General features: G+C 58.9%; 128 protein-coding genes (1 of these 128 only partly in view). 48 read left to right on the top strand and 80 right to left on the bottom strand.

Annotation, left to right across the window (positions count from 1 at the left end; translation table 11 throughout):
- Positions 1-868: the 3' portion of a hypothetical protein gene (locus tag OHL13_RS06115; protein ID WP_263409247.1), read on the top strand. The gene continues 26 nt to the left of window position 1, outside the view; 868 of the gene's 894 nt are visible here — the last part of the coding sequence; its start codon lies beyond the left edge, outside the window; it ends in the stop codon at positions 866-868.
- A gap of 72 nt (positions 869-940) precedes the next feature.
- Here OHL13_RS06115 and OHL13_RS06110 read toward each other — a convergent pair whose 3' ends face one another.
- The 7 genes from OHL13_RS06110 to glgA form a co-directional block, all read right to left on the bottom strand.
- Complete coding sequence (locus OHL13_RS06110) at positions 941-1,876, bottom strand: hypothetical protein (RefSeq protein WP_263409246.1); 936 nt, start codon at positions 1,874-1,876, stop codon at positions 941-943.
- Positions 1,877-1,983: 107 nt separating this feature from the next.
- A complete protein-coding gene (gene ftcD / locus OHL13_RS06105) occupies positions 1,984-2,901 on the bottom strand; it encodes a glutamate formimidoyltransferase (protein ID WP_263409245.1) in 918 nt (305 codons plus the stop codon).
- Complete coding sequence (locus tag OHL13_RS06100; protein ID WP_263409244.1) at positions 2,892-3,602, bottom strand: acyloxyacyl hydrolase; 711 nt, start codon at positions 3,600-3,602, stop codon at positions 2,892-2,894. Before OHL13_RS06100 ends, ftcD begins: the two co-directional genes overlap by 10 nt.
- A 76-nt stretch (positions 3,603-3,678) precedes the next feature.
- Positions 3,679-4,419, bottom strand: a complete 741-nt coding sequence (locus tag OHL13_RS06095) for a YebC/PmpR family DNA-binding transcriptional regulator (protein WP_263409243.1) — start codon at positions 4,417-4,419, stop codon at positions 3,679-3,681.
- 76 nt (positions 4,420-4,495) lie between these two features.
- Positions 4,496-4,945 carry a VOC family protein gene (locus OHL13_RS06090; RefSeq protein ID WP_263409242.1) on the bottom strand — a complete coding sequence of 150 codons (450 nt, stop codon included), beginning with the start codon at positions 4,943-4,945 and terminating at the stop codon, positions 4,496-4,498.
- 64 nt (positions 4,946-5,009) lie between these two features.
- Positions 5,010-5,990 carry a hypothetical protein gene (locus OHL13_RS06085; protein WP_263409241.1) on the bottom strand — a complete coding sequence of 327 codons (981 nt, stop codon included), beginning with the start codon at positions 5,988-5,990 and terminating at the stop codon, positions 5,010-5,012.
- Between the two features lie 16 nt (positions 5,991-6,006).
- Positions 6,007-7,455 carry a glycogen synthase GlgA gene (glgA, locus tag OHL13_RS06080; RefSeq protein ID WP_263409240.1) on the bottom strand — a complete coding sequence of 483 codons (1,449 nt, stop codon included), beginning with the start codon at positions 7,453-7,455 and terminating at the stop codon, positions 6,007-6,009.
- Positions 7,456-7,556: 101 nt separating this feature from the next.
- On the opposite strand from glgA, the gene rsmA reads away from it, so the two are divergent.
- Positions 7,557-8,345 (top strand): 16S rRNA (adenine(1518)-N(6)/adenine(1519)-N(6))-dimethyltransferase RsmA, encoded by a 789-nt coding sequence (rsmA, locus tag OHL13_RS06075; protein ID WP_263409239.1) that lies wholly within the window; start codon positions 7,557-7,559, stop codon positions 8,343-8,345.
- Here rsmA and OHL13_RS06070 read toward each other — a convergent pair whose 3' ends face one another.
- A complete protein-coding gene (locus OHL13_RS06070; RefSeq protein ID WP_263409238.1) occupies positions 8,346-10,088 on the bottom strand; it encodes a FecR domain-containing protein in 1,743 nt (580 codons plus the stop codon).
- A 455-nt stretch (positions 10,089-10,543) separates the two neighbouring features.
- Here OHL13_RS06070 and OHL13_RS06065 point away from each other — a divergent pair, with 455 nt between their 5' ends.
- Entirely contained in the window at positions 10,544-11,638 is a 1,095-nt protein-coding gene (locus tag OHL13_RS06065; protein ID WP_263409237.1) for a GGDEF domain-containing protein, read from the top strand.
- An 18-nt stretch (positions 11,639-11,656) separates the two neighbouring features.
- On the opposite strand, the gene OHL13_RS06060 is transcribed toward OHL13_RS06065, so the two are convergent.
- The 3 genes from OHL13_RS06060 to OHL13_RS06050 all read right to left on the bottom strand — a co-directional run bounded on the left by OHL13_RS06060 (position 11,657) and on the right by OHL13_RS06050 (position 13,691).
- On the bottom strand, positions 11,657-12,295 hold the full coding sequence (locus tag OHL13_RS06060) for a hypothetical protein (protein ID WP_263409236.1): 639 nt from the start codon (positions 12,293-12,295) through the stop codon (positions 11,657-11,659).
- Entirely contained in the window at positions 12,292-12,807 is a 516-nt protein-coding gene (gene ruvC, locus OHL13_RS06055) for a crossover junction endodeoxyribonuclease RuvC (RefSeq protein ID WP_263409235.1), read from the bottom strand. The genes OHL13_RS06060 and ruvC overlap by 4 nt, the downstream gene beginning before the upstream one ends.
- Before the next feature lie 113 nt (positions 12,808-12,920).
- Entirely contained in the window at positions 12,921-13,691 is a 771-nt protein-coding gene (locus OHL13_RS06050; protein WP_263409234.1) for a thiazole synthase, read from the bottom strand.
- Positions 13,692-14,100: 409 nt separating this feature from the next.
- On the opposite strand from OHL13_RS06050, the gene OHL13_RS06045 reads away from it, so the two are divergent.
- Positions 14,101-14,325 carry a DUF3185 domain-containing protein gene (locus OHL13_RS06045; RefSeq protein WP_263409233.1) on the top strand — a complete coding sequence of 75 codons (225 nt, stop codon included), beginning with the start codon at positions 14,101-14,103 and terminating at the stop codon, positions 14,323-14,325.
- On the opposite strand, the gene OHL13_RS06040 is transcribed toward OHL13_RS06045, so the two are convergent.
- Positions 14,326-14,604: a metal/formaldehyde-sensitive transcriptional repressor gene (locus OHL13_RS06040; protein WP_263409232.1), complete on the bottom strand. Its 279-nt coding sequence runs from the start codon at positions 14,602-14,604 to the stop codon at positions 14,326-14,328.
- Between the two features lie 83 nt (positions 14,605-14,687).
- On the opposite strand from OHL13_RS06040, the gene OHL13_RS06035 reads away from it, so the two are divergent.
- Positions 14,688-14,918 carry a hypothetical protein gene (locus OHL13_RS06035; protein WP_263409231.1) on the top strand — a complete coding sequence of 77 codons (231 nt, stop codon included), beginning with the start codon at positions 14,688-14,690 and terminating at the stop codon, positions 14,916-14,918.
- Positions 14,919-14,956: 38 nt separating this feature from the next.
- Positions 14,957-16,327 (top strand): carbohydrate porin, encoded by a 1,371-nt coding sequence (locus tag OHL13_RS06030; RefSeq protein WP_263409230.1) that lies wholly within the window; start codon positions 14,957-14,959, stop codon positions 16,325-16,327.
- A gap of 130 nt (positions 16,328-16,457) precedes the next feature.
- Here OHL13_RS06030 and OHL13_RS06025 read toward each other — a convergent pair whose 3' ends face one another.
- Entirely contained in the window at positions 16,458-16,853 is a 396-nt protein-coding gene (locus tag OHL13_RS06025; protein WP_263409229.1) for a DUF3592 domain-containing protein, read from the bottom strand.
- A gap of 77 nt (positions 16,854-16,930) precedes the next feature.
- Between OHL13_RS06025 and OHL13_RS06020 the strand changes: the two genes are divergently transcribed.
- The 15 genes from OHL13_RS06020 to OHL13_RS05950 all read left to right on the top strand — a co-directional run bounded on the left by OHL13_RS06020 (position 16,931) and on the right by OHL13_RS05950 (position 32,289).
- Positions 16,931-17,866: a prepilin peptidase gene (locus OHL13_RS06020; protein WP_263409228.1), complete on the top strand. Its 936-nt coding sequence runs from the start codon at positions 16,931-16,933 to the stop codon at positions 17,864-17,866.
- A 222-nt stretch (positions 17,867-18,088) separates the two neighbouring features.
- Complete coding sequence (locus OHL13_RS06015) at positions 18,089-18,493, top strand: NADH-quinone oxidoreductase subunit A (RefSeq protein WP_263409227.1); 405 nt, start codon at positions 18,089-18,091, stop codon at positions 18,491-18,493.
- On the top strand, positions 18,493-18,975 hold the full coding sequence (locus OHL13_RS06010; protein WP_399255317.1) for an NADH-quinone oxidoreductase subunit C: 483 nt from the start codon (positions 18,493-18,495) through the stop codon (positions 18,973-18,975). Before OHL13_RS06015 ends, OHL13_RS06010 begins: the two co-directional genes overlap by 1 nt.
- Positions 18,975-20,228 (top strand): NADH dehydrogenase (quinone) subunit D, encoded by a 1,254-nt coding sequence (nuoD, locus tag OHL13_RS06005; protein ID WP_263409226.1) that lies wholly within the window; start codon positions 18,975-18,977, stop codon positions 20,226-20,228. The genes OHL13_RS06010 and nuoD overlap by 1 nt, the downstream gene beginning before the upstream one ends.
- Positions 20,225-20,704, top strand: coding sequence for a hypothetical protein (locus OHL13_RS06000; RefSeq protein WP_263409225.1), 480 nt, complete (start codon positions 20,225-20,227; stop codon positions 20,702-20,704). The genes nuoD and OHL13_RS06000 overlap by 4 nt, the downstream gene beginning before the upstream one ends.
- 37 nt (positions 20,705-20,741) lie before the next feature.
- Positions 20,742-20,996 (top strand): transcriptional regulator, encoded by a 255-nt coding sequence (locus OHL13_RS05995; RefSeq protein WP_263409224.1) that lies wholly within the window; start codon positions 20,742-20,744, stop codon positions 20,994-20,996.
- Between the two features lie 146 nt (positions 20,997-21,142).
- Positions 21,143-21,652: an NADH-quinone oxidoreductase subunit NuoE family protein gene (locus tag OHL13_RS05990; RefSeq protein WP_263409223.1), complete on the top strand. Its 510-nt coding sequence runs from the start codon at positions 21,143-21,145 to the stop codon at positions 21,650-21,652.
- Positions 21,652-22,974, top strand: a complete 1,323-nt coding sequence (nuoF, locus tag OHL13_RS05985; protein ID WP_263409222.1) for an NADH-quinone oxidoreductase subunit NuoF — start codon at positions 21,652-21,654, stop codon at positions 22,972-22,974. The genes OHL13_RS05990 and nuoF overlap by 1 nt, the downstream gene beginning before the upstream one ends.
- A 12-nt stretch (positions 22,975-22,986) precedes the next feature.
- Positions 22,987-25,383, top strand: a complete 2,397-nt coding sequence (locus OHL13_RS05980; protein ID WP_263409221.1) for a molybdopterin-dependent oxidoreductase — start codon at positions 22,987-22,989, stop codon at positions 25,381-25,383.
- A gap of 21 nt (positions 25,384-25,404) precedes the next feature.
- Positions 25,405-26,454 (top strand): NADH-quinone oxidoreductase subunit NuoH, encoded by a 1,050-nt coding sequence (gene nuoH, locus OHL13_RS05975; protein WP_263409220.1) that lies wholly within the window; start codon positions 25,405-25,407, stop codon positions 26,452-26,454.
- 12 nt (positions 26,455-26,466) lie between these two features.
- Positions 26,467-26,973: an NADH-quinone oxidoreductase subunit J family protein gene (locus OHL13_RS05970; RefSeq protein ID WP_263409219.1), complete on the top strand. Its 507-nt coding sequence runs from the start codon at positions 26,467-26,469 to the stop codon at positions 26,971-26,973.
- Between the two features lie 3 nt (positions 26,974-26,976).
- Complete coding sequence (nuoK, locus tag OHL13_RS05965) at positions 26,977-27,279, top strand: NADH-quinone oxidoreductase subunit NuoK (protein WP_263409218.1); 303 nt, start codon at positions 26,977-26,979, stop codon at positions 27,277-27,279.
- 11 nt (positions 27,280-27,290) lie between these two features.
- The gene (gene nuoL, locus OHL13_RS05960) at positions 27,291-29,246 is read left to right on the top strand and encodes an NADH-quinone oxidoreductase subunit L (RefSeq protein ID WP_263409217.1); all 1,956 of its coding nucleotides are present in this window, start codon (positions 27,291-27,293) and stop codon (positions 29,244-29,246) included.
- A complete protein-coding gene (locus tag OHL13_RS05955; protein ID WP_263409216.1) occupies positions 29,246-30,826 on the top strand; it encodes a complex I subunit 4 family protein in 1,581 nt (526 codons plus the stop codon). The genes nuoL and OHL13_RS05955 overlap by 1 nt, the downstream gene beginning before the upstream one ends.
- The gene (locus tag OHL13_RS05950; protein ID WP_263409215.1) at positions 30,826-32,289 is read left to right on the top strand and encodes an NADH-quinone oxidoreductase subunit N; all 1,464 of its coding nucleotides are present in this window, start codon (positions 30,826-30,828) and stop codon (positions 32,287-32,289) included. Before OHL13_RS05955 ends, OHL13_RS05950 begins: the two co-directional genes overlap by 1 nt.
- A gap of 79 nt (positions 32,290-32,368) precedes the next feature.
- Here OHL13_RS05950 and OHL13_RS05945 read toward each other — a convergent pair whose 3' ends face one another.
- From OHL13_RS05945 to OHL13_RS05925, 5 genes are all read right to left on the bottom strand, one after another.
- On the bottom strand, positions 32,369-32,746 hold the full coding sequence (locus OHL13_RS05945; RefSeq protein ID WP_263409214.1) for a VOC family protein: 378 nt from the start codon (positions 32,744-32,746) through the stop codon (positions 32,369-32,371).
- 77 nt (positions 32,747-32,823) lie between these two features.
- On the bottom strand, positions 32,824-33,126 hold the full coding sequence (locus OHL13_RS05940; protein ID WP_263409213.1) for an ATP synthase F0 subunit C: 303 nt from the start codon (positions 33,124-33,126) through the stop codon (positions 32,824-32,826).
- Positions 33,127-33,270: 144 nt separating this feature from the next.
- Positions 33,271-34,002, bottom strand: a complete 732-nt coding sequence (gene atpB / locus OHL13_RS05935; RefSeq protein ID WP_263409212.1) for a F0F1 ATP synthase subunit A — start codon at positions 34,000-34,002, stop codon at positions 33,271-33,273.
- Positions 34,003-34,035: 33 nt separating this feature from the next.
- A complete protein-coding gene (locus tag OHL13_RS05930; RefSeq protein WP_263409211.1) occupies positions 34,036-34,461 on the bottom strand; it encodes an ATP synthase subunit I in 426 nt (141 codons plus the stop codon).
- A 19-nt stretch (positions 34,462-34,480) separates the two neighbouring features.
- A complete protein-coding gene (locus tag OHL13_RS05925; protein WP_263409210.1) occupies positions 34,481-34,729 on the bottom strand; it encodes an AtpZ/AtpI family protein in 249 nt (82 codons plus the stop codon).
- 251 nt (positions 34,730-34,980) lie between these two features.
- Here OHL13_RS05925 and lysS point away from each other — a divergent pair, with 251 nt between their 5' ends.
- Positions 34,981-36,717 carry a lysine--tRNA ligase gene (lysS, locus tag OHL13_RS05920; protein WP_263409209.1) on the top strand — a complete coding sequence of 579 codons (1,737 nt, stop codon included), beginning with the start codon at positions 34,981-34,983 and terminating at the stop codon, positions 36,715-36,717.
- A 282-nt stretch (positions 36,718-36,999) separates the two neighbouring features.
- On the opposite strand, the gene OHL13_RS05915 is transcribed toward lysS, so the two are convergent.
- Positions 37,000-38,328, bottom strand: coding sequence for a sugar porter family MFS transporter (locus tag OHL13_RS05915; protein WP_263409208.1), 1,329 nt, complete (start codon positions 38,326-38,328; stop codon positions 37,000-37,002).
- Positions 38,329-38,407: 79 nt separating this feature from the next.
- Here OHL13_RS05915 and OHL13_RS05910 point away from each other — a divergent pair, with 79 nt between their 5' ends.
- From OHL13_RS05910 to OHL13_RS05880, 7 genes are all read left to right on the top strand, one after another.
- Positions 38,408-39,205: a TIGR00282 family metallophosphoesterase gene (locus OHL13_RS05910; RefSeq protein ID WP_263409207.1), complete on the top strand. Its 798-nt coding sequence runs from the start codon at positions 38,408-38,410 to the stop codon at positions 39,203-39,205.
- Between the two features lie 100 nt (positions 39,206-39,305).
- Positions 39,306-40,649 carry a TolC family protein gene (locus OHL13_RS05905; protein ID WP_263409206.1) on the top strand — a complete coding sequence of 448 codons (1,344 nt, stop codon included), beginning with the start codon at positions 39,306-39,308 and terminating at the stop codon, positions 40,647-40,649.
- A 19-nt stretch (positions 40,650-40,668) separates the two neighbouring features.
- The gene (locus OHL13_RS05900; protein WP_263409205.1) at positions 40,669-40,986 is read left to right on the top strand and encodes a hypothetical protein; all 318 of its coding nucleotides are present in this window, start codon (positions 40,669-40,671) and stop codon (positions 40,984-40,986) included.
- Positions 40,987-41,092: 106 nt separating this feature from the next.
- Positions 41,093-42,571, top strand: coding sequence for a hopanoid biosynthesis associated radical SAM protein HpnJ (gene hpnJ, locus OHL13_RS05895; RefSeq protein ID WP_263409204.1), 1,479 nt, complete (start codon positions 41,093-41,095; stop codon positions 42,569-42,571).
- A gap of 73 nt (positions 42,572-42,644) precedes the next feature.
- Positions 42,645-43,061 carry an EamA family transporter gene (locus OHL13_RS05890; protein ID WP_263409203.1) on the top strand — a complete coding sequence of 139 codons (417 nt, stop codon included), beginning with the start codon at positions 42,645-42,647 and terminating at the stop codon, positions 43,059-43,061.
- A 226-nt stretch (positions 43,062-43,287) separates the two neighbouring features.
- Positions 43,288-43,803: an EamA family transporter gene (locus tag OHL13_RS05885; RefSeq protein WP_317889907.1), complete on the top strand. Its 516-nt coding sequence runs from the start codon at positions 43,288-43,290 to the stop codon at positions 43,801-43,803.
- A gap of 124 nt (positions 43,804-43,927) precedes the next feature.
- On the top strand, positions 43,928-44,908 hold the full coding sequence (locus tag OHL13_RS05880) for a glycosyltransferase (protein ID WP_263409202.1): 981 nt from the start codon (positions 43,928-43,930) through the stop codon (positions 44,906-44,908).
- Between the two features lie 15 nt (positions 44,909-44,923).
- Here OHL13_RS05880 and OHL13_RS05875 read toward each other — a convergent pair whose 3' ends face one another.
- On the bottom strand, positions 44,924-46,360 hold the full coding sequence (locus OHL13_RS05875; protein ID WP_263409201.1) for an MFS transporter: 1,437 nt from the start codon (positions 46,358-46,360) through the stop codon (positions 44,924-44,926).
- A gap of 41 nt (positions 46,361-46,401) precedes the next feature.
- On the opposite strand from OHL13_RS05875, the gene yiaK reads away from it, so the two are divergent.
- Both yiaK and uvrB read left to right on the top strand, forming a co-directional pair.
- The gene (gene yiaK, locus OHL13_RS05870) at positions 46,402-47,400 is read left to right on the top strand and encodes a 3-dehydro-L-gulonate 2-dehydrogenase (protein ID WP_263409200.1); all 999 of its coding nucleotides are present in this window, start codon (positions 46,402-46,404) and stop codon (positions 47,398-47,400) included.
- A gap of 96 nt (positions 47,401-47,496) precedes the next feature.
- Entirely contained in the window at positions 47,497-49,485 is a 1,989-nt protein-coding gene (uvrB, locus tag OHL13_RS05865; RefSeq protein WP_263409199.1) for an excinuclease ABC subunit UvrB, read from the top strand.
- 12 nt (positions 49,486-49,497) lie between these two features.
- On the opposite strand, the gene OHL13_RS05860 is transcribed toward uvrB, so the two are convergent.
- The 3 genes from OHL13_RS05860 to OHL13_RS05850 are packed head-to-tail and all read right to left on the bottom strand — an operon-like array spanning position 49,498 to position 51,729.
- Positions 49,498-50,025: a L,D-transpeptidase family protein gene (locus OHL13_RS05860; protein ID WP_263409198.1), complete on the bottom strand. Its 528-nt coding sequence runs from the start codon at positions 50,023-50,025 to the stop codon at positions 49,498-49,500.
- 12 nt (positions 50,026-50,037) lie between these two features.
- Positions 50,038-51,261, bottom strand: coding sequence for an aminotransferase class V-fold PLP-dependent enzyme (locus OHL13_RS05855; protein ID WP_263409197.1), 1,224 nt, complete (start codon positions 51,259-51,261; stop codon positions 50,038-50,040).
- A gap of 3 nt (positions 51,262-51,264) precedes the next feature.
- Positions 51,265-51,729 carry a RidA family protein gene (locus tag OHL13_RS05850; RefSeq protein WP_263409196.1) on the bottom strand — a complete coding sequence of 155 codons (465 nt, stop codon included), beginning with the start codon at positions 51,727-51,729 and terminating at the stop codon, positions 51,265-51,267.
- Between the two features lie 102 nt (positions 51,730-51,831).
- On the opposite strand from OHL13_RS05850, the gene pabB reads away from it, so the two are divergent.
- Together pabB and OHL13_RS05840 are read left to right on the top strand one after the other, a co-directional pair.
- Positions 51,832-53,568 carry an aminodeoxychorismate synthase component I gene (pabB, locus tag OHL13_RS05845; protein WP_263409195.1) on the top strand — a complete coding sequence of 579 codons (1,737 nt, stop codon included), beginning with the start codon at positions 51,832-51,834 and terminating at the stop codon, positions 53,566-53,568.
- Positions 53,569-53,638: 70 nt separating this feature from the next.
- Positions 53,639-54,388: a glycosyltransferase gene (locus OHL13_RS05840; protein ID WP_263409194.1), complete on the top strand. Its 750-nt coding sequence runs from the start codon at positions 53,639-53,641 to the stop codon at positions 54,386-54,388.
- A gap of 67 nt (positions 54,389-54,455) precedes the next feature.
- Here OHL13_RS05840 and OHL13_RS05835 read toward each other — a convergent pair whose 3' ends face one another.
- The 5 genes from OHL13_RS05835 to OHL13_RS05815 form a co-directional block, all read right to left on the bottom strand.
- A complete protein-coding gene (locus OHL13_RS05835; RefSeq protein WP_263409193.1) occupies positions 54,456-57,875 on the bottom strand; it encodes a TonB-dependent receptor in 3,420 nt (1,139 codons plus the stop codon).
- Positions 57,876-57,953: 78 nt separating this feature from the next.
- Positions 57,954-59,339: a hydroxysqualene dehydroxylase HpnE gene (hpnE, locus tag OHL13_RS05830; RefSeq protein WP_263409192.1), complete on the bottom strand. Its 1,386-nt coding sequence runs from the start codon at positions 59,337-59,339 to the stop codon at positions 57,954-57,956.
- Entirely contained in the window at positions 59,315-60,235 is a 921-nt protein-coding gene (locus OHL13_RS05825; RefSeq protein ID WP_263409191.1) for a phytoene/squalene synthase family protein, read from the bottom strand. Before OHL13_RS05825 ends, hpnE begins: the two co-directional genes overlap by 25 nt.
- Positions 60,232-61,104, bottom strand: a complete 873-nt coding sequence (hpnC, locus tag OHL13_RS05820) for a squalene synthase HpnC (protein ID WP_263409190.1) — start codon at positions 61,102-61,104, stop codon at positions 60,232-60,234. Before hpnC ends, OHL13_RS05825 begins: the two co-directional genes overlap by 4 nt.
- Before the next feature lie 29 nt (positions 61,105-61,133).
- Positions 61,134-62,183 (bottom strand): alcohol dehydrogenase catalytic domain-containing protein, encoded by a 1,050-nt coding sequence (locus OHL13_RS05815; protein ID WP_263411618.1) that lies wholly within the window; start codon positions 62,181-62,183, stop codon positions 61,134-61,136.
- A 96-nt stretch (positions 62,184-62,279) separates the two neighbouring features.
- On the opposite strand from OHL13_RS05815, the gene OHL13_RS05810 reads away from it, so the two are divergent.
- Genes OHL13_RS05810 through OHL13_RS05800 form a run of 3 tightly spaced genes read left to right on the top strand, consistent with a single transcriptional unit; the run spans position 62,280 to position 64,849 of the window.
- Positions 62,280-63,065 (top strand): MlaE family ABC transporter permease, encoded by a 786-nt coding sequence (locus OHL13_RS05810; protein ID WP_399255305.1) that lies wholly within the window; start codon positions 62,280-62,282, stop codon positions 63,063-63,065.
- Complete coding sequence (locus OHL13_RS05805; RefSeq protein ID WP_263409189.1) at positions 63,066-63,899, top strand: ABC transporter ATP-binding protein; 834 nt, start codon at positions 63,066-63,068, stop codon at positions 63,897-63,899.
- On the top strand, positions 63,875-64,849 hold the full coding sequence (locus tag OHL13_RS05800) for a TIGR01777 family oxidoreductase (RefSeq protein ID WP_263409188.1): 975 nt from the start codon (positions 63,875-63,877) through the stop codon (positions 64,847-64,849). Before OHL13_RS05805 ends, OHL13_RS05800 begins: the two co-directional genes overlap by 25 nt.
- On the opposite strand, the gene OHL13_RS05795 is transcribed toward OHL13_RS05800, so the two are convergent.
- The gene (locus tag OHL13_RS05795; RefSeq protein ID WP_263409187.1) at positions 64,846-65,592 is read right to left on the bottom strand and encodes a dienelactone hydrolase family protein; all 747 of its coding nucleotides are present in this window, start codon (positions 65,590-65,592) and stop codon (positions 64,846-64,848) included. The genes OHL13_RS05800 and OHL13_RS05795 overlap by 4 nt on opposite strands.
- 78 nt (positions 65,593-65,670) lie before the next feature.
- On the opposite strand from OHL13_RS05795, the gene OHL13_RS05790 reads away from it, so the two are divergent.
- Together OHL13_RS05790 and OHL13_RS05785 are read left to right on the top strand one after the other, a co-directional pair.
- Positions 65,671-66,081 carry a hypothetical protein gene (locus tag OHL13_RS05790; protein WP_263409186.1) on the top strand — a complete coding sequence of 137 codons (411 nt, stop codon included), beginning with the start codon at positions 65,671-65,673 and terminating at the stop codon, positions 66,079-66,081.
- Positions 66,081-66,878 (top strand): hypothetical protein, encoded by a 798-nt coding sequence (locus tag OHL13_RS05785; protein ID WP_263409185.1) that lies wholly within the window; start codon positions 66,081-66,083, stop codon positions 66,876-66,878. The genes OHL13_RS05790 and OHL13_RS05785 overlap by 1 nt, the downstream gene beginning before the upstream one ends.
- 52 nt (positions 66,879-66,930) lie before the next feature.
- On the opposite strand, the gene pnp is transcribed toward OHL13_RS05785, so the two are convergent.
- From pnp to OHL13_RS05715, 14 genes are all read right to left on the bottom strand, one after another.
- Positions 66,931-69,357, bottom strand: coding sequence for a polyribonucleotide nucleotidyltransferase (gene pnp, locus OHL13_RS05780; RefSeq protein WP_263409184.1), 2,427 nt, complete (start codon positions 69,355-69,357; stop codon positions 66,931-66,933).
- 327 nt (positions 69,358-69,684) lie between these two features.
- Positions 69,685-69,951, bottom strand: a complete 267-nt coding sequence (gene rpsO / locus OHL13_RS05775; protein WP_263409183.1) for a 30S ribosomal protein S15 — start codon at positions 69,949-69,951, stop codon at positions 69,685-69,687.
- Positions 69,952-70,056: 105 nt separating this feature from the next.
- A complete protein-coding gene (locus OHL13_RS05770) occupies positions 70,057-71,205 on the bottom strand; it encodes an endo-1,4-beta-xylanase (protein ID WP_263409182.1) in 1,149 nt (382 codons plus the stop codon).
- Positions 71,202-71,432 carry a hypothetical protein gene (locus OHL13_RS05765; RefSeq protein ID WP_263409181.1) on the bottom strand — a complete coding sequence of 77 codons (231 nt, stop codon included), beginning with the start codon at positions 71,430-71,432 and terminating at the stop codon, positions 71,202-71,204. The genes OHL13_RS05770 and OHL13_RS05765 overlap by 4 nt, the downstream gene beginning before the upstream one ends.
- Before the next feature lie 18 nt (positions 71,433-71,450).
- Positions 71,451-71,978, bottom strand: coding sequence for a hypothetical protein (locus tag OHL13_RS05760; RefSeq protein WP_263409180.1), 528 nt, complete (start codon positions 71,976-71,978; stop codon positions 71,451-71,453).
- The gene (locus tag OHL13_RS05755; RefSeq protein WP_263409179.1) at positions 71,975-72,502 is read right to left on the bottom strand and encodes a FliH/SctL family protein; all 528 of its coding nucleotides are present in this window, start codon (positions 72,500-72,502) and stop codon (positions 71,975-71,977) included. Before OHL13_RS05755 ends, OHL13_RS05760 begins: the two co-directional genes overlap by 4 nt.
- 115 nt (positions 72,503-72,617) lie before the next feature.
- Positions 72,618-73,649, bottom strand: a complete 1,032-nt coding sequence (gene fliG / locus OHL13_RS05750; RefSeq protein ID WP_263409178.1) for a flagellar motor switch protein FliG — start codon at positions 73,647-73,649, stop codon at positions 72,618-72,620.
- 2 nt (positions 73,650-73,651) lie between these two features.
- Complete coding sequence (fliF, locus tag OHL13_RS05745) at positions 73,652-75,379, bottom strand: flagellar basal-body MS-ring/collar protein FliF (protein ID WP_263409177.1); 1,728 nt, start codon at positions 75,377-75,379, stop codon at positions 73,652-73,654.
- A 60-nt stretch (positions 75,380-75,439) separates the two neighbouring features.
- Entirely contained in the window at positions 75,440-75,736 is a 297-nt protein-coding gene (gene fliE, locus OHL13_RS05740; protein ID WP_263409176.1) for a flagellar hook-basal body complex protein FliE, read from the bottom strand.
- A gap of 10 nt (positions 75,737-75,746) precedes the next feature.
- Positions 75,747-76,187, bottom strand: coding sequence for a flagellar basal body rod protein FlgC (gene flgC, locus OHL13_RS05735; protein ID WP_263411616.1), 441 nt, complete (start codon positions 76,185-76,187; stop codon positions 75,747-75,749).
- Positions 76,187-76,525, bottom strand: coding sequence for a flagellar basal body rod protein FlgB (locus tag OHL13_RS05730; protein WP_263409175.1), 339 nt, complete (start codon positions 76,523-76,525; stop codon positions 76,187-76,189). The genes flgC and OHL13_RS05730 overlap by 1 nt, the downstream gene beginning before the upstream one ends.
- A gap of 140 nt (positions 76,526-76,665) precedes the next feature.
- Positions 76,666-77,874: a sigma-54-dependent transcriptional regulator gene (locus OHL13_RS05725; protein WP_263409174.1), complete on the bottom strand. Its 1,209-nt coding sequence runs from the start codon at positions 77,872-77,874 to the stop codon at positions 76,666-76,668.
- 4 nt (positions 77,875-77,878) lie between these two features.
- The gene (locus OHL13_RS05720) at positions 77,879-78,112 is read right to left on the bottom strand and encodes a hypothetical protein (RefSeq protein ID WP_263409173.1); all 234 of its coding nucleotides are present in this window, start codon (positions 78,110-78,112) and stop codon (positions 77,879-77,881) included.
- A 5-nt stretch (positions 78,113-78,117) separates the two neighbouring features.
- Positions 78,118-78,879, bottom strand: coding sequence for a response regulator transcription factor (locus OHL13_RS05715; RefSeq protein WP_263409172.1), 762 nt, complete (start codon positions 78,877-78,879; stop codon positions 78,118-78,120).
- Between the two features lie 218 nt (positions 78,880-79,097).
- Between OHL13_RS05715 and lexA the strand changes: the two genes are divergently transcribed.
- The 5 genes from lexA (at position 79,098) to rfbC (ending at position 83,386) form a co-directional block, all read left to right on the top strand.
- Positions 79,098-79,697 carry a transcriptional repressor LexA gene (gene lexA / locus OHL13_RS05710; protein WP_263409171.1) on the top strand — a complete coding sequence of 200 codons (600 nt, stop codon included), beginning with the start codon at positions 79,098-79,100 and terminating at the stop codon, positions 79,695-79,697.
- A gap of 98 nt (positions 79,698-79,795) precedes the next feature.
- Positions 79,796-81,004, top strand: coding sequence for an efflux RND transporter periplasmic adaptor subunit (locus tag OHL13_RS05705; protein WP_263409170.1), 1,209 nt, complete (start codon positions 79,796-79,798; stop codon positions 81,002-81,004).
- 36 nt (positions 81,005-81,040) lie between these two features.
- Positions 81,041-81,946 (top strand): DUF4097 family beta strand repeat-containing protein, encoded by a 906-nt coding sequence (locus tag OHL13_RS05700; RefSeq protein ID WP_263409169.1) that lies wholly within the window; start codon positions 81,041-81,043, stop codon positions 81,944-81,946.
- 111 nt (positions 81,947-82,057) lie between these two features.
- Positions 82,058-82,741, top strand: coding sequence for an HAD family hydrolase (locus OHL13_RS05695; RefSeq protein WP_263409168.1), 684 nt, complete (start codon positions 82,058-82,060; stop codon positions 82,739-82,741).
- A gap of 72 nt (positions 82,742-82,813) precedes the next feature.
- Complete coding sequence (gene rfbC / locus OHL13_RS05690; RefSeq protein WP_263409167.1) at positions 82,814-83,386, top strand: dTDP-4-dehydrorhamnose 3,5-epimerase; 573 nt, start codon at positions 82,814-82,816, stop codon at positions 83,384-83,386.
- On the opposite strand, the gene rfbD is transcribed toward rfbC, so the two are convergent.
- From rfbD to rfbB, 3 genes are read right to left on the bottom strand one after another with little or no spacing between them, the layout of a single operon-like run.
- Positions 83,383-84,276: a dTDP-4-dehydrorhamnose reductase gene (gene rfbD / locus OHL13_RS05685; protein ID WP_263409166.1), complete on the bottom strand. Its 894-nt coding sequence runs from the start codon at positions 84,274-84,276 to the stop codon at positions 83,383-83,385. The genes rfbC and rfbD overlap by 4 nt on opposite strands.
- Positions 84,276-85,151 (bottom strand): glucose-1-phosphate thymidylyltransferase RfbA, encoded by an 876-nt coding sequence (gene rfbA, locus OHL13_RS05680; protein WP_263409165.1) that lies wholly within the window; start codon positions 85,149-85,151, stop codon positions 84,276-84,278. The genes rfbD and rfbA overlap by 1 nt, the downstream gene beginning before the upstream one ends.
- Complete coding sequence (gene rfbB, locus OHL13_RS05675) at positions 85,152-86,243, bottom strand: dTDP-glucose 4,6-dehydratase (RefSeq protein ID WP_263409164.1); 1,092 nt, start codon at positions 86,241-86,243, stop codon at positions 85,152-85,154.
- Between the two features lie 191 nt (positions 86,244-86,434).
- On the opposite strand from rfbB, the gene murQ reads away from it, so the two are divergent.
- From murQ to OHL13_RS05655, 4 genes are all read left to right on the top strand, one after another.
- Positions 86,435-87,394, top strand: coding sequence for an N-acetylmuramic acid 6-phosphate etherase (gene murQ / locus OHL13_RS05670; RefSeq protein WP_263409163.1), 960 nt, complete (start codon positions 86,435-86,437; stop codon positions 87,392-87,394).
- Positions 87,394-87,645, top strand: coding sequence for a hypothetical protein (locus OHL13_RS05665; protein ID WP_263409162.1), 252 nt, complete (start codon positions 87,394-87,396; stop codon positions 87,643-87,645). The genes murQ and OHL13_RS05665 overlap by 1 nt, the downstream gene beginning before the upstream one ends.
- 95 nt (positions 87,646-87,740) lie before the next feature.
- Positions 87,741-89,021 (top strand): UDP-N-acetylglucosamine 1-carboxyvinyltransferase, encoded by a 1,281-nt coding sequence (gene murA / locus OHL13_RS05660; protein WP_263409161.1) that lies wholly within the window; start codon positions 87,741-87,743, stop codon positions 89,019-89,021.
- Between the two features lie 101 nt (positions 89,022-89,122).
- Positions 89,123-89,674: a sugar O-acetyltransferase gene (locus OHL13_RS05655; protein ID WP_263409160.1), complete on the top strand. Its 552-nt coding sequence runs from the start codon at positions 89,123-89,125 to the stop codon at positions 89,672-89,674.
- Here OHL13_RS05655 and OHL13_RS05650 read toward each other — a convergent pair.
- Complete coding sequence (locus tag OHL13_RS05650) at positions 89,671-89,964, bottom strand: MoaD/ThiS family protein (RefSeq protein WP_263409159.1); 294 nt, start codon at positions 89,962-89,964, stop codon at positions 89,671-89,673. The genes OHL13_RS05655 and OHL13_RS05650 overlap by 4 nt on opposite strands.
- An 8-nt stretch (positions 89,965-89,972) precedes the next feature.
- Complete coding sequence (locus tag OHL13_RS05645) at positions 89,973-91,088, bottom strand: WD40/YVTN/BNR-like repeat-containing protein (RefSeq protein ID WP_263409158.1); 1,116 nt, start codon at positions 91,086-91,088, stop codon at positions 89,973-89,975.
- A gap of 188 nt (positions 91,089-91,276) precedes the next feature.
- Here OHL13_RS05645 and OHL13_RS05640 point away from each other — a divergent pair, with 188 nt between their 5' ends.
- Positions 91,277-91,624, top strand: a complete 348-nt coding sequence (locus OHL13_RS05640) for a GGDEF domain-containing protein (RefSeq protein ID WP_263409157.1) — start codon at positions 91,277-91,279, stop codon at positions 91,622-91,624.
- A gap of 66 nt (positions 91,625-91,690) precedes the next feature.
- Here the strand turns inward: OHL13_RS05640 and rplQ are convergent, their stop codons facing one another.
- The 32 genes from rplQ to OHL13_RS05480 form a co-directional block, all read right to left on the bottom strand.
- Positions 91,691-92,164, bottom strand: coding sequence for a 50S ribosomal protein L17 (rplQ, locus tag OHL13_RS05635; RefSeq protein WP_317889906.1), 474 nt, complete (start codon positions 92,162-92,164; stop codon positions 91,691-91,693).
- A gap of 133 nt (positions 92,165-92,297) precedes the next feature.
- Complete coding sequence (locus OHL13_RS05630; RefSeq protein ID WP_263409156.1) at positions 92,298-93,383, bottom strand: DNA-directed RNA polymerase subunit alpha; 1,086 nt, start codon at positions 93,381-93,383, stop codon at positions 92,298-92,300.
- 132 nt (positions 93,384-93,515) lie between these two features.
- On the bottom strand, positions 93,516-94,145 hold the full coding sequence (gene rpsD / locus OHL13_RS05625) for a 30S ribosomal protein S4 (RefSeq protein WP_263409155.1): 630 nt from the start codon (positions 94,143-94,145) through the stop codon (positions 93,516-93,518).
- Between the two features lie 142 nt (positions 94,146-94,287).
- Positions 94,288-94,704 carry a 30S ribosomal protein S11 gene (gene rpsK, locus OHL13_RS05620; protein ID WP_147648565.1) on the bottom strand — a complete coding sequence of 139 codons (417 nt, stop codon included), beginning with the start codon at positions 94,702-94,704 and terminating at the stop codon, positions 94,288-94,290.
- A gap of 3 nt (positions 94,705-94,707) precedes the next feature.
- Entirely contained in the window at positions 94,708-95,088 is a 381-nt protein-coding gene (rpsM, locus tag OHL13_RS05615; RefSeq protein ID WP_263409154.1) for a 30S ribosomal protein S13, read from the bottom strand.
- A gap of 157 nt (positions 95,089-95,245) precedes the next feature.
- Positions 95,246-95,359, bottom strand: a complete 114-nt coding sequence (rpmJ, locus tag OHL13_RS05610; RefSeq protein ID WP_013569699.1) for a 50S ribosomal protein L36 — start codon at positions 95,357-95,359, stop codon at positions 95,246-95,248.
- A gap of 87 nt (positions 95,360-95,446) precedes the next feature.
- A complete protein-coding gene (gene infA / locus OHL13_RS05605; protein WP_263409153.1) occupies positions 95,447-95,665 on the bottom strand; it encodes a translation initiation factor IF-1 in 219 nt (72 codons plus the stop codon).
- A gap of 70 nt (positions 95,666-95,735) precedes the next feature.
- The gene (map, locus tag OHL13_RS05600) at positions 95,736-96,485 is read right to left on the bottom strand and encodes a type I methionyl aminopeptidase (protein ID WP_263409152.1); all 750 of its coding nucleotides are present in this window, start codon (positions 96,483-96,485) and stop codon (positions 95,736-95,738) included.
- Positions 96,486-96,492: 7 nt separating this feature from the next.
- The gene (locus OHL13_RS05595) at positions 96,493-97,203 is read right to left on the bottom strand and encodes an adenylate kinase (protein WP_263409151.1); all 711 of its coding nucleotides are present in this window, start codon (positions 97,201-97,203) and stop codon (positions 96,493-96,495) included.
- A 4-nt stretch (positions 97,204-97,207) separates the two neighbouring features.
- Complete coding sequence (gene secY, locus OHL13_RS05590; RefSeq protein WP_263409150.1) at positions 97,208-98,605, bottom strand: preprotein translocase subunit SecY; 1,398 nt, start codon at positions 98,603-98,605, stop codon at positions 97,208-97,210.
- 69 nt (positions 98,606-98,674) lie between these two features.
- Complete coding sequence (gene rplO / locus OHL13_RS05585; protein WP_263411615.1) at positions 98,675-99,118, bottom strand: 50S ribosomal protein L15; 444 nt, start codon at positions 99,116-99,118, stop codon at positions 98,675-98,677.
- A 134-nt stretch (positions 99,119-99,252) separates the two neighbouring features.
- Positions 99,253-99,438, bottom strand: a complete 186-nt coding sequence (gene rpmD / locus OHL13_RS05580; protein ID WP_263409149.1) for a 50S ribosomal protein L30 — start codon at positions 99,436-99,438, stop codon at positions 99,253-99,255.
- 3 nt (positions 99,439-99,441) lie between these two features.
- Positions 99,442-99,951, bottom strand: coding sequence for a 30S ribosomal protein S5 (gene rpsE / locus OHL13_RS05575; protein ID WP_263409148.1), 510 nt, complete (start codon positions 99,949-99,951; stop codon positions 99,442-99,444).
- Positions 99,952-100,001: 50 nt separating this feature from the next.
- Positions 100,002-100,367, bottom strand: coding sequence for a 50S ribosomal protein L18 (rplR, locus tag OHL13_RS05570; protein WP_263409147.1), 366 nt, complete (start codon positions 100,365-100,367; stop codon positions 100,002-100,004).
- Between the two features lie 45 nt (positions 100,368-100,412).
- Complete coding sequence (rplF, locus tag OHL13_RS05565; RefSeq protein WP_263409146.1) at positions 100,413-100,952, bottom strand: 50S ribosomal protein L6; 540 nt, start codon at positions 100,950-100,952, stop codon at positions 100,413-100,415.
- Between the two features lie 174 nt (positions 100,953-101,126).
- Positions 101,127-101,525 (bottom strand): 30S ribosomal protein S8, encoded by a 399-nt coding sequence (gene rpsH, locus OHL13_RS05560; RefSeq protein WP_263409145.1) that lies wholly within the window; start codon positions 101,523-101,525, stop codon positions 101,127-101,129.
- A 134-nt stretch (positions 101,526-101,659) separates the two neighbouring features.
- The gene (locus OHL13_RS05555; RefSeq protein WP_263409144.1) at positions 101,660-101,845 is read right to left on the bottom strand and encodes a type Z 30S ribosomal protein S14; all 186 of its coding nucleotides are present in this window, start codon (positions 101,843-101,845) and stop codon (positions 101,660-101,662) included.
- Between the two features lie 24 nt (positions 101,846-101,869).
- Entirely contained in the window at positions 101,870-102,415 is a 546-nt protein-coding gene (gene rplE, locus OHL13_RS05550; RefSeq protein ID WP_263409143.1) for a 50S ribosomal protein L5, read from the bottom strand.
- Positions 102,416-102,553: 138 nt separating this feature from the next.
- Entirely contained in the window at positions 102,554-102,877 is a 324-nt protein-coding gene (gene rplX, locus OHL13_RS05545; protein WP_263409142.1) for a 50S ribosomal protein L24, read from the bottom strand.
- Between the two features lie 291 nt (positions 102,878-103,168).
- On the bottom strand, positions 103,169-103,540 hold the full coding sequence (gene rplN, locus OHL13_RS05540) for a 50S ribosomal protein L14 (protein WP_263409141.1): 372 nt from the start codon (positions 103,538-103,540) through the stop codon (positions 103,169-103,171).
- Between the two features lie 63 nt (positions 103,541-103,603).
- On the bottom strand, positions 103,604-103,924 hold the full coding sequence (rpsQ, locus tag OHL13_RS05535; protein WP_263409140.1) for a 30S ribosomal protein S17: 321 nt from the start codon (positions 103,922-103,924) through the stop codon (positions 103,604-103,606).
- Positions 103,925-103,927: 3 nt separating this feature from the next.
- A complete protein-coding gene (gene rpmC / locus OHL13_RS05530; protein WP_263409139.1) occupies positions 103,928-104,206 on the bottom strand; it encodes a 50S ribosomal protein L29 in 279 nt (92 codons plus the stop codon).
- Positions 104,207-104,234: 28 nt separating this feature from the next.
- Positions 104,235-104,666, bottom strand: coding sequence for a 50S ribosomal protein L16 (rplP, locus tag OHL13_RS05525; RefSeq protein ID WP_263409138.1), 432 nt, complete (start codon positions 104,664-104,666; stop codon positions 104,235-104,237).
- Between the two features lie 112 nt (positions 104,667-104,778).
- The gene (gene rpsC, locus OHL13_RS05520; RefSeq protein ID WP_263409137.1) at positions 104,779-105,447 is read right to left on the bottom strand and encodes a 30S ribosomal protein S3; all 669 of its coding nucleotides are present in this window, start codon (positions 105,445-105,447) and stop codon (positions 104,779-104,781) included.
- 76 nt (positions 105,448-105,523) lie between these two features.
- On the bottom strand, positions 105,524-106,024 hold the full coding sequence (rplV, locus tag OHL13_RS05515) for a 50S ribosomal protein L22 (RefSeq protein WP_263409136.1): 501 nt from the start codon (positions 106,022-106,024) through the stop codon (positions 105,524-105,526).
- Positions 106,025-106,077: 53 nt separating this feature from the next.
- A complete protein-coding gene (rpsS, locus tag OHL13_RS05510) occupies positions 106,078-106,359 on the bottom strand; it encodes a 30S ribosomal protein S19 (protein ID WP_263409135.1) in 282 nt (93 codons plus the stop codon).
- Positions 106,360-106,376: 17 nt separating this feature from the next.
- A complete protein-coding gene (gene rplB / locus OHL13_RS05505; protein ID WP_263409134.1) occupies positions 106,377-107,201 on the bottom strand; it encodes a 50S ribosomal protein L2 in 825 nt (274 codons plus the stop codon).
- Between the two features lie 98 nt (positions 107,202-107,299).
- Positions 107,300-107,593: a 50S ribosomal protein L23 gene (locus OHL13_RS05500; RefSeq protein WP_263409133.1), complete on the bottom strand. Its 294-nt coding sequence runs from the start codon at positions 107,591-107,593 to the stop codon at positions 107,300-107,302.
- A complete protein-coding gene (gene rplD, locus OHL13_RS05495) occupies positions 107,594-108,265 on the bottom strand; it encodes a 50S ribosomal protein L4 (RefSeq protein WP_263409132.1) in 672 nt (223 codons plus the stop codon).
- Between the two features lie 169 nt (positions 108,266-108,434).
- Positions 108,435-109,181 (bottom strand): 50S ribosomal protein L3, encoded by a 747-nt coding sequence (rplC, locus tag OHL13_RS05490; RefSeq protein WP_263409131.1) that lies wholly within the window; start codon positions 109,179-109,181, stop codon positions 108,435-108,437.
- A gap of 95 nt (positions 109,182-109,276) precedes the next feature.
- A complete protein-coding gene (gene rpsJ / locus OHL13_RS05485) occupies positions 109,277-109,597 on the bottom strand; it encodes a 30S ribosomal protein S10 (RefSeq protein WP_147648591.1) in 321 nt (106 codons plus the stop codon).
- Between the two features lie 78 nt (positions 109,598-109,675).
- The coding region (locus OHL13_RS05480; protein ID WP_449649498.1) for an EF-Tu C-terminal domain-related protein at positions 109,676-109,800 on the bottom strand (125 nt) is incomplete at its 5' end.

The raw sequence follows: 109,800 nt of genomic DNA, 5'->3' as shown, positions 1-109,800 counted from the left end.
TGACCCTTCCTTGACGCGCCAGCGCGGCCTCTTCAGCCATCCTGGAACGCTCTTCGTCGCCGCCATGGCGATCCTGTTTTCGGCCTACATCTTCAATGTCGGCGGACTTCAGACCAGGGCCAACGCTTCCTTTGACAACTTCAATCAAAGCGCGCAGTCGCACAACGACTCCGCCGTGCGACTGACCATGCAGTTGGCTCCGCCGGCAGCCGGACTCGTCGTCCTTCTGCTCGTCTACTGGGCACTGAAGACCATTGCCCGGGGTATCCGCCGGCTGGGCAAGGAAGCCCGCCTCTCCTCGCGCGACTCGCAGACCCAGGATGAGTTTTGCGATCTCGCCGCCGAGTCCGGAGTAAGCCGCAAAGTCGCCACGCATACCTATCGCGCTCTGCAGCAGTATTACCACGGCGATGTCCGTTCCCTGCTCCATGACCGCCTGCGCGAAGACCTCCACATGACGGAAATCCATGTCTACAACACACTCTCCAACCTGCTGCATCGCAGCGATCGGAAGAAGGACCTGGATGGGGAAACCGGCACCGTCCTTACCGTGATTGACCTGATGCAGTTTGTGGAGAAGGCTCCCCTTCAGTTCCTGACACACTCAGCGGCAAAACGTGTTCGAGGAGACCAAGGCAAACCGGAGGTGGTGCGTACGGCTGCCATGGGTGAAACCCGTATGGTCAAGCCGCTGCACAAGCGCTCCGGCCTTATGGCTGCAGTCAAGAATATCTCCGGCATGCGCAAAGCCGCTGCCGTACAGAAGCCTGTGGAGCCACGAGACCCCGTGGCTCGCCCCGTCAATCCGCCGGTTGCCGTTGCCGGGGGACGCGAAGTGAAACGTGACATCACGGTGCCGCGGGACTAATCTGTCTACAGATCAACAGAAGGGGCAGCCCGTGGGCTGCCCCTTCTTATTCCCTGAACGCCGTGTTTGGGACTAGCGAACGACCTGCTGGAACAGGGGTGACGACAGCAAGCTGGAAAACTGGCTGTCCGAGGATCCATAGGCTACCGTGATGGTGCCGCTGCTGGACCCGATGTTGGTGTGGTCCAGGGCCGCCTTTTCGTCTGTCGAGCCCGAGGTCTGCTTGTACAGCGATACCGCCTTCATCAGCGAAGCGATGGTTGCGGCGGTGATGGTGTCCGAGGTCACAACGGCCATATCGAACTTCACGCCGTTCGAGAAATCCATCGTGTAGCGCGAGCTCTTCATGCGGTTCTTCACCGTATCGTAGTCGGCAAGCTGCGAGGCATCGCCCATGACGCTCTTCATCATGGTCTGCGTCCCCTTCTGATCCAGCAGGCTCCACACGGCCTTATCGTCCACATTGGCCATCTCGGCAGCCATTTCGCTGCCCAGGAAGTTGGCAATATTGCCATCGCGTGCTTCGAGAGCTGTGCGGACCGCAGCCTTGTCTCCAAAGACCATCGTCGTCTGGTTCAGCCACACCACGCTCATTCCCTGTGCGCCCATCGGGTAAATGGCGTTGTTGCGCAGCATCGTCGGCTTGACCTTGTTCTTGGTGAAATTTGCCAGAATGTCACGCGTACGGAACTGTCCCTGCGCGATTCCGATAATGCTGGTGGATGTGCCCTCACCCGTCCGGTAGGCGACAAAGGCCAGGTTATCCGCGTCCTGGTCAACTTTCAGACCAGAGCTCTTCAGTGCGGACTCCAGGCGCTTCAACTCGGGCGGCAGCACCTTGTCCTTCAGCGCCATGGCGGCTGAAGAGTTCTGCATCGCGCGGTAGTCCACCGTAATAATCTGCTGTACGTCCCGAGGAATCGCCGATTTGGCGTCGGACGACAGCTCTGCTGCCGAAGCCGTAGCCGCAGCGGCGGCCAGGATAATTGCCATCAGGGTTTGCTTCATTGCTTTGGTGTTCCTTCTTGATCTGGGGAGTATGTGCTGCCGGGAAATCCCCGTTGCACTCGATTCTCTCTCATCTTCTGACGTATGCAAGTCCCGCACGTTATCTTCTACGGCCAACTGAGCGGATGCTGCAAACGGCGTTCCAGCACCTTGACCTCTGGGTCAAAGCCGGGAATCTGCTGGACCCAGGCCGCAGCAGGATCATACGCCTGTTCGGGAATCAGGCCTATTAACTCTCCGTCGGCAATGCTGGCACCGTGCCGGGCCGCCAACTGACGCACTTTTTCATGCACCGCCGCTACCGGGGTCTGGTGAAAGTCCGTGATATTCATGCTGACCTGGGCCCGGCCCTGCGCCAGAACGCCCATCGCCTTGATGCCGAACATGCCACCACCGGAGGCGCGGATCTCCTTGGCAATAGCGCGGGCCACAGCCACGTCCGGATCGTGCAGGTAGATGTTGTACGCAATCAAAAACTTACGGGCGCCTACGGCAGAGGCTCCGGCGGTGGCATGCAGATCCGGACCACCGATATCGGGCCGCCGGGCGGCGTCCTTGCGAACAGCGTCGCGCAGACCCTCAAACTGGCCGCGGCGCACGTCTTCCAGGTTCACACGGTCCGGACGGGCTGCGGCCGCTTCGTAGAAGTACACCGGAACGCCATACCGCAGCCAGATCTGCTGCCCCGCATGCCGCGCAAGCATGGCGCACTGCGGCAAGGAATAGTTGGCCACCGGCACAAACGGAATCACGTCCGCCGCGCCAATGCGTGGGTGGACGCCTTCCTGGCGCGTCAGGTCGATCAACTCCGCGGCCTTGCCCGCCGCACGAATCGCCGCCTCGGCAACAGCCTCGGGAGCACCGGCAATCGTCACCACCGAACGGTTGTGATCGTTGTCCAGCGAGTAGTCCAGCAGGCGTACCCCGTCTACCTGCATGGCAGAGACAATGGCACGCACCTTCTCCGGGGTTACACCCTCAGAGAAGTTCGGGACACACTCAACGATTGATCCGTTTACTTCCACCACGTGTATCCCATGTTGAATTGCAGCGTGACATTCACGCCTGGATTACGGTCGCCCATCGATGCATTCGAGATATGCACCGCGTTTGCTCCAAAGTCGATTGACCGGCGAGGCTTCACAAAGTAGTGCATACCCACGCCGAACTGCGGCGTAAAGTTCCATACCGAGGTCTCAGAGTTCGGTCCGGTATTGGCCAGGTTGATCACGGTCGCAGAACCATACGGCGGATACTTGTGGTTCGTCCAGATCAACCCGCCCGCGCCCTGCACCCAGGGCATCACCCGCGTGTGGCCCGTCAGGTTCCAGCGCAGGATCACCGGTGTCAGTGACATGCCGTGATATGTTCCACCCACCGTATACGGAGACGAGCACACGCTCAGCGATGCATTGCACTTCACACGCTGAATCTTCGGCGTATTCGACTGCCAGTACGGAAATAGCTCGCTGGCAAACTCGAACTGCCCTTTGAACAGGCCTGAACCCATCTCCGGCGTCAGCACCTTGCCAACATGCACACCCGCCATGATGAACTTGTAGCCGCTGCGGTTGTCCGTTACACCAAGGCCGCCCTGCACAATGGGGCCGTATTCCCAGCCTGCATGGGTAGCTACTTCACGAACCGGCGTCTGCACAGAGGTCTGTGCCACCGCGGGCATGGCCAGCAAGGCACACATCAACGAACTCACAATCCATCTCTTCACTTGCGCTTTTCCTTCCGTACAAACGAAAGCCGCCGATTGTGGCGGCGGCTCTCCATTTCCTGCGTTGAAATGCAGATTAGCCGGCCACCTCGGCCATATCCATATCGAAGTTGGAGTACACATTCTGCGTGTCATCCAGGTCTTCCAGCGTCTCCAGCAGACGGCCCATCGCCGCTGCCTGGGCGCCTTCAAGTTTCTGGTAGGTCGACGGAATCATGGTGACCTCGGCGACCTCGGGCGTAATCCCAGCGGCCTTCACCGCCGTCAGCACGGCTTCAAAGTCCTTGGGCGAAGTCAGAACCTCCCAGCTCTCATCCTCACCGGAAAGGTCATCCGCTCCTGCTTCCAGAACGATCTCGGTCAGCTTGTCCTCGTCAATCGCGTCCTTTTCAACGACGATCAGGCCCTTCTTCGAGAACATGTAAGCCACCGAACCGGATTCACCGAGGTTGCCATTGTTCTTTGAGAAGGCGTGACGTACTTCGCTGACCGCACGGTTGCGGTTGTCGGTCAGCACCTCGACGATGACAGCCACGCCACCCGGGCCGTAGCCCTCAAAGGTGATCTCTTCGTAGCTTGCGCCTTCCAGTTCACCGGTGCCGCGCTGAATGGCGCGCTTGATGTTGTCCGCCGGCATGTTCTCGGCTTTGGCCGCCGCAATCGCGGTGCGCAGCCGGGGGTTGCCGTCAGGATCACCGCCGCCCTGCTTCGCCGCGATGTTGATTTCCTTGATCAGCCGCGTGAACACCTTGCCGCGCTTGGCGTCTGCTGCACCCTTTTTATGCTTGATCGTTGCCCATTTAGAGTGGCCGGACATTGCGTTTCCCTACCGATTCCGTTTGAAGTCTTTGCCTTGCGGCACTCAACCATTTTACCACCCAGTATCCGGGTCTTTAAACTTCCGGCTCCGCCAGCAGGCTCTCAAGGTTCAACGACCGTGTGTACATGGTCAGCTCACCCTCCGGAGTTCGCGGCCATAGCTCCTGCGGACGATCCCAGTACAGTTCTACGCCGTTCTGGTCTGGATCCCGCAGATACAGAGCTTCGCTCACCCCGTGATCCGCGACGCCATCCAGCGGAATCTTCGCCGCAATCAGCCGCCGCAGTGCATCGGCCAGGTGGGCGCGTGTGGGGTACAGGATCGCTGTATGAAACAGCCCTGTCGAGCCAAATGCAGGTGGCTTCCCTCCCCGGCTTTCCCAGGTATTCAGGCCTATGTGGTGATGGTATCCACCAGCCGACAGAAACGCCGCCTGGTCGCCCATACGGACCGTCAGTTCAAAACCCAGGACACCCTGGTAAAACGCCAGTGCCCTGTCCAGATCGGCAACTTTCAAATGCACATGGCCAATCCGCGTGCCTGCAGCAATCGGTTGAGTCTCTTGCATATGGGTTCGATGGTACGCGCTACGGTTCGGATTCACCCTTGAAGGGCTTCCGGAGAAAGCGCCCTACTGCGTTCTTCGACTTCTTCAGGCTGTGTCCCACCGCATCCGCGCTTTTCTGCAGCGCGCCCTCGGTTTTACCGTCCGCCAGCGTCAGGGCGCTGCCGGTGTGCGTCATGCCGATTTCCGCGCCGTCGACCGCCGCATTCGCGCCATAGATCCCGCCCTTCACGCCGCTGTAGGAGGCATTCATCTGTACGGGTCTCTCCCGCTTCAGCTGCATCAGGCGGGACATCCACTCATCGGAGAAATCCGTCGCGAACTTGTCGCGCAGGGGCCACTGATTGGAGGTTGCCCACACTGCGCCGTTCATCGCGGCATCCAACTCTCCCAGGTTGACGATACGCATCACCTTCAAAGGGTGCATCGAGCGGCAACGATCACCGCCACATCCCCAGCGGCAGGTCTTCTCATCCAGGTAGGCCGCATGTTTTCCTGCAGAGACCCACACCGTCGCTCCCTTCTCCTCGGCGCCGACAACAGAGGCGCGTATGGCTGTGCTCGCATCGCAGACCGTGTCCTCGTGAGCCGCCGCATACCAGTAACTGGCCTTCCAGCCAGAGGCTGGCATCATCAGTCCGCTGGCCGAGACCAGCACCGATACATGCTCGGCGTCCAGAGGGTGCCCCATACGGCCACAGTCCACCGCCCACAGATCGTAGTAGTGCAATTCCACCACGACACCGCCCATTGGATCGGAGCTGCGAATAAACGCCTGACCGTAGATGGTGCCATCGGAGGCAATGACCTGCGGTGTTTTATTGTCAGGAACGAACGATGCTGGACGAACGCCACAGTCTCCACTGCTGACCATGAACCGGGGCTCAAATCGCTCCAGAAGCGACTGCTCCATCACGTCGCTTAGGCCGTCGTGGTCCGTATCCTGCGCCAGCGATGGCATACAGGCAAAAACCAGCAGCGTGATGGCCATCCATCGCAGCATCGTTCTCCTACGGGTTCTAGCTACGGTTCATGATGGCCCGCTCGTACACCTTCACGTACTCCTTGGCCGGTCCATCCCAACTGAAGTCCTGCACCATGCCGCGCTGCATCATTGCTGTCCACTTCTCCTTGTCCTGGAAGAGCGCCAGCGCCCGCTTGATGGCATCCAGCATGGCCCATGCCGAATAACCCCAGAACTTGAAGCCGTTGCCGCCACCATCGGCCTGCTCATCGATGGTGTCCTGCAGTCCGCCGGTGGCGCGAACCACTGGGATGGTGCCGTACTTCAGCGAGTAGATCTGGTTCAGGCCACAGGGCTCGTAGCGCGACGGCATCAGGAAGAGGTCTGCGCCTGCTTCAATCTTGTGCGCCAGCATGTTGTTGTAGGCCACGCGTACGCGCATCTTCTCCGGGTAGCGCTCGGCCAGCCCGGTCAGCAGGTGCTCGTAATATGCCTCACCGGTACCGAGAGCAACAATGGCGACGTTCTCCTTCACCAGCTCATCGGCCACCTGCGCAATAAAGTCAAACCCCTTCTGCGTGGCAAAACGCGACACAATACCGATCACTGCGGTGTCCTCGCTTACGCCATGGAAGCCGAAGGCGTGCAGCAGGTCGCGGCGGCACTCTTTCTTGCCGCTCAGGTCCTCAGGCGAGTAGTGTGCTGCAATCAGCGGATCGTTAGACGGGTCCCACTCCTCGTAATCCACCCCGTTCAGAATGCCTGTCAGGTCTGCCGAACGCTTCTGCAGCGTATCTTCCAGGCCGCTGCCAAACTCCGCCGTCTTGATCTCTTCGGCGTAGGTGCGGCTCACCGTCGTAATGGCGTCGGCATACACAATGCCTCCCTTCAGGAAGTTGACGTTATCAAATTGTTCCAGCTTGTCCAGCGTGAACATGTCCCACGGCAGCAGCAGCTTCTGCATGGTCTGCGGCGGGAACCAGCCCTGGTAACCAGCATTGTGAATGGACAGCACCGTCGGCACCTTGCGGAAGACCGGATCGAAGTAATACGTCGAGCGCAGGTACACGCTGATCATCGCTGCCTGCCAGTCATGCACATGGAAGATATCCGGTACGCCCAGCACCTTGGTGGCTTCAATTACGGCGCGGCTGAACAACCCGAAACGCTCGGCATTGTCCGCGTAATCCCCGCTCGGCGTGGCGTAGAAGCTTTCGCGATCAAACATTTCGGGGCTATCGATGAAGTAGTACTGCACGCCCTCGGTCTTGCCGCCGTCCAGAATACGAACAAAACGGTTGTAGTACTCAAACGGAATGGTCACGCTCTGCAGCACCACCGGCGCTCCTGGCACCTGCTTGGCCACCTGGCGGTAGTACGGCAGAAAGACCTCAACCTTATGCCCAAGCTTCGCCAGCGCATGCGGCAGAGCACCCACAACATCCGCAAGCCCACCTGTTTTCGCCCATGGTGTGCACTCTGAGGCCGCAAAGACAATATGCATCGTTCGTTCTTCTCTCCTGAAGCAGCTAGTCTATATCTCGCAGCCACTTCTGTTTATGTCAGATGCAGACACAATGCAAGCGGACGCTCGATAACGAAATCATGCCGAAACACAAACCCAAGCTGGGCCAGAACTTCCTTGTCGATGACAACGCACGTCATCGCATCGCCGACGCACTCGGTGAGATCAGCCAACGCACCGTACTCGAGATCGGCCCCGGCAAGGGCGCCATTACCGACATTCTCGCCGGCCGCGCCGGTAACCTCATCGCCATTGAGTTGGATAACGAACTTGCCCCGGCACTGGCTGCACGCTATGCCGGCCGCGAGAACTTCCGCGTCGTCCACCAGGACATCCTCGAGACCGACCTCGCCTCGCTGATTCCCCCGGGAGAAACCGCCGACGTCATCGGCAACCTGCCGTACTACATCACCTCGGATATCCTTCTGCATCTGTTCGCTGCTGCCGGCCACCTGAATCGCGCCGTGGTCATGATGCAGCGCGAGGTCGCCGAACGCATTGCGGCCACTCCGGGCCATCGCGAGTACGGGCTGCTCTCGGCGACATCGCAGCTCTATTGCCGCGTCGAGAACCTGTTTACCCTGCCACCGGCAGCCTTCTCGCCGCCGCCCGAGGTCCACTCCACTGTCCTCCGCTTTCACTTCGCGCCGCGCTTTGTAGGGCTTGGAATCGACGATCCGGTCGCCTTTGACCGTTTTCTGAAGCAAAGCTTCGCTCAGAAGCGCAAAACGCTCTCCAATAACCTGCGTAGCGCGGGCTATGAAAGCACATTGCTCGCCGCCGTCTGGCCTGCGGAGATTTCCCCACAGGCACGCGCGGAAGCGCTAACCCTCGAACAGATGGCGTTGCTCTTCCGCGCTCTGCGGTAACTACTGCTTCGGCTGAGGCGCTGGCCGGGCCATCGGCGGCGGCGAAGGACGTGGTGCTGGCGCGGGTGGTGGGGCGCTCTGTCGCGGCTGTGGCGAAGGCTGAACCGGCTTCCACTGTGCAGGAGCAGAAGGCCGCGGTTGTGGTTGCGGACGTGGCTGCTGCTGAGCCGGAGGTGGATTGTTATGCCCCGGCTGCGGCTGCTGCCCCTGGGATGGCCGCTGAGGATTGCTGTTCCCCGGCTGTGCCGGCTTGTTCACCGGTTGCGCAGGAGCCGGCTGCTGATCGTTCCGCGCCGGACTGACGGCGCGCCATCCGCCGGGAGTCACCGTGGTCTGTCCCGGCGACGGCATAGGAAGCGGCGTCGGCGTGACCCCGTTATTCCCCTCATTGTTGGATGGACGTCCGGCCCCCTGATTGCCTCCCACCGGACGCATCGGCCGGCTGTTGCCATCCTGCGGAGCCCGCACCGTTCCCATGACCGGCTGGCGGTTCCGCAGGGGGAAATCCTTCTGCAGGGACGATCCTACGGCTGACCCGCCACGAGGCGTGTACGCTCCTCCGACCGGTCGCAGCGGCTGGATCTCCTTCCCGGCAAACATCACCGGACGTGGCTGCGGGCGACCGATCGGTCGCACCGGAGCCGGTCCACGGCGGACAGGAATAACCGGATGAACCCCTCCCGGACCTCCCGGTCCCGGAATCGGCCGCTGAACGGGACGCCACACCCGTGGCGGGTTTACGACGTTTACACGCCATGTCATGGTCGGCCCGTAGCCCCATCCCCAGCGGCTGCATCCGCCCGCAGGTCTCCAGCCCCAGCCAAAGTTGTCCCAGTAGGACCAGCTGCCGCAGTAAAAAGGCGTCCATCCCCAGTTGTAGCCGGAGACCCAGACGTATCCTGATCCGGGATACCAGACCCAGTTGCCGTATCCGTACGGATCCCAGCTTGCGTCCACGGCGACCGGCGGCTGCCACACACGGCCCTGACCGGGCAGGTCGTACCAGTTACCGTTGGCATCCAGGTCGCTCCAGCCATATCCGCTGTCCTGCGCATAGTCATCGCGGGCCTGTGTACGCTGCGCCGCTTCGCTTGCGGCGGCCTGCTCGCGTTCCTCGTTCCAGTTATCCCAGCTGTCCTGCCGCGTTGACTTTGACAGGAAGTACCGCGAGGCATCCCCGCTGTCGCCCTCAAACTGTTCCCCCGTGCGGACATTCGTGCTGTAGCCGCCTTCGCGCTCCAGGTGAACGTTCCCCTGCAAGACCGCTACCTCCAGCGGCGGCTGGTCCAGGCTCACGCGAAACGAGGCGTTCTCGACCGGAGTGATCCCCGAGCCGGCCGCCATCACGTAGTACCCGTTATCCCCGGCCACGCGCAGCTCAAAATATGCCATTCCCTGGTCAAGAGAGATCTGGGTCAGAAAGCGGCCCTGGTCAGAGTTCATCCGCGTCAGGGTGATCGAACTCTGCGGCGTGATGCGGGCCACGCTGCCGTCTTCGAACTCTACTTCGGCCTGTCCATCCTCACCGGTGGCAATGCGTTGGCCCTCGATCAGCGGCAGGTTCGCCTGGGCGTCATCCAGTTGGGTATTGTCAGCGTTCAGCACCTGTACTCTGCCCTGGACAAAGCTCAACCGCGCGGCGCGCATGCCGGATGCCGGCTGATCCTGCGCCAGCAATCCGGTTCCGCCTACGGCGAATACCAGCGCCGTTACGATTCCACTCAACCACTCAAGTTTGCGCATAGGGCCCTCAACTCTCACACTTGTATTAACGCACGCGACACAGAAAGTTCCGTTCCTTCGGCCCCGCATTCTTGCTATAAAGGATGCAATCCTAAGCAACGCAGTTTTGATCTCTCTCCGCCTGGAACGAGCCGTGGGCGTATGTCCGCGTTTCCGTCCCATGCAGGAAAAGTGCTTTCTCGATGCAGCCCGTGGTTCCATCCAGTCAATCCGATCGCCGAATCCAGCTTCGCCTGGCTCGGTTCACACCCTTTGCAACAGTTATCATTACTGTCATTTGCATTGGAGTACTCGCGGCATGGGTCATCCCCTCGCTTGGCAACGCCGTACCGGTTGAGTGGATCCACATGAAGGCGAATACCGCCGCATTTCTTCTACTCAGCCTGGGAAGTTTTCATCTGACCAGTTCCCGGAAGCCCCACTTCCGCATCGCTGGCCGCTGCCTCGCGGCGCTGGTGCTGCTTCTGGCATTGCTGACATTCCTGGAGTACCTGGGCATTCCGGCATGGCGACTCGACACCTTGATTGCACCGGACGCGGCGAATGAAGTACCCGGCAGAATGTCCATCCAGGCCGCGATTGGTTTTGTTTTCCTCTCGCTTGCCCTCATGCTCCTCGATCTGGAGCACTTGATTCCTGGGCGTATTACCGACATTGCGGTCCTGTTGCTGTGTTTCTACATCTTCAGCTTTACCGGTTCTCTCTTCTTCGCTTCGGAAGGCTCGCCTGGCTGGGCTCTTCTTAACCAGGTTGCACCGCAGACCTACATTTGTTTGGCTCTTTTGATTGCCCTGATCGTTTTGCGAAGAACCCGGAAAGGGCTGTTCAGCATCCTGGTCGACTCCGGCATCGGCGGTAAAACTGCGCGTCGCGCCGCACCCGCGGCCATTCTGCTGCCCTTCCTTATCGCTACGCTGCGCGAGGCCATGATCCGCTCGCGGCTTATCAGCCTGAACTACGCCATCGCGGTTGCACCGGCAATGACCGCAGTACTCGCTTTGACCCTCGTCCTGCTTCTCGCCCGCCGCAACCGCGATCTGGAGGCTGCGCTGCAAGAGATGTCGTTTCGCGATGAACTGACGGGTCTGTATAACCGGCGCGGATTCAACCTGTTGGCGCATCAGGCCATGGCGCAGACCCTGCGCGGCAACGACCCGTTTTCCATTCTTTTTCTCGATGTCGACAACCTGAAACATATCAACGACACCCGCGGACACGAACTTGGTTCCGAACATCTGAAGCGCATCGCGATGATCCTGAAACAGACCTTCCGAGAATCCGACATTCTGGGCCGTGTCGGAGGAGATGAATTTGTTGTCGCCTCGCGAACCAGCAAACCGAACATGGGGCAGGCCGTTGTACGTCTGCAGGAGGCAGCGCGCAAGCTTGCGTCCGGCAATCCTTCCGGATACCCGCTCTCCTTCAGCTTTGGAATCGCGGAATCCTCAGCAGACAAGGGGATGAATCTGAAATCCCTGATCGACGAAGCCGATAACCGCATGTACGAAAGCAAACGCGAGAAGAAACAGACGGGGGTAATTACCCCTTAGCCATTTGTCTTCGTTGTATTACTTCGCGTTGGTGAGCAGCGTCTCGGCCTTGGAACGCACACGATCCATCAGCGAAACATCGGCAATGATTTTGCGCAGCTCCGGCTCGATATTCTGCAGCTCAATCGCCCATCCGGACTTTACGGAGCTTCCAAGCGAAGTGATCTCGGCATCCAGGCCTAGGCGGTCAAAGCGATGCAGGTAGGCCAGACGCTGCCCGGTCTCCATAGTCATTGCAATGCCCTGGAAGATCGATGTCAGCTTCTGGATATCCTTGTCGTCGGAATAGTTGTAGGTGCAGTTTCCCGTGTCCGACGCGCCCGTCCAGCGCAGCGTCTTCTTCCCCGTCTGCGCCATGTTCTTCAGATGCGTTTCGCAGGTCACCTTGCGGAAGCCGTCCGATGCCTTCTCCTCGGCCCAGACAAGCTCCAGGTTTGCCGGGCTGACAGTAATGGCGCGCTCGGAGTGGACCCCGTCCTTTGTCACGGCGCGGTAAATCCCCTTGCCGTCCTCGCCCAGGATGATCTCGTAGTGCGACGTCTTTACCTGCGGACGGTCAAAGATAAAACTTACCGTCGGCGGAACAGGATCGGCCAACGGTGCGGGAGCCGTCTGAAAGCCAAGAGCAAACAAAAGAAGGGTCGTAACGTGCGTCATCGTGCTCCCGCCAGCGAGATGGCTGACTCGGTCTGCATGGTGTGGATGTGGGTAATGGCAATGGCCAGGGCGTCGGCGGCATCGGCCGTCTCAAACACGTTTTCGATCTCCAGCAGGCGCGCCACCATGAACTGCACTTGCTCCTTCTTGGCCAGACCGTACCCTACGACCGAGCTTTTGATCTTCAGGGGAGCATACTCAGCCACCTGCAGACTGCACGCAGCGGCAGCCAGCAGAGCCACGCCGCGCACCTGTCCCAGCTTCAGCGCCGACTTTGCGTTCGCCGCAAAGAAGACATCCTCAATCGCCACCACATCCGGCGTATACGCAGCAATCAACCCGGTCAGCTCGTTGTAGACCTGGTGCAGGCGAACCGGCGTGCGGTCTTTCTTACTCAGCTTGATGGCTCCGGCGGCAACAGGAACCAGTCGCGGGGTGCGGGCGGTCTCATCCACCTCCACCACTCCCCAGCCGGTGAACTCCGTGCCGCAATCAATGCCAAAAACCCGCATGCTGGAAGTCTACCCGCGGACCGTATAGCGGCATAGTGCCGAGAAGCACTCCCCCAACAGGTCCACGATGATCTGAACAAAAATCTCCGCGACGCTTTCGAGGAACTCCTCCATTACTTCGAGATCCCTTCCAGCGGGGAGCTGGCGGTGGCATAGAGCTTGCGTGGCATGCGGCCGGCCAGATACGCCTGACGCCCGGCCAGAACACCGTGCTGCATGGCCTCGGCCATCAGGATGGGATCCGTGGCGCCGGCAATGGCGGTGTTCAGAAGGACGGCATCAAAACCCATCTCCATGGCGAGGGCAGCGTCGGAAGCCGTGCCCAGACCGGCGTCGACAATCAGAGGAACCTCCGTAATCAACTCCCGCAGCATCCGCAGGTTATAGGTGTTCGCAATACCCAGACCGGAGCCGATGGGAGCCGCGAGCGGCATCACCGCAGCCGCACCTGCATCGATAAGCCTTTTTGCAAACACAATATCATCAGTGGTATACGGAAGAACCGTAAACCCTTCCTTTACCAGAACCTCGGTCGCCAATAGCGTTCCTGCAACGTCGGGATAGAGGGTGCGCTGGTCGCCGATAACCTCGATCTTGACCCAGTCCGACAGGCCCACTTCGCGGCCCAGACGGGCGGCGCGGATGGCCTCTTCCCCGGTGTAACAGCCAGCAGTGTTAGGCAGCAGGAAGTAGCGCTGAGGGTCGATGTAGTCGAGCAGCGACTCCTTGGAGCGATCCAGATTCACACGACGAACGGCCACGGTGACCATCTCGGCGCCGGAGGCTTCAATGGCGCGCTGGGTCTCGGGGCCGTCCTTGTACTTCCCGGTTCCAACAATAAGACGCGACTGAAAGGCTTTTCCGGCGATTACGAGGGGTTCCATGAGGGCTATTTTAGACCCTCTTTATGCCCTTAAAGTGCGTTTCGGACACCGTTTCGCACCCCGAATCACGGGGTTAAATGCACATGGCCTGCGCTAGGCAGGCCATGTGGCGGTGAGCTGTTGAGATTGACCTGAGGCGGACCCACATAAATCTGAGCGATCCAATCGCTCAGATTGAGTGCCTCGGCAGGAGTAGAGCGTCTTGCCAGGTCTAAGGCGGGCCGCCTTAAGCCTCAGTCACCTCAAGTACTGTGTTGATGCAACTGTTTGAGTCACATTTCATAGGCTGGATCATCCTCCTTTCCCTTGTACGGATAACGTAACGCCACCTCCGCAAAGAGTCAAACGCATACATCTGATCCCATGAAAATCGGCATCCGAGCCCTTTGAGTAGATGAAGGGAGAGACGATGAAAGTATCTACGATGGTCGGTATTTTGTTGATTCTGCTTGGAATTGTCGGTTTTGCCATGGGCGGTTTCAGCTTTACAAAACACGAAAAAGATGTGGACCTGGGGCCAGTTCAAATTGGCCACGAGGAAAAGAAAAGTGTCCCTATTCCGCCGGTGCTGAGTGGTATTGCGCTGGTAGGAGGCATTGCCCTGGTGGTCGTCGGCGCAAAGAGCAAGGCCTAGTTATTTCAAATAAGCACGGACAAGGTCGATCAGGTCCTCGGCAAGCTCCGGGGAGATCGGCCTTTCCTTTTGCTCGCCAGCGGCCAGGTGGTGGCGGATGTGATCTTCCATCACCTCTCCCATCAGGCCGTTCACACCGCCGCGGACGGCAGCAAGCAGCATCAGCAGGTCGGCACAGTCGTCGGCACTCGTGAGAGACCGCTCGACGGCGTCGAGTTGGCCGCGCAGTCGGCGGACACGGTTCAACAACTTGATTTTTTCCCGTTCTGAGGTCGACATTTAACTTTCCCTTTATACCCTACCGGGGTATTCTACCCGAGGTCTGAAAGAGGATCACAATTTCAGGAAAGGAGGATGCTGCAATGACAAAGAACTACAAGCGGATCGTCAGTAAGAAGACGGTTCTGCGGATGCAGCCGGTACTGATCCAGCACTGGGTGGAAACCGGCGATGAGCGCTGCCCGCTGGGCGGCATGTGGACAGCGATGACGGTGAGCCAGTCAGGCTCGACCGACGAAGACGACTTGCGTTGGCGCATCCTTCCTGATTTTGCGCGAGGATGCGCCGTTCCCACGTACCAACGAGCCGCGTGAACAAGGCTCCGAAAGACACGAAAAGGACACGAATTCTCATGCACAAGGCACTTCTCTTCCTGCTTGTGTGCGCACCCCTCTGTGCGCAACAGCCGGACACTTCCGCGCCGGTAACGCTGTTCCCGCACAGTGATCGCTCGCCGTTCTACGCCTCGGGACAGGCAAACATCATTTTCCAGGCACACGGGCCGTTTCATTCCCCGTATGAAGGCGTGAACAGCTTGGTATCGCGCGGCGAGTACAAGACGTCGCTGGTCGGCACCCTGTTTCTCGGGGCACAACTGCATACCCACACGCGCTACAACACGGAGTTCCTGCTGGACTTTGAGTCAGCCGGTGGCCGCGGGATCTCGCAGGCGCTGGGACTGGCGGGGTTCACCAATCTCGATGTCGTGCGCAATCCGAACCTTGGCAGCAAGCCATATATCGCGCGGGTACAGATCCACCAGACGATCGGCTTTACGGAGCAGATGGTTCATGGTGACCGGACGCCCTTTTCCCTGGCGACCGAGCAGCCTGCAAAGCGGCTTGACCTTCGCCTGGGCAAAATGAGCCTGCCGGACTTCTTTGACCAGAACGCGGTCGGCTCTGACTCGCACTTCCAGTTCACCAACTGGACGGTAGACAACAACGGAGCCTGGGACTACGCGGCCGATACGCGGGGATATACCTATGCCTTTACCGCCGAGTACCAGTCCCCTGCCTGGGGTGCACGCTATGCGACGGCGCTGATGCCGACGGTGGCCAATGGGATTGACCTGGACTGGGCGTTGCGGCGGGCGAATGGTCAGAATGCAGAGTTTGAGCTGCATCGCGGGCTGGCGTCGCAGTGGCTGCCGAAGGAGCGCAAAGGCATGATCCGCGTGTTGAGCTTTGTGAACCATGCGGACATGGGCGTCTACCGCGAGGCGGTCAATGCTTATCTTTCCGGGCAAGATGAGAAGCCGGATATCGACGCTCACCACCGGCAGAGCTCGGTGAAGTACGGCTTCGGTTTCAACACTGAGCAGGAGATGACGGAGAATCTGCGCGCGTTTGCCCGCTGGGGATGGAATGAGGGGCAGCACGAGAGCTGGGCCTATACCGAAGTGGATTCAACCATCGCCGTCGGTGCGGATCTGCAAGGTTCAGCCTGGTCGCGCAAAGAAGATAAGGCGGGCATCGCCTTTGTTTCCAATGGAATCAAGCGAGACCATCAGAACTACTTGAAGTTCGGCGGACAGGGATTTCTGCTGGGCGACGGCCGCTTGAACTACGCGCGGGAAGACATCGTGGAAGCCTATTACAACGCTCATGCAGCACGCGGCCTGACGATGTCTCTGGGTGCGAGTTACATTGCGCATCCTGGGTACAATCAGGACCGCGGACCGGTGATTGTGCCGAGCGTGCGGGCGCATGTGGAGTTCTAGGCAAAAAGCAGGCGTAGACATACAGGAAACTAAGCCCAAATACAGGTCTCTCCACTCTGCGCTACGCGCTCCGGCTCTCTTTTGAGAGGAAGCCCGGCATGCCTGGATGGCGCGATCCTGTTATTTCCGCTCAGTCTGTCCGTTTCCGGTAGGCGTGTTCCGCCATCAGGCCCAGATAGGTGATGACCACTCCGCTGCCGGCCAGGATAAAGGCGTACACCCAGCCTGGAGTTCCGGAGGTGATATGTGCGTCTGTGGGGTTGTCGACCCGGTAAGCAATCTGCACGGCCTGTCCCTGGTGAACGCCGGGGACAGGCTTGGCCGAGGTGACCTCGAACTGGCGGCTCTGCTTGGTGGCGAAGAGAATGCGCGGATGTCCATTCCGGACGGACAGGATGACACCGCTTGTCGTCTCTGCGTGAAGCAGGAACCAGCCCTGATAAATGCCGAGGCCTACTCCCGCCAGTGTCGTGATGGAGCCGCAGGTGAGCAGGAGGATCCGGACCAGGTTCAGCAGAAGACGCATAGATTGAGTGTATCTTCGGACACTGCAACGGTTGCCGGCATAGGAGGACAGATGCCTGTGCGGCCTATACTGCGAGGGTGGAACTCTCGACGCTGATTCTGGTCTGTTCGTTTGTGATTGGGCTGCTGATGGGCAGCTTTTTGAATGTCTGCATTGCACGACTGCCTAAGGGGGAGTCCGTGATTGGCGGGCGTTCCAGGTGCCTGAGCTGCGGCAAGACCGTGCGTTGGTATGACAATATTCCCCTGCTGAGCTGGATGCTTTTGCGTGCACGCTGCCGGGACTGCAAGGCGGCGATTTCATGGCGCTATCCAGCGGTGGAGCTGGCGACGGCCCTGTGGTTTCTGCGATCGGCTTCGATCCTGTGGCGTGACTGGAACTTTACCTGCGACTTCTGCAACCCCTACCAGATGCAGACCAGCCTGGTGCTGCAGGACCTGGCTGTACTGATGGTGGGTTACCTGCTGATTGGCCTGATGGTGATGGACTGGCAGACGCACACCCTGCCGGACAGCTTCACAATTGGCGGCATGGTGCTGGGGTTCGTGCTGATCTGCGTGCATGCCATGTACCTGGCGCCGGGCGAGGGTGAGATCCACCTGCACCGCAAGGTCAATCTGAATTCTGCCGGTGCGGGGCGAAGCACCGGAGATCTGTTTATTACCGGGCCGGAGGCGGTGGTGCTGAGCCGGGTTGCAGCCATCTTCGGTGCGATGCTGCTTCTACTGGTCTTCCACTGGAGCTACAAGGCCCTGCGTAAGCGCGATGGCATGGGCATGGGAGATGTGAAGCTGCTGGGGATGATTGCCGCCTTCCTGGGCTGGTGGCCGGCGGTGCTGGCTCTATTTGTGGGGACGATTGCAGCAACGGTCTATGCCATCTTCCAGATGGCGCGGGGGAAGGCTGACCGGCTGACCGAGCTGCCGTACGGAAGCTTCCTGGCAGTGGGCGGAATGCTGGCGGCGATGGCCGGTCCGATGTTAATCCACTGGTACGCGGGGCTGTTGCGATAAGCGACGGCACACACAGCTTAGAGATCCGGTCGGGATGACAACAAGAAAAACAAAGGCAGCGGCAGGACAGCCACTTTCAGTCGGCCCCGATATGAATGCCGACCAAATAAGTCCTAAATTATTGATAGAAAGATAGGTTAGCAAAAGGTCCTGTAATCGGTCACCTTCCTTGACACCGTTACACCGCGAACTTAACCTCAAGGTGAAAGCCGACAACGAACGATGCCGATTCCGTATATCTGGAACTATCTTCCGCTTGCGCTGCAAATCATTGTTGCCCTTGGACTTGCGGGCGGAATGGTTCTGGCCAGCTACATCCTTGGCAAGCATCGCCGGACCAAGGTGAAGCTCTCGACCTATGAGTGCGGCATGGAGCCGGTGGGCGACGCCCGCGGGCGTTTTTCCGTGCGCTTTTACATGGTCGCGATGCTGTTCATCCTGTTCGACGTGGAAGCCGTATTTATGTTGCCATGGGCAGTGATCTATAAGCAGCTGCCGTCACTGACCGGATCGCGCTTCTTTGGATTCAACGAGATGCTGGTCTACATCGGCTTTGTGGCCGTGGGTCTCTTCTATGTATGGAAGAAGGGCATCCTGGACTGGGCCAACGATAAGGGAGACCTCTAGTGGCTGCGATTACCCTGGGCAAGGCGGAAGTTCTGGAGCAGATGGCGGCGAATCCGGCTGTGATAGCGCTTGCTTCCCTGCTGAGCGATGCGACGTTCGCTCTGAATGAGCTGACCATCACCGTTCCGAAGGAACAGATTGTGGAGGCGGCCAAAGCGGTACAGGCTGCCGGATACAACTTTCTGGAAGATGTGACCTGCGTGGACTGGTATCCGAGCGAGCCGCGGCTGCATGTGACGTATCACATTCTGTCGCACGGGCTGAAGGAGCGTGTCCGCCTGGTGGCTCCGCTGGGGTCGGAAGACCTGGCACTGGATTCGATTACGGACGTGTGGCCTTCGGCGAACTTTTATGAGCGCGAGGTCTTTGACCTGTTCGGCGTGCACTTTGGCGGACATCCGAACATGCGCCGCATCATGATGCCCGATAACTGGGAGGGGCATCCTCTTCGCAAGGACTACCCGGTGGAGGGTTATCGCTAATGTCGACCTCAGTAGAAGACCTGATCAACCCGGGCGTGGAAGACATCATTGCCGACAGCAAGCTGCACGGCAATGTGGACCCGGCGCAGGACCAGACGATGGTGCTGAACATGGGACCGCAGCATCCGTCGACGCATGGCGTGTTGCGCGTGGTGCTGGAGATTGATGGCGAGTCGGTGGTCGCCTGCGCTCCTGACATTGGCTACCTGCACACGGGTATCGAGAAGACCTGCGAGGCGAAGTTCTATCAGCAGGTGGTTCCGCTGACGGACCGTATCGACTACCTGTGTCCGATGACGAACAACCTGACCTACTGCCTGGCGGTGGAGAAGCTGCTGCAGCTTGAGATTCCGGAGCGTGCGCAGTATCTGCGCGTTCTGTTGAATGAGCTGACCCGTTTGAACAGCCACCTGGTGTGGCTGGGAACGCACGCCATGGATATCGGCGCGCTGACTGTGTTCCTGTACTGCTTCCGCGAGCGCGAAGAGATTCTCCGCATCTTTGAGATGGTGGCCGGTCAACGCATGATGACCAGCTACTTCCGCATTGGCGGGTTGAGCATGGAGCCGCCGATCGACTTTTATGAGCGGGTGCGGAACTTCCTGAAGATCATGCCGGACCGGATTGCGCAGTATGAGAATCTGCTGACCGGAAACCCGATCTGGATGGGACGCCTGAAGGGCGTCGGTTACCTGTCTCCGGAGGACGCGATTGCGCTGGGTGTGACCGGGCCGCCGCTGCGTGCTTCGGGTGTGGATTGGGATCTGCGCCGCGACATGCCCTACTCGGGCTACGAGAAGTTCAAGTTCGAGGTACCGGTGTCGACGGTGGGCGATGTGTGGGCTCGGTATGAAGTCCGCATGAAGGAGATGTACGAGTCGGTGAAGATCTGCCAGCAGGCGCTGGAAGGTTTGCCTGAGGGACGCATCACCGCCGACGCTCCGAAGATCGTATTGCCTGACCGCGAGCAGATGAAGACGCAGATGGAGAGCCTGATCCATCACTTCAAAATCGTGACCGAGGGCTTTGCCGTTCCTGCGGGCCAGGTCTACCAGGGCGTTGAGTCGCCGCGTGGCGAGATGGGCTACTTTGTGGTGTCGGACGGAACGGCAAAGCCCTTCCGTGTGCATATGCGGAACCCGTCGTTTGCAACGCTGCAGGCGCTGGAGACGATGTGCAAGGGACGTCTGCTGGCCGATGTGGTGGCGGTGATTGGGTCGATCGATATTGTGCTGGGGGAGATTGACCGATGAATATTGACGATTCTTTCTTCTACTTTCAGAATCAACGCTTCCATGAAGCCAGAGATTGGTTCAACAAGCTCTACGATTTGCTGCTAAACCACACTAAGCGATTCAGTGGGCACCTTGAGTCATACACAGGGCAAACACCGGAGCTAGGTGGGCAGTATGGCGTTGACGTCAAAGAAGATGGAATTCGAACGGTTCGGTTTACAAATGGGACGGCAGCAATTGAGTTGAAAATGAATGATCCTGTCGGTTGGGTCACTCTTAAAACAACCAAGCATCATGCCTTCTATGCAAGTGTGATCCTGGGCGGCTTCACTCCAAAATTTAATGATTACAATAGCTTCGTTTTCACAGGAGTTGGCTGCCTGGCTAACTGCAAGAATCTGAGCGATGTTCAGGATGTCCTTATCGACCACCTCTATAACTCTGATTTATCAGAAGAAGACTGCAATATCTCTTTAGAAACACATAGTGGATGAGCGGCTCCATACCGAACTTTGGACCTCGTGGGCTTCGATGTTGCGTACGTATTGCGCTGCTCACGGGTTGAACAGTAAGCACCATGCCGTGGTGGAGGTTGGCCCGGAGGTGATTACGATCCGCGTGAATGACCGCTGGCTTCGGTTTACCGCCAGCGATATGCAGCGGGATGATTGTGGCGCGTTGCACTTTGCCCTGCAGGAAGATGGCACGGTGCAATACGCGGATGTAACGGAAGAGATGGATCACGCGGCGGAGCGTCTGGCGCGTGAGATGTTCGCGGTATCCTAGGGTTTCGCGAAGAGTTTTGTACCTCAGCGGCTGAAGCCGCCTGTGGGTAGGGCTTTATGGCACGGCTGAAGCCGTGCCCTGACGAAAAGCGGAACCAATGAGATACGTTCCGCCGCAAATGGTTCTGCTGGAGTTCTGGTTTCCCAATGAGTGCGATTGCCAACTCGATCTTTTCGCCTGAAACGGCTGCCCGCTTTGACAAGCTGGTGACGCTGTACCCTGTGAAGCGCTCGGCGCTGATTCCCATGCTGCTGTATGCACAGGACGAGGTCGGCTATGTCTCTGACGCCGTGGTGCATGAGATTGCCGCGCGGCTGGACTTGTTCGACCTGGATGTACGCGGCGTGCTGAGCTACTACTCCATGCTGCGCACCAAGCCGGCGGGCAAGTACAACGTGCAGGTGTGTACCAACATCAGCTGCATGCTGCGCGGGGGCTACGAGATTCTGGACCACTGCAAGGCGAAGCTTGGTATTGGCCACAAGGAAGTGACGGCAGACAAGCTGTTCTCCCTCGAAGAGGTTGAGTGCATTGGCGCCTGCTGCTGGGCACCTGCGATGCAGGTGAATTACGACTTCCACGAGAACCTGACGACCGTGAAGGTGGACGAAATCCTGGCGGATTATGCCGCCGGACGCGGAAAGGACGTGAAGTAATGCCTACCCTGGTTTCGCATCCGGATGAGGTCAAGATCATCTCCCGCCGCTTTGGCGCGGGCGCTGCCGACATTGAGAAATACCTGGAGCTGGACGGCTATAAGGCCGTGCAGAAGGCCATCGAGAGCGGCCCCGAGTGGGTAATCAACGAAATGAAGGCCTCGGGCCTTCGCGGACGCGGCGGCGCTGGCTTCCCTACCGGCATGAAGTGGAGCTTCGTGCCGAAGGTGAGCGAGAAGCCGAAGTATGTCCTGGTGAATGGCGATGAGTCTGAGCCCGGTACCTGCAAGGATCACGTGATCTTCCTGCATGATCCGCATGCGGTGATTGAAGGCACGATGATCGCCGGTCTGGCGATTGGCGCGAAGATGGGCTTCATCTACCTGCGCGGTGAGTATCGCTACCTGCTGAAGGTGGTCGAAAAGGCTGTTGCGGATGCGTATGCCAAGGGTTTCCTGGGGAAGAACATCTTCGGCAAAGAGGGGGTGGACTTCGACATCGTGACGCAGACCGGAGCCGGTGCGTACGAGGTGGGCGAAGAGTCCGCGCTGATGGAGTCGCTTGAAGGCAAGCGTGGCGTGCCGCGCATCAAGCCTCCGTTCCCTGCGGTTGTGGGTCTGTATGGCGGACCGACAGTGATCAACAATGCTGAGACCATCGCTTCGGCACCGCACATCCTTCTGATGGGTGGAGCGGAGTATGCCAAGGTTGGCAGTGAACGCAACGGCGGGACTCGCCTGTTCGGGATCAGCGGACACGTGGAGCGCCCCGGCGTGTATGAGCTTCCGATGGGTTACAACCTGAAGAAGGCCATCTATGAAGTCGCCGGTGGAGTTAAAGGCGGACGCAAGCTGAAGGCTGTGGTTCCCGGCGGATCTTCCTGCCCGGTGCTGAAGGCCGATGAGCTGGATGTGGGCCTGGACTTCGACCAGATGGGCAAGGCCGGAACGATGCTTGGCTCGGGCGGAATCGTTGTGCTGGATGAAACGGTTTCGATTGTTGAGTTCGCGCTCAGGACGATCAAGTTCTACCAGCACGAGAGCTGCGGATGGTGCATTCCCTGCCGTGAAGGAACCGACTGGCTGAAGAAGACGCTGACGCGCTTCTACAACGGCTACGGCAACAAGAAGGACATCAACAATATTCAGTACCTGGCGGAGAACATGATGGGCCGCACCTTCTGCCCGCTGGGCGATGCGGCTGCGATGCCGACGCTGGGCTTCATCAAGAAGTTCCGCGAAGAGTTTGAAGAGTATCTTGAGGGCCATCGTACGGAGAAGGCTCTTATCACCACCGAAGAACTGATTGGCGCAGCGCACTAAAGGAATCAGAAGATGGCAGATGTAAATTTCATTGTCGACGGCAAACAGCTTACCGCGCCTGCGGGAACGCTGCTGATCGACGCCTGCAAGGCTGCGGGCATCGAGATTCCGGCGTTCTGCTACTACCCGGGACTCTCGCTGCAGGCTGCCTGCCGCATGTGCGTTGTACGCATTGAGAAGATGCCGAAGCTCCAGACCGCCTGCACCACGCCGGTGGCCGAGGGCATGGTGGTGCAGACCGAGACGCCGGAGATTGCACAGGCGCGCAAGGCGACCATCCAACTGCTGCTGGGCAACCACCCGCTGGATTGCCCGGTGTGCGATGCCGGCGGCGAGTGCGAACTGCAGGACATGACCTTCAAGTACGGCGCTGCGGAGAGCTTCTACACCGAGCCGAAGAACCATCGTGAGGAGCAGAAGTGGTCCCCTGCGGTGTACTTTGATCGTCCGCGTTGCATCCTCTGCTATCGCTGCGTGCGTATGTGCGGCGAGGGCATGGATGTCTTCGCCCTTGGCATCCAGAACCGCGGATCATCGGCTGTGATTGCACCGAATATTCCGGCCAGCGAGTCTTCGACCGGTCTGCAGCAGTTGGACTGCGAAGAGTGCGGCATGTGCATCGACGCCTGCCCGGTTGGCGCGCTGACCTCGGACAGCTACCGTTACAAGACTCGTCCGTGGGAAATGAACCATGTCGGCACGGTGTGCACGCACTGCGGCGACGGCTGCAAGACGACCCTTGGCGTTCGCCGTTCGGACGACGGCATGGAGATTGTGCGCGGTGACAACCGCGACCGTTCGGGCATCAACAACGACTTCCTTTGCGGCAAGGGCCGCTTCGGCTTCGACTTTGCCAACAACACCGATCGCCTGACACAGCCCCTGGTTCGCAAGAACGGCGCGCTGACCCCGGTGAGCTGGGAAGAGGCGCTGACGACTGTTGGCCAGAAGCTGAAGGAAGTCCGCGACAGCAAGGGTGGCCATTCGATTGGTGTGATCGGATCGAACCGCATCACGAATGAAGAGGCGTACCTGCTGCAGAAGTTTGCACGCAGCGTTCTGGGTACGGCGAACATCGACCACCATCGCACGGCGGACTACACCACCTTTGCGCTGGCTCTGCAGGGCACGACCGGCAAGACGGCATCGCAGCATGACACCAGTTCGGCCAAGGCTGTGCTGCTGGTCGGTGGCGATCCGACGAACCAGAATCCGTTGACTGCCTGGAACCTGCGCAGCGATGTGCGCCTGAACAAGGCGAAGATCTACGTAGCAAATCATGCGCCGATCAAACTGCGCCGCCAGGCAAAGGCCTTCCTGCAGGTAACGGACCTGGGCTATGGCTCGCTGGCCGCTTATCTGAACGGCGACGATGCGGCAGCCCAGGCAGCTGCGCCGGACGCTAACGCTCTGGCAGCCTTCCGCGATGCGGTGAAGGGCGAAGAAAGCCTGCTGGTGCTGATCGGCAATGAGCTGCGCGGAGCGGACCTGGAGAAGCTGGTGAAGTTTGCCATCTCCCTGCCAAATGCGAAGGTGGCTCTGTTGTCGGATTATGTGAACTCACGCGGTGCGGCCGATATGGGCCTGCTGCCGGATGTGCTGCCGGGCTACACGCCGTGGATGCAGCCGAAGGAGTTTGCCAGCGAGTATGGCGCGCACTTCCCTGCTGCCAAGGGGCTGGATCTGCTGGAGCAGTTTGATGCTGCCGCGGCAGGCGATCTGGGTGCTCTGTATGTGGTAGGAGCGAACCCGGTGGCCCGCTACTCCGTCGATCCTGCAACGTTGAAGAACACCTTCGTCGTGGTGCAGGACATGTATTTGACGGAGACGGCTGTTCTGGCCGATGTGGTTCTGCCGGCGGCGAATCTGTACGAGAAGTCCGGTTCGGTGACCAACAGCTACGGCGATCTGCAGCTGGTTCGCAAGGCTGCCGACAAGGCCGGTGTCCGTTCTGACTTTGAGATCATCGTCCGCATTGCCGACAAGATGGATCACAAGGTGAAGACGCTGGTTCCGTTTGGCAAGGGCGTGCATGCTGACTTCGGCCAGACGCGCGGAGCGCAGTCGGGTGAAGCGGACCGTCATGCGGTCTGGCTCGCGGCGAACAACATGGAGCCCAAGCTGTCGCCGTTTGATCCGTTCGCGATCCTGGACGAGATTCACCGCCTGGTGCCGGGCTACGGCAACCTGCTGCGCCTGCAGTTGCTGAGCGGCAACGATCAACATGTGGAACCAGTGGTGAGCACGAACGCGCTGGTACAGATTGATGGAACCGGAAACCGGCGTGACCTGGTGCTGCCGGCCAACGACACCCTGTTTACCTCCGGCACGCTGGGCCGCTACTCGGAGAAACTGACACAGCTTCACGGCAAGTACAGCCAGGAAGCCACACCCACGGCCGCTGACTAAGAGAGACGAAACCAAGTGCACTTGTCAGATTTTCAACTTTTCGTACTGATCACGATCATCAAGCTGGTGGTGGTGCTGGTGATCACGCTGACCGCGGTGGCCTACACGGTCCTGTTGGAACGCAAGGTGATCGGACGCATCCAGAACCGCTGGGGGCCGTCGCGCGTAGGTCCGTTCGGCCTGCTGCAGCCGCTGGCCGACGGCATCAAGCTCTTCCTGAAGGAAGACCTGATGCCGATGTCGGTGGAGCGTCCTCTGTTTGTCGCCGCGCCTGTGATTGCGCTGGGCTGCGCCCTTGTGTCCATCGCCGTGGTGCCCTTTGGTAAGGTGTTTGCCTTCCATGGCGTCGACATCTTCCAGGTGGCGAATATCAACATTGGCCTGCTGGTGATCCTGGGTATCACGTCGATCGGTGTATACGGCATTGCGCTGTCGGGCTGGTCGTCGAACAACAAGTATTCTCTGATGGGTTCGTTGCGTGCGACATCGCAGGTAATCAGCTATGAGCTGGCTCTGGGCCTGTCGCTGGTGGGCGTGGTACTGCGTGCCGGCTCACTGAACCTGCGCGATATTGTGAACTCGCAGGTCGGCAATGGATTCCTCTCGTGGAACATTCTCGGCGGTCTGCAGATTGTGGGCTTCTTCATCTACCTGATGGCGGCGTATGCCGAGACCAACCGCGCTCCGTTTGATCTTCCGGAAGCGGAGTCGGAGCTGGTGGCCGGTTACCACACCGAATATTCGTCGATGAAGTTCGCGATGTTCTTCATGGCCGAGTACGCCAACATGATCACGGTGGCCTGCGTTGCGACGCTGCTGTTCTTCGGTGGCGCGTCGAGCCCGTTCGAAGGCTGGCTGCCAGCCTTTGGCCCGGTGTGGCTGCAGGCGATTCTGCCGGTCTTCTGGTTCGTGGCAAAGGTTTTCAGCTTCCTGTTCCTCTACATCTGGGTGCGCGCAACAGTACCGCGCTTCCGTTATGACCAGCTGATGAGCTTTGGCTGGAAGTTTCTTCTGCCGGTGGCAATGGCCAACATTCTGTTCACCGCCCTGGTAATGGCGTTTCGGAGCTAGTCGGATACGATCATGCATCTTGCCCTCTTTCTTATCTTCGGCGGACTGGCGGTACTAGCCGCGCTGAATCTTCTGCTGCAGCGTCATCCCATCAACTCGGCGCTTTCGCTTGTAGTTGTGATGATGTCGCTTGCGGTTCTCTACTGGACGCTGGGCGCTGAGTTTCTGGCCGCGGCGCAGATCATTGTTTACTCCGGCGCGGTGATGGTGCTGTTTGTCTTTGTCATCATGCTGCTGAACGCCGGCGAAGAGGAACGAACCAAGGGTTCAAAGATCGCGTCGATTGCCGGTATTCCCGGAGCGGCCGCCATCTTCTGCCTGCTGAGCTTTGTCTTTCTGACCGAGGGCTCGAAGCTGGGCCTGACCCACCTGGGCGGAACGCTGGACGAGGCTACCTCGAATATCCAGCAGATCAGTTCTCTGCTCTTTACCCAACTGCTGCTTCCCTTTGAGGTGACCTCGGTATTGATCCTGGTCGCAATCCTGGGAGCCGTGGTGCTCGCAAAGAAGGAGCGCTAAGCGATGGTGCCGGTCAATTACTACCTCGTGCTTGCAGCGATTCTTTTCACCGTGGGCATTGCCGCCTACCTGATGAAGCGCAACGTGATCACGATCTTTATCTCGATTGAGTTGATGCTCAACGCCGTCAACCTGACCTTCGTTGCGTTCGCGCACATGTGGAACAAGCTGAACGGTCAGATCTTTGTCTTCTTCGTCATGGTGGTTGCAGCGGCTGAAGCGGCTGTGGGTCTGGCCATCATCATCGCTCTCTACCGGTCGCGGCAGACGCTGAACGTCGACCAGGTCAACCTCCTGAAAGGCTAACGGACCAGACCATGGAATACAGCTATCTCTGGTGGATCCCGCTACTGCCCTTCGCCGGCTTCCTGATGAACGGCCTGCTGGGCCGGAAGCTGCCGCGTCCCGCCGTAGCGGCGATTGCCCTGTTGTTTACTGCCGGATCGTTTGGCCTGGTTCTGAAGCTGGCCTCGACGATCTTCGGCGGAGTTGAATCGGTCTCGGTCGCCGGCCCGGCATGGATTGCCGTCTCCGGCTTTACGGTGAACTTTGCCTTCACGGTGGATCACCTGACGATGCTGATGCTGCTGATCGTCACCGGTGTCGGCTTCCTGATTCACCTGTACGCCGCGGGTTACATGGCGCATGAGGAGGGCTACTGGCGCTTCTTCGCGTACCTGAACCTGTTCATGTTCTTCATGCTGGTACTGGTGCTGGCGGCCAACTTCCTGCTGCTGTTCGTGGGCTGGGAGGGTGTCGGTCTGGCCAGCTACCTGCTGATCGGCTTCTACTTCAAGAAGGACTCGGCAGCGAACGCGGGCAAGAAGGCGTTCATCGTCAACCGTGTAGGCGACTTCGGCTTTCTTCTGGCGATGTTCCTGATCATTGCGAACTTCCATACGCTGGACTTCGCTTCGGTCTTCTCCCAGATCTCGGCGAATCCGAGCCTGCAGGGTGGCCTGCTGACGGCGATTGCCCTGCTGCTGGTGGTTGGCGCAACGGGTAAGTCGGCGCAGATCCCGCTCTATGTCTGGCTGCCGGACGCGATGGAAGGTCCGACGCCGGTTTCCGCACTGATCCACGCAGCGACGATGGTGACGGCCGGTATCTACATGGTCTCGCGGTCGCATGTGCTGTTTGACCGCTCGCCGTTTGCGCTGTGTGTGGTGGCGGTGATCGGCGCTCTGACGGCGATCTTTGCCGCGTGCATTGGCATGGTGCAGCACGATATCAAGCGCGTGCTGGCTTACTCGACGGTCTCGCAGCTTGGCTACATGTTCCTGGGCTGCGGCGTTGCAGCTTACACGGGCGCAGTCTTCCACCTGATGACGCATGCGTTCTTCAAGGCGCTGCTCTTCCTTGCCGCCGGTTCGGTGATTCATGCTCTGAACGGCGAGCAGGATATGCGTGCGATGGGTGGTCTGCGATCGAAGATTCCTGTCACCTTCTGGACAATGACGATGGGTGTCTTTGCCATTGCCGGGTTCCCGCCGCTGGCCGGCTTTTTCTCGAAGGACGAGATACTGTTCCAGACCTTCGCATCGGGCCACGTCATTCTGTGGGCAGTTGGTTTGCTGACTGCCGGCATGACCTCCTTCTACATGTTCCGCCTGTGGTTCAAGACCTTCTTCGGTGAGTTTCATGAACCCGCGCATGACGCACACCATGACGATCATGGCCATGCGCATGGCGTGCATGAGTCTCCTGCGATTATGACGATTCCGCTGGCCATCCTTGCCCTGCTGTCGATCATCGGCGGATGGGTGGGTGTTCCTGCGGCGCTGGGCGGCCACATGGAGATTGAGCACTTCCTCGCTCCGGTCTTCGGCGAGGCTGCCAAGGCCGCCGCGGAACCGAGCCACGGACTTGAACTTGGCCTGGCGGCTGTCTCGGTGGGTGTTGCGGTCATCGGCTTCCTCCTGGCATACACCTTCTATTACAAGAAGCCCGGCACGCTGGGCGCTGTAGCGGAGAAGAATCGTGGCCTGTACAACGTAGTGGCCAACAAGTTCTATATCGACGAGATTTATAACGCGCTGATCGTGATCCCGATTCTTGCCTTCTCCCGGCTGTTCCTCGCTGCCTTTGTGGACAAGGGTGTTGTGGATGGCACGGGCGCTGCTCTGGGTCTTACGGCCAGGGGCGGTGGATACTTTGCGCGCAAGATCCAGTCGGGCAACATTCGTTCGTATGCAGGCTGGCTGGCGCTGGGCGCCGCCGTACTGCTGATCGCCATGACCTTCGGTCTCAAAGCCTTCGGAGCCACGCACTAATGACTATGGACAGCTCCATCCTTTCGCTGATCGTCTTCTTCCCCACAGTGGGAGCGATTCTGCTTGCGCTGCTGCCGGCCAATCCCACGATCCAGAAGTGGGGCGCGCTGGTGGTCACGCTTGTGACCTTCCTTTTCACGCTTCATCTGCCGGCGCACTTCCAGTACGGAGCGACCGGCTACCAATTTGAGGTGAACGCACCATGGATTGCCGCACCGGCGATCCGCTATCACCTGGGCGTCGACGGCCTGTCGATGTGGCTGGTCGTGCTGTCGGGCTTCCTGGCTCCGCTGGGTGTACTCATCAGCTGGCGCGCCATCGATAAGCGCGAGAAGCTGTTCTATACGCTGTTCCTGCTGCAGCAGACGGCGATGATCGGCGTCTTCGTAGCCCTGGACCTGTTCCTGTACTACGGTTTCTGGGAGTGGTCGCTGGTACCGATGACGGTGCTGATCGCCATCTTCGGGCGCACGGATAAGCGCGCCAAGGCTGCGCTGAAGTACTTCCTATATGCCTTCATCCCCTCGGCCATTCTGCTGGTGGGCATGCTGTGGGTGTATGCGAAGACCGGTACGTTCGATCTTCCGGTGCTGCAGCAGATGGCGGCTTCGCACAGCATTTCTTCCAACAATGCGGCACTGTGGCTGGCTTCGCTGGCCTTCCTGGTTGCCTTCGCGGTCAAGGTCCCGGTCTTCCCGCTGCATGGCTGGCTGTCAGATGCGATCTTCGAGGCTCCGACCGCCGCGGTGATGGTGCTGGCCGGCAAGCTGGGTCTCTACTCGATTCTGCGTTTCAGCTTCGGTATCTTCCCCGAGCAGTCGCGGGAGATCGCTCCGCTGATGATTGCGCTGGGCGCGATTGGCATTGCTTACGGCGCCCTGGTGGCACTGGTGCAGAAGGACCTGAAGCGGCTCGCGGCGTACTCGACGCTGGGCCACCTGAGCTTCATCGTCCTGGGCATCTTCAGCTTTACGGTTGCCGGGATTGACGGTGGCGTCTACCAGATCATCAACCACGGTGTCAGCGGCGGTGCCCTGTTCATGCTGATGGGCGCGCTGTATGAGCGCTATGGAACGTACGACATGCGCGAGCTTGGCGGCGTAGCGCAGAAGCTGCCCTGGATGGTGACCCTGTTTGTCATCACAGCACTGTCGAATATCGGCTTGCCGGGACTGAATGGATTTGTAGGTGAGTTCCTGACGCTGTCGGGTTCGCTGCAGACCATCTACACGGCGCATGCAGCGGTGTGGACAACCATTGCGACGACCGGCGTTATCTTCGGCGCAGGCTACATGCTCTGGGCTATCCAGCGCGTCTTCTACGGTGGCATCGGTCGCCGTCCGGACGAAGTTGCAGGATGGGACCTGGACGCGCGCGAGCAGGTTGCGCTGTGGCCGATGGCGATCCTTTTTGTGGTGATGGGCGTTTGCTCACCGTACTGGATGCAGGCGATTGACAGCTTCGGCGTCAGTGTTGCCGGCAAGCCAGCGATTACGGAGTCAAACGGCTACCCGCAGCCGACCAAGAACCTTGCGTTCCCGGGAACACCGGTGACCGGCACCGAGGGAGGTGCTCGCTAATGTCCTCTTCTCTGCTTTCTATCCTCCCTGAGCTTGTGCTCACCGTAACGGGTGTGCTGATCATGCTGGCCGATCCGTTCTTTGCACCTACCGCCTCCAAGAAGGTTCTTGGCTGGCTGGCGGTGCTGGGAACACTGGCATCGGGCGGCGCCGCATTGCTGCAGCTTCAGACTAACCAGATTCTCGTCACCTTCTCGGGCACCATCCAGGTGGACAGCTTCTCGGTCTTCTTCCACCTGCTGATCACGGCCATCGTTCTGCTGACGCTGCTGGTTTCGCTGGACTACTTCAAACCGGGCGTCACCTCGCACTCAGGCGAGTACTTTGCCCTGGTGCTGTTCGGCTCCGTCGGCATGATGCTGATGACCTGCTCGGTCGAGCTGCTGATGGTTTTCATCGGGCTTGAGATCTCGTCGATCTCGACCTACATCCTGGCGGGCTACCGCAAGGGGCAGGCGACTGCTTCCGAATCCTCACTGAAGTACTTCCTCCTGGGGTCGTTCGCTACGGCATTCTTCCTGTACGGCATCGCACTGGCATTTGGTGCAACGGGCACGACCTCACTGCTCGGGATTGCCTCCGGCCTGAAGGTCACAGCGTTCCCGACGATGAGCTTCCTGGCGCTTGGCATGATGCTGGTTGGCCTGGGCTTCAAGGTCTCGGCGGCTCCGTTCCATGTGTGGACGCCGGATGTCTACCAGGGCGCTCCTGCTCCGGTGGTCGGCCTGATGTCGACGGCTCCGAAGGCTGCTGTCTTTGCGGTTCTGCTACGCATTACCGCTACCACCTATGCTTCAGAGCTGCTGCATAACCGCTGGGTACTGCTGATCGGCGTGATCGCTGTGCTGTCGATGTTTGTCGGCAACCTGGGTGCGCTGCTGCAGACCGATGTAAAGCGGATGCTGGCGTATTCGTCGATTGCGCATGCCGGTTATCTGCTGGTGGCCTACACGGCGCTGCCGTCGGATGGCATCTCCGCTGCCGCCTTCTACACCGCGGGCTATGCCGCGATGAATGTGGGCGCGTTTGCCGTGATCAGCCAGCTTGGCTATAACGAGCCGCTGCGTTCGATTGACGACTACCGTGGACTGGCACAGAAGCATCCGGTGCTGGCTGCCGCGCTGTCGTTCTTCCTGCTCTCGCTGGTAGGTATTCCCTTCACCGGCGGCTTCTTCGGCAAGTTTTACGTCTTCCACGGCGCGGTGAGTGCGGGCCACATCTGGCTGGCGGTGCTTGGCCTGTTGAACTCGGGCATCGCCTGCTTCTATTACCTGCGTCTGCTGGTGGCTCTGTACAGCCGCAAGCTGGGTGAGGAAACGGACGAGGCTGTGAGTGTTTCTCCTGCGGCCGCGGTTGCCATTGCCGCTGCGGTTCTCGCGACCTTCCTGCTGGGTGTTCTGCCAGGCAAGGTACTGGGACTGGCGCAGCGCGGAGCGACCGTACAGGTTTCACGGAACCAGTAACTCTTTTGTTCAAGAACGAAACGCCGGTGGCCTTGAGGGCTGCCGGCGTTTTTGTTTTTTGGGGATGTTCCTCCATGGGTTAGCTGTAGCGACTAACCTCGACGAGGTTTTGGTCGGGATCACGAAAATAGACAGACATCATTTCACCTTGCGCCCCGCTCCTCTTTACGGGGCCTTGCTCGACTGTCACACCCTCTGACTGAAGGTGTTTGATGACATCCTCAATCTGCTCGGTCGTGATTAGACAAAAGTCGCCAGAACCTGGTGTGGGAGCTTGTGCTTTTGGCTCAAACATATGGCTAACCTCGTGGACACTTAGTTTGCAAGCACCGAAGCTGAGCGAGGTTGGCCTACCCGGCGTGTCTTTCCGCTCAAAATTTAAAACACGTTCGTAGAACGAGCACGTTTTTTCCAAAGAAGCGACGGTCAGTACCAGATGGTCGATGTGCGAGATCATAGCTCCATTTTAGGAACAAACAGAAAGCCCTCGCCGAAGCGAGGGCTTTCTTGAGAAGCTCGTCGAAACGAAGCCGCTTACTGAACCTTCAGGAAGATGATAACGAAGGTGAACAGGGCCAGCGACTCGATGAAGGCCAGGCCGAGGATCAGAAAGGTGAAGATGCCAGGGCGTGCGCCGGGATTGCGGGCCAGAGCTTCGGCGGCAGAGGCGGTTGCCTTGCCCTGAGCCAGACCGCAGAGGCCAGCGGCGAGCGCCATGCCCAGACCAGCGGCGATGTAGAAGAGGCCAGACTTGCCGGCTTCGGCGGTCTGAGCAAACGCAGCGGGCGCCAGCAGAAGAGCGGCGGCCGTCATGAAGAGATACTGAAGCTTACGCATTGGAGATACTCCGTGCTTCCGGATTTCCGCCATCAGTGGGTGGTTGAGGCTCACCGTGCTGGCCCCCTCACGCTCATGGTGGTGTTGCTCCACCAGCGGCGGAAGCGAAGCCGCTGGCGTCAAAGTCGATACAGCAGTCCTGGTTTAGTGTTCGTGCGAAACAGCCAGGCTCAGGTAGATGGTTGCCAGCAGCATGAAGACGTAGGCCTGAATGGCGGCCACGCCAAGGTGCAGGCCGAGGAAGACCAGCGGGACACCGATCGGCACCAGCGAGAAGAAGGCCAGCGTCAGCAGGTCGCCGGCGAACATGTTCGCGTACAGACGGACCGTGAGCGACAGAACACGGGCGACGTGCGAAACGACTTCGATGAGGAACATGAGCGGGGCCAGCCACCACACCGGTCCAAGGAACTGCTTGATGTAGCCGAAGCCGTTGGCCTTGATGCCGTAGTAGTGGTAGTAGAAGAAGGTCAGGATGGCGAGGCCCAGCGGCACGACGACGTCGGCGGTGGGAGACTCGAGCCCGGGGACCAGGCCCATCAGGTTCGAAAGCAGGATGAAGAGGAAGATCGCCGTCAGGTAGCCGGTGAACTTCTCATAGCCGTGACCGATGATGCTCTCGCCCTGTCCGGAGACGAACTCGTGGGTCATCTCGGCCAGGTGCTGCGCTCCGGCCGGCTTCTCGACGCTGAGCGTCATGCGCACCGTGACGAAGTAGGCGAGCAGGATCACCGTAACCAGCAGCTCCATCGCAAAGGCATTGGTGATGGGCGCGGAGGGGTACTTGGCGCCGGTACCCACAGAATGCAGGATTCCGTTCGCCAGACCGCCGAAGTGGTTGTTCAGAAACTCTGTAAACAGCAACTGGTGAGGCATAATCTTGGGGCTTAAACCTGTCTGAAGGACTTCCTAGACGGTCCAGACACGGGCGAGCCTGATACCCTCAAACGCCAGGGCAAAAACGCCCAGACCGAGGCCGGCTGCCAACGCGTAAACCGAACCATCCAGAAACTTAAGACTAACATATAGTGCAATTACGGTTAACCCCAGGCGGAGAAAGAATCCGGCGAGAACCAGCCCGAGTGACCGCCCCTTTGCGACCGTTCCGGCGGCATCCATGCGTGCCATGACAGCCACCATCAGGCGGAGCCATTCCCATAGGCCGCTGGTACTGATAACCGCGCCGACCAGCAGCAGCGCCGCAGAACGCCAGCCCCACTTGAACAGCACGGCCACGGCGCCCACCAGGGCCAGCACGGTGGCCAGCTTCATGGCGCGGAGAATCAGGCGGCGGAAGTCGTCGTCGGTGTAGTTTTCAGCGGAGAATGCGTCCAAGGGTGCAGCCTTTCAGAAATTACTCGCCGCGCTTCATGTAGCGGGAGGCGACGGTGTAGATCTGGATGAATCCGCCGGCAGCCCCGATCAGGATGCCGACCACGCCAATCCAGTGCGTGCCCAGCTTGCCGTCAGCCCAGTGGCCCAGCAGCCAGCCCACCACGCAGCCGATGGGCAGGGCGAAGGCGAGCTGGAGGAAGGACTCTGCCTTGACCAGGTCGCCGAGAACACCTTTCGGCTTACCGGGGGTGGGATTCTGTTCGCTCATCGCGTGTCCTATTACAACACCGCGGGGAAATTTCCGCACACTTCGCAACTTTCCCGCGGGCCAACGGGTTACAGGCAGTGTTGGCAGAACTGTTCTGGCCTGTTCTGCTGACTTCTCGACCAGCAGCACCCTCCCCCCCTTGGGAACCGCATTCTGTGTGCGGTTCCCAAGTCTCTTTAAGCGGCTGCAAACCATGCGCGCATGGCGGATATACTTGTCTTTTCAAGTCCTTTTGAGAAGCGAGTATCCCGTTGTTCGAGTCAGAGTTTGAAGAAAAGCTGTATGGTGAGCGCCTGGAGACGCTGAAGAAAATCAGCGAGCTCGGCCAGAGCCTGTATCCCAACACCTATCCGGTCACGATGACCATTCCCGAGGCCCGTGAGAAGTTTGGTGCGCTGTCGGCCGAAGAGCTTGAGGTGCAGAAGCCTTCGGTGGCGATCGCGGGCCGCATCATGGCGATCCGCCTGCAGGGCAAGACCGGCTTTGCGGCGCTGCAGCAGAATGGCGAGCGCCTGCAGCTCTATGTCCGCAAGGACGCTGTGAGTGAGGAGCAGTTCGCGCTCTACAAGCTGCTGGACCTGGGCGACCATATCGGCGTTTCGGGCTACATCTTCCGCACGCGAACCGGCGAGCTGACGATTCACGTGGAGAGCCTGGCCTTTTTGACCAAGGCACTGCTTCCCTTGCCGGATAAGTTCAGCGGACTGGCGGATATTGAGACGCGGTACCGCCGCCGCTATCTGGACCTGTTTACGGATACGGGGGATTTTGAGGAGATTCCCGCGGCTGAAGAAGGCGCTGCTCCTACGCAGGGCGACCGCTTGCGCTCTCCGGCGCGCGAGGTGTTTGTGAAGCGGTCGAAGGTGCTGCGGGCGATCCGCAATTACTTTGATTCGCGCGGCTATATCGAGGTGGAGACACCAATGATGCAGCCCATCGCGGGCGGAGCTGCGGCACGTCCCTTTGTGACGCACCACAATGCTCTAGACCTGGAGCTGTATCTCCGCATTGCTCCGGAGCTGTACCTGAAGCGGTTAGTGGTGGGCGGCATTGATCGCGTGTACGAGATCAACCGCAACTTCCGCAATGAAGGCATCAGCACGCAGCACAACCCCGAGTTCACCATGCTGGAGTTCTACCAGGCGTATGCGAACTACCACGACCTGATGAACATTACGGAAGAGCTGATTACGTATGTGGCCAATGAGGTGAATGGCACTACGGTGACGCGGTTTCCGTTGCCGAAGGGACCACGGGCTGGAGAGATTGTTGAGATTGATCTGGCGAAGTGGCAAAGATTGTCGATGGTGGATGCCATTATCAAATGGTGGCCTGCGGAACTCGAAGTAAGACCCCAGAAATCAGATTTTGCTTCTAAAGCTGAGTTTTCTTCGTTTGTCTCTCGATTCGACGAATGGAATAAAACAAAGCAAATTGACTTAGCTGAACGCGAAGAATGGATGTCCCATCAATCGACCGACGTATGGGGATTGATATCAACCTTCGCCGATAAGCTTTTCCAAGGGACGCCTTACGGCAAACTCATTTCAGACCTCTTTGAGGTAGTTGCAGAACAGCATCTCGTTGAGCCCACCATCATCTACGACTTCCCTCTCGCTGTTTCTCCGCTCAGCAAGGTGAAGCCCGACGAACCGGACTGGGTGGAGCGTTTCGAGTTCTACATTGGCGGCTTCGAAGTGGGCAATGCGTTCTCGGAGTTGAACGATCCGGAAGACCAGCGTCGTCGTTTTGAGATGCAGCTTGAGGAGAAGGAGCGTGGCGATGATGAGGCCCATGCCATGGACGAGGACTACGTCCGCGCGCTGGCGTATGGTCTGCCTCCGACGGGCGGTGAGGGTATTGGCATTGACCGTTTGACGATGCTGCTGACCGGGTCGCGGTCGATTCGCGATGTCATCCTGTTCCCACTGCTGCGGCCGCAGCAGAAGGTAACTGAGAAGCAGGAGCATGGGGAGTCGGCGGAGTAATCGCTTCCACTTGTGTTGTTGCCCCATTCTTCGCGGAAGCGAAGAGTGGGGTTTTGTTTTGGGGTCCTTGATGACCCCGACCCCACCCTGGCGTGGCGAGGGTGGCACCCGGGTTGGGTTAGAAATTCAGAGAATGGGGCGCCGGCCATCGAGGCCGGCGTTCTTGTCTTCTTAGGACTTGATTCAGTGGCCTGGGGCCACTGCTCCCTCCGGAGTCGAGGACTGAAGTCCTCGATTTCCCCCCCCCACTCTGCGCATGGATGGACACCCGGAGTTGTGGCTCTACCTGCGGCTTAGCTTTGCTTGCATAGCTTCCAGGCTGACGTTCGCTGTCTCGGGGTAGACCCTCCACACCACGACGAACTGCAGGGCCGTGACCGCCGCGAAGATCAGGAAGGGCGCGCCCTTGGACCATGCGGCCACCACCGGGAACAGGCCGGAGATGACGGCTGCCATGAACCAGTGGGAGAAGGCTCCGATGCTTTGTCCCTTGGAGCGGACGCTGGTTGGGAAGACTTCGCTGATGTAGACCCAGATGACGGCTCCGAGCGCGGCGAAGAAGAAGATGTAGATGACCAGAAGGCCGATGAGCCAGCCCAGATGCTGCCCGGCGAGGAAGACCCAGGCGACGATGCAGAGGACGATGCTGGTTCCTGCGGAACCGATGAGGAGCAGCGTCTTGCGGCCCAGCTTGTCAATGAGCGAGGTGGCGAGCAGCGTTGCCGCGGCGTTGACGGCTCCGACAATGGCGGCCTGCGCGGCGCTGGAAGCAGCGGTGAAACCGGCGCTGGCAAAGATGTCGTTCAGGTAATACAGAATTGCGTTGATGCCCGACATCTGGTTGAAGAAGCCAATGGAGACAGCGAGGAAGATAGGCAGGCTGTAGCGCGAGGAGAAGACGCGCTCTCCGGCGCCGGCCAGCTCCACCTTGAGGGCGTCGGCGATCTCGCGGACCTCGTCGTCGGGATTCTCTGCTCCCAGTTCGCGGAAGATGGCGCGGGCTTCGTCCAGGCGGCTCTGGGTGATGAGCCAGCGTGAGCTTTGCGGCACAAGAAAGAGCATGGCCATGAAGAGCACGGCTGGGGCGAAGGCGATGCCGAGCTCCCAGCGCCATTCGCGAAGACCGAGGGCGAAGTGGCCAATGATCGCGTTTGAGAGGTAGGCCAGCATGATGCCGGTGATGACCATGACCTGGAAGAGGCCGACGAGGCGTCCACGCAGTCTGGCCGGGGCCAGCTCGGCGATATAGACCGGTCCGACGACGGAGGATCCGCCGATGGCGAGGCCACCGATAAAGCGGGCGAACATGAGCGGCCACCATCCCCAGGCGAGCGCGGAGCCCAGGGCGCTGGCGACGTAGAGGATCGCCATCCAGCGCAGTGCGGAGCGGGAACCGATCTTCTGACCGACCCAGCCGGAGGTCAGTGCACCGATGACGGTGCCCCACAACGCGATGGAGACAGTGATACCGAGCTTTGCCGGAGAGAGATGGAACTCTTCGGTGAGAGTCCGTGTAGCGCCGGCGATCACCGCCGTATCGAAACCAAATAACAGACCACCCAGCGCCCCGGTCAGCGCTGACTTTGCTAGAGCGATTCGAGCACTTGCCACACGTATCCTCCGTCCGCGAAGTCTAACAGTGCGGCGGCCCTACTATCCAACCGGGCGGCTGCGCCACTATTCTTGCAAGGTGAACATTCTTTTTGTGGGCGATATCTTCGGCTCGGCCGGACGCCGGATTGTGTTGGAACATCTGCCGCATGTGCTGGACACGCACGCGGTCGACCTGCTGGTGATCAACGGCGAGAACTCCGCGGGTGGCTTTGGCATTACGCCTTCGATTGCGGAAGAAATCTTTGACCTGGGAGCACAGGTCATCACGACCGGAAACCACTTCTGGGACAAGAAAGAGATCCTGGAATATGTCTCGTCGGTGCCTTCTTACTCGCATGACCGCGCACGGCGGCTGATCCGTCCAGCGAACTTCTCTCCGTCGACTCCGGGTTTTGGCGTCTACGAGGGCTCGTTGCCCAATGGGCAGGCCTATGCCGTGGTGAACCTGCAGGGCCGGGTATTTATGCAGCAGACAGATGACCCCTTCCGCAAGGCGGATGTGCTGCTGCGGGAGATCCAGGCCAAGGTGATCCTGGTGGACTTTCACGCCGAGGCGACCAGCGAGAAGGTGGCGATGGGCTGGTACCTGGATGGTCGCGTGACCGCGGTTCTGGGCACGCACACGCATATTCCCACGGCAGATGAGCGGATTTTGCCGGGCGGCACGGCCTACCAGACGGATGTGGGGATGTCAGGCCCGTATGACTCGGTGATCGGTGTGCAGACGGAACTGGTGCTGAGTCGTTTTCTGACGGGAGCTCCGAGCAAGTTCGAGGCGGCCAAGGGAAATCCAAAGATGTGCGCGACCCTGATTGAGTGCGATGGGCTGAGCGGCCGCGCCTATGGCATCAAACGCATCATGCTTGGAGAGTGAAACATACAGCATCTCGGCGGCGTCATAAAGAATCCAAAGGGTTGACGCTCACCTGTACGATGGATGACAGGTCACATAAAGGTCTTGAAGGGTCTTTCGTTTGAGGTTCGTACGCTCTCTTTTTTGTTTTCCTGTCCTGATGGCCGCGCTGGCGGCTCCGGCGGCTCACGCCCAGATTTCGTTCAGTTCTGCGATTGACCTTGCCCTGCGCAACAGCACCAAGGTGAAGATGGCCGAGGCGGACGTGGCCAAGACCAAGGCCGTGCTGGACGAGTCGCGCGACGTGTTTATTCCGTCGCTGAGCGCAGGTTCGGGCCTCGGCTATTCGTATGGATTCCCTGTCGGCCAGCCGACTTTGTACAACTTCACACTCCAGTCGCTGGTTTTTGACCAGTCGCAGAAGAACTACCTGCGTGCCGCCCGGCTTGGCCTGCAGGCAGCCAACTACGCCCTGGCCGATGCCCGCCAGGCGGTTGCTGAAGACACGGCACTGACCTATATTGCCCTGGACCATGACCTGCAGAGGCTTGACGCCCTGCAGGATCAGCAGGGGTTTGCCACCCGGCTGACCGAGATTGTCCGTGACCGGCTGGAAGCCGACCAGGACAGCCGGGTGGAGTTCACACGCGCGCGTCTTTCCGCGGCGCAGGTGAAGCTTGCTCGGCTGCATACGGAGAGCGACGCGAACTTTCAGCGTCAGCACCTGGCGAACCTGACCGGGCTTCCGGCCGATGGCCTGCTGACCATTCACGAAAGCATTCCGCAGCCCCCGGCACCGGCCCATAACACGCCTACGGTCAATATTCCGGCGATTCAGGCGGCGTATGCCAATGCGCAGTCGAAGTTCCAGGTAGCGTTTGGCGATTCGCGAAAGCTCTATCGTCCTCAGGTTGGCTTTGCGGCGCAGTACAACCGCTATGCAAAGTTCAATAACTACCAGGACTACTACAACGCCTTCCAGGTAAATAACCTTGGATTCGGCATCCAGCTTACGCTTCCCATCTTCAATGCCACGTTGCGCGCCAAAGCGCGTGAGACGATGGCCGATGCCATTCGTGCGCAGCATGACGCCACCCGCGTGAAAAACGAGTTTCTGGAAGGCAGAGCCAAGGCCACCAACGCCCTGCCGGAGCTGGCCGTGCGCACGGAGATTGCTCAACTGGACCGCGATCTGGCGCAGCAGCAACTGGAAGCTCTGCAGGTGCAGATGAACCAGGGCACCGGAAATCCGAATGCTCCGCCTCCAACCCCCAAGGACGAGCAGAATGCCCGCATCCAGGAACGGCAGAAGTACCTTGAGGTGCTGGACGCCGATCTTGCGCTGCGCCAGACGCAGATTAGTGTTCTGCGGGCTACGGGTGAGCTGGAGCAGTGGCTGAAGAGCACCGTGCGATTGGATAACACCCTGCCGCAGGCTCCTTCCGCGGCAACCCCAGTGCGATAAATCGCACTCCTACAGGTTTATGCGTAAATTTTTTCTGCTCCTCGCTGTCCTGATTGCAGGTGCAGTGATTTATGGGACCTATTCGGATCGCGAACTGGACACCCACCTGAGTGGTGTTTTTCCGCAGGAGCCTGAGACCTCCGTTGAAGCTGCGATGGGAACACCCAGCAGCGTATCGCGGCCGTGTTCTGCTTACGGAACCGCCGTAACACTGGGTGATTGTGACCATGTGCTGGTGTATCGCTCTTTCTTCAGCGCCCTGCACCAGAAGTACTGGCTGGTGTTCGTGGACAAGAATGGTCTGACCACCGCGACCTCGCGCCAGAACCTTCCCTGAGGCCCGTGGGGAACCTTTTGAGGTTCCCCAAATGCAGGCATAACGAACCTAAGTTCGTCTTTGAGCAAAGAATGCAACCCCGAATGGTAAAATCGAGGGTACTACCATGCCGCTGAAAACGCTGTTCCTAAACCCGCCTTCGTTTGAGAATTTTGACGGCGGAGCCAGCTCCCGCTGGCCCGCCACCCGTGAGATTGAGTCGTACTGGTATCCGGTGTGGCTGGCCTATCCGGCTGGAATGCTGGAAGGTTCGCGCCTTCTGGATGCCCCTCCCCATCACGTTTCGGCTGCCGAGACGATCGAGATCGCCAAGAGCTACGAGTTCCTGGTGCTGTTCACCTCGACCGTAGGCTGGGCTGGCGATCATGCCCTGGCCCAGGCCATCAAGGCGGCCAATCCGTCGATCAAGATTGCGTTTGTCGGACCGCCGGTCACAACCGATCCGGATCGCGCTTTGGATGAGTGCTCGGCCATCGACTTTGTCTGCCGCCGCGAGTTCGATTTCTCGGTGGTGGAGTTTGCCCAGGGCAAGCCGCTGAGCGAGATCGTCGGCATCAGCTACCGCAACGCCGACGGGACTCACCAGCACAATGCGGATCGTCCGCAGGTCGAGAACCTGGACCAGATGCCGTGGGCCACGCAGATCTACAAGCGCGATATGGACGTGACGAAGTACAACGTCCCGTTCCTGCTGCATCCGTACATCGCTCTTTACTCCACCCGCGGCTGCCCGGCGCAGTGCACCTACTGCCTGTGGCCGCAGACGCTCTCCGGCCATGCGTGGCGCAAGCGTTCCACGGACGACGTTGCAGCTGAGATGAAGTGGGCCAAGGAAAACTTCCCGGAAGTGAAGGAGTTCTTCTTTGATGACGACACCTTCAACATCCAGAAGGCCCGCACCATTGAGCTGTGCGAGAAGCTGAAGCCACTCAATATCACCTGGAGCTGCACCTCGCGCGTGACCACCGACCGTGACACGCTGAAGGCCATGAAGGACGCCGGCTGCCGCCTGCTGATCGTAGGCTTTGAGTCCGGTGATCCGCAGATCCTGAAGAACATCAAGAAGGGCGCAACGGTTGAGCGCGCCCGCGACTTCGTCAAGGACTGCCACGACCTTGGTCTGGTGATCCATGCCGACTTCATCCTGGGCCTGCCGGGCGAGACGAAGGAGTCGATCCGCAACACGATCAACTTCGCCAAAACGCTCGATTGCGAGACCATCCAGGTCTCCATCGCGCATGCTTACCCTGGCACCGAGTTCTACGACTATGCCAAGAAGAACGGCTTCATCACCAACGAGGTGATGAACGATGACAGCGGCCACCAGATGGCGCACATCGAATACCCGGGTCTGCCGACCGAGTACGTTCTGGAGATGGTGCACCGCTTCTATGACGAGTACTACTTCCGCCCGAAGGCTGCGTTCCGCGTGGTCTGGAAGGCAATCGTCAACCGCGATGTGCCCCGCCTCTACGTCGAAGCCAAGGCCTTCCTGAAGCTGCGTTCGCAGCGCAACAAGGTTGTTCGTGCGAAGAAGGAAGAGAACGCTGTCAAGGCGCAGGAATCCGTCAGCATGAACGCGTAAACGACGCGTGCAATCCCACTGAAGCGGGGCTTTGGCCCCGCTTCACCTTTGCCTTCCAACGAAAGATGAGCAGATGCGATCGACCCATCACACGCTGACCCCGCAACGCTGGCTGATTCTGATATGCGTCATGATGGGCGCCGCAGTCGGTGACTTTCTACTGGCGCGAGGTATGCAGCAGGTGGGCGCGATTGATGTTCACCATCTTGGCACGCTGTTTACCGCCATTGGCAATCCCTGGGTGATCGCAGGAATTCTGGTGCTGCTGGGTTTTATGGCCTGCAACATTACCGCACTGAGCTGGGCAGATGTGAGCTTTGTGTATCCCGCCACGGCCTTCGGCAATGTGATTACGGCTCTGCTCTCAAAGTTCTTCCTACACGAGGACATTTCCAAGTCGCGCTGGCTGGGAATTTCGCTGATCGTGGTTGGAGTGGGTTTTGTCGCGCAGGGTCCATCCCGCACGGAGCATCAGGAGAATGCTCCGTGATGGGGATACGAGCCGTTCATGCCACGTTTTTGAAAAGTCCTGGTTGTTTCTCTGCCAGTTGGGTCAGAATCCGGCACTGCTCTTCTTCTTCGTCGTTCTGCAGGAACTGCTCCACGGCGCTACGCGGAACTTCAGCATTCTGCATCAAGACCGCGCTTGGTTTGCTGAACAGGACGGACAACTGATGTAAGGTAAGAAATGGAATTACCAACGCATCCCTCCGAGGTTGTGGCCGTCTAAACCACAACAGACAACAGGCTCTGACGCCCAGGAGTATCCTCTGGTTTTCTCGCTTCTGTCAATTCCCTCAATTTCTGCTGAGTCGCATCACCTGCGCGAACGGGTCAGCGCACACCTGTCCGCCGTTTCGCTGCATGCGTGGGTCACCATCTGGATGGTGGTTATCTTTGCCACGGCCGGTGACATCCTGATTGCCGCAGCCATGCGGAAGCTGGGCGACCTGGATGACATCCGGGCAAAGTCTGGCCTGTCTGGAGCAATCAAGGCCGTGGTGACAAGCCCCTACCTTGGGGGTGGCATCTGCTGCATGGCGATCAGCTTCTTTGCCCTGCTGTATGCCCTGTCTACCGCCGATCTCTCGCTGATTGCGCCAGCAACTGCATCGTTGACCTATATCGCTACGTCGGCTGCCGCACGTATATTTCTCAAAGAGCATGTCGACAAAAGACGTTGGATCGCAGCAGTGTTTGTCTGCGGTGGGGTTGCACTTTTGACACAATAATTATCGAATTGTTCCAATTCAGGAACGTGCATTTTACGTCTGACATTTCAGCGTATGAAAATTTAGTACGATCAAACTTTGTTGTCTTGATTCTTCTTACCTTTTGGGGTCAAGGGTGTTGCCGATGTCTTCAGTTAAAGTTGAGCCTTCTTGCAAAGAACAAATCGGGATCCAACGCTCGCAGATTGCGGTTGTCATACCGACGCGTAATGCCGCATCAGATTGGAGCGCACTTGCTTCAGGGCTTCGGATGCAGTGCTTCCCTCTAAGCCAGATCATTGTGATTGACTCTTCCTCGGAAGACGGTACAGCCGTACTCGCAGAAAAAGAGGGCTTCACAGTCGTGCGTATTCGCAAGGAAGACTTCAATCATGGCGGAACTCGCCAGAAGGCCCTTGAGTACGCACCTTGGGCAGAGTTTGTCGTTTACATGACGCAGGATGCGATCCTGGCAGGCCCGGATGCTCTGGATAAACTTGTTCAACCTTTCGAGGATCCTGAAGTCGGCATGACCTACGGGCGCCAGTTGCCTCGCCCTGGTGCAGGTCCTTTTGAAGCTCACGCACGGTTGTTCAACTATCCGGCAAACAGTTGCGTCCGGACCTATGAAAGCCGGAAGACGATGGGAATCAAGGCGGCATTTTCGTCTAATAGCTTTGCCGCTTATCGCGTAACAGCATTGCAATCGGTGGGAGGGTTTCCAAGCGACGTAATTATCGCGGAAGACTCTATCGTTTCTGCGCGGTTGCTCATGACTGGATGGAAAACTGTATACCAGGCGGAAGCCCAGGTCTACCACTCTCACTCCTATAATCCAGTCGAAGAGTTTCGACGGTATTTCGATATTGGTGTGTGTCACCACCGCGAGTCCTGGATGGGCGAGGCCTTTGGCAACACGAATGGGGAAGGATTGCGTTTTGTTAAGTCGGAGGTCCGCTATCTCTGGCCCGACAAGTGGTATCTTCTGCCAGAAGAAGCTGCTCGTACTGCCGCAAAGCTTTTGGGCTACAAACTCGGTCTCTATGAGGCGAAGTTACCAATCTCCTTTTCCCGCAAGCTCTCGTTCTTTCCTGGCTTCTGGAATAACTCAACAATCACCCGGTAGCCGGAGCCTATCTTTCTAGGCCTCGACGGGCTCTTCCTGTTCTGTGACATGGCCGCTGACAGCTGCGCCTGCTGTATGCGGCAGCTTGAGGATGTCCAGAAGGCTAAGTAAGGCGATTGCCGCAACGATGTAGAAAGCCCAGCGGAAGTCAACAACCTGCGGCGTGCCGCCGTGGCGCCCATGCAGGGCTGCTGACCCACGCAGGAGCAATACTCCGAAGGCCACTCCTCCACCGACGGTCATCTGCTGCACTGTGCTGGCAAAGGCGGAGGCGGTGCTTACTTTGTCTTTAGGAAGATCGGCGTACCCCATGGTTGTGAGTGACGTGAGCTGCATGCTGCGTCCAAGACCGCTGAGAAAGAGCACCAGCAGCACCAGCCAATGGGCCGTCCAGGGTTCCAGCAGAGCGCACCAGAGCAACGATCCCGCAGTCAGGATGCCGTTCCAGATCAGTACCGTGCGGAAGCCAAACCGGCGCAGAAGCGGCGTGGTGACAGGCTTCATGGCGAGGTTGCCGGCGAAGACCGCCAGCGTAAGCGAGCCGGACTGGAAGGCATTCAAGCCGAAGCCGAGCTGGAACATCAACGGCAGCAGGAAGGGAGCCATAAAGATGGCGACGCGGAAGGCTGAGCCTCCCCAGATGACAGCGGAGAAGGTCTGGATGCGAAGGACGCTGAGATCGAACAGAGGGTTGGAAGCCCGGCGCAGGTGCCAGCGCGACAGTACGAGACAAAGAATCGCAACGACGAACAGAATGCCGCCCAGCGTCCAGTCCGCGGGCTCACGACCGATGAGTTCCATAGCGTAGACCAGAGAGAAGCAGGTGCCCCCGATGAGCAGGAAGCCGAGCCAATCGAAAGCGGGAGGGCGCTCTTCGTGGGAGTTTCTGACCAGGATGCCGTTGGCGATGAGGCAGGCAATGCCAATGGGGACATTGAGCAGAAAGATCCAGCGCCAGGACCAGTAGGTGACGATAAAGCCGCCGAGCGGCGGGCCAAGGATAGGCGCCACCAGCGCCGGCCAGATGGTCCAGGCAATGGCCATCATGATCTGATCTTTGGGCGTGACTTTGACGACCATGAGCCGGCCGACAGGAACCATCATAGCTCCGCCAATTCCCTGCAGCACGCGGGCCAGGGTGAACTCCCACAGGTTCTGGCTGATGCCGCAAAGTACCGAGGCAATGGTGAAGACGACAATCGCTGAGCCGAAGACGGTGCGCGAACCCCAGCGGTCAGCCACCCATCCGCTGATCGGGATAAAAACGGCAACAGCCAGCAGATAGGCCGTCATGCCGACATTTACATCGACAGCGGCAACACGAAAGGTCTCGCCGATCTTCGGCAGGCCGGTCGCGATGATCGTGCCGTCCAGGTTCTCCATGAACAGGGCGCCCGCTACCAGAAGCGCCACCATCAAAGATCGGCGCGAGCTGGTTGAAAACTCTTCCATCTCTCTATTTTCTCAGGACTCCGGTTCGCTAAGCTGGAAGGATGCTGCGCATTCCGTATGACGAACTGGTCCGTACTCTTGTTCTGGCTCACCGTAACCTTGGCTATGCACCTGCCCGCGCGCAGGAGTCTGCCACGCTGTTTGCGGAAACGACACGCGACGGTGTCTATACCCACGGCATTGCCCGTTTCCCTCGACTGGCAAAACTGGTAGGCAATGGCTGCGTGAAGCCGGAAGCTTCGCCAACCTTCGTTTCCGGCTTTGGCGCCCTGGAGCGCTGGGACGGGAACTACGGTCCGGGCAACCTGAATGCATGGCACTCCATGGGCCGCGCGATTGCGCTGGCGGCGCAGCATGGCATTGGCTGCGTCGCGGTACGCCACACCAACCACTGGATGAGGGCAGGCACCTACGGTCTGCAGGCCGCGGAGAGCGGCATGATGGGGCTGTGCTTTACAAACACGATGCCCAATATGGCGCCGTGGGGCGGCAAACAGCCCGTGCTGGGCAACAATCCGCTGGTGATTGCGGTACCGCGTACGAATGGAGCGCACTTCCTGGTGGACCTTGCGATGTCGCAATTTTCTTATGGCGCCCTAGATGGCTATGCTGCGCGTGGCGAGCAGCTTCCCGTCCCTGGCGGATTCGATAAGGAGGGCAACATCTCGTCTGACCCGAAGGCGATTCTGGAAGCCAGGCATCCCATGCCGATCGGCTATTGGAAGGGCTCCGCGCTGTCCATGATGCTGGATGTGGTGGCAGCGACGCTTTCGTTTGGGCAGGCGACCTGCCAGATCGATGAAGACCCCCTGAAGGAGGCCGGTGTTTCCCAGGTGTTTGTGGCGATCAATCCGTCGGCGCTGGGAGATGTATCGCGTATCGGCGATCAGATTATTGCGTCGCTGCACACCGAATCGGGATCGAAGGCGCGTTACCCGGGCGAAAAGCTTCCGGCGATACGCGGCGAGAACATGGAGAAGGGCGTTCCGGTGGATGAGAACATTTGGGAAGAGACGCGGAAGATTGCTGGGTTGGCGTAGTGTTGGTCAAACGCAGGTCTCTTCGCTTCGGTCGAGATGACACAGTGAAGAAGAGGTCAGTATATTCGCTTTTCATTCTCCTGCTATTCTAGATAGATGGACTTCGAGCTCTCCACCCCGTATACGCCGCAGGGAGATCAACCGCGCGCGATCTCTGAGCTGGTCAATGGTCTTGCCGATGGTGAGAAGCACCAGGTACTGCTGGGCGTCACCGGATCGGGTAAGACCTTCACCATGGCGAAGGTGATTGAGGAGTCGCAGCGTCCCGCGCTGGTGCTGGCGCACAACAAGACGCTGGCCGCGCAGCTGTTCCATGAGTTCAAGCAGTTCTTCCCCAACAATGCAGTTGAGTACTTCGTCAGCTACTACGACTACTACCAGCCCGAGGCATACATTCCATCGGGCGACCTGTATATCGAGAAAGAAGCGACGATCAATGAAGAGCTGGATAAGCTGCGGCTATCCGCCACGCGTTCATTGTTTGAGCGCAAGGACTGCATCATTGTCTCGTCCGTAAGCTGCATCTACGGTCTTGGTTCGCCCGAAGCGTACTATGGCATGCTGCTGTTGTTGGAAAAGGGCCAGCAGATTCGCCGCGAAGACATTACCAAGCGGCTGGTGGAGATACTGTACGAGCGCAACGACCACGACTTCCGCCGCGGGACCTTCCGCGTTCGTGGAGATGTGATCGAGGTCTTCCCTACCTACGACGAGAATGCCTTCCGCATTGAACTGTTCGGCGATGAGATTGAGTCGCTCTCGCAGATCGATCCCCTGTTTGGCACGGTGAAGCAGCGCTACTCGCGGCTGCCCATCTATCCGAAGAGCCACTACGTGGTGCAGCCGGAACGCAAGAGCTCCGCCATTGATTCCATTGTGCAGGAGCTGACCGAATGGGAGGCCCAGCTGGAGAAGGAAGGCCGCATGGTGGAGGCGCAGCGTATTCACCAGCGCACGCGCTTCGATCTTGAGATGATCAAGTCCGTCGGCTACTGCCACGGCATTGAAAACTACTCACGCCACTTCAGTGGACGCCTGCCAGGCGAGCCGCCTCCGACCCTGCTCGACTACTTTCCCAAGGACTACCTGATCTTTATCGATGAGTCGCACGTGACTGTGCCGCAGCTGCATGGCATGTGGCATGGCGACCGCTCGCGCAAGCAGAATTTGGTGGACTACGGCTTCCGTCTGCCATCGGCACGGGACAACCGGCCGTTGCGGTTTGAGGAATTCGAAGGCCGCACCGGGCAGATTATCTATGTCTCCGCCACACCGGGACCTTATGAGCTGACGCAGACGGCCGGTGTCGTGGTGGAGCAGATCATTCGTCCAACCGGTTTGATTGATCCGCCGGTCGAGATCCGTCCGGTGAAGGGACAGATTGATGACCTGCTGGCGGAGATCCGCGACCGCGCATCGCGCAACCAGCGTGTACTGGTAACGACGCTGACCAAGCGCATGGCCGAGGACCTTTCCGGCTACTACACCGAGGTAGGCGTGAAGTGCCGCTACATGCACTCCGAGATTGAGACGCTGGAGCGCGTGAAGCTGCTGCGAGACCTGCGCAAGGGAGAGTACGACGTGCTGATCGGCATCAACCTGCTGCGCGAAGGCCTGGACCTGCCAGAGGTTTCGCTGGTGGCTATTCTCGACGCGGACAAGGAAGGCTTCCTGCGCTCACAGGGATCGCTGATCCAGACGATTGGCCGCGCCGCGCGACATCTTGAGGGCCGTGCGATTCTGTACGCTGACAAGATGACGGACTCTATGCAGCGTGCCATTGACGAGACCGACCGCCGCCGCCAAGCCCAGCTTGCCTACAACGAGGAGCATGGCATTACGCCGCGCACCGTGGTGCGGTCGATTGAGGATTCGCTGGCTGTTGTGCTGCAGGCCGACTATGCTGACCTTACGGAAGAAGCTGAGGGCATGCCGGAGTTTGCCACGCAGCAGGAGCTGGATACGTATATCGGCAAGATGGAAAGCGATATGCGCGAGGCGGCGAAGCAGTTTGAGTTTGAGAAAGCTGCCAAACTACGGGATCGAATCAAGGAATTGCGGACGAAGGAGTTCCTGTTCAGCTAAGAGATTTCCGCATCATGGGCGGATGTCGATGGGGGTACCATTCGGCACCGCCCGCCATATTTCTTCAATCTCATCATCTGTCACGGCGATGCAGCCTCGTGTCCAATCGACAGTGCGATGAACTCTTCCTAGCCAGCCAAGTCCATTGCAAATGCCATGAAGCATAACGTCGCTGCCGGGATCGACGCCCGCTGCACGTGCTTCAGCGTTCTGCACCGGCGTAGGATAACCGATTCGCAGTGAGCGATGGAATGCGCTGTACTCGTTCCGCCCGGTAAGGCTGTAAATTCCTTCGGGAACAAGATTGTCGTCACGCTTCCGTTTGGGCGCTAGACCACCGCGACCGAGCGCGACCTGGTAGCTCTTAAGCACGGTTCCCTTTGATAGCAGGTACAGAGTGTGACTGTGCTTCATCACAACAATGCGATCCGCGCGTGTGCCGATGGGCAAAGACTGCCTCGGCATGGTTGTGAGAAAAGAAAAAACTGTCAGTAGAACTGTGATCACGAGCAACAGTCGAAGCCAGCGCAAACTGCTCATACTTTTTTCCTGCTACGCCTTCAAGACACGCAGCAGCCGATCAATATCTTCCATGTCGTTGTAGATCGACACGGAGATGCGGACGTGGTGTTCGCGCAGGGTGATCTTTATCTTTTCTGCCTCCAGCGCAGCGGCAAACTTTGCCTGCGCACCTTTATAAGCAAAAGCGACGGTCGGTCCGGTGGTTGGAGCGGGAGTTAGAGGCAGGAAGCCGAACGCAGGAAGTTCCTGCTGCAGCCGGTCGATCATCGGTTGGCGATAGCGCTGGATATTTTCGACACCGATGGAGCGGACGAACCCGATGGATGCAGCAGCCGATGCAAGCGCTCCCCAGGCCGGGCTACCGGCTTCGAAATGTGCAGCGGTGCTGGCGGCTTCGGTCCATGTCCCGATGGCAGGGCCGGGATCGTCAAAGGGTAAAATGTGATGCGCTTCGTTTGAAAACGAGCGCCAGCCCCACTGCACACGGCGGAGTTGTGCGAGCCGGTCTGGCCGCACATACAGAAAGCCGATACCGAAGTCACCCATCAGCCACTTATAGGTTCCCGCGCAGGCAAAGTCGACACCGCTCTGCTTCACATCGATGGGGACTGCTCCTGCGGCCTGTACGATGTCGGCGTAGACCAGAGTTCCCTTTGAGTGGGCAATCTCACACACAGCTTTCAGGTCATGCTGAAAGCCTGTGAGGCTCGCAATCTGCGAGATGGCCACCAGGCGCGTATTTTTTGTGATGGCTCGATCCAGGTCGGCAAGATCGACGCGGTTGTTCTTCGCTTCCAATACGGTGACCGGGATGCCGGCGCGCTCCATTTCACCATACATAGCCAGCGATGCGTCGTAATGATAGGCATCCGTAACTACACCCGCCTGCGGCCCAAGTCCAAGCGCTGCGCAGAGCATGTTCTCGCCACCCATGGTGCTGGGGACGACGGCGACCTCCGCCGGCGCAGCATTGATCAACTCCGCAAAGGCCTGCACCGCGGCGTTGCGCGGATTGGTCCGAGGCCAGGAGATAGCTGGCTGATGCACGCGGCTTTCAAGAAAGGCTTTCCCCGCATTGTACGCAGCAAGACACATGGGATGCGTGTAGGCCGCATCGAGAAAAGTGCCGGAGAACTGGAAGTTCTGCCGGTCAGGAAACTGCGGCGCAGCAGCGACGGCCCAGGCCCTGGAGACAGCCATGGAAAGATGCAGGCCAAGAGCCGACTTCATCACACTGCGCCGCGTAGGTTGCATGGGTTATCTGGTTCCCTTCTTCTGCTGCGCTCCATTCTTCACGGCAAGCCCCATCACTTCAAAGTGGGCGCCAAAGAGCAGATCCTTTACACCGATAAAGGCGCGCGCCGGATATGGCTTGCTGAAGTAGCTGGAATAAACTTTATTGAACGCGGGATAGAGCTTGAGGTCAGTGCAGAAGACCTCCACATAGACCATGTCGTCCATCGTCAGACCGGAGGTCTTGAGTGTGGCCTGGATGCCGTCGAGCAGCTTGCGGACCTCCGCCTCTGGATCGGCTGGCGGAGCCTTGTCGACCGCGGGGTCCACACCAAGATGTCCGCTGACGTAAACCGTGTCGCCGATGGGAAGGCCTGGGCTAAAGGGCAGCTTCGAGACATCAACACCTGTCTTCGGGGCCTCCTGGGCATGGACAACGGCGGGCAATGCACACATGGCAAATGCGACGGAGAGAAGGAACTTCTTCACGGCTGGCCTCTGACTTGTTTGAGATCGCCCTTGCGGTTGCGAGGGCATGATGTGACGTTACCAGATCATGCCACGCGCGGCGCACTTTATCCTAGACAGAGTATGTCTGCCTACGACCAGCCCGGCACGGTCATGCTCGTCAACGCACAGACGGGAGCACCGAGCTATCTGTTTCAAAACCCCGTTGAGACACTTATGGCTTTCAACGCTGAAGAGCTTGAACGGTTGTTGCAGACGTTGGATGACGCAACCAGGAGCGGGCTCTACGCCGCAGGATACATGGCCTATGAGGCCGGCTATGCGCTGGAGCCCTCGCTCCGTCACTTGATGCCCGGCGAGGGAAAACCGCTGGCATGGTTTGGTCTGTATACACAGCGTGAGACATTCCGCTACCAGGGGGCTGTTCCGCCCCTCGAGTTGGAACACGCGTCCATCCTGATGACAAAGGATCAATTTGCACACAAAGTCGCTCGCATCAAGCAGCATATTGAAAGAGGAGATACGTACCAGGTCAATCTGACAACACAACTGGAATGGAAGTATGGCTGTTCCCCCGAAGATTTGCTGCATCACATCCTGGCCGTGCAGCCGGTCGAGTTTGGCGCTTTTGTGAATACCGGTGAGGCGCAGATTCTGTCAGCTTCGCCCGAGTTGTTTTTTCAACGTGAAGAGGCCCGCATCACAACACGCCCGATGAAAGGCACCGCGCAGCGCGGGCGTAATCTGAGCGAAGACCAGCAGCGGATGCAATGGCTGGCAAACGATGAGAAGAACCGCGCCGAGAACCTGATGATTGTTGACCTGCTTCGTAATGATCTTGGCCGTATCTGCGCAACGGGTTCTGTTCATGTCCGCGGGCTTTTCCAGGTGGAGCGCTATCCTACGCTGCACCAGATGACCTCAACCATCTGTGCTGATTTGAAGCCGGAAACGGGATACGCCGATATCTTCCGTGCGCTTTTCCCTTCCGGGTCCATCGTTGGGGCTCCCAAGATTAAGACGATGGAACTGATTCATTCGCTCGAGGACAGGCCGCGGGGAGTGTACACAGGATGCATCGGCTTTATCGCGCCGGACAACGAAGCATGCTTCTCGGTAGCCATTCGCACTATCACTCTGCAGGACGGGACGGCAAACATGGGGGTAGGTGCAGGCATCACGTATGACTCGGATGCGGCAGCCGAGTATGAAGAGACGCGCCTGAAGGGATCGTTCCTGCAACAGGACTCGCAGCCATTCCAGCTAATTGAAACAATGCTGTGGGATGGCAACCGTGTCCACTTTCTTACAGAGCATCTTGCGCGGCTGCAGCAGTCAGCGGAGTACTTCGGATTCCGCTTCGATCCCACCGCAATGGAGAAAGAGCTGCTGGTTGCGGCACAGAAACTGGAAGGAACACATCGCATCCGCCTACTGCTAGAGCGCTCGGGAGCTTGCTCCATAACGTCCGTGGTCATTGTTCTTGAGAACCGCCCTCTGCGGGTTTTACTGTCGCCACAGCGTACGAATTCGCTGGATGTCTTTCTGCATCACAAGACCACGCGCCGTACTCTTTACGACGATGAGCTTGCAATGGCTCGTACGCGCGGCTTCGACGAGGTACTTTTCGTCAATGAGCAAGGCCACCTCACGGAAGGCTGCATCACAAATTTCTTTGTGGAACGCAATGGGCATTTGCTTACGCCCCCATTAGCGGATGGCGTGCTGCCGGGGATTCTTCGTGCGCATCTTGCTCCCGAGGAGCGGTCAGTGACTCTGGCGGATTTGTTGCCAGATGACCGCCTCTACCTTGGCAATTCGGTCCGAGGGTTGCTCCCTGTAGGGTACCTGGAGCGGTAACCTGCCACTGTTTACCGGGATTTCACGAAGGTTTCACCTGCCAGCATTGCCCTTCTACGCATGCTTGAGCATGGACGCTGTGTGCCCAAGCCCCGAACTGACCATCGTCATTCCAGCCAAGAATGAGATTACTTATCTGCCAAGGCTTCTGAACTGCCTGGCGCGGCAGGACTATCCTGCGATGCGCTCCGTGCCGGTCATTGTCGCCGATGCCGGATCGACCGATGGCACAGCCGAAGCGGCACTGGCTTTTGCAGATAGCCTGCAGGTCAAGGTGATTCCCGGTGGACTTCCTTCGGTTGGCAGAAATGCCGGCGCGCGGGCGGCTGCGACACCTTACCTGCTCTTTCTCGATGCCGATATTGAGCTGGACGATACGACGCTGATACGCCGTGCTCTCCGCCTGCTCCGCCGCAGACGTCTCCACTGCCTGACGACTTCCATCCGCTGCATCAGCCGCAATCCGTTCGACCATGCGTTGTATTTTGCGAATAATCTGATGCAGCGCATCGGGTCGTTCACCAAGCCGTTTGGAACGGGGATGTTCCTGCTGTTTGAAACAGCGGCATTTCAACGCCTGGGCGGGTTTGATGAGTCAGCCCTGTTTGCCGAGGATTATCACCTGACGCGGCAGATCTCTCCACGTCGCTTTGGCATCCTGCGCGGACACATCCTAACCTCCAACCGCCGTTTTTTGCGGACGGGGCGCTTCCGGATGGTCTTCCTTTTCTTCCGTACGATGCTGAACACGTGGAATGATTCGTACTTCGAAAATGACCATCGCTACTGGGAAAATCCCAGCGAAGCGGAACAACAGTAACGCGTTCTTTTTCTGAACACATAAGGGCGGCCCATCGGGCCGCCCTTATGTGTTGGTGAGTGGTTGCTTAGAAGATGATCTTCGCCGCAAGCTGCAGCTGACGTGGGTTGCCAAACACGCTCGTGATCTGGCCGAAGCTGGAGCTACCGAACGTGCTGTTGGGCTGAGCATAGTTGGTTTTGTTCAGCACATTGAAGGCTTCTGCACGGAGGTCGAGGTTCGATGAGTCGCTCCACAGGGGGAACGCCTTATGCAGACCGAAGTCCGTGGAGAAGATGGCATAGCCACGCTCAGAATTACGCGAGACATTGCCCCACGCACTGGTCGTCGGGTTGGCGAGAGCTGCTGAGTTAAAGTAGCCGCTCAGAGCCGTTGACGATTTTGTACGTGTAGAAGCAGAGCTGGTGATTGGACCGCCCGCAGCCGAATGGCTAGGACGGTAGGTCACCAGATCACTGACGTAAAGCGAGGAGGACGATGAGAGCGAGTAGTTGACGTTGATGGGAAGACCGCTGCTCATGTTGTTGATGATGTTCATCTGCCATCCGCCGAAGACAGCGTTCATGAAGTAGTTCGAGCTACCACCCCAATGACGGCCATGACCATACGGCAGGTCATACACGGTGGAGAAAACATCGGTGAGCGGCTGGTCGTACCCGCCCGGACCGTAGTCACCACGAGGATTTGCGTAGTTGATGCGTGAGTTATCGCCACCTGCGGTCTCGAGGTGACCGGAGGAGATATCAAAAACGCGACCCCAGGTAAAGGAGTTCATGAAGAACAAGCCCATCTGGGCGCGCTTCTGTACCTTGAACTGCAACGAGTTGTAATTTGCCGATCCCGCACCGTATGCGATCTCGATGCCGGCGAAGTTGGTAATCGGGCGACGTGCCTGCAGGTTACCGCAGGTGCCGGTGCAAGGTGTGGCCTGGTTATAGTCAGCAAGTACCTGCAGGTGGGTAGCCTTATTGCCTACGTAGGCAAGGTCAGCAACGATTCCACCAGGGAGCTGGTACTGGATGCCGGCGTGGTAGCTCTGCACATAGCCCGTCTTGAAATTCTTGGGGATGTAGCGGCTGAGTACGTTGAGCGGGTTGAAGTAGGCTGCCGTCGTCAAACCGACAGCGTATCCCTGCTGCGTCTGACGGAAGCAGGAGGACTGCAACTGCGTGTCAGTGGTGCAGAGCGGGTTCGCAATGGACTGTGTGATGCTGGCGTTTACGACGTTCGGGCCATTGTAGGTGAGATTATTTTCACCACCGGCACGATTCCACTGCGTGAAGCCAATGCCATAACCAGTACGAAGCACAAGCTTGTCAGTAGCTCCATAGCTGAGACCAAAGCGCGGTCCGATGTTGGTCATCGGAGTGTTGACCTGAGCGCGGCCAGAGATACCATCGTTAGTCGCCTGGACCAGTGCCCCAGTGGTTGCGGTAACCGGGTTGAAGTTGGCAAGACGGTTATCACGCTCATACTGCGGAGTGGCGATCTCGTACCGCAGACCCGCGTTCATCGTCAGCTTGGGCGACAGTTTGATATCGTCCTGGATGTACATAAAGTTGAACATCTGGCGCAGGTTGACGATGGCATAGGTGGTGAGTTGATACTGCGAACGATTGCCGAACATGAAGTCGGCAAGGTTACGGGCCTGCTGGAGCTGCGCAGCGTAAGTCGTGGCAGATGCAGTCGTGACCGTCTTATTCGTCGGCTCACCATTGCTTGAGAAAACACCGGCGTAGGTATCGGCTCCGTAGCTCGGGTTGAAGTCGTTCAACTGGGTGTTGACCTTCTGGAACTCATAGCCGAGCTTCACGCTGTGCTTTCCGAGTATCCAGGTGTAGTTCGCCTTCGGGTTATAGATGGTGGGGTTCTGGAATTGTGGATTCGAGCTCTGTGCGCCAAACTGCGAGTAGCCTGTAACCGACTGCGCATTGAGCGAACGGACAACGATGGGATCAGTCGGCAGGCCGTTGGTGATGCCATTCTCAACCAGCATGGAAGGCTGACCGGTACCTACCGGAAACTTGCCGCCCTCGTTCTTCGAGTAGCCAAAGCGGATGTCCAACAGCTTGTTGGTCGAAATTGTCCAGGTGACACCGCCAGCAACCGCACGGTTTTTGATGTTGACGTTGCCGTTCGAGTTACCACCTGCACGACCCGTGATTCCCGGCGGATCGAAGATGTATCCGCGGTGCTCGCTGTAGCGGCCAAAGATAGTCCAACGGCTGTTGAAGGTATGGTCGACACGTCCGTCGCCCTTGTTGTCGGTGATAATGCCGCGCGGCGAGATCGTGAGGTTGTTGGAAAGCGCATTCGAGACATTCGTTGCAGGCAAAGCGGCCAGGACCGCACGTGCAAACTGTGTCTGGTCAGAAACCGGGATGCTTCCGTTGTACAAGCGACCCGTAATGGGATTGCGCAGGGGAATTGCACTAGAAGGATCAGAGGTTTGATCGTTGAGGTAGAACAATCCTGAGCGCTGATTTGCAGTCGGAAGGGTTGAAGGAGTGCTGGGATTGTTGAAGATCAGACGAACACCTTCGTAATCTCCGAAGAAGAAGGTGTGGTCTTTCCAGATGGGAGCGCCAAAGGTTCCGCCGAACTGATTACGAACGAACTTCGGCTTGGTTGCGCCGACAGCCAGGAAGGGTCCGATGGCATTGAATGCGCCATTGCGGTGGTAGTCCCATACGCGACCGTGAATCTGGTTGGTTCCACGGCGGATCGCTGCGTTGATCACAGCACCGGTGGTACGACCGTACTCTGCCGAGTAATTGTTAACTTCGACACGGAACTCGCTGACAGCATCAGGCGAAGGAGGAATGTTCTCGTTGGCAAAGCCCTGGTTCGAGGTGCCGTAGTTGTTGTTGTCCAGACCGTCGAGCAGGAAGTTATTGAAAGCCGAACGCTGTCCATTCACGTTGAACGAAGCTTCGCGGCTTGAAGTCGACTGATTCTGCAGGGCAGACTTACGGGTACCTGGAACAAGCAGTGCGAGGTCAGCATAGCTGCGGCCGTTCAGGGGAAGGTTTTCGACTTCACGCGTGCCGACAACGGTCGAACGGGAGCTGGTTTCGGTATCCAGAATCTGGGCGGCGGCGGTTACTTCCACCGTGTCACTGACGGAGCCGGGGGCCACACTCACGTCGACGCGCTGACGGGCATTGACCGTCAACTGAAAAGGAGCTGTTTTGGTTGTCTGGAAGCCGGCGGATTCCGCCGTCACAACGTAGGTACCGATGTTGACAGAGTTAAATTCGAACTTGCCTTCACCGTCTGTCTTCGCCGTCTGCGAGACATTCGTTCCTGTATTGGTCAGCGTCACCGTAGCTGCCGGAAGAGCAGCACCGGATTTATCTCGCACATAGCCAAGAACAGACGCATTTTCAAACTGCGCCCATCCAGCAACTGGACTGAGAATCACGAGGCCAAGAACAAGAAGCAGGTAGAAGCACATCAATCGCACGGATTCGATCCGTTTGCGCATGGAAGAACACTCCTTTTGTGTTTCTAGTAGCGTCACCGTTTACGATTTCAGTACGGTTGCTGGAATGTGAATGGAGTGTCAAAAACGTTCTATCTTTTGGACAATCCAAGGCATCAGCCCATCTGCTGGAAGCTCTGGCGCCAGTGCCGGCTCCCCCGTAATCGATGTCGCTGCCAATAAACCGCTACGAATAGCGCCCTCCATAGTAGAGGGCCAACCTGTCTTCGTCCAGTCTCCCGCAAGAAATATTCCTTTGTGCCCGCTTTCGGCCTGGGAAGGCCGGTGGCGATCCAGCCCCGGCAGTACCGAGAAGGTAGCTCTGGCTTCCTTCAATACGCCGGTTTTCAGCAGGTTTGTGGTCCTGACCTGGGGGAAGAACAGAGCTAATTCGTTGATTGCATTGCGGATAATCTCTTCCCTATCTTGCTTCAACTGACGATGCGATGCACTGATAACCAGCTCGGTGTAGCTGCCCTTTGCGGGGTCGTTTCCACGGATTCGGGTCTTGTTGAAGATCCACTCGATCGTGGTGTCCAGCAGTACCGCATGGTGCCGATCTGTGATCTCTTTTTCCCACCACAGATGGACTGTGGTGATAGGTGCATGCACAAACTGCGTAATCGATAACGCGAGGTTGGGAAGCAGCTTGACCGACTGCTCAAATGGAAGCGCAACAATGACCTGTTTGCCCTGAAATGTGCCTGCCGTCGTGTGGAGGGTAAAGCCCGAAGTTGCGTCACCGGAGATGTTCTCCACGCTGGCGCGAAGCACGAACTCAGTTCCCTGCTGTTCCGCTGCACGCGCAATCTCTCCGTAGAACTCGCTGAGCGGAAGCATGGGGATGCCAAGACGGCCTCCCTGCGAAGACTTCAGGAAGGACTCGTGGAAGACCTGCCCGGCGTACTTCAGCGAACAGTTCTCAAAGCGGTCATTCAGGGCGCCGATGATTACGGGAGCCCAGAAATGTTTGATGGCGCGCTCGGTCTGGCCGGTGCGTTTCAGCCAATTGGAGAAGCTCTCGGTGTCGTCTTGCGGGTATCCGCGGAAGAACTCAAGTAGACCCCGCGCAATGGCCACCTTATCTGCAACTCCCAGCATAGGAGCCTGAAGGAAGCTGAGGGTATTGTGCCCCGGAGCAGGCAGGCCACTAGGGCCAATGCGGCTGGCGCGGCCACCGGGCTCCAGGAAGGTCAGTTCGTCGTACCAGTGGATCTTGTCGCCAAGGCCAACCGCATTGCAGATCCCGACGAGGTTGGTGCAGCAGCCAAGCATGACGTGCTGGCAATCCACGACTTCGTGCAGCGCTGGATGCTCATACGAATAGGCGCGGCCACCAATATAGGGACGGCGCTCGAGTACCTGCACGCTGAGACCTTGCGCCGAAAGCGCGTGGGCCGCAGCCAGGCCGGCGAGGCCTCCACCGACAATGACGACATCCTTCACCGCGTCACCATCCGGTTCCACGCGGTCATCAACATTCCCTGGCCAAGAACCCGGAGCTTGGTTGCAGTGGGGACAGAGGCACGTTTTGAGAAGACATCGAAGTTTGCATGCTCGATGCGTTCAAGCAGCATGCGATAGATCTTCGCCAAAACCCACATGGCCGCACGGCTGTCGCGGTCCAGCATGGGAGTGAGCGTGTCTGCAGCCTGATACATTGCGTTCGCCTTGACCGCAAGACTGAGCAGAACGGGGCGCAGACGGATGGGATCGTTCGACAGCACATCACACGGTTCAAGCCCGGCGATCCTGAGTTCATCCAGAGGCAGATAGATGCGGCCGCGTTCGGCGTCTTCCTTCACGTCGCGCAGAATATTGGTGACCTGGAAGGCGAGACCGGTTTCCTCCGCGAGCCTCTCTGCTTCTGTGCTGTGGTATCCGAAGATGCGGATGCAGACTAACCCCACAACACTGGCAACCAGGTAACAGTAGTCATACAGCGCACTAAGCGATTCGTAGACCTCGAAGGTGCGGCCACCGATCTCAATAAACTGCACGCCGGGCTTAGCTTCCTGAATGTCGAGTGTGGTGCCCTGCACCAGCTTCTCCAGCAGATCATCAGGAATCTGAAAGCGGCGTTGCGTGTCATTCAAAGCGATGAAGACAGCGTCCTCGGTCGGAGCACCAGCGCGTGCGCTGCGCCATGCGTCCAGCCACGCTGCCATCTGCTCGCGGCGCTGGGGAATGGCCAGACTCTCGTCATCCGCAAGATCATCGGCCTTGCGCATGAAGGCATAGACGGCACACATGGCGTCCGACTTATGCGCCGGCAACGCGACAAACGAGTAATAGAAGTTCTTCGCCTCACGCTTCGCGATGGCGCGGCATTCAGCGTAGGCTTGCTCAACGGTTCTACTCACGCAACCATCTTCTCCACGAGCGCGCGGCCCAGCAGCTTTACCTTGGCGGCCTTGGTCACGACGGGACGGCGCGTCAATGTGTCGTATCCCTGGGCCTCAATCGCATCCAGAATGGTTTCGCCGCCGCGACGGAACAGGCGTAGCGTCACAGCCAGTTGCTTCTGCACGCCACGTTCCAGTGCAGAGCCTTCGGCGAACATGGCGCGGGTCTCCGCAACCAGTCCCTTCATCATCTCGCGAAAGGCGGGCGTAGCCTGGCGCGCGGCGATCTGCTCTTCGGTAACACCGTAGCGTGCCATCCAGTCCTGCGGCAGGTACACACGGCCGCGGTCCCAGTCTTCGCCTACGTCCTGCCAGAAGTTCGCCAACTGCAGTGCCGTGCAGATCTTGTCCGAGAGCAGGTTCAGCGCTTCCTCGTGATAGCCACATGTATGCAGAATCATGCGGCCTACAGGATTGGCCGAGTAGACCGAGTACTCTTCCAGTTCCGCAATGGAGGCGTGACGCGTCTTCACCTGGTCGGCCTTGAAGGCCTGCAGCAAATCGACAAACGGCTGCATCGGAATCCGCCGTGTGCGTACCGTTTCGCCCAGCGCTACAAAGATGGGATGCTGCGACTTCTCCGGAGTCTCGTAGCACTCACGCAACAATACGTCCCACTCTTCCAGCAGGCGCATGCCGATCTCCGGCGTGGCAACCTCGTCTCCAAGGTCGTCGGAGGCGCGGCAGTAGGAGTACAGCGCCTCAAAATCGGTCTTATACGCTTTCGGCAGGAACCACGTGACGACGTGGAAGTTCTCATAGTGGCCGGTGGCCAGCTCATGGCACCACGCGCGTGCCTCGTCCAGCGTGGGACGGGCAACGGGCATTGCGTACTGACTCGGAGCGCCTTCTAACATCACATACCTGCCGGAAAAACGGCTGTCTTAATATCTTTCACGCCCTCGGCTGAGCGCACCATCATCTTCTTGAAGATTGCCGGAACATCGGCCAATCCGGCTCGACCGGTAATGTACTCGGCGCATTTGAAACGTCCGCTTTTGATCAGCTCAAAGGCGGTGCGCGAGGTAGCCGGCGTGTGATGGAAGCTTGCTTTCAGCGTAATGTCGCCGTAGTGCAGGCGGTTGGTATCCAGTTGCACCCTGGTCCCACTGGGCGGGCCTCCGAAGAAGTTGACCATGCCGCCCTTGCGCACCATATCGACTGCCCACTCCCAGGTCATAGGAGTTGCGACGGCTTCAATGGCAATATCGACGCCACGGCTGCCAGGGGTCAGCTTGCGCACCTCAGCCACGGTATCAACGCCGTCGGCGATCTGAACAACGTGCTTTGCTCCGAAGATCCTCGCGGTCTCAATCTGGTCATCACGCTTGACGACGGCGATCACTTCCACACCAGCCAGTTCCGCCGCGTGCATGAACATCAGGCCGATGGGCCCGGCGCCGATGACCACCATCAAATCGCCCGGCTGCGCATTCGATTCTTCGAGGCCGCGGATTACGCAGGCCAGAGGCTCCGTGAGAGCAGCGTATTCGAAAGGAAGGTCTTCGGGAACGGTCAGGGTATTTTTTTCGACAATCCGAGCCGGAATGCGAATGTAGTCGGCGTAAGCTCCGTTGTTGAACAACAGATCCTCGCAAAGGTTCTGCTGATTTTTGTTGCACCAGTAGCACTGGTCACATGGGGCGGAGTTCAGCGCGACCACCCGGTCGCCTAACTTAAACTTTGCGCCATCACCGGCTTCCGCCACCGTACCGGCCAGTTCATGGCCAAAAGGCATGGGCGGCTTCAGCATCATGGCGTGGTAGCCACGGCGATAAACCTTCAGGTCCGTACCGCAGGTCAGGGCCGCGCCAACACGAACGATGATCTCTCCGGGAGCAGCCGTGGGGCGCTCCACCATCTCCAGACGTAAATCTTCCTTGCCGTACAGCACGGCAGCCTGCATGTCAGCCATCTCCTTATTTTCTCATCTCTTAAGCCGATTCGTTGCATTCTGCATCTAACCTCTGGAGAGCAATACGAGATAATCTTCAGCAAGAGCATGCCGATTCAGCTACCGTCTCCTACAGCGTGGGTAAAGTCCAAGGTTCTGGCCTTGCAGGAGTATTCCCTGCTCGCTGGCCGAGCCTTTCGCTCAATGTTTTCTCCACCTATCTATTGGGGGGATGTTGCGCAGCAGATGGACATGATCGGTGTCGGTTCCCTGCCGATTGTCGTTCTCACGGGCTTTTTTACCGGGTGCGTGCTTGCCCTGCAGGCAGCTACGGCGCTGAAGCAGTTTGGCGCTGTGAGCAAGACCGGTAACCTGGTCGCTCTTTCGATGGTGAAGGAACTTGGCCCGGTGCTTACCGGCCTGATGGTCTCCGGCCGCAATGCCTCCGGTATGGCATCCGAGCTTGGCTCCATGAAGGTGACCGAGCAGATTGACGCCATGCGGGCACTGGGCGTCGATCCAATCCGCAAGCTGGTGGCTCCGCGCATCTCGGCCACGGTCTTCATGCTGTTCTGGCTGTCGATTCTGTCCATGTGCATGGGCATCCTCGGTGGCGGCCTGGTGGCTGTCTTCATGCTGGGCCTGGATGGCCACGCGTACTTTACTTCGACCTACTCCGCCCTGGTATGGGCTGACCTGTGGCAGGGACTGACCAAGCCGATCTTCTTCGGCTTTATCATCTCGTCGGTCGGCTGCTACTACGGCATGCAGACCAAGGGCGGCACCCAGGGCGTAGGACGTGCGACAACCGAGGCCGTGGTGGCCTCTTCCATCCTGATCATCGTCTCCGACTTCATCCTGACCCGGTTGATGATCGGAATTCTGGGACGCTAGATGCCGTCTACCGAACAGATCGCCCTGCAGCACACGCTCCCACCGGATGAGCCGGTAGTTAAGTTTGAAAATGTCTCCATCAGCTTCGATGGCAATGAAGTTTTGCGCGACATCTCGTTTACGGTGATGCCTGGCGAAACGAAGATGCTGCTGGGACCAGCTGGTGGCGGCAAGTCCGTGCTGATGAAGCTGGTCGATGGCCTGTTGAGGCCTGACAGCGGAAAGATTTTCGTCTTTGGAGAAGAGGTCAGCGCGATGAAAGAGCGTGACCTGTTCGCCCTGCGACGCCGCATTGGCATGGTCTTCCAAGAGTCGGCGCTGTTTGACTCCCTCAATGTGGAAGATAACGTGGCCTATCGTCTGAATGAAGAAGGCATCCCACCCGATGAGGCACACCAACGCGTGGTGGAAGCGTTGGACTTCGTGGAACTAGGCCACGCCATTGCCAAGTTCCCGTCCGAGCTTTCCGGCGGCATGCGACGCCGCGTTTCGATTGCCCGCGCCATCATCACCGGGCCGGATTTGATCCTGTACGATTCTCCGACGGGTGGTCTTGATCCCATCACATCGACCACCATCATCTCCCTTGTGGCCAAGCAACGGGATGTCTCGCACACGACGTCTCTGCTAATAACGCATCGCCTGCAGGACGCTTTTATGCTGGCGACGCATTGTTACAACCAGAAAGAACAGAGGTTGGAACCATTGGCGAACGGGACGGTGGAGGAAAATACAAAATTCCTCATCCTGAATGAAGGCCACGTGGTCTTTGATGGCAGCACGCTGGAGCTGACTCATTCGGACGATCCATGGATCAAAGAGTATCTAGCGTAAACAGCATCGTGATTCTGGGCGGCTCGGGCCAGATAGGCCATACGCTCGCCGCATATTTCCATGCCGGTGGAACACGCGTGGTGACGGTCTCCCGCTCAGCGAAACCGGCGCCATGGACGACCGCCCTATGGGATGGAAGGACGCTCGGCCCCTGGGCGGCACATCTTGAGGGTGTGGACGCGGTCATCAACCTGGCCGGCTCGACGATCAACACACGTTTTACCCCGGAAAACCGCAAGCTCATTCTCGCCAGCCGGCTGGATGCGACACATCTGACCGGGCAGGCTATTCGTGCCTGCAAGCAGCCATCACGCGTGTGGATCAATGCCTCCGCGGTCGACCTGTATCCGCATACGATGACTCCCTGCACCGAAGCGGACATCGAGGGTTACCACGACACGGGAGCCGTAGATGCCACCACGCCGGACTCGTGGCGTTTCATCTCCGACGTGGTGTGGCAATGGGAGCAGGCGCTGCAAGCGGAGAAAACGCCCTCTACCCGCAAGATTGCACTGCGCACCACGCTGATGCTGTCGCCAGACAAAGGTGGTGTCTTCCGCTTGCTGGCCACACTGGCAAAGTTTGGCCTGGGCGGGCCCCAGGGTTCAGGCCACCAGTGGATGTCGTGGATGCACCACCAGGACTACGCCCGCGCCGTGGAGTTCCTGATCGCACAGGACACGATCAGCGGGCCGGTAAACATCACCAGTCCACACCCGCTGCCGAATCGTGAGTTTATGGTGGCCCTTCGGCAGGCGGTCCACATGCCTATCGGTCTGCCAGCACCGGCCTTCGGTATTCACCTGAGTGCCCTGCTGCTGCGCACGGAGCCCGTGCTGGTGCTGAAGTCGCGGCGCAGCGTGCCTGCAGTTCTGCACCAGCACGGATTTACCTGGATGTTTCCCGACTGGGCCGCGGCTGCACGCGACCTCGTCGAGCACATGCGTTAGACTCCAACGGTCAGACGGCGGTGAAAGAGCTCCAGCGCCATGCCGTAGCCCCAGCGGGCCAGCTCCGGGTCATAACGGACGCCCTCATCCCGCAAAAAGGCATGTGCCGCGTTGACCTCGTGCCAGGTAAAGTGCAGGTTCAGCTCATCCAGGCGGGCAAGAATCTTGCGACGGCCTTCGAGCGGAACATGAGGATCCTGGCGTCCCCAGATCATCATCAACTCGCCCTTGATCTCTTCGGCACGAACGAGTGAATCGTCCCCACCGGCGCTGAGCGACCCCTTGTGGATGTCCGTGCCATAAAAACAGGCGGTGGCCTTTACGTCCTGGTTGAAAGCGGCGCGGAAGGCGAGGTGCCCGCCAATGCAGATACCCATGACACCCAGCGCCCCGGTGCAGTCCGGCCGTGCAGCCAGGTGATCGAGCACGGCACGTGCGTCACCATCGTAACCGGCAAGGGTCTTGGTGGTCTTCAACGCGTTGCCACGGTCACTGCCTTCCTGGTCATAAGCCAGAACGGTGCCAGGTTCTTCAAACTCGTGATAGATCTCCGGGATGGCGACGATGTAGCCGTGGCCGGCGATCATGGCGGCGGTGCGGCGGATGGGGCCGGTCACCTGAAAAATCTCGGTGTAGAACAGGATGCCGGGATACTTGCCCTCTCCGGCGGGACGAAAGATGTGGACCCGCATGGGGCCGGTCGGCGTGGAGAGTTCTACGTGCTCATTTTCGAGAATCGTCATGCAATCACTATAGCCAAGCACGGTATCGAGAGAGGAAATGTGTATCTCGGCTCTACCTCCGCTACACTGATGTGCAAGATGGCTGCAAGCATGTACATCGTCGTGGAAGGTGAAGATCCCGGCTACGACATCTTTGTGAATGGACGTGCCCTGGCCCGGCATGAGGATTCGCTGGAACGGCTGGCCTTGCGGCTGAATGTAAAGCCCTTGATCGAGTTTTTCTCCGCCGACGAAAACTCCATGGCCCTCCTGATTGAAGAAGGCGCGGGCAATCCTGAACTGCTGAAGCGCATGCCGCCGCCGCAATGGTATGCCGCGGCCGATGGCCTTGCCACCGTGCAGACATTGCTCGATGACCTGCGAAAAGAGCCGCAACTGCTCGGCTCAGAAACCCCCATCGTCCTCGCCGAGCTGGAAGAGTACGAGACCGTGCTGATGAAAGCTGCTGCACGGGGCCATCGCTGGCATGTTGCCGTAAGCTGGCGGTAATGCGAACCGTCGCCGCTCTGTTGCTGCTCTCGGTGTTGTGGGGCGTGGAGTGGCTGCGCGAGCTGCTGGTGATTCCCGGAACGCCTCCGGCCCTGCGATCGGCAATCGTCTGTACCCTTGCAGCGGCCATCTTTGCGATCGCTCCCTCGGAGCGGCAAGCCAATGGAAGAAGCCTCATGGTCGGCATCGGGCTCTTTGCAGTGCCTCTGTTGCTGCAACGCCTGGCATATCTCCCCGGCTATACCAACGCCGCACTCTGGACACTGGCTCCGGTCTTCATCGTCGTTGTGTGCGGAGCGAAGCTACAGGGGTTGAGGCAGGATCTGCTGATGACAGCATTGGCGGGAGTTGCCGGAGCGTTGCTTATCTTTCCCGTGCAGTTCCCTGCATCGCTCCGCGAGGGAGTCCATTGGCTGATCCTGATCGCTGGGATAGCCAGCGCCGCAACGGCGTCTGTGTTTGCAAAGGAGACTCCCGGACTGAAAACGACGGGGATGCTGGGAGCGGCTGTCCTCCTCTGGATAGCCACGGCAGTAAGTGGAGCGTTGTCGATCAGCACTCCGGAGCTTCTCTGGATTGCCGGTGTCGATTTGCCCGCACTGTTGCTGCTATTGTGGCTGCTGCAGCAGATGAAGCCTGAAGAGCTGAGCACCCGTTACCTGCTACCTGTCGTTGTGACGATTCTGACAAGCTGGCTCGCGCTCCATCCGCAGATTTCCCTGCGCTTCGCGGGGGGTGTGATGCTGCTGGCCGCATCTTCGACAGGACTCCTTCTTTTGTCGCGCCACAAGGTTTAAAAAGAAACCGGACTGCCGAAGCAGCCCGGTTTCGATTAGCGTTGCAAGGTGGTTACGCGGGGCGATTGCCACCGCCACCCTGACCCGGTCCGCCAGGACGGCGTCCGCCACGACGGCGGCGACGGCGACGGTTGGCATCGCCAGCACGCGCCTGATCCTGCCCGTTGCCAGTAGCCTCACCTGCGGGAGCATCGGTGCCTTCCCCTTCTTCTCCTTCGCCCTCGAAATCATCCTCGAGATCCTCATCACCGTCTTCGAAGTCGTCTCCTCCTTCGATGGTGATGGTCGGCTCGCTCGATGCCGGGCGCTCCGGGCGGGGAGGACGCGGACCGCGATCACGCTTGTCGTTGCTGCCGCCTTCCTGCGGAGCAACCGGAGGCAGACCAAGCTTCTCACGCTGCTCGCGGATAACAGCCTTGCGCGAGAGCTTGATGCGGTTGCCTTCGATGCCGAGGACCTTGACCAGAACCTGATCGCCCTCGCGCAGCTCGTCCTTCACGTCCTTGACGCGATGCTCTGCAATCTCGGAGACGTGCAGCAGGCCGTCGGTGCCGGGGAAGATCTCGACGAATGCGCCGAACTCAGCCAGGCGGACAACCTTACCGAGGTAGGTCTTGCCAATCTCGGGAACGGCAGTGAGGTCGCTGATCATCTGGATGGCGCGCTCAAGACCGTCCGCGTCGCTGGAAGCAACGTTGACGCGACCCGAATCGTCCACATCAATCTTCACGCCCGTGGCATCGATGATGCCGCGGATGACCTTTCCGCCAGGTCCGATCAGGTCACGGATCTTGTCGGTCGGGATCTGCAGGGTGTGAATGCGCGGGGCAAACTGCGACGGAGTCTCGTTGGCTCCGGCAATCACAGCATCCATCTTGTCCAGCAGGAAGATGCGGGCAACGCGGGCCTGCTCAAGCGCCTCACGCATGATCTGGGCGGTGATGCCCATGATCTTGATGTCCATCTGCAGTGCGGTGATGCCATTGCGGGTTCCGGCAACCTTGAAGTCCATGTCGCCGTAGTGATCTTCCGCGCCGGCGATGTCGGTCAGGATGGCGTACTTGTCGCCTTCCTTCACCAGACCCATTGCGATGCCGGCTACAGCGGCCTTCAGCTTGATGCCAGCCTGCATCAGCGAGAGCGAAGCTCCGCAGACGGTGGCCATGGACGAGGAGCCGTTCGACTCCAGGATGTCCGAGACCACGCGCATGACGTAGGGCGACTCTTCACCGGGCAGAACAGCTTCAATAGCGCGCGATGCCAGAGCACCGTGGCCGATTTCGCGGCGGCCAACGCCCGACATACGGCCGACTTCACCAACCGAGAACGGCGGGAAGTTGTAGTGCAGCATGAAGGTCTTCTTCTGCTCGCCGGTGTAGGTTTCAATGCGCTGCGCATCGTCGGTGGTGCCGAGGGTGGTCGTTACCAGGGCCTGGGTCTCACCGCGGGTGAACAGAGCCGAACCATGGGTGCGGGGCAGAACACCAATCTCGATGTCAATCTTGCGGACCTGGTCAAAGGCGCGGCGATCAGGGCGGATGCGATCGTTGAGGACCTGCTCGCGGAAGATGTCTTCACGCAGCAGCTCGTAATACTTGCTCAGCTTCTTCGGAGCGGCGGCATCGTCGGCCGGAAGAGCGGCCTTCAGCTCGTCCTTCAGCTCCTTGACCTTGGCATAGCTGTCGACCTTGGCATACTTCTGCGTGTCGAGGGCATCCTTCAGGCGCTCACCTACCTGAGCCTTCAGCTCGTTGTAGTAGATTTCATCCTTTTCGACAGGATTGACGTGGCGCTTGGTCTTGCCGGCCTTGGAGACGAGCTCCTCGATCACAGCAACAATCTTCTTGATCTCACCGTGGCCAAACTCGATGGCATCGACGACCTTGTCTTCGGCAACTTCCTTCGCGCCGGACTCGATCATCACGATGCCGTCCTTCGTGCCGACGACCATGATGTTCATGGTGCTCTCGGCCTTCTCGGCGTAGGTGGGGTTCACGACAAACTCACCATTAATCATGCCGACGCGAACCGCGCCAACCGGGCCGTTGAACGGAATATCCGACAGGGCCAGGGCGCACGAAGCGGCGTTGATCGCGATGACGTCCGGATCGTTTTCCTTGTCAGCGGAGTAAACGAAGCCGACAACCTGGGTCTCATTGCGGAAGGCCTCCGGGAAGAGAGGACGAATGGGACGGTCGATCTGGCGAGCGGTCAGGATCTCCTTTTCGGAGGGACGGCCTTCGCGCTTGATGAAGCCGCCGGGGATGCGTCCGCCGGCGTAGGTGAACTCACGGTACTCGACCGTCAGCGGGAAGAAGTCGATGCCTTCCTTGGGCTCGGCGCTGGCAACTGCAGTGCCGAGAACGACGGTGTCGCCGCTGGTGGTCAGCGCGGCGCCGGAGGCCTGCTTGGCCATGCGTCCCGTCTCAAATGTGATCCGCTTGCCACCGGCAAGCTCTACACTCACTTCCTGTTTCATGTGTGTATCTCTCTTTCTCTCTGTCTTCTTATCGAAACTTATGATCGTGCGCCATTCAGGTGCACGGGTGCGGCAGCATGGCGAGCCTTAAGCACTGGCCATGCGCTCAAAAAAATCTGTGGTTGGGAATGCCCTGACATAGGCGCGCCTGGTTGATATGCCACCATCGCGCCCGTCATTACTTCGCGCTCCGGAGGTGCCGGAAAGCATAAACGGCTGCTGAAGCCCGCATTGCGGACCCCGCAGCCGTATATGGAAACTTCGTGCGCCTGGGCATAGTTACTCGTGCCGCGTAAAGCTCAACTGGATCGTAAAACCAGAAACGGTTTACTTACGGATACCCAGCTTGCCGATCACTTCGCGGTAGCGGTCAGAGTCGTTCTTCTTCAGGTAGTCCAGCAGGCGGCGACGCTTGCTGACCAGCATCAGCAGGCCACGGCGGGAGCCATGATCCTTCTTATGGGTCTTGAAGTGCTCCGTCAGCTCGCCGATCCGCTCGCTCAGAATGGCGATCTGGACCTCCGGGCTGCCGGTGTCCGAATCGTGCGTGCGGAATTTGCTGATAATTTCGGTCTTCTTGGCAGGTGCTAACACGGGATTACGTTGCTCCTCTACTTCTCTTCTCTTAAATTCACTCGTCTAGTGTCCTGAGTAGGATAGCATCACTGGCTCTGCCCGGCAATCAAACCCGCCCCTGGACTACAGGCTGGTTCGTACTATTTCGGAACGGGCCTCCATGGCGGCCCGTACCGCGTAGAATGCCTCCTTCGGCAGGAACAGCCGGTCAAACAGCAGAGGACGTGCCTGTTCATCGCTTCCCTGCTCATACCGCAGCCAGCTCTGGCCGTCGTCCACGCCCCAGAAAAGCACCGCTGAAACCGCCGGTTCCGCCAGCGCAAGGTTCAGGTATTGGCTGTAAGTCTGTGCCACCACAGTATCCCGGCGAGGGTCCTGCCGGTTGACCTCGCGGTCCTTCACATCCATTTCGCTCAAAAAAATCTGCAGCCCCATCTCGCGCACACGGGCCATGAACCTCTGCAGTCCCGCACCGTATTGTGCACAGGCACAGATGTGGCTCTGGATGCCGACCGCGTCGATGGGCACATTGCGCGCCTTCAGGCGGCGCAGCAAAAGAAGCACGGCGCTGCGTTTCTGCTCGGCGTCGTAAGTCTCGTCTTCCATGCCGTAGTCGTTGTAGCTCAAAAGCGCGGCAGGATCAGCCATCCGCGCAGTCTGAAAGGCCAGCTCAATATAGTCCGGGCCGATGGTTTGCAACCAGGGCGAGTTCCTGAGTCCGTCCGGGCGATTGTCCTTTACCTCAACCGCCTCGTTCACCACATCCCAGGAGTGCATACGGCCGGCATAGCGGCTGACGACGGTCTGAATGTGCTCGACCAGTTGATTCCGCGCATCATCCGCCGAGTTAATCGCCGTAACCCATGCAGGAAGATCGCGATGCCAGCAGAGCGTGTGCCCGCGCAGGCGGATGTGATTCTCCTCGGCAAAGGTAAGCAGCGTATCGGCCTGGTCAAAGCGAAAACGGCCACGCGCCGGACGCAGAGCACCCCACTTCATTGCGTTTTCCGGAACGATGATGCTGGCCTGCTGCTTCACCAGGCTGGCGCAGCGATGGTCTTTCAGGCGTTCCGGATCGACCGCGAAGCCAGTAAGCAGGCGATGCTCGGCGGCGACCGCACGCAACGACCACTGCCCGCTGATATCGCGGACAGGAGCCAGCTTTGAAGCGGGAGCGGAGACCTTCGGCCCGCATCCGAGGAGTGAAGTGAGGCCCGCACCGGCGGCGGAGAGAAGGCCGTACCGCAGCAGTTCGCGGCGGTCGAAACTCATTCCGCTCCCCGCTTGCCGGCCAGGTCACGGATCTCGCCGGTCCAGCGCAGAAAGCGCAGAAGCTGCCAACGCTCGCGCCAGCCAAAACGGAAAAAATCCTTCGCCGTAATCTGCTCAGCCTTCAGACCGGAGTAGGTCTCAAGTCGCCAGCGCAGATAGGGGGAGTTCCACGGCGTCAGCCTGTGGCCCTTCGTCGCATTCCAAAGAAACAGCAGCCCACCAAACATGCCCTGTCAGTATAGGGCTTACAGGTAGTCAAACAGACTGGACTTACCCACACCCGATCCACCGAAGATGCCGATGCGTTGGCCGCGGCCTACGGCCAGCACGCCATCAATGACACGGAGTCCGGTACCCAGCGGCTCCCGGATCGGCATACGTTCCATCGGTCCTGGCGGATTTACATCGAGTGGCCAGCGCTCGATTGCATCCAACGGCGCGCCACCATCGATCGGGATACCACTGGCATCGAACACGCGACCCAGCATCTGCTTGCTGACCGCAAGTGAAGGCCTGCGTCGCATAGCAAATACCTTTGCGCCAAAGCGTACCCCCGCCACCGCATTCACCGGTGTCAGCAGCGTTCGGCTGTTGCGAATACCAACAACCTCTGCCTCAATCCGTCCATCATTGGCCACGATCTCGCAGCACTCTCCCACAGAACACGGCGGTCCATCCGCCTCAATCAACTGCCCTTCCGCTTCGGCCACACGCCCGCTCCAGCGCCAGCTTTGAGAAGCATCCAGCCGTGCATGAAAACGTTGCAGCTTCATTGCGGACGCTTCCCGAGCAATTCACAAAAGCTCGTCTCAATCTCTGTAAGCTGGGCTTCCACCCCAAGATCCACCGATCCACACCGCGCCAGTAACTCGCAGGAGCCGGGCTTCATGGCAGCATCTCCTTCTACCTGGACCTGCTCATCATGCAGCGTTTCCTTCCAAAGTGCGGCATCCGTTAGTGGTACACGCAGACGCACCTCATCGTCGGCATTCATCTGCTCCACGGCAACGCGCACTACGCCACGCAGCAGTAACGGATCGAGCTTCGCCTCGCGATGCAATACTCTGCGAGCCACAGCCAGGGCCAGTTTCACCACTTCCGCCTCTGCATCGGCAAAGTAACGCTTGCGCTGGTCATCAAAAGCCTCCAGGGCCTGTTCCACCCTCGCTCCTATCTCCGCACACCGTTGTTCAAACTCTTCCTGCATCGCAGCGCGCGTTTGCGCTACGGCCTGCTCCCGTGCCAAGGAGAGTTCGGCCATGTGTTGCTGTTCGGCAAGCAGCATAGTCGCACGCATCTGCTCCACTTCGGCAGACAGATCCCTTGCCACGGAGGCCGATGTGCCCGGTTGCAGAACTCGGTCATGGGAACGAAACCGCAGAGGTCCCGCGGGGTCTTCACGACGAACGCACTCAAACGGAAAGGTCATTCTCAGTCTCCAGCCGCAGCATAATCTTGCCTTCGGACTCAAGCCGCCGCGCCAGCGCCAGCAACTCCTGCTGTGCCTGGGCCACATCACGCGATCGCACCGGCCCCATCACTTCCATGTCTTCGCGCAGCATCTCGGCAGCGCGCGAGCTCATCGCCTGGAACAGGTGAGCCCGCAGCGTATCCTTGCAGCCGCGCATAGCAGTGGCCAGCACACGCTTGTCGGCCGCACCCACAATCTCGCGAATCCCCGTCTGTGGTACTGTCAGCAGATCATCAAAGGTGAACATCAGGTTGCGGATACCAAGCGCGATCTCCGGCTGATTCTCTTCAATCCCTTCCAGGATTTTCTTGCTCACCGTCTGGTCGACACGGTTCAGCATTTCGGCCACCGCCTTGAAGCCCGCATACGAGTGCCGCTTGTTCTGCCCAATCGACTCCGACCGGCGATAGAGCATCAACGCGACCTTTTGCGCCATCTCGGGAGAGAACTGCCGCATTTCAGCCAACCGCTTTACCACCTCAATACGTAGCGTATCGTTCAACGCCATCAACACCAGCGCCGCACGGCCGCCTTCCAGATGCGCCAGCACCAGGGCCACGGTCTGCGGATGTTCTCCATCCAGAAACTTCGCCAGCTGCGAGGGGTCGATCTTTTGCAGCATGGTCAGGTCGCTCATCGAGCGTTCCCGCAGTCGCCACACCTCGTTCAATAACTCCTCAGCACGGTTCTCGCCAAAAGCCTTCTGCAACAAGCGCCTGGCATAATCCACGCCTCCACGGGTTACGTACTTCTGCGTCTCCTGCAACGCATAGTATTCCCCCACCACCTGCGACAACTCTTCCTTAGCGATATTTCCCAGCCGCATGATCTCTTCCGTCACGCGCTGTACATCTGTCTCCGAAAGATACTGAAACATCTCCTTGGCCAGGTCATCACCAACCGCGACCATAAAGATCGCTGCCTTGCGAAGGCCTGCCGCCCGTGTCAGTGGCGAATTATTCTGTGTTGCCATCCTTACTCATCCATGTCCACACCCATCCAGTGCTCCAGCAGACGTGTACTCTGCTTGGGCTCCTGGCGGATGTTCTTCTTGACCTGCTCAAAGATCGCATGCTCTTCGCCCTTCTGCTCCGCTTGCTGACTACTCAGCATGGGTGTATCCATAGACCCTTCTGTCAGCAAAGCCGCAGGCTCGGTTCCAGAAAGTGTCGCAGCGGCAACCTGCCCCGGTGCTGCGAGCGCAGCCTGTTGCGGAGCGTGTATCAGATCGGCCGTCTGCTTCACCATGGGGCGCAGCACAAACATCACAAGCAGCATGCCAAGCACAACCAAACCTGCTGTCCGCAGAAAACCTGGCATACGCACAATGTCCTGCGCCTGCTCTGTCACACGTTGCATCGGCGTAACAGGTACATCATGGCCATTGCTTTCAAAGCTGATATTTTCGAGAACCAGCTGATCGCCACGTTTGGCATCAAACCCGGTTGCCGCCTGCGCTAACTGTTCCAGCCGGCGCATCTCTTCACCGCTGCGCGGATGCCAGACCGAGTGCATCGTTTTGCCCGAACCCTCTGTCTGCGGACGATCATTGACCAGCACCGCTACCGTAAGCCGCTTCAGACGGCCGGGCCCCTCTTCGCTGTGCGACAGGTGACGCGTCACCGCATAGCTGGCGCTCTCCTGCCGCGCATTGTTGCTGGTGCCGCTGGCTCCCTGCGGATAGACCGGGACATTGCTGTTCTGCATCAGCGGAGGCACATTGGTCTGCTGCGATGCGGAAGTGTTCGAGGGCGGTGTATTCACTTGCTGGCCACCGGCTGCATTGCTCTGCGTTCCCGGAACGCCAGCGGCGGCGCGCTGCGATCCCTGCACCTGCTCGGTCCGTTGCATGCTGACCGTAGCCGACAGTGCGGGATCGTACACCTCGTCCGTCTTCTCCTCCGAGCCCTGCTCGTAGTCCGCATGGACCGTCGCGTGCACATTCTCGCGTCCCGCGACCGGCTCCAGCATCGCGACCAGCTGCTGTTCCATCTGTCGCGCCAGATCGCTCTGCTGTGCGGTTTGGCTTGGGGCCCCAAGATTCATATGCCCATCCGCATCCACCAGCGTCACCTGCTCCGGCTGAAGATTCTCCACGGCGCCTGCTACCAGGTTGCGAATCGACTCCACCTCACCACGGTCCAGAGTGGAGCGACGCAACTTCAATACCACCGTGGCCTTTGCGGGGCGGTCTTCGCCTGAAAACAGCCCCTGCCTGGCCAGCGCGAGATGCACCCGCGCCGAACGTACGGCGCCCAGCGTTCCAATCGTGTGTTCCAGTTCCCCCTCCAGGGCCCGCTGGAAGTTCACCTTTTCATCAAACTCTGAGCCGACCCAGTTGGGCTTGTCGAAGATCTCAAATCCCATCCGGCCGCTCTGCGGCATGCCCTTGCTGGCAACCTCCATGCGGGCCTTGTCCAGCAGATCATCCGGCACCATCACCTCGCCGCCGTCGCTCGAAATCTTTGCATTGATGCCGGCGGCCGTCAGCTCCTGGCTCACCACCTGAACATCCTTCGGATCAAGCCCGCTGAACAGTGTCTTCCACTCCGTGCGCGAGCCATACCAACTGATGGCTGCAACCGCGGCAATCGCCATCGCTGCAAGCATCATCCAGCGGGAGCGTTGCGCCTTCGGCATCCCGTTCCAGCGGCTGCCTGCATTGCTCGCCAGCCGCTGCCACGGTGCGCTGCCCTCCGCCATGGAAGCCGCTCCTCCTGCTCTCTGTAGATCAGTCTTCTTCTCTGCCATTACCGCGCCACCCTAAAACTGCATCTGCATCATCTGCTGGTAGGCCGCCACAGCCTTGTTGCGCACCTGAAGCGCCAGTTCAAAAGCCATGTCGGCCTTCTGGGTGGCGATCATTGCCTGGTGCACCTCCACGCCGCTACCGTCCATCAGCCCCTTCACCGTCATCTGCGCCTGCTTCTCCAAAGCTGTGGCGTCCTGCATGGCGCTGGCCAGCACATTGGCGAAAGGCGAAACCGCCTGCTCCGTACGGCCCACTGCCGGGGTACTCGCGATTTGGGGAATGCTTCCTGTCAGCTGAATTGCGTCCATCGCAGCCTCTCTACTTCAGAATGTCCAGTGAACTGGTAATCATGTTCTTCTCCGCCTGCACCGCCGAGGCATTCATGCCGTAGCTGCGTTGTGCACTCATCAGGTCCACCATTTCCGTCAATGGATCGATGTCCGGATACGCAACATATCCATTCGCGTTCGCATCCGGATGCCCGGGATCGAAACGCATCACAGGAGCTTTCGCATCATCCTGTACACCTGCGATCTCCACACCGCCGATGGTGTTTGAACCCAGGTGCGCCATCAAGGACGAGCCGAAGTTCGTCTCCTGGCCCTGCGTCTGAAAGACGACCTGCTGGCGGCGATACGGGCCGCCTTCAGCCGTCCTCGTCGTCTCAGCATTGGCCATGTTGCTGGCTGTGACCTCGGCCCGTACCCGCTCTGCCTGCAAAGCCGATGCGCTAATGTCCATCACGCCAAAGAGATTCATCACTTACCGTCCGATTTGATTGCGTCCGTCATGCGCGAGTATTCATGTCGCAGCAGATCGACTCCCGTGCGGAAAGTAAGCTGCGATTTCGCCATCTCCAGCCCCTCGCGCTCCAGGGAGACGTTGTTGCCGTCAGTACGCGCGACCAGACCGTCAACATCCTGCACTTCCGGGGAGAACGCTCCACTCGCACTCCCGGACATCGCCTGCCGCATCTGCTCTTCAAAGCTGAACCCCTGTGTGCGATAGCCCGGGGTGTCGGCATTTGCTATGTTGCTGGCCGTCAGCTTCATCTGCGTGCTGGCCAGGTCAAGATACCGCACCAACGCATCACTCATCGCACTTGTCTGCATCGCACTTCCCTCTCAAGCAATGGCTGTCTACGCCGATAGAGAATGCAGGTTGCGCGCCACAACAAAAGGCTTCATCTAAGAAGACTCTCAGCGGCAAAGATTAGAGCCGGGTAACTTATCGCGGATCAAAGGCGCTTGCGGCGCAGCACAATCTCTTCCGGTCCAATCTCCGGACGCTCCTCGGCAAGAATTGCGGCACGCTCCAATACGTGTCCCAGTTCGCGGACATTGCCCGGCCATTCATACGACAGCAGACCATCCATGGCTTCCGGTCGCAGACGCTTCTGCGGCATCTCCTCGCCCAGTTTGTCCAGGAAGTATGCCACCAGCAGCGGGATATCCTCCTTGCGCTCGCGTAGCGGCGGAATCGTAACCGGAAAAACCGCCAGGCGATGGTAAAGGTCCAAACGAAAACTCCGCTCCCCGCTCATTCTCTCCAGGTCTCGATGCGTAGCCCCAACCACGCGTACATCCACGCGGATCGTCTCGTTATCGCCGACCCTCTGCAGCTCACCATTTTCAAGGAAGCGCAGCATCTTGGCCTGCAGCGTCAGGGGCATCTCCCCGATCTCATCCAGAAACAGGGTTCCGCCGTGGGCCGCCTCAATGCGTCCGGTGCGTGACTGCACCGCTCCGGTAAAGGCTCCCCGCGTGTGACCAAACAACTCGGCCTCCAGCAATGCCTCCGGGATTGCTGCGCAGTTCAGCGTCACAAACGGCTTCTGCACACGCGGACTCAAACGGTGAATCGCACGCGCCACCACTTCTTTTCCTGTTCCGGTTTCGCCTTCGATCAGCACGGTTGCGCTGCGCGGAGCAACCAGGCGTACCATCCGCGCCAGAGTCCGCATCCCGACACTGGCTCCGATCAGCCCCGGCAACAACACGGCATCGGTCGAAAGCTCGGCAGCCGCGACCGGCATGGGAACCACTCTCGGCACCGCAGCTACAGGCGCAGCTTCCGGAAGGTTGAAACTCTCGTCTTCCGCCGATCGTAGTGCGTGAAGCAATTCATGCCGCCGCGGACTGCGCGGCCCATCTCCGGTTGCCATACCATCTGCACGAACGATATCGACACCTGGAAACGCCTCGCGGACCCAGGAGATAAAACCCTCGACCTCTAAGTCCGGCAACCAGTGATCCACAACCAGCGCCTCGGGAATGCGACGCTCCATGCAGGTCATCGCCTCGGCCCCGCCCTGGGCCACCTCAACCTGCCAGCGTAGCCCGGTCAATGCCTCAGCCCAGCGAAGTCTACGGTCTCCATCCGGACTTACTACTACCGCGCAACGGACAGCAATGGGAGCATCCGAAGATCTTGTTTCAAACGGCATCGTTCTATCCCCTGGGGGCGCATTGCATCGCCCCCCGCAGGTGCTCGCGCATGCGGGCGGCAATACTGTTCAGCCGTTCACACTCCACCAGACCTTCGGATATGGCACGACGCAGCCCCGTCTCATCTTCGCCAAGCTCCGCCAGTTCGAGGCGGCATTGCAGAGCCGTCAACGGCTGGCAAAGGTCATGCAGCATCCCACTCAGTTCCTGCACCAGTTCTACGCGAGCACTCTCCATGGGGCTCAGGCGCGCTGCAGCATCAGAGGGGAATGTCCGGCTCCCGTCCCCTGGCCGTTTCTCTGCTGCGTGAGCTTCCGAAAGGGAACGTTGCTCAACCGGTAGCCTTCGCCACGCACTGTCTCAATCAGTGCGACACCGTCGGCGACTCCCTGGACCGTCAGCTTGCGGCGCAGGTAGTTGATATACACATCCACCACATTGGTACCGGTATGCGAGGTCGTGTGCCACACCTCTTTCAGCAACTGCGCCCGGCAAACGGCCTTTCCCTTGTGCTGCAGCAGATACTCCAGCAGCGCATACTCCTTGGCGGTCAGTTCAACCTCCACGCCTCCAACCAGGACCTGGCGAAGCACACGATTGATCTCCACAAGACCGTATTTAAGCACCTGCTCAGGGCCAGCCTGTTCCTTGCGCCGCATGACCGCGCGGCAGCGGGCCGTCAGTTCATGAAAACTAAACGGTTTTAACAGGTAGTCATCGGCGCCAAGGTCCAGGCAGCGGACTCGCTCCTCCACCTTCGTACGGCCCGTCAGAACCAACACCGAGGTCTGCGGCAGCCTGCGATGCACCTCTTCCAGCAACTGTGCGCCATCCATCTTCGGAAGACTCAAATCCAGGACCACCAGATCCGGGCCTTCTTCCTCAACGTGGTTTAGAGCGGTCTCTCCATCCTGCAACCACTCAACAGCGTAGCCTTCCCGCTCCAGCCCCTGCTTCAGCAACATCCCCAGCGCCTTGTCGTCTTCCACCAGCAAAATGCCCATAGACCTCTCCACTTCTCAACAAACCGGCCCGTACTCATACCTCGCAACCATTCTGCGGGTACGTATCTACCTTGAGTCGGAAGAAGCCGACCGGCAATCCCCCATGCGCCAATGTTTTAGGTAACGTGCCCAAAACAGGAATGGAGCAGGAAGCAAAATGAGAACCTCTAACAATCTCTTTTCTTGTGATTCGCTTTTTATTCGCTACAATGTCATCCATGGCGATTACACGGCGGCAAAAAGACGTTCTCGACTTCCTTTCCTCATTTACGCAGCGTTGCGGCTACTCGCCGTCCTATGAGGAGATCGCCACCGGACTGGGAGTCAATTCGCTCGCCACCGTACATAAGCACATCACCAATCTGCAGAACAAAGGGCTTCTGCAGCGGGCGCACAACCGCAGCCGATCGATTGATGTGCTTCCGGCTCGTTCCAAAAAGGGAGCTGATCGTCTTCCCCTGCTTGGCCGCATCGCCGCCGGCCGGCCAGTAGAAGCCATTGAAACTGCGGAGACCATCTCGTTGGGCGACATCCTGGGTAACCGTGAGGTCTTTGCTCTCGAGGTCCGGGGAGACTCCATGCGCGATGAACACATCGTCTCCGGAGATTACGTGCTGGTGGAGCGCACGCGCACCGCACGGGAGGGCGAGATCGTCGTTGCCCTGGTGGATGGCACCGATGCCACCCTGAAACGCTTCTACCGTGAAGGCAGCATGATCCGCCTTCAGCCCTCAAACTCCGAGATGGCTCCGATCTTCGCTCCCGCCGCCGCCGTCACCATCCAGGGCAAGGTGCTCGGCGTCCTGCGCAGGTATTAGTCCCAGGTTGAACCTGCAAGTTTTAATTTTTACGGAACCAACCCCGTAGGAACTGCGTACCTCTCTCCGTCATCAAGATTCCCGGAGGGACCTGTACCATGGCCGCAGCCCGCAAATCCAAGCGCAAACTCTACATCTGGGGCGGAATTGCCGTCGTCGTTCTGGCCGTTGGGCTCACCTTTGCCATCAAGGCCTCCGGCTCCAGCTCAAAGATTGAAGCCTCGCAGCTTTCCAAGGTCGAGCGTGGCGACATCGCCCGCTCCGTTGTCGCAACCGGCAAGGTTCAGCCCATTCTGAAGGTCGAGGTTAAGTCCAAGGCTTCGGGCATCGTCACCAAGCTGTTTACTGACATCAATCAGCCGGTCAAGACTGGCCAGCCGCTGGCCCAGCTCGATCAGCAGGAGCTGCTGGATCAGGTTGCCGCGCAAAAGGCACAACTCACCGCGGCCGAGTCCAACGCGCACGCCGCACAGGCTGCCATCGAGTTCGACAAAGTAAACGCAGAGGCTCCCGATCTGCCGAACTTCAAGCACACCTTTGAGCGTGCGCTGGCCATGTCCAAGGAAGGCGTTGTAAGCCAGCAGGCCCTGGATGATGCGCAGCAGAAGTACGCCGCCGCCGCCAACGCCCGCGATAAGGCCCTGGCACAGATCACCGTTGATACCGCCAAGTTACACCAGGCGCAGGCCCAGGTAGCCCAGGCGCAGGCATCGCTTCGGCAGCTCGAAGAGCAGCTCAGCTACACCAACATCGTCTCTCCTATGGACGGTGTCGTGCTCTCCCGCGATGTTGAGCTTGGCAATGCTGTCAGCTCCATTCTCGTGATGGGATCAACCGCAACCCTGGTCATGACCCTCGGCGACACATCGCAGGTCTACGTTCAGGGCAAGGTCGACGAGAGCGATATCGGCAAGGTCTACATGGGCCAGCCGGCCCGTATCCGCGTAGAGAGCTTCAAGGACAAGGTCTTCAACGGTAAGGTCACCAAGATCGCTCCGCTCGGCGTCGAAAAAGATAACGTCACCACCTTCGAGGTGCGCGTTTCCATCGACAACCCCGGCGGCGAGCTGAAGGCCAACATGACCGCCAACGCGGAAATCATCCTGGAAGAACACAAGAATGTGCTCACGGTGCCGGAGCAGGCTGTGATCTACGACAAACAGCGCAATGCCAGCGTCGAGGTTCCCGATGCCAAGGCCGACAAGGGCCGCCGCAAGGTTGCCGTGAAGGTTGGCATCTCCAACGGCACACGCACCGAAGTGCTCAGCGGAATCAGCCAGAACGATCAGGTCATTCTGCAGCAGTAGCCAGTCCCTCAGCATGAAAAGATAGGAGGAGCCACCATGAACATTCTTCGTACCGTACTTACCGCCACCGCACTTGCCGCCGTCGCCGTGCTGGCCTCGGCAGAGGACTTCACCCGTACCCTTTCCGTCTCAGGAACGGCGAACGTCAGTGTTTCGACCGGCTCCGGTTACGTGAAGGTCGTTCCCGGCTCGGGCTCCGAGGTCCGTGTTGTCGGCCATGTCCGCGCCGGCTCCGGCGGATGGCTGTCGGGCAACTCCGATGACCGCATCCGGCAGATCGTCTCAAACCCGCCTGTCGTGCAGTCGGGCTCCAGCGTCACCATCGGCCAGACGCGCGGCAACGATCTCTACCGCAATATCGTCATCGACTACGACATCAATGTCCCGGCCAATACCATGCTGCACGCCACCTCCGGTTCCGGCAATGTCATGGTTGGAGGCGTCATGGGCTCGGTTACGGCCAGCACAGGTTCGGGGGATGTCCAGGTCTCCAACATCGGATCCGAGGCACGGCTTGAGACCGGCTCCGGTTCGATTCGGGCCGATGGCATTCACGGCTCGGCCATGCTCCAGACCGGTTCCGGTGACATTGAGTTGCGCCAGTCCGCCGCCGGCGATGTTCGCGCACAAACCGGCTCCGGTTCCCTTCGCATCCGCGGCTTCAATGGCGGCCTGCGTGCAGGAACCGGCTCAGGCGACATTGAAATTGAAGGCAATCCGTCTTCGGACTGGAAGCTGGAAACAGGCTCCGGTTCCGTTCGTCTGACCGTAGGCAATGCCAAATTTTCCCTGAACGCCTCGACCGGCTCCGGAACCGTCCGTGTGGCCCAGCCCATCCTGATGCAGGGCACACTGAACCGCCACCATGTTCTTGGTGCGGTCAATGGCGGTGGCCCGGTCATCAAGGCTGAAACAGGCTCGGGCGATATCGAAATCCGCTAAAAATCACACCATCCTTACCGCGGCGGAGAGTGCAGACTCCGCCGCTCTTTTTTGTATGGAAGCGTTTCAGATACTTGCACCCTCCCCTCTCTCCACTGCACCCTAGAGAAGATGGCTCTTCCGCATTCCGCTGACCTCCGCCTTCTTGTCTTCGATCTGGACGGCACACTGATCGACTCCCGACAAGACCTCTGTAACTCCGTCAACGCCACCCTGGACCACCTGGGAAAGCCGCACCTGCCGGACGCAGTCATCGCCTCGTACATCGGCGATGGAGCCTCCATGCTGGTCCGCCGCGCCCTGGGCGACCCCGAAGGGGACATTCACGACGAAGAGTACCTGCAGAATGCTCTAACTTTCTTTCTGGACTACTACCGGATCCATAAGCTTGACTTTACGTATGCCTATGATGGCGTCCTGCAGTCTCTGGAAGCCATCCGCGCGGCTCAACCCCATTTGAAGATGGCCGTGTTGACCAACAAGCCCGTGAACCCTTCTCGCGACATCTGCCGTGCACTTGGCCTGGAACCCTTTTTCTTTCAGAACTATGGAGGTAACAGCTTCCACAGCAAGAAGCCCGACCCGCATGGCCTGCAAACCCTGATGCAGGAGGCCTCCGCCTCACCCGGCCAGACCGTAATGATCGGTGATTCCATTGTCGACATTCTTACGGCGCAAAACGCCGGAGCTTGGTCCCTGGGCTGCACCTTTGGGCTATCATCGGTCACCCTCGCAATGGACGTTCCCAGTCTTACCTGCGATTCACCCCAGGATTGGGCTACTTTATTTGCATAAAGAATGGGGCATCTTCGAGTAACAAAGAATTCAATCCGTGTCTAAAATAGAGAAAGCAGACGTTGATACCTGATGCAGCTGATTGATACCCCTCTCAATGACGTCAAGCGCCTTCTCCCCGATGTTTATGGTGATGAACGCGGATGGTTCGCGGAAACCTTTTCGCAGCGAACCTTCACCCAACTGGGTCTTCCGGGACAGTTCGTTCAGGACAATCAGTCTCTTTCGCTCAAGGGTGTACTCCGTGGCCTGCACTACCAGCTCGGCAGGCCGCAAGGCAAGCTGGTCCGTGCGTTTACAGGCCATATCTGGGACGTAGCTGTAGATCTTCGGCGTGACTCAACGGACTTCGGCAAATGGGCAGGTTTCCATCTGAGCGAAGATACGGTCGAGTATCTCTGGATTCCGGAAGGTTTCGCACACGGTTTTGTGGTCCTTTCGGAGAGCGCGAATGTGCTCTACAAAACCACGAACTTCTATTTCCCTGAAGGAGAACGCTGCATCCGCTGGGATGACCCAACGCTGGCCATTGAGTGGCCCCTGGATCTTGTAGGCAAGATCTCACTGTCGGGAAAGGATCAGCGTGGAACCAGCTTTCTCCACGCCGACCTCCCACCGGTTCCAGAAGCCGTATCCCGCCGTTAGAGTTCCGCCATCACCCTACGCAGGGAATCCTGCCATAAAGGCATCCTGAAATTCAGCTTCTTCTCCAGCTTGCTGCAATTAAGCCGGGAGTTTGCAGGTCTGCGGGCTGGCGTTAGATACTCTGTGGTCCGGATCGGAATCAGCGTGGCCCAATGCTGTGTTGGCTCCTTTGCCGCAGCGAGCGACAAAAACTCCTGCGCAAAGCCATACCAGGTGGTCTCCCCTGCATTACAGGAGTGGTACACCCCGGAAAACTCAGCCGCCTTTTCTTCTGCATTCCCCGCGGATTCGCAGCTTTCCACGGTATGTATGGCGAGCCGGGCAAGGTCGCGTGCCCATGTCGGTGCCCCATGCTGATCGGCAACAATTTTGAGTTCTTCCCTCTCTCGCGCAAATCGCAGGATCGTACGCAGAAAGTTCTTCCCGGTCGCGTTATAGACCCAGCTGGTGCGGAAAATGAAATGGGCGGCTCCAGTTGCCGCCAGAGCATGCTCCCCTGCCAGCTTGCTGGCGCCATAAACACCCATCGGGCCGGTTTCATCCGATTCAACGTACGGGGTATTGCCTTCACCTGCAAAGACATAGTCGGTCGAGAAATGGAGGACAACCGCACCCAGTGCAGCCGCCTCTTCTCCCAGAACTCCCGGCAGTTCCGCATTCAGGCGATACGCGGCGTTCGGCTCCTGCTCAGCCTTATCTACAGAGGTGTACGCCGCAGGATTGATAATCCAACGCGGCTTCAGCGAACGGATAGCGTGCCGTACCGCATCCAGATCACTCAAATCAAGCTCTTCACGCCTGGGAGCTATCACCCCGCCTATGCTCTTCAGCATAGGTTCCAGTTCTCCGCCTACCTGTCCGCTTGCACCGGTTAGCAGCACCGGCCCCATCAGAGAATCCGCTCCTTCAGAATGTGGTTCAGATAGTTGGCATAGCTGCTCTTGCCAATCTTCTTCGCCTGCGCTTCCAACTGCGCCGACGAAATCCACTTCTTGCGATACGCAATCTCCTCGGGACACGCGACCTTGAGCCCCTGCCGGTGCTCGATGGCATGGATAAAGGTACCCGCCTCCAGCAAGGAGTCATGGGTACCGGTGTCGAGCCATGCCGTTCCACGGCCAAGGTTCTGCACCGAAAGCTGTCCGCGTTCCAGGTACCAGCGGTTCACATCGGTAATTTCCAGTTCGCCGCGCGGTGAGGGCTGAATGCTCTCCGCTACCTGCACAATCTGCGCGTCGTAGAAATAAACTCCTGTCACCGCATAGGAAGACTTCGGTTCGGCAGGCTTTTCTTCCAGCGAAATGGCGTTTCCGGCCGCATCAAACTCCACTACGCCATAGCGTTCCGGATCGCTGACGCGATATGCAAACACCGTCGCTCCGCTGGACTTCTGCGAAGCCGCCTGCAGCTTCTTTGGCAATTCGGTGCCGAAGAAGATGTTGTCCCCCAACACCAGGCAGCAGGGCTCGCCAGCAAGAAAGTCACGACCGATCAGAAATGCCTGTGCCAGGCCGTCCGGGCTGGGCTGTACCGCATACTGCAGCGAAAGTCCCCACTGGCTGCCATCGCCTAAGAGTTGCTGAAACCGCGGCGTATCCTGCGGTGTCGAGATGACGAGGATTTCCCGGATATCGGCCAGCATCAGCACCGACAGAGGGTAATAGATCATCGGCTTGTCGTAGACGGGCAACAACTGCTTTGAAACCGCCTGCGTGACCGGATAAAGTCGCGTGCCCGAGCCTCCGGCCAGGATAATTCCCTTCATTTACTGCTCCGCCTTCCGAGAACCGTAATTCTTTTCAATCCACTGCTTGTACGCGCCACTGGTTACACCCTCTACCCATGCCGTGTTGGACAGATACCACTTCACTGTCTTCCGCAGGCCAGTATCAAAACTCTCCGCCGGCTTCCAGCCCAGTTCGCGCTCAATTTTGCGAGCATCAATCGCGTACCTGCGGTCATGTCCAGGACGGTCGGTGACAAATTGGATCAACTGTTTGTGCGGCCGGAACTTCGACTCAGGCACCAACTCATCCAGCAACTCGCACAAAAGATTCACGACCTCCAGGTTCGTCCGCTGGTTGCACCCGCCCACGTTATAGGTCTCACCCACAGTTCCCTTCGCCAGCACGGTGCGGATCGCCGAACAATGATCCTTCACATACAACCAGTCCCGCACCTGCAGTCCATCACCATACACCGGCAGCGGCTTACCTTCCAGAGCATGCGTAATCATCAATGGAATCAGCTTCTCCGGGAAGTGATACGGACCATAGTTGTTGGAACAGTTAGTCATCAGGGTCGGCAGACCGTAAGTATGGTGCCAGGCACGTACCAGGTGATCGCTGGCCGCCTTGCTGGCCGCATAGGGCGAGTTCGGAGCGTAGGGCGTCTCCTCGTGAAAGGCAGGATCCTCCGGCTTCAGCGTTCCGAAAACCTCATCGGTCGAGACATGGTGAAAACGGAAACCCTCCTTCTCCACACCCTCCAGCGTCTGGTAATAGGCCTGTGCCGCGCGGAGCAGAGTGAAAGTACCGTCGATGTTGGTCTTCAGAAAGGCTTCCGGCCCCAGGATGGAGCGATCGACGTGGCTTTCGGCAGCGAAATGAACGATCGCCCGGGGACGGTATTTCGTAAGGAGATTTGCGACCAGATCACCGTCACAGATGTCCCCATGGACGAAGGTGTACCCCGGATTCCCTTCCAGGGAGGACAGGGTGAGCGGGTTTCCCGCATAGGTCAGCTTGTCCAGGTTGATGACAGGAGACGGTTCCAGCGCAAACCAGTCCAGAACAAAATTGCTCCCAATAAATCCAGCTCCGCCAGTCACCAAAATCGGTCGGTTTTCCTGCGTCATGCTCAGCTATAGTCCTCGATTCTGGTCCACACCAGAACTCTTCCTTGGTTTTGACTCTCCAACCATTTTATCTGTCCCTAAGACAGCACGAATCACCTGCGATACGGCCATCCAGAAGACACATCTGTCGCATCCTAGCAACTTAGGACTAGAATGGTTCCGCCCGTATCTATACCCTTATGCCAGCGCTCATGACCGAACCCCTCGCAGCTCCCGCAGCCAAGAACACTGAACGTGACCAGTTCGACCTGCAGGCTCTGATTACGGAGCGGCCGAACGAAGCCTCTGAAGGTTTCGATACCAAGAGTGCGCTTGAAATCGCGCGCATCATCAATCATGAAGACGCCAAGGTTCACCTGGCGGTGAAAAAGGCTCTGCCGGAAATCGCCTTGGTCATCGACCAGGTGGCTCGCGCCCTGCGCGACGGCGGACGCCTGATCTATGTCGGCGCCGGCTCCTCGGGCCGCATCGCCTCGCTCGATTCGCAGGAGTGTCCTGCCACCTTCTCCACCCAGCCGCAGCAGATCCAGTACCTGATGTGCGGCGGCCCCAAGGCACTTGCCTCCGCCGCAGACGTCAATGAGGACTCGCCGGAGATGGGCCAGCGCGACATCGCCAAGCGCCGTCCCACCCGCAAGGACATCGTCATCGGCATCTCCGCCTCCGGGCACACCCCCTATGTCGTCGGAGCGGTCAAGTACGCCCGCCAGCAGGGTGCCCGCACCGCAGCCGTGGTCTGTAACCCGCAGAGCAATCTCGCCGAGGTCTCCGACATCTGCATCGTCGCCGACGTCGGCCCCGAGGTCATCTCCGGCTCCACCCGCCTGAAGGCCGGCACCGCCCAGAAGATGATCCTGAATATGATCACCACCGGCGCCATGACACGCCTGGGCTACGTGTACGAAAACCTGATGGTGAACGTGCACATGAAGAACGCCAAGCTGGTGGAACGCGGCATCAACGTGCTGCAGCGCGTCACCGGAGTGGACCGCGACACCGCCATCCGCGCCATCAAGTCCGCCGGCAAGTCCATCCCCATCGCCGTGGTCATGCTGAAGGCTAATGTCGACAAGATGGAAGCCGTCCGGCGCCTCGGCAAGTCCGACGGCAACGTCCGCCTGGCGATCGAAGACAGCCGCCTCGAACTGTAATGAAGCAGCCCACCCTGCGCGCCCAGCGGCTCCGCTTCACGCTCGCCCTCGCCGCCACTTGCACAGCCATTCTCATCTGCCTTCATCAACGGCATTTCGTTCTTTCTCCGGGGCATCCGTCCACCTGGCTGGTCATGCTGCAGCACAAGTGCGGCATCCTCTTTCTGCTTTGCTCTAGCTGGCTCGCCATGGAAATGATCCGTATCGTCTCCACTTTCCGCTCGCGAACATTTCCTGCCGCCGGCCTGTAACCCGCAGCGAACCAGCCAAAGCACTCCCTTCCACACCCGTACTTCGTACAATCAGAGCAGGCATTTACTGATTCGTTAAGGTACCTCGATCCCTCATGGACAAATTCGTAGTTCGCGGCGGTAACCCGCTCCTCGGCACCATCAAAGTCTCCGGAGCCAAGAACTCCGCTCTTCCCTGCATGGCCGCCGCCATCCTGACCGAGGACGAGATCATCCTCGAGAACATCCCCCAGGTCCGCGACATTGAGACCGAGCGCAAGCTCCTCGAGTCCATGGGCGCCACCGTCGAACTCGGCTACGGCCGAGCCCAGCACCGTACCAGCATCCAGTGTGCCGTGCTCTCTGACCCCGTCGCCAAGTACGAGATCGTCAAGACCATGCGCGCCAGCTCGCTCGTCCTCGGGCCGCTGGTCGCTCGCACCGGCATGGCCCGCGTCGCCATGCCCGGCGGATGCGCCATCGGAGGTCGCCCGATCGATCTCCACCTTGCCGCGCTTGAGAAGATGGGCGCCGTCATCACCTATGACCACGGCTACCTGGAAGCCAGGACCGACCGCCTGAAGGGCGCACACATCGTCTTCGACAAGATCACCGTCACCGGTACCGAAGACATCCTGATGGCCGCCACCCTTGCCGACGGCGAAACCATCCTCGAAAACTGCGCCCTCGAGCCTGAAGTCACCGATCTCGCCGCTCTGCTGAATGCCATGGGCGCAAAGATCGAAGGCGCCGGGACCTCCATCATCAAGGTTCATGGTGTCAGCAAGCTCCACGGAGCACGCCACCGCATCAACCCGGACCGCATCGAGGCCGGCACCTTCCTGGTGGCCGGAGCCATCACCGGCGGAGACCTGAACGTGGACTGCTGCAATCCCGAGCACCTGGGCGCGGTAATTTCCAAGCTGGAGTCCGCAGGCGCCCGCATCGACATCGGCCGCGAGAGCGTCCGCGTGCGCAGCGAAGGGAATCTGAAGCCCGTCGACATCTCCACGGAAGAGTACCCCGGCTTCCCCACCGATATGCAGGCGCAGTACATGGCCCTGGCCACCCAGTGCGAAGGCACCACTCTCGTCAAAGAGAACATCTTCGAGAACCGCTTCATGCACGTGCAGGAGCTGAACCGCATGGGCGCCAACATCCGCACCGATGGCCGCGTCGCCACCGTCGTTGGAAAGACCCCACTGCAGGCCGCTGCCGTCATGTGCTCTGACCTGCGCGCCTCAGCTTCGCTGGTGCTGGCCGCCCTGGTTGCGGACGGCGAATCGATCCTCGACCGCGTCTATCACATGGATCGCGGCTACGAACGCATTGAGGAGAAACTCCGCGGCGTCGGTGCACAGATCCGCCGCATGGGCGACGTCTTCGGCAAGAAATAACTTTCTTACCCGGGTGCCCCACTCTCGCAACGCCGGGGTGGGTTCGATTCTACAAGGCACGGCTCAAACGCCGTGCCTTTCTTCCTTCAGGAGAGACGAACATGCCAAAGTCCGAAAAACAGAAGATGCTCGCCGGGGAGCTCTATACGGCCAACGATCCGGAGTTGCAGGCCGAGTTGGAGCGTGCGCAGACACTGCTGATCAACTACAACCTCGCTATCCCGGAAGCACGCGACGGCATCCTGCGTTCCCTGCTCGGCACCTGCGGTGAAGGCGTCGTCGTGCGCCCGGGCTTCGCCTGCGATTACGGCTACAACATCCACCTGGAGAGGGGTGTCTTCCTGAACTTCAACTGTGTGCTGCTCGACGTTATGCCTATCCGCATCGGCGAAGGCACACAGGTCGGCCCTGCCGTGCAGATGTACGCCGCTGACCATCCGCGCGACCGCGAGACACGCCTGCAGGGCCTGGAGTGCGGCAAGCCAGTCACCATCGGCAGGAATGTCTGGATCGGCGGCGGAGCCATCCTTCTTCCGGGAGTGACCGTCGGAGACGATGCAATCATCGGTGCTGGAGCGGTGGTCACGCGCGATGTACAACCGGGCCAGACCGTCATCGGCAACCCCGCCCGGCCAGTCACTCCGAAGCTCTAACCCCCGGCAATCGCACCCAGCACGATCAGCGGTTCTTTGCCGTTGACGACAGCCTCCGGAAGCACCGCATCCATACCATGATGCGACCAGTCCTCCTCGCACACGAAGAACCGCAGCCACGCTCTGCGCTGCTGCGTGCCATGCTCGCGAATCGTGCCTTCCAGCATGGGATATGCAGCGTCGAGGGCGTCCAGTACCGTGGCAACCGTCACCGGTGCGGCATTCACCTCGAGCACAACCTCATGGCCACTCACTCCCGCCAGCCGCACCAGGTGCAAGGGCAGCTCCACGCGAATCCTCACGGCAGTGTCTGTACCTCGACGCTCAGCACCGCCGGCAGGTCACGCACAATCGCGTTCCAGTTGTCACCACCGTCGGGCGACGCATATACCTGGCCGCCTGTCGTGCCAAAGTAGACACCGCATTCGTCCATGCGGTCCACGCACATCGCGTCACGCAGCACGTTCACATAACACTCCTTCTGCGGCAAGCCCCGGCTCAGCGGCTCCCAGTCATTGCCTCCACTCTTGCTGCGGAAGACCTTGAGCTGTCCGTCCATCGGGAAATGTTCTGAGTCACTCTTGATCGGCACCACGAAGACCGTCTCCGGCTCATGCGCGTGCACGTCGATCACGAAACCGAAGTCCGTCGGCAGGTTGCCGCTCACCTTCGTCCAGTTCTCGCCGGAGTCGTCCGTGCGCATCACATCCCAATGCTTCTGCATGAACAGCGTTTTCGGCTTCGACGGATGCATGGCGATGTGATGGACACAGTGACCTACCTCGGCCGTCGGAACCGGCAGAAACTTCGAAGAAAGCCCCTTGTTGATCGGCTTCCAGCTCGCCCCGCCGTCATCCGTGCGAAACGCTCCGGCAGCGGAAATTGCAATGAACATCTGCTTCTCGTCCTCAGGATTGATCACGATCGAGTGCAGGCACATACCACCCGCGCCAGGCTGCCAGTCCTTGCCTGTACCGTGGTTGCGAAGCCCTGGCAACTCGGTCCAGGTTGCACCACCATCGGTGGTCTTGAACATGGCCGCGTCTTCGACTCCGGCGTATACGGTATCGGCGCAGGTCAGAGAAGGCTCAATATGCCACACCCGCTTAAACTCCCATGGGTGCGGCGTGCCGTCGTACCACTGGTGCGTCCCGGCTTCGCCCTCGTACAGAAACTTGTTCCCTGCTGCGGCCCAGCTCTTACCGCCATCATCGGAGCGTTGCAAGACCTGTCCAAACCAGCCTGAACTCTGCGAGGCCCAGATCCGGTCCGGATCTACAGGAGAACCCTTCATGTGGTAGATCTCCCATCCGGCAAAGAACGGGCCCTCCACCTTCCAGTCCTTACGCGCACCGTCCGAGGTCAGCACAAAACCGCCTTTCCTCGTCCCCACAAGTAGTCTGACCTGCTTCATCTGTGCCAGCCCTCCATCGCAAACACGATACAGCAACCGCACAGGATTCTGTCCCGGCCAGTGGCACTTTTATCTCATGACAACTTTTGCAGACCGCCCTTTCAATTTTTTGATGTCTTTCGGTAAAACGAAGGGGATGCCCGCTGCTGAACTCCCAGAAAATTAACTCGACCGCCTGAACGCCGTTTATGAGGGGGAACGATACCTGCGGACACCTGACGGGCGACGAGATTCTTCGCGGTATTGCGCTCGTGCTGACAGCAACCGTTCGTGCTTCTGACCTGGTGGCCCGGTATGGCGGCGAAGAGTTCGCCGTGTTGATGCCCGGCGCCTGGCTGGAAGATGCAGACGCGCTCGGCAAGCGGATCTGCACCACCATAGCCGCCAGCAAAATTGCGAATCTCTATCCCACGGTAAGTGTCGGCGTTGCGACCTTCGGCCGCCCTATGTTCGATTTCGGCGACTTGGTGCGTGCCGCGGATGAAGCTCTGTACCCGGCAAAACGGCAGGGTAAGAACTGCGTCGTCTGCACTTAAAAATCACAGGCAAAACGCACAAAAGCGCGCCGTTTGGCGCGCTTTTGTATTACAGGATGCAACGGGTTAGGCGGCGTTCTCGCCACCCTCGGCCTGCTGCTGCTCTTCAAGCTGCTTCTGCAGCTCTTCGCGCTTCTTGGCCTTGGCAGCTTCGCGCTTCTCACGCTTCTCGCCCAGCTCGGCTTCGGCGCCCAGCAGTTCGATAAACGCCTTCTCGCCACCGTCTCCCTTGCGGAAGCCGGTCTTGATGATGCGCAGGTAACCGCCGTTACGGTCGCCGTAGCGCGGGGCCACGGTGGCGAACAGACGATCCACAGACTCCGGCGTCATCAGGAAAGCAGCAGCCTGGCGGCGGGCATGAACATCGCCACGCTTGCCCAGGGTAATCATCTTCTCAACAAGGGGACGGACAGCCTTGGCCTTTACGACCGTGGTCTCGACGCGGTCCTCAACAATGATGGACGTCGTCAGGTTCCGCAGCAGGGCGCGGCGGTGGCTGGTGTTCCGTCCGAGTTTGAATCCACCCTTACGATGGCGCATATCAGTATCTCTCTCTCAAATCAGGGATCAGGGAACAGGGCACAGGGAACAGGTCCCTGCCTCTGATTCCGGTCGTACTCAAAGCCTCTGCAAGGGGGGAGTAGGTTGTTTCCCTACTCCCTTTTCCCTGCAGTTAGAAGTTCTCTGTCTCGTTGCCCGGCAGCGAGAAGTCGTCGTCTTCGTCGTCGTCAAAGGAGCCATAGCTGGCCGCCAGCGTGGCTGCCGGCAGAACAGAAGTCGGTCCGGGAACAGGATTGCCATTCTCGTCGATCTTCATGCCCAGCGACAGGCCCATCTGAGCCAGAATTTCCTTGATCTCGTTCAGCGACTTGCGACCGAAGTTCTTGGTCTTCAGCATCTCGGCTTCTGTCTTCTGGATCAGCTCGCCGATCGTCTGAATACCCGCGTTCTTCAGGCAGTTGTAGCTGCGGACCGAAAGCTCCAGCTCCTCAACCGAACGGTTCAGGTTCTCGTTGCGGATCGCAGGCCCATCCACACCGCTATCCAGACCCGTCTCCAGCTCTTCTTCAAAGTTGATGAAGATCGTCAGGTGGTCCTTCAGCAGCTTGGCAGCCAGGCCTACGGCGTCCGCCGGAAGCACGGTTCCGTTGGTCCAAACCTCGAGGGTCAGGCGATCGTAGTCGGTGATCTGGCCCAGACGGGCAGCATCCACCGCGTAGTTCACCTTGCGAACCGGGGAATGAATCGAGTCAACCGGGATAAATCCAAGACCCAGATCGGAGTCGAAGTTCTTGTCAGCCGAGACATAGCCACGGCCGCGCTTCAGACGCATCTCCATGTCGAGCTTGCCGCCCTCGGAGACCGTCGCGATGTAGACATCCTTGTCCAGGATCTCAACGTCGCCATCAGCTTCAATCATGCCGGAGGTAACAACGCCCGGCTGGTCCACATGCAGGTACAGAGCCTTCGGGCCGTCGCCGTTCAACTTGAACGGGATCTGCTTCAGGTTCAGAATGATGTCCGTCGCATCCTCGACCACACCGGTGATCGACTGGAACTCGTGCAGAACACCTTCAATGCGAACAGCGGTCACGGCCGCGCCCTCAATGGAGGACAGCAGCGTGCGGCGCAGCGCATTGCCAATGGTCGTACCGAAGCCGCGTTCAAAAGGCTGTGCGCTGAACTTACCGTACTTCTCTGTCAGGGTCTCGCTATCGACTGCAAGACGCTTGGGCTTTTGGAAACCTCTCCAAAGCATGTGTTTATCCTTTCTTCCGGCTGCCGTCCGCGAAGCATTCTGCGGTCCGGGCGGGTGTTGCGGTTGAGGTATTCAGTTGTGAAGTTCAGCGAAGGAGCTACGCCGCAATCGCGCAGCGCAGCTCCTCAACTATTACTTCGAGTAAAGTTCGACGATCAGCTGCTCGTTGACCGGCAGCTGGATGTCCTCGCGCTTCGGCAGAGCAATCACCTTGCCGGAGAGGTTGTCGCGGTTGATCTCAAGCCAGCTGACCTGCGACTGACCCGAAGCAAAGTCCTTTGCCGTCTCCAGCAGAACAAGCTTCTTGGCCTTCTCGCGGATCTCGATCACATCGCCTACCTTCACCTGGAAGGAAGGAATGTTCACCTTGCGGCCGTTGACGGTCACATGACCGTGACGAACAACCTGGCGGGCCTGGCGGCGCGAGATCGCAAAGCCAAGGCGGTAAGCCACGTTGTCCAGGCGGGTCTCAAGCTGCTGCAGCAGCAGCTCGCCGGTAACACCGGTCTTGCGGCTGGCCTTCTCGTAGTAAGCGCGGAACTGGCCTTCGAGGGTGAAGTAGATACGCTTTGCCTTCTGCTTTTCACGCAGCTGCAGACCGTAGCCAACAATCTTGGCCTTGCGGTCGCGGCCATGCTGGCCAGGAGCAAAGTTGCGCTTCTCGATCGGGCACTTCTCGGTGAAGCACTTCGGTCCCTTGAGGAAAAGTTTCATTCCGTCGCGGCGGCAAAGGCGGCAGACGGGTCCAGTATAACGAGCCATTTCTGATCTCCAGACTTCGGGTGTCGATCGTTTTACACGCTGCTCAGAGCGCTTCAATCACGATCCAGTGATACAGCTTCTAGCTCTTAGCTATTAGCCACCAGCTAAAAGCCGGAGACTAACAGCTAAGAGCTGTGATTTCTTATACGCGGCGGCGCTTCGGCGGACGGCAGCCGTTGTGCGGGATCGGCGTGACGTCACGGATGCTGCGGACCTCAAGGCCAGCGGCAGCCAGTGCACGAACAGCCGACTCACGACCCGAACCCGGGCCGGCGACGCGGACATCAACCGAGCGGAGACCATGATCGCGCGCCATATTGGCAGCGTTCACAGCGGCCTGCTGTGCGGCAAACGGGGTTCCCTTACGCGAACCACGGAAGCCCAGCGAACCCGAGCTCTTCCAGCTAAGCGTGTTGCCCTGCTGGTCGGTGATGGTGACGATAGTGTTGTTGAACGAAGCCTGAATGTGGACCAAGCCGTACGGCACATTCTTGCGTTCGCGCTTCTTGAACTTCTTATTCTTACCGGCCTTGCCGGCTGCGCTCTGCTGCTTTGCCATGGCTTACTTGGTCGCTTTCTTCTTGCCGGCAACCGTGCCCTTGCGGGGGCCCTTACGGGTGCGGGCGTTGGTGTGGGTACGCTGACCGCGAACCGGCAGGTTGCGGCGGTGGCGAATACCACGGAATGACTGGATCTCCATCAGGCGCTTGATGTTGAGCGAGACTTCCTTGCGGAGATCGCCCTCAACCGGGCTGCCCTGCTCAATGGTCTGACGGATGCGGTTCAACTCATCTTCGCTCAGGTCCTTCAGCTTGCGGAGGGGATCGATTTCCGCAGACTTCAGAATGCTGATCGCACGAGAGTCACCGATGCCAAAGATGTAAGTAAGCGAGATCCGAACCTGCTTGTTAGGAGGAAGATCTACGCCAGCAATACGTGCCATCTGGTTTCCTTCTCTTCATGTGCTTCTGGACGACTTCGCCCGGAGAAGCGGTTATGGCAGCTTGTTCCCGGGGTTCATCGCACGCCTTGACTTCGGCGAACTCGCCCCATAGTGGGAAAGCTACAGTTTCTTTGCCCTGCGGCAGTGTCCCGGGCGATTAGCCCTGGCGCTGCTTATGCTTGGCGTTTTCGCAAATCACGCGCACCACACCACGGCGGTGAACGATCTTGCACTTGTCACAAATCTTCTTTACGGATGCACGAACCTTCATTGCAGCTCCCTAGTTGTTAGTTATCAGCTCTTAGTCGCTCGTTGCGCGTTACTCACAACTCACAACTAACCACCAACAACTGCCTTACTACTTGTACCGGTAGACGATGCGCCCGCGGGTCAGATCATACGGGCTCAGCTCTACCGCAACACGGTCGCCAGGCAGGATGCGGATGAAGTTCTTGCGCATGCGGCCCGAGACATGAGCCAGCACCTGGTGCTTATTCTCCAGCTCGACCTTGAACATGGCATTGGGCAGCGTCTCTACGACCACTGCCATGACTTCAATCGCGTCTTCCTTCGACAAACCGTCTCCTTTACAACTGCTACCGGAGTCTCCCCCGGCGTTCCTGGACCATATGGTCCAAAACCTTGATCTACCGCGTCAACACCAGGGGGCCGCTTTCCGTAATGGCCACCGTGTGCTCAAAATGCGCGCTCAGGCTGCCGTCGACGGTGACCGCGGTCCATCCGTCCTTCAGCACCTTCACTTCGTGCGTTCCGGCGTTGATCATCGGTTCAATCGCCAGAACCATACCGGCCCGCAGCTTGGTTCCCTTGCCGCGCTTACCGTAATTTGGAACCTGCGGCTCTTCGTGCATGCTTTTGCCGATGCCGTGTCCCACAAAATCCCGTACGACGCCATATCCTTCGGCTTCGCACATCTCCTGCACCGCCGCGCCGATATCACCCAGCGTTGCGCCAACCTGGGCCTCCTGGATCGCCTGCTCCAGGGAAGCCTTGGTTACATCCAGCAGCTTCCGCGCGCTCAAGGAGAGCTTCCCTACCGGGTAGGTCTCCGCCGCATCGGAATAAAATCCATCGACGATCACGCCACAATCCACGCTGACGATATCGCCGTCCTTCAGCACCGTCTTGGGCGACGGCATTCCGTGCACGACCTGCTCGTTGACCGAGGTGCACAGGCACCACGGATAGTCGTGGTAGCCCTTAAACGCGGGCTTGGCTCCAAGCTCCGCAATCTTTGCTTCCGCCACACGCTCCAGATCCAGCGTCGAGACGCCGGGCTTCACCGTCTGACGGATCACTTCATGTACCTGGCGAAGGATAATCCCCGCCTGCCGCATCTTTTCAATCTCTTGCGGCGTTTTGATCATGATTGCCATCGTTCCGTTACTGCCCTTCGCTTCCTCTTAGCCGCGCAAGCGCAGCCACAATCTTCTCGGTAACCACTTCGACTGGCTGGTCACCGTCTACTGCTTCAAATCGCCCGAGAGCGCGGTAGTGTTCGATCACCGGAGCCGTCTGCGCATCGAAAACCCGCATGCGCTCGGCAAACTTCTCTTCCGTGTCGTCTGCCCGCTGTTCGAGAGCCGCACCATCCTTGTCGCACTTCCCCTCCACCAATGGCGGATTGAAATGAACGTTATAGATGGTCTGACATACAGGACAAGTCCTTCTGCCCGTAATACGGCCCAGTAATTGAGTATACCCAACTTCGATACTGACGGCAACGACCGGAAGCCCAGACTCGTCCTTCCCCAGGTACTCGTCCAGCCACTTGGCCTGCGGCAGAGTCCGGGGGAAACCATCCAGCAGATATCCGCGCTTCGTATCCGGCTGAGCCAGGCGGTCCGCAACCATCTGGTTGACTAGCTCATCGGGAACCAGGTGGCCGGCCGAAACCAGCTTCTGGAACTCCTTGCCCATCTCCGAGCCGCCCTTGATGTTGGCCCGGATGATGTCACCGGTCGAGATTTGGGGGACACCCCAGGCCTGCATCAGAACCTGGGCCTGGGTTCCCTTTCCAACTCCCGGCGCGCCTAGCAGCAGAACGGGGCCGGATACAAACTCCGGCTGTCCCGGAGAGGTCACGCATTCCATCTCGTTACCAGCTCCGGCGTCCGCGGATGCGGCCACTCTTCGGCGTAAAGCCATCGTAGTGACGCATGATCAGTTGCGATTCGATCTGGTTGACCGTATCCATCGCCACACCGACAACGATCAGCAGCGAGGTTCCACCGAAGTAGAACTGCACGCCCATACCGTTCGTTACCCAGGTCGGCAGCTTATCGAAAACACTGCCTATCAGCCACAGGTGATTCAGGTGAATACCCGAGATCAGGAACTGCGGAATGATGGTGATGATGATCAGGTACAGAGCGCCGACCAGCGTGATGCGGGTCAGAATGTCGTTCAGGTAGTCGCTGGTGCGGCGGCCCGGACGAATACCCGGAATAAAGCCACCGTACTTGCGCATGTTGTCCGCAATGTCGTCCGGACGGAAGACGATCGAGATGTAGAAGTAGGCGAAGAAGATGATCGCGGCAAAGAACAGAATCTCGTACCACGGCTCGCCCGGCTTCAGACCTTCGGTCAGAATGCGCAGGAACTTGGTGTTCTGCACCCATGCGGCATTGGCAAACAGCAGCGGAGCCGACAGGATGGAGCTGGCGAAGATGACCGGCATCACGCCGCCGGAGTTCACCTTCAGCGGCAGATGCGTCGACTGTCCGCCCATCAGGCGGCGGCCGACGATACGCTTGGCGTACTGCACCGGGATGCGACGCTCAGAACGCTCGACCCACACGATGAAGGCAACCACGGCGATCATGCCGGCGACCAGGATCAGCAGGGCGACCGGAGTGAAGGCACCCCAGGCGCGGGTCTGTGCCTTCTCCCACAGGTCCTGAATGCCGCGCGGCAGGCCGACAACAATACCCGTGAAGATCAGCAGCGACATACCGTTGCCGATACCACGCTCGGTAATCTGCTCACCAAGCCACATGATAAAGGCGGTACCGGTGGTCAGCGTTAGAACCGCCATCAGAATGAAGGGCCACTTGCCGATCGTCACCATCGGAGCGCCGGTCTGCGTGCTGGTCAGTGTCAGGCCGATGAAGAACGACTGCACAATGGCCAGCAGTACCGTGAGGTAGCGGGTCCACTGGGTAATCTTGCGGCGGCCAACTTCACCTTCCTTCTGCAGCTTGGCCAGCGGCTCATAGATCACCGTCAGCAACTGGAAGATGATCGATGCCGTGATGTACGGCATGATGCCCAGGGCGAAGATTGTCAGCTTGCGGAGATTGCCGCCCGAAAACAGGTCGACCAGACCAAGCGCGGAGCCGGAGTTCTGCTGGAAGTACTGCTGCAGCAGGTCGGCATTGATGCCCGGCGTGGGGATATGCGCACCCAGACGGTACACCGCGAGCAGGCCAAGCGTAAACATCACACGCTTACGCAGGTCAGGGATACGGAAGATGTTGAGGAACTTATCCAGCATCAGAGAGTGAGGCCTCGAAAATAGTACGGGTGAGAGAAAAAGCCCGGCCAATGGCCGGGCCCGTAAACACTAGCCCAGGACGATGGCCTTACCGCCGGCCTTCTCGATAGCTTCCTGCGCGGCCTTGGAGAACTTGTGCGCATGGACCGTGACCGCAGTGGTGATCTCACCGTTGGCCAGCACCTTCACAAGGCCGTTCTTCTTGGCAATGCCAAGCGCCTGCAGCTTTTCGATGGTCAGCTCGGTCTCGTTCAGCTCGGCAATGCGATCCAGGCCAAGAACCGTGTACTCCACGCGGAAGATGTTGGTGAAGCCACGCTTCGGGAGACGGCGGTGCAGCGGCATCTGGCCGCCTTCAAAGCCGCGCATGGAGCGCGAACCCGAACGCGAACGCTGCCCCTTGTGACCGCGGGTCGAGGTCTTGCCCATACCCGAGCCCATACCGCGGCCGACGCGCTTCTTGTTGCTATTGGCACCCTTCGGTGCATGCAGATTCGAAAGATTCTTTGCCATGATGTCCTCGCTCAACGCCACCTGGAAGCTTTCATGCCGAAACATGAAGTTCTCCCGGATGACTCGCATTTAATTCGGGGCGATGGTGAAATTCTACCTTGCCCCGGGTTGGCACGCGAAGCGTGCTTAATTCGTTAGTTCTCTTCCACGATCCGCACCAGGTGCGGAATCGCCTTGACCATACCGCGGATCGAGGGGGTGTCCTCGCGCTCAACGATCTGGTTCAGACGGGTGAAACCCAGGCCCTTCACAACGAGCTTGTGCTTGACCGGCGTGGCAATCTTGGAACGGTAGTACTGGATCTTGATGGTGTTTGCCATGGTTTAGAGCTCCTCAACGGCCTTGCCACGGAGGGCGGCCACTTCCTGCTTGTCGCGCAGTTGCGTCAGGGCATCAAACGTCGCCTTGATCACGTTGTGCGGGTTGGCAGTACCAAGCGACTTGGTCAGAACGTTCTGCACGCCAGCCGAGGTCATCACAGCGCGAACCGCGCCGCCGGCGATAACACCGGTACCTTCGGGAGCCGGCTTCAGCAGCACGTGGCCCGAACCAAAGCGGCCCAGCACCTGGTGCGGAATCGTCGTCTGCGTCAGGTTGATACGGACCAGGTTCTTCTTCGCTGCCTCGATACCCTTGCGGATAGCCTGGGGAACTTCCTTGGCCTTGCCCGAGCCGTAGCCAACCACGCCTTCGGCGGGGTCGCCTACAACTACGAGAGCGGCGAAGGACATGTTCTTACCACCCTTGACGACCTTGGTCACGCGGTTGATCGCGACGACCTGGTCCTTCAGGTTCAGCTTATTGGCATCAATCTTCTTCTTCAGAGTTGCCATTAGTTTTCCTTCAATTCCTTCCGGGCTTCGTTATGAGCCCTAAACCTTGTTTAGAACTCGAGGCCCGCTTCACGGGCAGCATCGGCCAGAGCCTTGATGCGGCCGTGATACAGGTAACCGCCACGGTCGAAGACCACCTTCTTGATGCCCTTCTCCTGGGCACGCTCAGCGATCAGCTTGCCAACAGCCTTGGCTGCCTCAACATTGCCGCCGGACTTCTTCTCTTCACCCTTCTTGGTGACCGTCGAAGCCGAAGCAATCGTGACGCCGGTGCTGTCGTCGATCAGCTGGGTGTAGATGTGGTCCAGCGAACGGTAAACATTCAGGCGCGGACGAACCGTTGTACCCGAAATCTTCTCGCGGATGCGGGTGTGAACCCGCTTGCGGATGACATTGCGCTCTCTCAGTTGAATCATCTTTTTATCTCCTAATGGCGGGGGCGCCCTGCACCCCCGTTCGGTTTACTTAGCGCCGGTCTTGCCGACCTTCTTCTTCAGCTTTTCGCCCGTGTAACGGACGCCCTTGTTCTTGTACGGATCCGGCTTGCGCAGCGAGCGCATGTCCGCCGCAACCTGGCCAACCTTCTGGCGGTCGATGCCGGCAACGGTGATATGCGTCTGCTTCGGGTCAATCGTAACCTCGATGCCGATCGGCAGGGGGAACTCGATCGGATGCGAGTAACCCAGCGTGAACACCACCATGTCCTTGCCCTTCATCTCGGCGCGGTAACCGATGCCGACGATGTCCAGTTCCTTCTTCCAGCCATTGGTCACGCCCTCAACAGCGTTGAACACAAGAGCGCGGGCCAGACCATGGAACGCTGCCTGCGAGTCGCTCTCACGCTCGGCGGTCAGGACTCCGTCCTTTTCCACCAGCTTGATGCCCCCAGGCAGAAGCGCATTGACCGTGCCCTTCGGGCCGGTCACTTCCACAACATTGCCGTTCACCTTGTACTTCACGCCGGAAGCGAGAGCAATCGGCTTCTTTCCAATACGAGACATTTCAATTCCCTTTAGCGGCTTGCGAGTCGCGGAGCACATACGTGATCCGTTCCACTGCAGCCCGGCTACTTTCGTCGCCGTCGTACTCAGACTTCTCTCCGGGGCACGGCCCCGGCCTGAACTTTTTGCGTCACTGCGACCGGCGCAAAGCGCTCAGCCGCCGTGCGCACAGCCTTACCAGACGTTGCAGAGCAGCTCGCCGCCGACGCCTTCCTTGCGCGCCTGACGACCGGTCATCAGACCCTTCGGGGTCGTGATGATGCAGATGCCCAGACCACCCTGAACGCGGCGGATCTCGTCACGGCCCACATACACGCGGCAACCGGGACGCGAAACGCGCTGCAGATCCAGAATGGCAGCCTCGTTATTCGCGCCGTACTTCAGATACACGCGCAGAATAGCCTTGCCCTCTTCTTCCGAGGTCTTGTAGTTGGCGATGTAGCCCTCTTCCTTCAGGATGCGGGCAATCTCGGCCTTCAGCTTCGAGGCGGGAACGTCCAGCTTCTGGTGACGGGCGCGGATCGCATTGCGAATACGCGTCAGGAAGTCTGCTACTGGGTCAGTCAGGTTCATCGTTTCTCCTTCATCCCCCGTTCGCTGCCTTCTGCAGGCAGAACCAGCGGAGATGTTATGGCTGGGTAAGGTCTCTCACTCCAGCCGAATCTTGTCTTACGCCCTGTGGGCGCGTTTGCCTGGACGGCCAGTCCTTACCAGCTGGACTTGACGACGCCTGGAATCTCACCCTTCAGAGCCAGAGCGCGGAAGCACAGACGGCAGATACCGAACTTGCGCAGGAACGCCCGGGGGCGTCCGCACAGCTGGCAGCGGTTGTGCTTGCGGCACTTGAACTTGGGCTTACGAGCGTCTTTTACAGCCTTTGCAGTCGTTGACATAATCTTTTCCTATTCCTCTGTCCCTTAGTTCTGCCGGAAGGGCATGCCGAAGTGCTTCAGCAGCGTACGTGCGCCGTTGTCATCCTTGGCCGTCGTCACAATGGTGACGTTCATGCCCTTCAGGCGCTCCACCTTGGAGTAGTCGATTTCGGGGAAGATCAACTGGTCACGCAGACCGAGCGTGTAGTTGCCACGGCCGTCAAAGCTCTTGGCCGAAACACCCTTGAAGTCGCGCACGCGCGGGAGAGCGATCGTGATCAGGCGGTCCAGAAACTCGTACATCGAGTCGCCGCGCAGAGTCACCATCGCACCGATGGCCTGGCCCTCGCGAACCTTGAAGGCCGCGATGGACTTCTTAGCCTTGGTCAGAACCGGCTTCTGGCCGGTGATCTGCGCCAGGTCGGAGACCAGCGGATCCATGATCTTCGAGTTCTGGGTCGCTTCGCCCAGACCCATGTTGATAACAATCTTGTCGAGCTTCGGCACGGCCATCACGTTGGTGATGCCCAGATCCTTCTGAACCGCCGACTTCAGCTCTTTGACGTACTTCTCTTTCAGACGTGCTGCCATTGTGCTCTTCTCTTTCTCACGGTCCCGGGGTGGGCCGAAGCCCGTTTACCGTTGCGTGGGGTGAACCAGTTGTACGTTATTAAGTTGCGTGTTCTGCGTTTTCACTCACAAGACCAGAACACGCAACTCACAACTCATTTACTTCTTCTTCGGCGCCAGGGTCTCGCCGGTGGTCTTGGCATAGCGCTCACGCTTGCCGTCGACAAGACGGAAACCAACGCGGGTCGGGTTGCCCTTGCCGTCTACCAGCATCACATTCGAGATGTGGATCGGAGCTTCCTGCTCGGCGATGCCACCCTTGATATTGCGCTGCGGGTTCGGCTTGACGTGCTTCTTGATCATGCCAACGCCCTCAACCAGAACGCGATTCTTCTCGTTGATGATGCGCAGGACGCGACCCTTCTTGCCCTTGCTCTTGCCGGCGATCACGATCACCGTATCGTTGCGCTGAATATTTGCCATACCCTTGCTCCTTGTCCCGTACGCGCTGCTGCGCATGACAGGCCTCGGCGATGAACTGCGCCGGTCAGTTTAATTTCTTAGTTTGTTTTGACGGGAAACATCAGGCACTTGCACGCCCTGGTTTGTCCGAAAGCCCTGGTCGCAGCTGGGTCCCCTTTGGGGGTCAGTGGTCACCAAAACCAAACGATAAGAGGTACTGCGAAAAACCTTGTATAGGTTACCCTAAAACGCGAAAAAAGTCATCGGCTGATTCAAGAGCCCTCGAGCTCCCGAACCAGCCGCTTCCAAAAGCTAGATGACCTCTGGAGCCAGCGAGACAATCTTCAGGTACTTCTTGTCACGCAGTTCACGTGCCACCGGTCCAAAGACGCGGGTGCCTACCGGCTCGCCTGCATCGTTGATCACCACTGCGGCATTCTGGTCAAAGCGGATGTAGGTGCCATCCTTGCGGCGCGATTCCTTGCGCAGACGCACGATCACGCACTTTACAACCTTGCCCTTCTTCACGGTGCCATCCGGAGCGGCTTCCTTCACCGCTGCCGTGACCACGTCGCCAAGGCCGGCCTTCTTCCCCAGGCCACCGCCGAGCGGCAGGATTACCTGCAGACGGCGTGCGCCGGAGTTATCGGCCACATCAAGAATCGTTCTCATCTGAACGGACATCTTCGTTCTCCTCAGTCAGCCCGCTGGCCGTTTGCCACGGGCTTCTTGTCGTTCGGGCCGGAATTACTCAGCCGCGGATTCCTTGGCGTCGGGCAGCTGGGCCAGGGCCGAGCGGCGGACAATCTCTTCCAGCGCCCAGCGCTTCAGCTTGCTCGTAGGACGAGTCTCGCGGATGCGAACCACGTCACCCACGCGGGCTGAATTCTGCTCATCGTGCGCGTAGAACTTCTTGTTGGACTTCACAACGCGCTTGTACTTCGGGTGAGCCTTACGCATCTCAACCGAAACCACGATGGTCTTCTGCATCTTGGTCGAAACTACCTGGCCGACCTTCTCATTGCGGCGCGTCGCCTGCTCGTTCTGCTGTACTTGGGTCTCTGCCATGGGTTAGTCCTTCTTCGCTGCTTTCTTGGTTGCCTTCTTGGCGGTCTTCTTCGCCGGCTCGGCCGAAACCTCGACCGTTGCGGCGCCACGGACGCCCAGCTGGCGCTCACGAGCAATCGTCTTCATGCGAGCGATGTCCTGCTTCAACACCTTCAGCTTCTTTACGCCCTCGTTATTGCCCAGCGAGCGCTGAAAATTCAGGCGGAACAGCTGCTCGGCGGCCTTGTCGGCCTCGGTCTTCAGCTCCGCATCGCTCAGATTCCGAATCTTGTTCAGTTCCATAACTCTTCTCTCTTATCCCGTCGTCCGCTTACTTGGCGGCGACAACCTTCACGTCGTGGCGCTGCACGAAGCTGGTCTTCAGAGGCAGCTTGTTGGCCGCCAGGCGCATGGCTTCCTTCGCGATCTCGGGCGCTACGCCCTCCATCTCGAACAGGATCTTGCCGGGGCGAACAACCGCGACCCAGTGATCCAAAGCACCCTTACCGGAGCCCATTCGGACTTCGGCCGGCTTCTTGGTGATCGGCTTATCCGGGAACAGACGCAGCCATACCTTGCCACCGCGCTTGATGAAACGCGTCATTGCAATACGGCTGGCCTCAATCTGGCGGTCCGTAATGTAACCGCACTCCATGACCTTCAGGCCGAAATCTCCGAAGCTCAGCGTAGAGCCGCGCCATGCCTTACCGCGCATCTTGCCCTTTTGCTGTTTCCGGAACTTAACCTTCTTTGGCATCAACATAGTGAAACCCTCTTCTTAGCTGCTGGCCCTTAGCTTTTCGCTGTCAGCCAGCAATACTTGTTTCAAATTCGTTCTTCGCTAGCGGCTAACAGCTAGCCGCTAGCGGCTGTCTTTAGAACACGCCCGTGGTCGTGCCCTGCTCGCGGCGCTTCTTCTGCTCGTAGATATCGCCACGGTAGATCCACGTCTTGACGCCGATCACACCATAGGTCGTGCGAGCTTCAGCAAAGCCGTAGTCGATGTCGGCGCGCAGCGTGTGCAGCGGCAGACGACCCTGCAGATACCACTCAGAGCGGGCGATTTCGTTACCGTTCAGACGGCCCGAAACACGCACCTTGATGCCCTTGCAGCCAAAGCGCAGCGCCGAGTCAACGCTCTTACGCATCGCGCGGCGGAAGCTGACACGCTTCTCCAGCTGCAGCGCGATATTCTCGGCTACCAACTGAGCGTCCAGCTCAGGCTTGTTGACCTCGAGGATGTCAATAAACACCTCGCGGTTGGTGCGCTTCTGGATATCGGCCTTCAGCTTGTCGATCTCCGCGCCCTTTCGGCCAATGATGATACCCGGACGAGCCGTGCGGATGATCAGACGCAGCTTGTTGCCAGGCCGCTCCACTTCAACCGAGCTGACGCCTGCAGCCTTCAGCTTCTCGCGCAGCTCAGCCTTCAGCTTCACGTCCTCGACCAGCAGCTTGTCATAATCGCGCTCCACGAACCAGCGCGACTTCCACGGCTTGTTTACGCCGAGGCGAAATCCGTAAGGATGGACTTTCTGTCCCATAAGCTATCCCTTCACTCCATGCGCGCCGGTCCATCTATTCGGCCGGTCGCGTTCAAATCGGTAAATCGATCCCTGACTACTTCGCAGCCTTCTTGGCCGCGGCCTTCTTCGCCGGAGCCTTCTTGGCGGCCGTCTTCTTGGCTGCCTTCTTCGGGGCTGCTGCCTTCACCGCCGGAGCCTCGGAAGCTGCTGCCGAAGCCGCAGACTTCTTCTCCGCTACCGTCACGATGATGTGCGCGATGCGACGCTGGTAGCGATACGCACGGCCCATCGGGGCAGGACGGATACGCTTCATGCGAGGACCTTCGTTCGCCACAGCCGACTTCACGTACAGGTTGTCGACGTCCAGGTCAAAGCCATGCTCCTGGCTGAGGTAGTTGGCGTTCTGTACTGCCGAACGCAGTACCTTCTCCACCAGCGGAGCGACGCGCTTCTTGGTGAACATCACGGTCGTCAATGCCGCCTCAACACGCTTGCCCTTGATCAGATCCAGCACCAGCTTGGCCTTCTGCGGGCTGGTCCGCTGGAACTTCGCTTCTGCGCGAAACTCGCGGGTCTGTTCTGCTGCCTGTGCCATAACTCTTCTCTCTTATCTCTGTCGGGAGCGCCTTGAAGACGCTCCGCTGATCGCTACTTCTTCGCTGACGACTCAGACTTCGCCACGTGGCCCTTGAAGGTACGTGTCGCAGCAAACTCACCCAGCTTGTGACCGACCATGTTCTCGCTCACATACACAGGAATGAACTTCTTTCCGTTGTGCACAGCAATCGTGTGGCCGACAAACTCCGGGTAGATGGTCGAACGGCGAGACCAGGTGCGGATGACCTTCTTGTCATTCGCCTGGTTCTGGCTTTCAACCTTCGTCATAAGGTGGGCATCGATAAACGGGCCCTTCTTCATCGAACGTGCCATATCTCTAATCCTCGCCTTTACTTGGTCCGGCGGTTCACGATGAAGGCATCGGTCCGCTTGTTGTTACGGGTCTTGTAACCACGGGTCGGCTGACCCCACGGCGTTACAGGATGACGGCCACCGGAGGTCTTACCCTCACCACCACCGTGCGGGTGATCGACGGGGTTCATCGACACACCACGGTTGGTCGGACGGATACCGCGCCAGCGGTTCGCACCGGCCTTACCGATCGTCACGTTCTCGTGATCGGTGTTGCCCACCTGGCCTACCGTCGCCATGCACTCCACCAGAACCTTGCGGGTTTCGCCGGAGGGCAGCTTCAGCAGGGCATACTCGCCTTCCTTGGCCACCAGCTGGGCGCTCGAACCGGCAGAGCGCACCATCTGCGCACCCTTGCCTGGGCGAAGCTCAACGTTGTGCACCGTCGTACCGGCAGGAATGTTCTTCAGCGGAAGAGCGTTGCCGATCAGAATGTCGGCATCCGGTCCGCTCATGACCTTCTGGCCAACCTTCAGGCCAAGCGGCTGGATAATGTAACGCTTCTCACCGTCCGCATAGCTGATCAGCGCGATGCGCGAGCTGCGGTTCGGATCGTATTCGATGGTCGCAACCGTGCCCGGAACTCCGAACTTGTCGCGCTTGAAGTCGATGATACGGATCTTCTTCTTGTGACCGCCGCCAATGTGGCGCACGCTCAGCATACCCGTATTGTTGCGGCCACCGGTGCGCTTCTTGGTCGCCAGAAGCGGCTTGTACGGCTCGTTGGTCGTGATGTCGTCGTTCACCAGCTTCGTCTGGAAGCGCAGTGTCGGCGTAATCGGTCGAAATGTCTTGATCGGCATTGTCTCTGTTTCCTTGCCTTAAGCCAGCCGCATATTGTTTTCGCGACTGGCGTCTAGAATCGTTCGGTTGACTTCTTCCCTGCCGGGCTCAGCCCGCCTTACAGGTTGTCGATATAGTCCGGCATCTTCTCGCCGGCCTTCAGCTTCACGTACGCCTTCTTCCAGTCAGGGCGGTAGCCGGTAAACTTGCCGCGGCGGCGCTCCTTGCCTGCAACATTGCTCGTACGTACAGCGGCAACCTTCACCTTGAACAGTGCCTCAACGGCCTGCTTCACTTCGGTCTTGGTCGCCTCCGGGGCCACGTCAAATACCAGCGTCCCCTCGGTCTCCTTCACGCCCATGCCCTTCTCGGTAATCAGAGGGCGGCGAATCGTCGTATACAGGGTCGGCATTTATGCGACCTCCTTCACAGCAGGCTTGCGCTTGGATACGGTCTTCTTCAGCGTCTCCTGCAGAGCCTCAAGGGCATCCTTCGAGAACACTGCATGCTCGTAGCGCAGCAGATCATAGGGATGGACCTCGGAGCTCAGAACCAGCTCGACACCATCCAGGTTGCGGGAGCCGAGGTACACCGTCTCGGACAGCTTCTGGCCGGCCTCGACCAGAAGAGCGGTCTTCTTGGCATCCAGCTTGTCCAGAGCCTGGCGATACAGCTTGGTCTTGGCTTCCTTCGCCTCAAGCGTGTCAACCACTGTCAGCTTACCGTCCGCCAGCTTCGCCGCAAGAGCCGAACGTAGAGCGCCCATCAGCTTCTTCTTCGGGAACTGGTACTCGTAGCTGCGCGGCTGAGGTCCGTGTACCGTGCCGCCATGACGCCAGATCGGTGAACGCACCGAACCAACGCGGGCGCGGCCCGTGCCCTTCTGCTTCCACAGCTTCTTGCCGGAACCAGAAACAAGCTTCTTATTCTTCGTCGCGGCCGTTCCCTGGCGGATCGAAGCACGGTAGTGCTTCACGGCCTCCCAGAGCAACGCCTCATTCACTTCTGCGCCGAAGACTTCATCGGCCAGCTGAAAATCACCGACCTGCTCTCCGCTCAGATTCAAAACCTTGATGTTTGCCATCGTCTTTTCCTTTTGGCCTCGTTCCATTGCGAGGACCGTAACTTACTGTCTCTATCTCATCCCGCAGCCGGCCTAACTTCCTGCCCTGCAGCCAATGCTTGTTGCTTCTTTGCATTCACCGCGCCGGGAGTGTCGACCGAAGGTCACGTCCTCCCGGCGCGGCTAGAGCCTACTTCTTCTTACCGGCCGAAGCCTTCTTCGAAGCCTTCAGAGCGTCCTTGGTCGCCTCGCCGCCGAAGCCACGACGCTCACGCGGCGGAGCCTTGGCCTTCGAGATCAGAACATAGCCATCACGCGGTCCAGGGACAGCGCCCTCAACCATGATCAGGTTCTCTTCCACGTCGATTCCACGAATACGCAGGTTACGAACCGTCACCTGGTCCACTCCATAGTGACCCGGCATACGCTGGCCCGGGAAAACACGGCTGGGGAAGGACGATGCACCGATCGAACCCTGAATCTGGAACATGTGGCCGTGCGACTTGGGACCACCACCGAAGTTATGGCGGCGGACAACGCCCGCGAATCCACGGCCCTTCGAGGTTCCGATCACATCCACAAACTTCTCGTCGTTGAACAGGTCAACCAGGATACGATCACCGGCCTTTACGCCCTCGATCGCCTCGTTGCCGTCCACGGTTCCCTTCACCGTCTCAATCGCTACTTCACGCACGACCTTGACCGGGGGGACATTGTTCTTGGCAAAGTGGCCGGTCATCGGCTTGTTCACCTTGCTCGCCTTCACAAACTCCACCAGGCCGATCTGGGCGGCATCGTAGCCGTCCTTCGCCAGGGTCTTGAGCTGTGTAATCACGCACGGGCCAGCCTTCAGCACGGTAATCGGGTGAACCTCACCGCGATCATCGAATACCTGCGTCATGCCAATCTTCTTGCCCAGAATTCCAGTTACTGCCATTGTCTTCTCTCCTCATCATGCGCAGGCTTGGTTCCCTGTCGCACTGTAGGTTGTTGTCTCGGAATTTCAGCAACTTAGCTGAAATTCCTAAAGCTTTACTTGGTGACCGTCTTGATCTCGACGTCTACGCCCGCGGGCAGATCCAGCTTCATCAGCGCGTCTACTGTCTGCTGCGTCGGCTCCAGGATGTCGATCAGGCGCTTGTGCGTACGGATCTCGAAGGCCTCGCGCGACTTCTTGTCGACGTGGGGCGAACGCAGAACGCAGTACTTGTTCTTCAGCGTCGGAAGGGGAATCGGTCCCGCAACCTGCGCGCCGGTGCGCTTTGCCGTCTCAACGATTTCGCCAGTCGACGTGTCGAGCACGCGATAGTCATAAGCCTTCAGGCGAATCCGGATTCTCTGTTGTCCAGCCATGTTCTTCTCTTTCCTGCTTCAAAGATCTGGTTGAGGTGCGGCTGGTGATCTTTGACCCACCAGCCGCCCGTACTTCGTTTACTTGATGATCTCGGAGATGGCGCCAGCGCCGACGGTACGTCCGCCTTCGCGGATAGCGAAGCGGAGACCCTTCTCCATGGCTACCGGCGTGTGCAGCGTAACTTCCAGCTGAACGTTATCGC

Source organism: Terriglobus tenax (genome assembly GCF_025685395.1).
Classification (GTDB): domain Bacteria; phylum Acidobacteriota; class Terriglobia; order Terriglobales; family Acidobacteriaceae; genus Terriglobus; species Terriglobus tenax.
This window is presented reverse-complemented; position numbering and strand designations above follow the sequence as displayed.

What these genes read in the sequence shown, in the direction of transcription:
- rplB (WP_263409134.1), bottom strand. Translation starts at nt 107,201, where the DNA reads ATGCCGATCAAGACATTTCGACCGATTACGCCGACACTGCGCTTCCAG.
- OHL13_RS05860 (WP_263409198.1), bottom strand. Translation starts at nt 50,025, where the DNA reads ATGAGCAGTTTGCGCTGGCTTCGACTGTTGCTCGTGATCACAGTTCTA.
- OHL13_RS05880 (WP_263409202.1), top strand. Translation starts at nt 43,928, where the DNA reads ATGTCTTCAGTTAAAGTTGAGCCTTCTTGCAAAGAACAAATCGGGATC.
- pabB (WP_263409195.1), top strand. Translation starts at nt 51,832, where the DNA reads ATGTCTGCCTACGACCAGCCCGGCACGGTCATGCTCGTCAACGCACAG.
- rpsK (WP_147648565.1), bottom strand. Translation starts at nt 94,704, where the DNA reads ATGGCAAAGCAGCAGAGCGCAGCCGGCAAGGCCGGTAAGAATAAGAAG.
- rplD (WP_263409132.1), bottom strand. Translation starts at nt 108,265, where the DNA reads ATGGCAAACATCAAGGTTTTGAATCTGAGCGGAGAGCAGGTCGGTGAT.
- OHL13_RS05950 (WP_263409215.1), top strand. Translation starts at nt 30,826, where the DNA reads ATGTCCTCTTCTCTGCTTTCTATCCTCCCTGAGCTTGTGCTCACCGTA.
- rfbA (WP_263409165.1), bottom strand. Translation starts at nt 85,151, where the DNA reads ATGAAGGGAATTATCCTGGCCGGAGGCTCGGGCACGCGACTTTATCCG.
- OHL13_RS05970 (WP_263409219.1), top strand. Translation starts at nt 26,467, where the DNA reads ATGCATCTTGCCCTCTTTCTTATCTTCGGCGGACTGGCGGTACTAGCC.
- OHL13_RS05890 (WP_263409203.1), top strand. Translation starts at nt 42,645, where the DNA reads ATGCGATCGACCCATCACACGCTGACCCCGCAACGCTGGCTGATTCTG.
- OHL13_RS05840 (WP_263409194.1), top strand. Translation starts at nt 53,639, where the DNA reads ATGGACGCTGTGTGCCCAAGCCCCGAACTGACCATCGTCATTCCAGCC.
- OHL13_RS05940 (WP_263409213.1), bottom strand. Translation starts at nt 33,126, where the DNA reads ATGCGTAAGCTTCAGTATCTCTTCATGACGGCCGCCGCTCTTCTGCTG.
- OHL13_RS05705 (WP_263409170.1), top strand. Translation starts at nt 79,796, where the DNA reads ATGGCCGCAGCCCGCAAATCCAAGCGCAAACTCTACATCTGGGGCGGA.
- map (WP_263409152.1), bottom strand. Translation starts at nt 96,485, where the DNA reads ATGGCAATCATGATCAAAACGCCGCAAGAGATTGAAAAGATGCGGCAG.
- OHL13_RS05925 (WP_263409210.1), bottom strand. Translation starts at nt 34,729, where the DNA reads ATGAGCGAACAGAATCCCACCCCCGGTAAGCCGAAAGGTGTTCTCGGC.
- OHL13_RS06025 (WP_263409229.1), bottom strand. Translation starts at nt 16,853, where the DNA reads ATGCGTCTTCTGCTGAACCTGGTCCGGATCCTCCTGCTCACCTGCGGC.
- nuoF (WP_263409222.1), top strand. Translation starts at nt 21,652, where the DNA reads ATGCCTACCCTGGTTTCGCATCCGGATGAGGTCAAGATCATCTCCCGC.
- OHL13_RS05875 (WP_263409201.1), bottom strand. Translation starts at nt 46,360, where the DNA reads ATGGAAGAGTTTTCAACCAGCTCGCGCCGATCTTTGATGGTGGCGCTT.
- uvrB (WP_263409199.1), top strand. Translation starts at nt 47,497, where the DNA reads ATGGACTTCGAGCTCTCCACCCCGTATACGCCGCAGGGAGATCAACCG.
- rplR (WP_263409147.1), bottom strand. Translation starts at nt 100,367, where the DNA reads ATGATTCAACTGAGAGAGCGCAATGTCATCCGCAAGCGGGTTCACACC.
- rpmJ (WP_013569699.1), bottom strand. Translation starts at nt 95,359, where the DNA reads ATGAAGGTTCGTGCATCCGTAAAGAAGATTTGTGACAAGTGCAAGATC.
- OHL13_RS05980 (WP_263409221.1), top strand. Translation starts at nt 22,987, where the DNA reads ATGGCAGATGTAAATTTCATTGTCGACGGCAAACAGCTTACCGCGCCT.
- rplP (WP_263409138.1), bottom strand. Translation starts at nt 104,666, where the DNA reads ATGTTGATGCCAAAGAAGGTTAAGTTCCGGAAACAGCAAAAGGGCAAG.
- nuoD (WP_263409226.1), top strand. Translation starts at nt 18,975, where the DNA reads ATGTCGACCTCAGTAGAAGACCTGATCAACCCGGGCGTGGAAGACATC.
- OHL13_RS05695 (WP_263409168.1), top strand. Translation starts at nt 82,058, where the DNA reads ATGGCTCTTCCGCATTCCGCTGACCTCCGCCTTCTTGTCTTCGATCTG.
- rpsJ (WP_147648591.1), bottom strand. Translation starts at nt 109,597, where the DNA reads ATGGCTGGACAACAGAGAATCCGGATTCGCCTGAAGGCTTATGACTAT.
- OHL13_RS06060 (WP_263409236.1), bottom strand. Translation starts at nt 12,295, where the DNA reads ATGACGCACGTTACGACCCTTCTTTTGTTTGCTCTTGGCTTTCAGACG.
- OHL13_RS05630 (WP_263409156.1), bottom strand. Translation starts at nt 93,383, where the DNA reads ATGCTTTGGAGAGGTTTCCAAAAGCCCAAGCGTCTTGCAGTCGATAGC.
- OHL13_RS05655 (WP_263409160.1), top strand. Translation starts at nt 89,123, where the DNA reads ATGCCAAAGTCCGAAAAACAGAAGATGCTCGCCGGGGAGCTCTATACG.
- OHL13_RS05700 (WP_263409169.1), top strand. Translation starts at nt 81,041, where the DNA reads ATGAACATTCTTCGTACCGTACTTACCGCCACCGCACTTGCCGCCGTC.
- murA (WP_263409161.1), top strand. Translation starts at nt 87,741, where the DNA reads ATGGACAAATTCGTAGTTCGCGGCGGTAACCCGCTCCTCGGCACCATC.
- fliF (WP_263409177.1), bottom strand. Translation starts at nt 75,379, where the DNA reads ATGGCGGAGGGCAGCGCACCGTGGCAGCGGCTGGCGAGCAATGCAGGC.
- OHL13_RS05555 (WP_263409144.1), bottom strand. Translation starts at nt 101,845, where the DNA reads ATGTCAACGACTGCAAAGGCTGTAAAAGACGCTCGTAAGCCCAAGTTC.
- rplQ (WP_317889906.1), bottom strand. Translation starts at nt 92,164, where the DNA reads ATGCGCCATCGTAAGGGTGGATTCAAACTCGGACGGAACACCAGCCAC.
- hpnC (WP_263409190.1), bottom strand. Translation starts at nt 61,104, where the DNA reads ATGCCCGTTGCCCGTCCCACGCTGGACGAGGCACGCGCGTGGTGCCAT.
- OHL13_RS06015 (WP_263409227.1), top strand. Translation starts at nt 18,089, where the DNA reads ATGCCGATTCCGTATATCTGGAACTATCTTCCGCTTGCGCTGCAAATC.
- nuoK (WP_263409218.1), top strand. Translation starts at nt 26,977, where the DNA reads ATGGTGCCGGTCAATTACTACCTCGTGCTTGCAGCGATTCTTTTCACC.
- rplC (WP_263409131.1), bottom strand. Translation starts at nt 109,181, where the DNA reads ATGGCAGTAACTGGAATTCTGGGCAAGAAGATTGGCATGACGCAGGTA.
- rpmD (WP_263409149.1), bottom strand. Translation starts at nt 99,438, where the DNA reads ATGGCAAACACCATCAAGATCCAGTACTACCGTTCCAAGATTGCCACG.
- OHL13_RS05720 (WP_263409173.1), bottom strand. Translation starts at nt 78,112, where the DNA reads ATGGAGAGTGCTCGCGTAGAACTGGTGCAGGAACTGAGTGGGATGCTG.
- OHL13_RS05725 (WP_263409174.1), bottom strand. Translation starts at nt 77,874, where the DNA reads ATGCCGTTTGAAACAAGATCTTCGGATGCTCCCATTGCTGTCCGTTGC.
- OHL13_RS05755 (WP_263409179.1), bottom strand. Translation starts at nt 72,502, where the DNA reads ATGCGTGCGACTATGCTGCTTGCCGAACAGCAACACATGGCCGAACTC.
- OHL13_RS05955 (WP_263409216.1), top strand. Translation starts at nt 29,246, where the DNA reads ATGACTATGGACAGCTCCATCCTTTCGCTGATCGTCTTCTTCCCCACA.
- OHL13_RS05665 (WP_263409162.1), top strand. Translation starts at nt 87,394, where the DNA reads ATGAAGCAGCCCACCCTGCGCGCCCAGCGGCTCCGCTTCACGCTCGCC.
- rpsH (WP_263409145.1), bottom strand. Translation starts at nt 101,525, where the DNA reads ATGAACCTGACTGACCCAGTAGCAGACTTCCTGACGCGTATTCGCAAT.
- OHL13_RS05500 (WP_263409133.1), bottom strand. Translation starts at nt 107,593, where the DNA reads ATGCCGACCCTGTATACGACGATTCGCCGCCCTCTGATTACCGAGAAG.
- OHL13_RS06085 (WP_263409241.1), bottom strand. Translation starts at nt 5,990, where the DNA reads ATGCTGCGATGGATGGCCATCACGCTGCTGGTTTTTGCCTGTATGCCA.
- OHL13_RS06035 (WP_263409231.1), top strand. Translation starts at nt 14,688, where the DNA reads ATGACAAAGAACTACAAGCGGATCGTCAGTAAGAAGACGGTTCTGCGG.
- OHL13_RS06040 (WP_263409232.1), bottom strand. Translation starts at nt 14,604, where the DNA reads ATGTCGACCTCAGAACGGGAAAAAATCAAGTTGTTGAACCGTGTCCGC.
- rpsD (WP_263409155.1), bottom strand. Translation starts at nt 94,145, where the DNA reads ATGGCTCGTTATACTGGACCCGTCTGCCGCCTTTGCCGCCGCGACGGA.
- OHL13_RS05855 (WP_263409197.1), bottom strand. Translation starts at nt 51,261, where the DNA reads ATGCAACCTACGCGGCGCAGTGTGATGAAGTCGGCTCTTGGCCTGCAT.
- OHL13_RS05730 (WP_263409175.1), bottom strand. Translation starts at nt 76,525, where the DNA reads ATGAGTGATGCGTTGGTGCGGTATCTTGACCTGGCCAGCACGCAGATG.
- OHL13_RS05785 (WP_263409185.1), top strand. Translation starts at nt 66,081, where the DNA reads ATGCGAACCGTCGCCGCTCTGTTGCTGCTCTCGGTGTTGTGGGGCGTG.
- OHL13_RS05835 (WP_263409193.1), bottom strand. Translation starts at nt 57,875, where the DNA reads ATGCGCAAACGGATCGAATCCGTGCGATTGATGTGCTTCTACCTGCTT.
- OHL13_RS06095 (WP_263409243.1), bottom strand. Translation starts at nt 4,419, where the DNA reads ATGTCCGGCCACTCTAAATGGGCAACGATCAAGCATAAAAAGGGTGCA.
- yiaK (WP_263409200.1), top strand. Translation starts at nt 46,402, where the DNA reads ATGCTGCGCATTCCGTATGACGAACTGGTCCGTACTCTTGTTCTGGCT.
- rpsS (WP_263409135.1), bottom strand. Translation starts at nt 106,359, where the DNA reads ATGGCACGTTCGATGAAGAAGGGCCCGTTTATCGATGCCCACCTTATG.
- OHL13_RS06030 (WP_263409230.1), top strand. Translation starts at nt 14,957, where the DNA reads ATGCACAAGGCACTTCTCTTCCTGCTTGTGTGCGCACCCCTCTGTGCG.
- rpsC (WP_263409137.1), bottom strand. Translation starts at nt 105,447, where the DNA reads ATGGGACAGAAAGTCCATCCTTACGGATTTCGCCTCGGCGTAAACAAG.
- OHL13_RS05645 (WP_263409158.1), bottom strand. Translation starts at nt 91,088, where the DNA reads ATGAAGCAGGTCAGACTACTTGTGGGGACGAGGAAAGGCGGTTTTGTG.
- hpnJ (WP_263409204.1), top strand. Translation starts at nt 41,093, where the DNA reads ATGCCGCTGAAAACGCTGTTCCTAAACCCGCCTTCGTTTGAGAATTTT.
- OHL13_RS05810 (WP_399255305.1), top strand. Translation starts at nt 62,280, where the DNA reads ATGCCGATTCAGCTACCGTCTCCTACAGCGTGGGTAAAGTCCAAGGTT.
- rfbD (WP_263409166.1), bottom strand. Translation starts at nt 84,276, where the DNA reads ATGGGGCCGGTGCTGCTAACCGGTGCAAGCGGACAGGTAGGCGGAGAA.
- flgC (WP_263411616.1), bottom strand. Translation starts at nt 76,187, where the DNA reads ATGAATCTCTTTGGCGTGATGGACATTAGCGCATCGGCTTTGCAGGCA.
- rplN (WP_263409141.1), bottom strand. Translation starts at nt 103,540, where the DNA reads ATGTCCGTTCAGATGAGAACGATTCTTGATGTGGCCGATAACTCCGGC.
- pnp (WP_263409184.1), bottom strand. Translation starts at nt 69,357, where the DNA reads ATGAAACAGGAAGTGAGTGTAGAGCTTGCCGGTGGCAAGCGGATCACA.
- OHL13_RS06045 (WP_263409233.1), top strand. Translation starts at nt 14,101, where the DNA reads ATGAAAGTATCTACGATGGTCGGTATTTTGTTGATTCTGCTTGGAATT.
- rsmA (WP_263409239.1), top strand. Translation starts at nt 7,557, where the DNA reads ATGCCGAAACACAAACCCAAGCTGGGCCAGAACTTCCTTGTCGATGAC.
- rplV (WP_263409136.1), bottom strand. Translation starts at nt 106,024, where the DNA reads ATGGCACAGGCAGCAGAACAGACCCGCGAGTTTCGCGCAGAAGCGAAG.
- rfbB (WP_263409164.1), bottom strand. Translation starts at nt 86,243, where the DNA reads ATGACGCAGGAAAACCGACCGATTTTGGTGACTGGCGGAGCTGGATTT.
- OHL13_RS06070 (WP_263409238.1), bottom strand. Translation starts at nt 10,088, where the DNA reads ATGCGCAAACTTGAGTGGTTGAGTGGAATCGTAACGGCGCTGGTATTC.
- fliG (WP_263409178.1), bottom strand. Translation starts at nt 73,649, where the DNA reads ATGGCAACACAGAATAATTCGCCACTGACACGGGCGGCAGGCCTTCGC.
- rpsQ (WP_263409140.1), bottom strand. Translation starts at nt 103,924, where the DNA reads ATGGCAGAGACCCAAGTACAGCAGAACGAGCAGGCGACGCGCCGCAAT.
- secY (WP_263409150.1), bottom strand. Translation starts at nt 98,605, where the DNA reads ATGCTGGATAAGTTCCTCAACATCTTCCGTATCCCTGACCTGCGTAAG.
- nuoL (WP_263409217.1), top strand. Translation starts at nt 27,291, where the DNA reads ATGGAATACAGCTATCTCTGGTGGATCCCGCTACTGCCCTTCGCCGGC.
- rplX (WP_263409142.1), bottom strand. Translation starts at nt 102,877, where the DNA reads ATGGCAAATATTCAGCGCAACGATACGGTGATCGTGATCGCCGGCAAG.
- ruvC (WP_263409235.1), bottom strand. Translation starts at nt 12,807, where the DNA reads ATGCGGGTTTTTGGCATTGATTGCGGCACGGAGTTCACCGGCTGGGGA.
- atpB (WP_263409212.1), bottom strand. Translation starts at nt 34,002, where the DNA reads ATGCCTCACCAGTTGCTGTTTACAGAGTTTCTGAACAACCACTTCGGC.
- rplE (WP_263409143.1), bottom strand. Translation starts at nt 102,415, where the DNA reads ATGGCAGCACGTCTGAAAGAGAAGTACGTCAAAGAGCTGAAGTCGGCG.
- OHL13_RS06000 (WP_263409225.1), top strand. Translation starts at nt 20,225, where the DNA reads ATGAATATTGACGATTCTTTCTTCTACTTTCAGAATCAACGCTTCCAT.
- OHL13_RS05765 (WP_263409181.1), bottom strand. Translation starts at nt 71,432, where the DNA reads ATGTTTGGTGGGCTGCTGTTTCTTTGGAATGCGACGAAGGGCCACAGG.
- OHL13_RS05595 (WP_263409151.1), bottom strand. Translation starts at nt 97,203, where the DNA reads ATGGAATGCGTGACCTCTCCGGGACAGCCGGAGTTTGTATCCGGCCCC.
- OHL13_RS05760 (WP_263409180.1), bottom strand. Translation starts at nt 71,978, where the DNA reads ATGAAGCTGCAACGTTTTCATGCACGGCTGGATGCTTCTCAAAGCTGG.
- OHL13_RS05770 (WP_263409182.1), bottom strand. Translation starts at nt 71,205, where the DNA reads ATGAGTTTCGACCGCCGCGAACTGCTGCGGTACGGCCTTCTCTCCGCC.
- OHL13_RS05790 (WP_263409186.1), top strand. Translation starts at nt 65,671, where the DNA reads ATGGCTGCAAGCATGTACATCGTCGTGGAAGGTGAAGATCCCGGCTAC.
- OHL13_RS06110 (WP_263409246.1), bottom strand. Translation starts at nt 1,876, where the DNA reads ATGAAGCAAACCCTGATGGCAATTATCCTGGCCGCCGCTGCGGCTACG.
- OHL13_RS05815 (WP_263411618.1), bottom strand. Translation starts at nt 62,183, where the DNA reads ATGCAGGCTGCCGTGCTGTACGGCAAGGAAGATTTACGTCTGGAGATG.
- OHL13_RS05995 (WP_263409224.1), top strand. Translation starts at nt 20,742, where the DNA reads ATGTTGCGTACGTATTGCGCTGCTCACGGGTTGAACAGTAAGCACCAT.
- rpsM (WP_263409154.1), bottom strand. Translation starts at nt 95,088, where the DNA reads ATGGCACGTATTGCTGGCGTAGATCTTCCTCCTAACAAGCAGGTTCGG.
- murQ (WP_263409163.1), top strand. Translation starts at nt 86,435, where the DNA reads ATGACCGAACCCCTCGCAGCTCCCGCAGCCAAGAACACTGAACGTGAC.
- OHL13_RS05900 (WP_263409205.1), top strand. Translation starts at nt 40,669, where the DNA reads ATGCGTAAATTTTTTCTGCTCCTCGCTGTCCTGATTGCAGGTGCAGTG.
- rplF (WP_263409146.1), bottom strand. Translation starts at nt 100,952, where the DNA reads ATGTCTCGTATTGGAAAGAAGCCGATTGCTCTCGCTTCCGGCGTGAAG.
- rplO (WP_263411615.1), bottom strand. Translation starts at nt 99,118, where the DNA reads ATGGCAAAGAATCTTTCGAATCTGCATGCACCGAAGGGTGCCAATAGC.
- OHL13_RS05795 (WP_263409187.1), bottom strand. Translation starts at nt 65,592, where the DNA reads ATGACGATTCTCGAAAATGAGCACGTAGAACTCTCCACGCCGACCGGC.
- OHL13_RS05715 (WP_263409172.1), bottom strand. Translation starts at nt 78,879, where the DNA reads ATGGGCATTTTGCTGGTGGAAGACGACAAGGCGCTGGGGATGTTGCTG.
- OHL13_RS05945 (WP_263409214.1), bottom strand. Translation starts at nt 32,746, where the DNA reads ATGATCTCGCACATCGACCATCTGGTACTGACCGTCGCTTCTTTGGAA.
- OHL13_RS05805 (WP_263409189.1), top strand. Translation starts at nt 63,066, where the DNA reads ATGCCGTCTACCGAACAGATCGCCCTGCAGCACACGCTCCCACCGGAT.
- fliE (WP_263409176.1), bottom strand. Translation starts at nt 75,736, where the DNA reads ATGGACGCAATTCAGCTGACAGGAAGCATTCCCCAAATCGCGAGTACC.
- rpsE (WP_263409148.1), bottom strand. Translation starts at nt 99,951, where the DNA reads ATGGCAACTCTGAAGAAGAAGATTGATGCCAATAAGCTGAACCTGAAG.
- rfbC (WP_263409167.1), top strand. Translation starts at nt 82,814, where the DNA reads ATGCAGCTGATTGATACCCCTCTCAATGACGTCAAGCGCCTTCTCCCC.
- rpmC (WP_263409139.1), bottom strand. Translation starts at nt 104,206, where the DNA reads ATGGAACTGAACAAGATTCGGAATCTGAGCGATGCGGAGCTGAAGACC.
- OHL13_RS05640 (WP_263409157.1), top strand. Translation starts at nt 91,277, where the DNA reads ATGAGGGGGAACGATACCTGCGGACACCTGACGGGCGACGAGATTCTT.
- OHL13_RS05990 (WP_263409223.1), top strand. Translation starts at nt 21,143, where the DNA reads ATGAGTGCGATTGCCAACTCGATCTTTTCGCCTGAAACGGCTGCCCGC.
- OHL13_RS05800 (WP_263409188.1), top strand. Translation starts at nt 63,875, where the DNA reads ATGGATCAAAGAGTATCTAGCGTAAACAGCATCGTGATTCTGGGCGGC.
- OHL13_RS06050 (WP_263409234.1), bottom strand. Translation starts at nt 13,691, where the DNA reads ATGGAACCCCTCGTAATCGCCGGAAAAGCCTTTCAGTCGCGTCTTATT.
- lexA (WP_263409171.1), top strand. Translation starts at nt 79,098, where the DNA reads ATGGCGATTACACGGCGGCAAAAAGACGTTCTCGACTTCCTTTCCTCA.
- glgA (WP_263409240.1), bottom strand. Translation starts at nt 7,455, where the DNA reads ATGCATATTGTCTTTGCGGCCTCAGAGTGCACACCATGGGCGAAAACA.